The 115343-nt window shown below is 61.2% G+C and carries 91 protein-coding genes and 1 tRNA gene (1 of these 92 only partly in view); 34 read left to right on the plus strand and 58 right to left on the minus strand.

The window, feature by feature from the left end; genetic code table 11:
* The 12 genes from ACP7DW_RS08540 to scpB form a co-directional block, all read right to left on the minus strand.
* Positions 1–157, minus strand: partial view of an energy transducer TonB gene (locus ACP7DW_RS08540; RefSeq protein WP_071079328.1) — the 5' end (the start) only. Its footprint begins 191 nt before the window's first position; only the first 157 of its 348 coding nucleotides appear in the window; the start codon lies at positions 155–157; its stop codon lies off the left edge, out of view.
* Between the two features lie 60 nt (positions 158–217).
* Entirely contained in the window at positions 218–1972 is a 1755-nt protein-coding gene (locus ACP7DW_RS08545; RefSeq protein ID WP_426054539.1) for a methyl-accepting chemotaxis protein, read from the minus strand.
* A 519-nt stretch (positions 1973–2491) separates the two neighbouring features.
* Positions 2492–2956, minus strand: a complete 465-nt coding sequence (locus tag ACP7DW_RS08550) for a hypothetical protein (protein WP_426054538.1) — start codon at positions 2954–2956, stop codon at positions 2492–2494.
* Complete coding sequence (gene dusA / locus ACP7DW_RS08555) at positions 2956–3951, minus strand: tRNA dihydrouridine(20/20a) synthase DusA (protein WP_426054537.1); 996 nt, start codon at positions 3949–3951, stop codon at positions 2956–2958. The genes ACP7DW_RS08550 and dusA overlap by 1 nt, the downstream gene beginning before the upstream one ends.
* Before the next feature lie 120 nt (positions 3952–4071).
* Positions 4072–5904 carry a translational GTPase TypA gene (gene typA, locus ACP7DW_RS08560; RefSeq protein WP_176388866.1) on the minus strand — a complete coding sequence of 611 codons (1833 nt, stop codon included), beginning with the start codon at positions 5902–5904 and terminating at the stop codon, positions 4072–4074.
* A 207-nt stretch (positions 5905–6111) separates the two neighbouring features.
* Positions 6112–7047, minus strand: coding sequence for a tRNA pseudouridine(55) synthase TruB (truB, locus tag ACP7DW_RS08565; protein ID WP_426054536.1), 936 nt, complete (start codon positions 7045–7047; stop codon positions 6112–6114).
* 2 nt (positions 7048–7049) lie between these two features.
* On the minus strand, positions 7050–7472 hold the full coding sequence (gene rbfA, locus ACP7DW_RS08570) for a 30S ribosome-binding factor RbfA (protein ID WP_034782531.1): 423 nt from the start codon (positions 7470–7472) through the stop codon (positions 7050–7052).
* Positions 7473–7586: 114 nt separating this feature from the next.
* Positions 7587–10445, minus strand: coding sequence for a translation initiation factor IF-2 (gene infB / locus ACP7DW_RS08575; protein ID WP_141171930.1), 2859 nt, complete (start codon positions 10443–10445; stop codon positions 7587–7589).
* Positions 10446–10491: 46 nt separating this feature from the next.
* Positions 10492–12057 (minus strand): transcription termination factor NusA, encoded by a 1566-nt coding sequence (gene nusA / locus ACP7DW_RS08580; protein ID WP_298401587.1) that lies wholly within the window; start codon positions 12055–12057, stop codon positions 10492–10494.
* The gene (gene rimP, locus ACP7DW_RS08585) at positions 12054–12542 is read right to left on the minus strand and encodes a ribosome maturation factor RimP (protein ID WP_071079329.1); all 489 of its coding nucleotides are present in this window, start codon (positions 12540–12542) and stop codon (positions 12054–12056) included. The genes nusA and rimP overlap by 4 nt, the downstream gene beginning before the upstream one ends.
* A gap of 341 nt (positions 12543–12883) precedes the next feature.
* Positions 12884–14971, minus strand: coding sequence for a 23S rRNA pseudouridine(2605) synthase RluB (rluB, locus tag ACP7DW_RS08590; protein ID WP_426054535.1), 2088 nt, complete (start codon positions 14969–14971; stop codon positions 12884–12886).
* Entirely contained in the window at positions 14964–15758 is a 795-nt protein-coding gene (gene scpB, locus ACP7DW_RS08595) for an SMC-Scp complex subunit ScpB (protein ID WP_426054534.1), read from the minus strand. Before scpB ends, rluB begins: the two co-directional genes overlap by 8 nt.
* A 75-nt stretch (positions 15759–15833) precedes the next feature.
* Here scpB and ACP7DW_RS08600 point away from each other — a divergent pair, with 75 nt between their 5' ends.
* The gene (locus tag ACP7DW_RS08600; protein ID WP_170840556.1) at positions 15834–15980 is read left to right on the plus strand and encodes a hypothetical protein; all 147 of its coding nucleotides are present in this window, start codon (positions 15834–15836) and stop codon (positions 15978–15980) included.
* Between the two features lie 187 nt (positions 15981–16167).
* Here ACP7DW_RS08600 and ACP7DW_RS08605 read toward each other — a convergent pair whose 3' ends face one another.
* The 6 genes from ACP7DW_RS08605 to ACP7DW_RS08630 all read right to left on the minus strand — a co-directional run bounded on the left by ACP7DW_RS08605 (position 16168) and on the right by ACP7DW_RS08630 (position 24164).
* Positions 16168–17187 carry a glucokinase gene (locus tag ACP7DW_RS08605; protein WP_099760448.1) on the minus strand — a complete coding sequence of 340 codons (1020 nt, stop codon included), beginning with the start codon at positions 17185–17187 and terminating at the stop codon, positions 16168–16170.
* A gap of 349 nt (positions 17188–17536) precedes the next feature.
* Entirely contained in the window at positions 17537–18499 is a 963-nt protein-coding gene (locus ACP7DW_RS08610) for a VTT domain-containing protein (RefSeq protein WP_426054533.1), read from the minus strand.
* 27 nt (positions 18500–18526) lie between these two features.
* The gene (locus tag ACP7DW_RS08615) at positions 18527–20218 is read right to left on the minus strand and encodes an ABC transporter ATP-binding protein (RefSeq protein WP_426054532.1); all 1692 of its coding nucleotides are present in this window, start codon (positions 20216–20218) and stop codon (positions 18527–18529) included.
* 9 nt (positions 20219–20227) lie between these two features.
* The gene (locus ACP7DW_RS08620; protein WP_298401575.1) at positions 20228–21343 is read right to left on the minus strand and encodes an ABC transporter permease; all 1116 of its coding nucleotides are present in this window, start codon (positions 21341–21343) and stop codon (positions 20228–20230) included.
* Positions 21344–21352: 9 nt separating this feature from the next.
* Complete coding sequence (locus ACP7DW_RS08625; protein ID WP_070219240.1) at positions 21353–22291, minus strand: ABC transporter permease; 939 nt, start codon at positions 22289–22291, stop codon at positions 21353–21355.
* Positions 22292–22331: 40 nt separating this feature from the next.
* A complete protein-coding gene (locus tag ACP7DW_RS08630; protein WP_426054531.1) occupies positions 22332–24164 on the minus strand; it encodes an ABC transporter substrate-binding protein in 1833 nt (610 codons plus the stop codon).
* Positions 24165–24742: 578 nt separating this feature from the next.
* Between ACP7DW_RS08630 and ACP7DW_RS08635 the strand changes: the two genes are divergently transcribed.
* On the plus strand, positions 24743–27412 hold the full coding sequence (locus tag ACP7DW_RS08635) for a TonB-dependent receptor (protein ID WP_426054530.1): 2670 nt from the start codon (positions 24743–24745) through the stop codon (positions 27410–27412).
* A gap of 374 nt (positions 27413–27786) precedes the next feature.
* Positions 27787–30615 carry a TonB-dependent receptor domain-containing protein gene (locus tag ACP7DW_RS08640; protein WP_426085201.1) on the plus strand — a complete coding sequence of 943 codons (2829 nt, stop codon included), beginning with the start codon at positions 27787–27789 and terminating at the stop codon, positions 30613–30615.
* Between the two features lie 76 nt (positions 30616–30691).
* On the opposite strand, the gene aroG is transcribed toward ACP7DW_RS08640, so the two are convergent.
* Complete coding sequence (gene aroG / locus ACP7DW_RS08645) at positions 30692–31756, minus strand: 3-deoxy-7-phosphoheptulonate synthase AroG (RefSeq protein ID WP_298401549.1); 1065 nt, start codon at positions 31754–31756, stop codon at positions 30692–30694.
* 515 nt (positions 31757–32271) lie between these two features.
* On the opposite strand from aroG, the gene ACP7DW_RS08650 reads away from it, so the two are divergent.
* Positions 32272–35127 carry a TonB-dependent receptor gene (locus ACP7DW_RS08650; RefSeq protein WP_426054528.1) on the plus strand — a complete coding sequence of 952 codons (2856 nt, stop codon included), beginning with the start codon at positions 32272–32274 and terminating at the stop codon, positions 35125–35127.
* Between the two features lie 171 nt (positions 35128–35298).
* Here ACP7DW_RS08650 and tldD read toward each other — a convergent pair whose 3' ends face one another.
* From tldD to ACP7DW_RS08665, 3 genes are all read right to left on the minus strand, one after another.
* Positions 35299–36759, minus strand: a complete 1461-nt coding sequence (tldD, locus tag ACP7DW_RS08655; RefSeq protein ID WP_426054527.1) for a metalloprotease TldD — start codon at positions 36757–36759, stop codon at positions 35299–35301.
* 68 nt (positions 36760–36827) lie between these two features.
* Positions 36828–37628, minus strand: a complete 801-nt coding sequence (locus ACP7DW_RS08660; RefSeq protein WP_426054526.1) for a carbon-nitrogen hydrolase family protein — start codon at positions 37626–37628, stop codon at positions 36828–36830.
* A 30-nt stretch (positions 37629–37658) separates the two neighbouring features.
* Positions 37659–41822, minus strand: a complete 4164-nt coding sequence (locus ACP7DW_RS08665; RefSeq protein WP_426054525.1) for a YhdP family protein — start codon at positions 41820–41822, stop codon at positions 37659–37661.
* A 261-nt stretch (positions 41823–42083) separates the two neighbouring features.
* Between ACP7DW_RS08665 and glnE the strand changes: the two genes are divergently transcribed.
* From glnE to ACP7DW_RS08680, 3 genes are all read left to right on the plus strand, one after another.
* Positions 42084–44840, plus strand: a complete 2757-nt coding sequence (glnE, locus tag ACP7DW_RS08670) for a bifunctional [glutamate--ammonia ligase]-adenylyl-L-tyrosine phosphorylase/[glutamate--ammonia-ligase] adenylyltransferase (RefSeq protein WP_426054524.1) — start codon at positions 42084–42086, stop codon at positions 44838–44840.
* Between the two features lie 99 nt (positions 44841–44939).
* Positions 44940–45416, plus strand: coding sequence for a cache domain-containing protein (locus ACP7DW_RS08675; protein ID WP_099760460.1), 477 nt, complete (start codon positions 44940–44942; stop codon positions 45414–45416).
* A 27-nt stretch (positions 45417–45443) separates the two neighbouring features.
* On the plus strand, positions 45444–46208 hold the full coding sequence (locus ACP7DW_RS08680; RefSeq protein WP_071079191.1) for a YoaK family protein: 765 nt from the start codon (positions 45444–45446) through the stop codon (positions 46206–46208).
* A gap of 53 nt (positions 46209–46261) precedes the next feature.
* On the opposite strand, the gene ACP7DW_RS08685 is transcribed toward ACP7DW_RS08680, so the two are convergent.
* The 4 genes from ACP7DW_RS08685 to tkt all read right to left on the minus strand — a co-directional run bounded on the left by ACP7DW_RS08685 (position 46262) and on the right by tkt (position 54862).
* On the minus strand, positions 46262–48268 hold the full coding sequence (locus ACP7DW_RS08685; RefSeq protein ID WP_426054523.1) for a S9 family peptidase: 2007 nt from the start codon (positions 48266–48268) through the stop codon (positions 46262–46264).
* Between the two features lie 123 nt (positions 48269–48391).
* Positions 48392–51064 (minus strand): TonB-dependent receptor, encoded by a 2673-nt coding sequence (locus tag ACP7DW_RS08690; RefSeq protein WP_426054522.1) that lies wholly within the window; start codon positions 51062–51064, stop codon positions 48392–48394.
* A gap of 713 nt (positions 51065–51777) precedes the next feature.
* A complete protein-coding gene (gene gap / locus ACP7DW_RS08695; protein WP_071079192.1) occupies positions 51778–52788 on the minus strand; it encodes a type I glyceraldehyde-3-phosphate dehydrogenase in 1011 nt (336 codons plus the stop codon).
* Between the two features lie 76 nt (positions 52789–52864).
* Positions 52865–54862: a transketolase gene (tkt, locus tag ACP7DW_RS08700; protein WP_426054521.1), complete on the minus strand. Its 1998-nt coding sequence runs from the start codon at positions 54860–54862 to the stop codon at positions 52865–52867.
* Between the two features lie 186 nt (positions 54863–55048).
* Between tkt and ACP7DW_RS08705 the strand changes: the two genes are divergently transcribed.
* Positions 55049–55774: a 16S rRNA (uracil(1498)-N(3))-methyltransferase gene (locus ACP7DW_RS08705; protein WP_426054520.1), complete on the plus strand. Its 726-nt coding sequence runs from the start codon at positions 55049–55051 to the stop codon at positions 55772–55774.
* Between the two features lie 191 nt (positions 55775–55965).
* On the opposite strand, the gene ACP7DW_RS08710 is transcribed toward ACP7DW_RS08705, so the two are convergent.
* On the minus strand, positions 55966–58875 hold the full coding sequence (locus ACP7DW_RS08710; RefSeq protein ID WP_426054519.1) for a TonB-dependent receptor domain-containing protein: 2910 nt from the start codon (positions 58873–58875) through the stop codon (positions 55966–55968).
* 1103 nt (positions 58876–59978) lie between these two features.
* Here ACP7DW_RS08710 and ACP7DW_RS08715 point away from each other — a divergent pair.
* The gene (locus ACP7DW_RS08715) at positions 59979–61607 is read left to right on the plus strand and encodes an NAD(P)/FAD-dependent oxidoreductase (RefSeq protein WP_426054518.1); all 1629 of its coding nucleotides are present in this window, start codon (positions 59979–59981) and stop codon (positions 61605–61607) included.
* Positions 61608–61622: 15 nt separating this feature from the next.
* On the opposite strand, the gene ACP7DW_RS08720 is transcribed toward ACP7DW_RS08715, so the two are convergent.
* The 6 genes from ACP7DW_RS08720 to glnA form a co-directional block, all read right to left on the minus strand.
* The gene (locus ACP7DW_RS08720; protein ID WP_426054517.1) at positions 61623–62996 is read right to left on the minus strand and encodes an ATP-binding protein; all 1374 of its coding nucleotides are present in this window, start codon (positions 62994–62996) and stop codon (positions 61623–61625) included.
* Positions 62997–63130: 134 nt separating this feature from the next.
* A complete protein-coding gene (gene corA / locus ACP7DW_RS08725) occupies positions 63131–64096 on the minus strand; it encodes a magnesium/cobalt transporter CorA (protein WP_152253765.1) in 966 nt (321 codons plus the stop codon).
* A gap of 142 nt (positions 64097–64238) precedes the next feature.
* Complete coding sequence (ntrC, locus tag ACP7DW_RS08730) at positions 64239–65729, minus strand: nitrogen regulation protein NR(I) (protein ID WP_426054516.1); 1491 nt, start codon at positions 65727–65729, stop codon at positions 64239–64241.
* 48 nt (positions 65730–65777) lie between these two features.
* Complete coding sequence (gene glnL, locus ACP7DW_RS08735) at positions 65778–66866, minus strand: nitrogen regulation protein NR(II) (protein WP_426054515.1); 1089 nt, start codon at positions 66864–66866, stop codon at positions 65778–65780.
* 5 nt (positions 66867–66871) lie between these two features.
* Positions 66872–67381, minus strand: a complete 510-nt coding sequence (locus ACP7DW_RS08740; RefSeq protein ID WP_366523173.1) for a DUF4124 domain-containing protein — start codon at positions 67379–67381, stop codon at positions 66872–66874.
* Positions 67382–67526: 145 nt separating this feature from the next.
* Entirely contained in the window at positions 67527–68942 is a 1416-nt protein-coding gene (gene glnA / locus ACP7DW_RS08745; RefSeq protein WP_071079202.1) for a type I glutamate--ammonia ligase, read from the minus strand.
* Positions 68943–69326: 384 nt separating this feature from the next.
* On the opposite strand from glnA, the gene ACP7DW_RS08750 reads away from it, so the two are divergent.
* From ACP7DW_RS08750 to ACP7DW_RS08760, 3 genes are all read left to right on the plus strand, one after another.
* On the plus strand, positions 69327–69788 hold the full coding sequence (locus tag ACP7DW_RS08750; protein ID WP_426054514.1) for a rhodanese-like domain-containing protein: 462 nt from the start codon (positions 69327–69329) through the stop codon (positions 69786–69788).
* Positions 69789–69945: 157 nt separating this feature from the next.
* Positions 69946–70296 carry a type II toxin-antitoxin system RelE/ParE family toxin gene (locus ACP7DW_RS08755; protein ID WP_426054513.1) on the plus strand — a complete coding sequence of 117 codons (351 nt, stop codon included), beginning with the start codon at positions 69946–69948 and terminating at the stop codon, positions 70294–70296.
* Positions 70293–70577, plus strand: coding sequence for a Fis family transcriptional regulator (locus tag ACP7DW_RS08760; RefSeq protein WP_298401489.1), 285 nt, complete (start codon positions 70293–70295; stop codon positions 70575–70577). The genes ACP7DW_RS08755 and ACP7DW_RS08760 overlap by 4 nt, the downstream gene beginning before the upstream one ends.
* On the opposite strand, the gene ACP7DW_RS08765 is transcribed toward ACP7DW_RS08760, so the two are convergent.
* Positions 70569–71912 (minus strand): TAXI family TRAP transporter solute-binding subunit, encoded by a 1344-nt coding sequence (locus tag ACP7DW_RS08765; RefSeq protein ID WP_426054512.1) that lies wholly within the window; start codon positions 71910–71912, stop codon positions 70569–70571. The genes ACP7DW_RS08760 and ACP7DW_RS08765 overlap by 9 nt on opposite strands.
* A 131-nt stretch (positions 71913–72043) precedes the next feature.
* Here ACP7DW_RS08765 and ACP7DW_RS08770 point away from each other — a divergent pair, with 131 nt between their 5' ends.
* Complete coding sequence (locus ACP7DW_RS08770) at positions 72044–72649, plus strand: glutathione S-transferase family protein (protein ID WP_426054511.1); 606 nt, start codon at positions 72044–72046, stop codon at positions 72647–72649.
* On the opposite strand, the gene ACP7DW_RS08775 is transcribed toward ACP7DW_RS08770, so the two are convergent.
* From ACP7DW_RS08775 to ACP7DW_RS08805, 7 genes are all read right to left on the minus strand, one after another.
* Positions 72646–73026 (minus strand): hypothetical protein, encoded by a 381-nt coding sequence (locus ACP7DW_RS08775; protein ID WP_426054510.1) that lies wholly within the window; start codon positions 73024–73026, stop codon positions 72646–72648. The two genes, ACP7DW_RS08770 and ACP7DW_RS08775, sit on opposite strands and share 4 nt — an antisense overlap.
* A gap of 59 nt (positions 73027–73085) precedes the next feature.
* Positions 73086–76202 carry a transglycosylase domain-containing protein gene (locus ACP7DW_RS08780; RefSeq protein ID WP_426054509.1) on the minus strand — a complete coding sequence of 1039 codons (3117 nt, stop codon included), beginning with the start codon at positions 76200–76202 and terminating at the stop codon, positions 73086–73088.
* A 370-nt stretch (positions 76203–76572) separates the two neighbouring features.
* Positions 76573–77358 (minus strand): competence/damage-inducible protein A, encoded by a 786-nt coding sequence (locus tag ACP7DW_RS08785; protein WP_426054508.1) that lies wholly within the window; start codon positions 77356–77358, stop codon positions 76573–76575.
* A gap of 32 nt (positions 77359–77390) precedes the next feature.
* Entirely contained in the window at positions 77391–78218 is an 828-nt protein-coding gene (locus tag ACP7DW_RS08790; protein ID WP_426054507.1) for an EI24 domain-containing protein, read from the minus strand.
* Positions 78218–79258, minus strand: coding sequence for a sterol desaturase family protein (locus ACP7DW_RS08795; protein WP_426054506.1), 1041 nt, complete (start codon positions 79256–79258; stop codon positions 78218–78220). The genes ACP7DW_RS08790 and ACP7DW_RS08795 overlap by 1 nt, the downstream gene beginning before the upstream one ends.
* On the minus strand, positions 79255–80139 hold the full coding sequence (locus tag ACP7DW_RS08800; RefSeq protein ID WP_426054505.1) for a polysaccharide deacetylase family protein: 885 nt from the start codon (positions 80137–80139) through the stop codon (positions 79255–79257). Before ACP7DW_RS08800 ends, ACP7DW_RS08795 begins: the two co-directional genes overlap by 4 nt.
* Positions 80136–81107, minus strand: a complete 972-nt coding sequence (locus tag ACP7DW_RS08805) for a cytochrome D1 domain-containing protein (protein WP_099760477.1) — start codon at positions 81105–81107, stop codon at positions 80136–80138. The genes ACP7DW_RS08800 and ACP7DW_RS08805 overlap by 4 nt, the downstream gene beginning before the upstream one ends.
* Before the next feature lie 197 nt (positions 81108–81304).
* On the opposite strand from ACP7DW_RS08805, the gene ACP7DW_RS08810 reads away from it, so the two are divergent.
* Together ACP7DW_RS08810 and ACP7DW_RS08815 are read left to right on the plus strand one after the other, a co-directional pair.
* Positions 81305–81661 carry an FKBP-type peptidyl-prolyl cis-trans isomerase gene (locus ACP7DW_RS08810; RefSeq protein WP_010395194.1) on the plus strand — a complete coding sequence of 119 codons (357 nt, stop codon included), beginning with the start codon at positions 81305–81307 and terminating at the stop codon, positions 81659–81661.
* A 189-nt stretch (positions 81662–81850) separates the two neighbouring features.
* A complete protein-coding gene (locus ACP7DW_RS08815; RefSeq protein WP_034782468.1) occupies positions 81851–82105 on the plus strand; it encodes an acyl-CoA-binding protein in 255 nt (84 codons plus the stop codon).
* Positions 82106–82248: 143 nt separating this feature from the next.
* Here ACP7DW_RS08815 and proX read toward each other — a convergent pair whose 3' ends face one another.
* The 4 genes from proX to ACP7DW_RS08835 all read right to left on the minus strand — a co-directional run bounded on the left by proX (position 82249) and on the right by ACP7DW_RS08835 (position 86511).
* Positions 82249–83304, minus strand: coding sequence for a glycine betaine/L-proline ABC transporter substrate-binding protein ProX (gene proX, locus ACP7DW_RS08820; protein WP_426054504.1), 1056 nt, complete (start codon positions 83302–83304; stop codon positions 82249–82251).
* A 9-nt stretch (positions 83305–83313) separates the two neighbouring features.
* Complete coding sequence (gene proW, locus ACP7DW_RS08825) at positions 83314–84417, minus strand: glycine betaine/L-proline ABC transporter permease ProW (protein WP_298401446.1); 1104 nt, start codon at positions 84415–84417, stop codon at positions 83314–83316.
* Positions 84414–85646 (minus strand): glycine betaine/L-proline ABC transporter ATP-binding protein ProV, encoded by a 1233-nt coding sequence (gene proV, locus ACP7DW_RS08830; RefSeq protein WP_219891170.1) that lies wholly within the window; start codon positions 85644–85646, stop codon positions 84414–84416. Before proV ends, proW begins: the two co-directional genes overlap by 4 nt.
* Positions 85647–86226: 580 nt before the next feature.
* A complete protein-coding gene (locus ACP7DW_RS08835; protein ID WP_298401438.1) occupies positions 86227–86511 on the minus strand; it encodes a polyhydroxyalkanoic acid system family protein in 285 nt (94 codons plus the stop codon).
* Positions 86512–86712: 201 nt separating this feature from the next.
* Between ACP7DW_RS08835 and ACP7DW_RS08840 the strand changes: the two genes are divergently transcribed.
* From ACP7DW_RS08840 to ACP7DW_RS08855, 4 genes are all read left to right on the plus strand, one after another.
* Positions 86713–88110 carry a hypothetical protein gene (locus tag ACP7DW_RS08840; RefSeq protein WP_426054503.1) on the plus strand — a complete coding sequence of 466 codons (1398 nt, stop codon included), beginning with the start codon at positions 86713–86715 and terminating at the stop codon, positions 88108–88110.
* 116 nt (positions 88111–88226) lie between these two features.
* Positions 88227–88514, plus strand: a complete 288-nt coding sequence (locus ACP7DW_RS08845) for a protealysin inhibitor emfourin (protein WP_426054502.1) — start codon at positions 88227–88229, stop codon at positions 88512–88514.
* 334 nt (positions 88515–88848) lie between these two features.
* Positions 88849–89172 carry a ferredoxin FdxA gene (gene fdxA, locus ACP7DW_RS08850; protein WP_010395176.1) on the plus strand — a complete coding sequence of 108 codons (324 nt, stop codon included), beginning with the start codon at positions 88849–88851 and terminating at the stop codon, positions 89170–89172.
* 275 nt (positions 89173–89447) lie between these two features.
* Positions 89448–90668: a polyhydroxyalkanoate depolymerase gene (locus ACP7DW_RS08855; RefSeq protein ID WP_426054501.1), complete on the plus strand. Its 1221-nt coding sequence runs from the start codon at positions 89448–89450 to the stop codon at positions 90666–90668.
* A gap of 66 nt (positions 90669–90734) precedes the next feature.
* On the opposite strand, the gene ACP7DW_RS08860 is transcribed toward ACP7DW_RS08855, so the two are convergent.
* From ACP7DW_RS08860 to ACP7DW_RS08870, 3 genes are all read right to left on the minus strand, one after another.
* Positions 90735–91418, minus strand: coding sequence for a DOPA 4,5-dioxygenase family protein (locus ACP7DW_RS08860; RefSeq protein WP_426054500.1), 684 nt, complete (start codon positions 91416–91418; stop codon positions 90735–90737).
* A 48-nt stretch (positions 91419–91466) separates the two neighbouring features.
* Entirely contained in the window at positions 91467–94031 is a 2565-nt protein-coding gene (locus ACP7DW_RS08865) for a TonB-dependent receptor plug domain-containing protein (RefSeq protein ID WP_426054499.1), read from the minus strand.
* A 126-nt stretch (positions 94032–94157) separates the two neighbouring features.
* Entirely contained in the window at positions 94158–94898 is a 741-nt protein-coding gene (locus ACP7DW_RS08870; RefSeq protein ID WP_426054498.1) for a substrate-binding periplasmic protein, read from the minus strand.
* A 43-nt stretch (positions 94899–94941) separates the two neighbouring features.
* On the opposite strand from ACP7DW_RS08870, the gene ACP7DW_RS08875 reads away from it, so the two are divergent.
* From ACP7DW_RS08875 to ACP7DW_RS08895, 5 genes are all read left to right on the plus strand, one after another.
* The gene (locus tag ACP7DW_RS08875; protein WP_426054497.1) at positions 94942–95241 is read left to right on the plus strand and encodes a hypothetical protein; all 300 of its coding nucleotides are present in this window, start codon (positions 94942–94944) and stop codon (positions 95239–95241) included.
* Positions 95242–95262: 21 nt separating this feature from the next.
* The gene (gene rsxB / locus ACP7DW_RS08880) at positions 95263–95997 is read left to right on the plus strand and encodes an electron transport complex subunit RsxB (protein ID WP_426054496.1); all 735 of its coding nucleotides are present in this window, start codon (positions 95263–95265) and stop codon (positions 95995–95997) included.
* Complete coding sequence (gene nth / locus ACP7DW_RS08885) at positions 95994–96641, plus strand: endonuclease III (RefSeq protein WP_426054495.1); 648 nt, start codon at positions 95994–95996, stop codon at positions 96639–96641. The genes rsxB and nth overlap by 4 nt, the downstream gene beginning before the upstream one ends.
* Positions 96642–96722: 81 nt before the next feature.
* Complete coding sequence (locus ACP7DW_RS08890; RefSeq protein ID WP_426054494.1) at positions 96723–97256, plus strand: DUF6232 family protein; 534 nt, start codon at positions 96723–96725, stop codon at positions 97254–97256.
* 8 nt (positions 97257–97264) lie between these two features.
* Complete coding sequence (locus tag ACP7DW_RS08895) at positions 97265–97582, plus strand: hypothetical protein (RefSeq protein WP_426054493.1); 318 nt, start codon at positions 97265–97267, stop codon at positions 97580–97582.
* Between the two features lie 46 nt (positions 97583–97628).
* Here the strand turns inward: ACP7DW_RS08895 and proB are convergent, their stop codons facing one another.
* The 5 genes from proB to rplU form a co-directional block, all read right to left on the minus strand.
* Positions 97629–98747 carry a glutamate 5-kinase gene (gene proB, locus ACP7DW_RS08900; RefSeq protein ID WP_426054492.1) on the minus strand — a complete coding sequence of 373 codons (1119 nt, stop codon included), beginning with the start codon at positions 98745–98747 and terminating at the stop codon, positions 97629–97631.
* Between the two features lie 27 nt (positions 98748–98774).
* The gene (locus ACP7DW_RS08905) at positions 98775–99185 is read right to left on the minus strand and encodes a hypothetical protein (RefSeq protein ID WP_282409446.1); all 411 of its coding nucleotides are present in this window, start codon (positions 99183–99185) and stop codon (positions 98775–98777) included.
* Between the two features lie 12 nt (positions 99186–99197).
* Positions 99198–100307 carry a GTPase ObgE gene (gene obgE / locus ACP7DW_RS08910; protein ID WP_100875747.1) on the minus strand — a complete coding sequence of 370 codons (1110 nt, stop codon included), beginning with the start codon at positions 100305–100307 and terminating at the stop codon, positions 99198–99200.
* A gap of 113 nt (positions 100308–100420) precedes the next feature.
* Positions 100421–100693, minus strand: coding sequence for a 50S ribosomal protein L27 (gene rpmA, locus ACP7DW_RS08915; protein WP_010395157.1), 273 nt, complete (start codon positions 100691–100693; stop codon positions 100421–100423).
* A gap of 40 nt (positions 100694–100733) precedes the next feature.
* Positions 100734–101045: a 50S ribosomal protein L21 gene (rplU, locus tag ACP7DW_RS08920; RefSeq protein WP_038500602.1), complete on the minus strand. Its 312-nt coding sequence runs from the start codon at positions 101043–101045 to the stop codon at positions 100734–100736.
* Positions 101046–101349: 304 nt separating this feature from the next.
* On the opposite strand from rplU, the gene ispB reads away from it, so the two are divergent.
* Positions 101350–102339: an octaprenyl diphosphate synthase gene (gene ispB / locus ACP7DW_RS08925; RefSeq protein ID WP_096234007.1), complete on the plus strand. Its 990-nt coding sequence runs from the start codon at positions 101350–101352 to the stop codon at positions 102337–102339.
* A 50-nt stretch (positions 102340–102389) separates the two neighbouring features.
* Here ispB and arsH read toward each other — a convergent pair whose 3' ends face one another.
* From arsH to ACP7DW_RS08940, 3 genes are read right to left on the minus strand one after another with little or no spacing between them, the layout of a single operon-like run.
* Entirely contained in the window at positions 102390–103136 is a 747-nt protein-coding gene (arsH, locus tag ACP7DW_RS08930; RefSeq protein WP_426054491.1) for an arsenical resistance protein ArsH, read from the minus strand.
* Position 103137: 1 nt separating this feature from the next.
* On the minus strand, positions 103138–103560 hold the full coding sequence (gene arsC / locus ACP7DW_RS08935) for an arsenate reductase (glutaredoxin) (RefSeq protein ID WP_426054490.1): 423 nt from the start codon (positions 103558–103560) through the stop codon (positions 103138–103140).
* Complete coding sequence (locus ACP7DW_RS08940; RefSeq protein ID WP_243136217.1) at positions 103557–103910, minus strand: ArsR/SmtB family transcription factor; 354 nt, start codon at positions 103908–103910, stop codon at positions 103557–103559. Before ACP7DW_RS08940 ends, arsC begins: the two co-directional genes overlap by 4 nt.
* Positions 103911–104050: 140 nt before the next feature.
* Here ACP7DW_RS08940 and ACP7DW_RS08945 point away from each other — a divergent pair, with 140 nt between their 5' ends.
* The 4 genes from ACP7DW_RS08945 (at position 104051) to ACP7DW_RS08960 (ending at position 107369) form a co-directional block, all read left to right on the plus strand.
* Positions 104051–106144, plus strand: coding sequence for an AsmA family protein (locus ACP7DW_RS08945; protein WP_426054488.1), 2094 nt, complete (start codon positions 104051–104053; stop codon positions 106142–106144).
* 54 nt (positions 106145–106198) lie between these two features.
* A tRNA-Pro gene (locus ACP7DW_RS08950) sits at positions 106199–106275 on the plus strand.
* Between the two features lie 94 nt (positions 106276–106369).
* Positions 106370–106729 (plus strand): hypothetical protein, encoded by a 360-nt coding sequence (locus tag ACP7DW_RS08955; RefSeq protein ID WP_426054487.1) that lies wholly within the window; start codon positions 106370–106372, stop codon positions 106727–106729.
* Positions 106730–106817: 88 nt separating this feature from the next.
* Positions 106818–107369, plus strand: coding sequence for a hypothetical protein (locus ACP7DW_RS08960; RefSeq protein WP_426054486.1), 552 nt, complete (start codon positions 106818–106820; stop codon positions 107367–107369).
* Positions 107370–107404: 35 nt separating this feature from the next.
* On the opposite strand, the gene ACP7DW_RS08965 is transcribed toward ACP7DW_RS08960, so the two are convergent.
* Positions 107405–108802: a GntP family permease gene (locus ACP7DW_RS08965; RefSeq protein WP_289951736.1), complete on the minus strand. Its 1398-nt coding sequence runs from the start codon at positions 108800–108802 to the stop codon at positions 107405–107407.
* A 275-nt stretch (positions 108803–109077) separates the two neighbouring features.
* Between ACP7DW_RS08965 and ACP7DW_RS08970 the strand changes: the two genes are divergently transcribed.
* The 3 genes from ACP7DW_RS08970 to ACP7DW_RS08980 all read left to right on the plus strand — a co-directional run bounded on the left by ACP7DW_RS08970 (position 109078) and on the right by ACP7DW_RS08980 (position 112873).
* Positions 109078–110301 carry a benzoate/H(+) symporter BenE family transporter gene (locus tag ACP7DW_RS08970; RefSeq protein WP_426054852.1) on the plus strand — a complete coding sequence of 408 codons (1224 nt, stop codon included), beginning with the start codon at positions 109078–109080 and terminating at the stop codon, positions 110299–110301.
* Positions 110302–110397: 96 nt separating this feature from the next.
* Positions 110398–111753 carry an MFS transporter gene (locus tag ACP7DW_RS08975; protein ID WP_426054485.1) on the plus strand — a complete coding sequence of 452 codons (1356 nt, stop codon included), beginning with the start codon at positions 110398–110400 and terminating at the stop codon, positions 111751–111753.
* 34 nt (positions 111754–111787) lie between these two features.
* Complete coding sequence (locus tag ACP7DW_RS08980) at positions 111788–112873, plus strand: porin (RefSeq protein ID WP_426054484.1); 1086 nt, start codon at positions 111788–111790, stop codon at positions 112871–112873.
* Between the two features lie 13 nt (positions 112874–112886).
* Here ACP7DW_RS08980 and ACP7DW_RS08985 read toward each other — a convergent pair whose 3' ends face one another.
* The gene (locus tag ACP7DW_RS08985) at positions 112887–113801 is read right to left on the minus strand and encodes a LysR family transcriptional regulator (RefSeq protein ID WP_426054483.1); all 915 of its coding nucleotides are present in this window, start codon (positions 113799–113801) and stop codon (positions 112887–112889) included.
* A 100-nt stretch (positions 113802–113901) separates the two neighbouring features.
* Between ACP7DW_RS08985 and ACP7DW_RS08990 the strand changes: the two genes are divergently transcribed.
* Together ACP7DW_RS08990 and catC are read left to right on the plus strand one after the other, a co-directional pair.
* Positions 113902–115011, plus strand: coding sequence for a muconate/chloromuconate family cycloisomerase (locus tag ACP7DW_RS08990; protein WP_099760498.1), 1110 nt, complete (start codon positions 113902–113904; stop codon positions 115009–115011).
* Between the two features lie 10 nt (positions 115012–115021).
* Complete coding sequence (gene catC / locus ACP7DW_RS08995) at positions 115022–115312, plus strand: muconolactone Delta-isomerase (RefSeq protein ID WP_426054481.1); 291 nt, start codon at positions 115022–115024, stop codon at positions 115310–115312.
* Positions 115313–115343: the final 31 nt, after the last annotated feature.

Genomic DNA, 115343 nt, shown 5'->3' on the forward strand with positions numbered 1-115343 from the left:
CGGTGCCCTGCTCTTCGTTCATCAGCGACGCTTTTGGATAGTCGGCCTTGCAGTTCTTGGCATCGAACGACGCCGGTACCTCGGCCGCGAAGGCGGCGGAAGAAACGGACACCAGCAAGGCTGCTGCAACACTCATCAAACGCTTATTCTCAAACATGTGCTTCCCCATGATTATCAGATACGGTAATTACAACTTCTTGAGCGCTGTTGGTCGCGCTTAAAACTCTTCCCACTCGTCATTGCTGCCGGCGCCTGCCGCCTTGCGTGGCGCAGGAGCGGCCACGGGAGCGGCCGCTTCCGGCTTGCGGGTCAGCGACTTGACCGGGCGCAATGCCGGCGCCGGCTTGCGCACGGCGACGGGCGCGGCGGCCACCGGGGCCGGCACATACGCTGCCGGCTTGTCTTCGCCTTCGACCAGTTTGAAGATGCTGACCACATGGGCCAGTTCGGCCGCCTGGTCTTGCAAGCTTTGCGCCGCAGCGGCCGCCTGTTCCACCAGGGCCGCATTTTGCTGCGTCATGCCATCCATCTCGATGATCGACAGGTTGACCTGTTCGATGCCGGCGCTTTGCTCCTGGCTGGCACTGGCGATCTCGCTCATGATGTCGGTGACGCGGCGCACGCTGTCGACCACTTCGCCCATCGTCACGCCAGCCTGGCCTACCAGGCGCGTGCCGCGTTCCGTCTTCTCGGCCGAATCGTCGATGAGGATCTTGATTTCTTTCGCGGCGCCAGCGGAGCGCTGGGCCAGGTTGCGTACTTCCGAGGCCACCACGGCAAAGCCGCGGCCTTGCTCGCCGGCACGCGCCGCCTCCACGGCCGCATTCAGCGCCAGGATGTTGGTCTGGAAGGCGATGCCATCGATGACGCCGATGATGTCGACAATTTTCTTCGCCGATTCATTGATCGAGCTCATGGTGTCAACCACTTGCGACACCACGGAGCCGCCCTTGATGGCCACGTCCGAGGCGGTGGCGGCCAGCTTGTTGGCTTCACGCGCATTGTCCGCATTCTGTTTCACGGTCGAGGTCAGCTCTTCCATGGCGGAGGCGGTTTTTTCCAGGGCGCTGGCCTGCATTTCGGTGCGCGAGGACAGGTCGATAATGCCGTCGGCGATTTCATGCGAGGCCGTGCCGATGGTTTCCGTACCGACGCGTACCTGACCGACGACGCCGACCAGGCTATTGCGCATCTCTTTCATTTCCGCCAGCAGGCTGGAATTGTCCGAGCTTTGCGTATGGATGCCGATCGACAGATCGCCCTTGGCGATGCTGCCGGCAATCGAAGCCGTGTAGTCGGGCTCGCCGCCGAGCTGCTTGAGCAGGCCACGGGTAATGATCAGTGCCGCCGCCACGCCCATCGCCACGGCCAGTACGCCGAGGATGATCATGAACAGGCGCGCGCTGTCAAACGCCTTGCGGGCATCCGATTGCATCTGCTCGTTCAACTTGTCTTCCAGGGTGGCCAATTGCTCCAGCGCATCGATCCATTTTTTCTGTACCGGGCGGATTTCCTTGATCATCACGCGCGTGGCGCCTTCCGCATCGTTGGCCATCCACAGCGCCGACGCCTTGGCGATGGCCGGCATGGCTGCCGCCTCGTATTCCTTGATCGAAGCGAGCAAGGTTTTTTCTTCGGTAGTCGACTCGACGGCGAATTTCTCTTCGAGCTTTTTCTGCGTTTCCTGATAGGTGCTGGTCTGCGTCTTGATACGCGCCATTTCCGGCTCCATATCGCTCGCGTCAGTCATCAGGGTGAGGATGCGCAGCGAGGTGATGCGGTCGCTGACGTTGCCACGCATGTCGATCACCAGGCGGGTGACGACATTGTTGACATTGATCACGTGATCGAGACGTTCCTGGATTTGCGCCATGCGCGCGATGCCGAGGACGGTCACGGCCACCAGCAGAACCAGTACCAGGGCGAATCCCAGGCCCAGGCGGGTACCAACCTTCATTTTTGCTAAATTCATTTCGGCTCTTCGTAAATGAAACTATTGATAAGAATTTTTGCCCGGCACGACAAGACGAAGGCCGCGAGACACCGGCATCCGCCCTTACCCATTGGTATGCTGGCGGTATCCGGCCGCACGCAGCCTGGGGTACTTCCTGGTCTACAACAGCCCTGAAAACGCCAGTGACTGCGAATGCAAATTTGTTCCACAGACTGAATTGTTGACACCGTTAATATGAAATCAACATCAAAAATTCACATGAGAAATATTTGTCTATAATCAATTATAGGTGTAAATTTTGCCTCAAAGCAAGCAATAAGTACCTGAATAAATGCCTGATTAACTTTCTTCGGGGAAATGGCAACAACGCCGTTTCTTGCCCCATAGAAATGCCCCACGACAGTGCGGGCGTGCGCCGAAACAGCGCATTTACAACACATGGCGTAGCCATATTGCATCGTTTGCGGAGAGGTGCTCAGAGGAAGGGGGAGTGCGGACAATACCACTGCGCAAGGGCAGCGGTATAGACAAGTTGGATCAGCGGTCCCAGCTGCAATGCATCACATAGGCGTGGCACTCTGTGCCAAAGACAAAGACGCTCCAGATGGCGCCCAATTGTCCGGCCAGGCTGCGCTGACCCGATGATACCAGTTGATACCAGTGCGGCTCGCTGCCCAGCAGTTCGGCCAGTTCGCGCTCGAAACCGTCGAACAGGCGCGCGTCGAGCGGCGCGCGGTCCGCCTCGCTGATCGGGTGCAAGCGCTCGAGCAGCCACTGGCGCGGCGTGCACAAGGCGCCGCTGCACACGACGGCTTCTATCGGCTGCAGGCGCAGGCCGTCCGGCGCGATTTCCAGCGCGCGGCACAACGCGTCAAAGGATGCCTGCGGCGGCAGCGCGCCCAGATAGGTACACGCGAAGAGGCTGCCATCATCCTTGAGCGCGCTGACGGCCAGCAGGTAGCCGTCGATCAGGCGCGCAAGGCTGTGGCAGTCAGCGCGCATCAGGCGGGCAGAGACAGGCGCGCCGCCGCTTCCAGCAGCAGGCGCGGGTCGCCCGAGGCCAGCTTCTTCGAGTCGGACAGGGTCTGGCGGAAACCGCGCGCGCCAGGCAGGTTTTGCATCAGGCCCAGCATGTGGCGCGTGATGCTGTTGAGCTTCAGCCGCCCCGCTTCCTTTTCCAGCTGCGCGCTAATATACGGAATCATCGCTTCGAGCACCTGTTCGCGCGTTTTCACGGGCGTGTCGTCGCCGTAGTAGCGCTGGTCGAACTGCGCCATCACATACGGGTTGTGATACGCCTCGCGGCCCAGCATCACGCCGTCGAGGTGCTGCAGATGCAGGTCGATCTCGTCCAGGGTCTTGATGCCGCCGTTGATGATGAACTCGAACTGGGGAAAATCGCGCTTCAGGCGGTAAGCATAGTCATATTTGAGGGGCGGCACTTCGCGGTTTTCCTTCGGGCTCAAGCCTTTCAGGATGGCATTGCGCGCATGCACGATAAACGTCTTGCAGCCGGCATCGGCCACGGTGCCGACGAAATCGCGCACGAAGTCATACGACTCGCTGTCATCGATGCCAATGCGGTGCTTCACCGTGACGTCGATATCGACCACGTCGCGCATCGCTTTCACGCAGTCGGCCACCAGTTGCGGCTCGGCCATCAGGCAGGCGCCAAACGCGCCCTTCTGTACGCGCTCGGACGGGCAGCCGCAGTTCAGGTTGATTTCGTCATAGCCCCATTGCTGGCCCAGCCTGGCGCTGGTGGCCAGGTCTGTCGGGTCGCTGCCGCCCAGCTGCAGCGCCACCGGGTGCTCTTCCTCGTTGAAGCGCAAGTGGCGTTCCACGTCGCCGTACACCAGCGCGCCCGTCGTCACCATCTCGGTGTAGAGCCAGGTGTGGCGCGTGATTTCGCGGTGGAACTTGCGGCAATGGCGGTCGCTCCAGTCCATCATCGGGGCAACGGACAGGCGGCGGGAAGGCAAAGAAGAGGAAGTCATGGTGTCTACAAAAAAAACAGGAGCTGCAAATGACAAACCCGCTGCGCGCCTCACCAGTGACGGTGACGCGGCGCAGCGGGCCGGAAGCGGCATGGCCCGCAGGCCATGCGCTACAACAGATTACGAATCACGCGACGCTTTTTTACGCTCGTGCTCTTTCAGGAAGCGCTTGCGCAGACGGATCGATTTAGGCGTGATTTCCACCAGTTCGTCGTCCTCGATGAATTCGACCGCGTATTCCAGCGACATCTGAATTGGCGGTACCAGGCGCACCGCTTCGTCGGTACCCGACGAACGCACGTTGGTCAGTTGCTTGCCCTTGATCGGGTTGACGACCAGGTCGTTGTCGCGCGAGTGGATACCGATGACCATGCCTTCGTAGACCGGGTCATTGTGCGACACGAACATGCGGCCGCGGTCTTGCAGTTTCCAGATGGCGTAGGCAACGGCGGCGCCGTCGTCTTGCGAGATCAGCACGCCGTTACGACGGCCAGCCATTTCGCCACGGGTGTTGTCGACTGGCGCGTATTCGTGGAATACGTGGCTCATCAGGCCGGTGCCGCGGGTCAGGGTCATGAATTCGCCCTGGAAGCCGATCAGGCCACGCGCCGGGATCAGGTACTCGAGACGCACGCGGCCCTTGCCATCCGATTCCATGTTTTGCAGGTCGCCACGACGACGGCCCAGTTCTTCCATGACGCCGCCCTGGTTGACTTCTTCCACGTCGACCGACAGGTTTTCAAACGGCTCGTGGCGCACGCCATCGACCATTTTGAAGACCACGCGCGGACGCGATACGGCCAGCTCGAAGCCTTCGCGACGCATGTTTTCGATCAGAATCGTCAGGTGCAGCTCGCCGCGGCCCGATACTTCAAAGATCGTGTCGTCGTCGGTTGGCGATACGCGCAGAGCAACGTTGGCTTTCAGTTCGCGGTCCAGACGGTCACGCAGTTGGCGCGAGGTAACGAACTTGCCTTCGCGGCCGGCCAGTGGCGAGTTGTTGACCATGAAGTTCATGGTCAGGGTAGGCTCGTCAACGGTCAGCATCGGCAGCGGGTCCGGGGTATCGACTGCGCACAGGGTCGAACCGATGCCGATTTCGTCGATACCATTGATCAGGCAGATGTCGCCGGCAACGGCTTCGTCTACCAGCACGCGCTCCAGGCCCTTGAAGTTCAGCACCTGGTTGATGCGGCCTTTGATCGGGGTCGCGCCTGGGCCATTGATGACCAGCACGTCTTGACCAACTTTAACGGTACCGCGGTTGACGCGGCCAATGCCGATCTTGCCGACGTACGACGAGTAGTCGAGCGAGGTGATCTGCATCTGCAGCGGGCCTTCCGGATTGTCGTCACGGACAGGCACGTGTTCCAGGATGGCGTCGAACATCGGCTTCATGTCGCCGCTGCGCACGTCTTCGGTCAGGCCGGCATAGCCGTTCAGGCCCGAAGCGTAAATGATAGGGAAATCGAGTTGCTCGTCGGTCGCACCCAGCTTGTCGAACAGTTCGAACGTCTGGTTGATGGCCCAGTCCGGGCGCGCGCCTGGACGGTCGACCTTGTTGACGATAACGATAGGCTTCAGACCCAGTGCCAGCGCTTTACGCGTGACGAAACGGGTTTGCGGCATCGGGCCTTCCTGTGCATCGACCAGCAGCAGAACCGAGTCGACCATCGACAGAACACGTTCCACTTCGCCGCCGAAGTCGGCGTGGCCTGGGGTGTCGACGATGTTGATGTGGGTGCCTTCGTACTCAACAGCGCAGTTCTTCGACAGAATCGTAATGCCGCGCTCCTTTTCCAGGTCGTTCGAGTCCATGACTCGGGTGTCGACCGCTTGGTTTTCACGGAAGGTGCCGGATTGGCGCAGCAGCTGATCCACCAGCGTGGTTTTGCCGTGGTCAACGTGGGCGATAATGGCGATATTACGAATTGCGCGTTTTGTATTTGACATGGTCGTAGTAGTTACTGAAAAACTGCGGAGTGCGTACAAGGTGTACGAGATACCCGAATGCTAATCTATTTCCGGAACCGCGTAGTATAGCATGTTGCGTTGCAACGCTATCTAAAAATGCTGGCGGCTCCCGCAGTCGGGGACGATTTGTTTAAAAAAGCGACACTGTTTGACGAGTGTCGCTGGGTAATATGACGTTGCTGTGACTTATTGATGCGCCGTGGCGATCAGACGCTCCGGCGCCAGGATGCTGTATTCCTGCAACTGGCCCGTGCCCAGCAGCTTGCTGTCGTGATACACGCGCACCCTGCCCGGTTCGGCTGGTACGGCGACCTCTTCCTTGCCCAGCGCGATGCGCTGGCCGTGCAGGAAACGCTTGGCCAATTCTTCGGTCAGCTGGATGGCGGGGAAACTCGACAATAATGCATCGACGGGCGCAAGCAAGCTCAGCGGCGTGGCATGCGCCGTCAGTTCGTCGAGCGTAACCACGCCATCGAGTGTCAGGCTGCCCACCTGCGTGCGGCGCAAGGCGTTCAAATGGCCGCCGCAACCGAGGGCATGGCCGATGTCTTCGCCCAGCACGCGGATATACGTGCCCTTGCTGCACATCACGGACAATTTCAGGAACGGCGCTTCGTAGCCGAGGAACTCGAGCTTGTGGATGGTCACCGGGCGCGCTTCGCGCTCCAGGGTGATGCCTGCCCTTGCATACTCATATAAGGGCTTGCCGTCGCGTTTCAAGGCCGAGTACATGGGCGGCGTCTGCAAAATCGGCCCGCGGAACTGCGCCAGCACGGCTTCGATCTGCTCTTCGGTGACGTTGACGTCGCGCGTTTCCAGCACCTCGCCCTCGGTATCGCCCGTATCCGTCGTCTGCCCCAGGTGCACCAGGGTTTCGTAGGTTTTATCGGCTTCCAGCAAGTCCTGCGAGAACTTCGTGGCCTCGCCAAAGCACAGCGGCAGCAAGCCCGTGGCGAACGGGTCCAGCGTACCCGTATGGCCCGCTTTTTTCGCATTCAGCACGCGCTTTGCCTTGATCAGGGCATCGTTGCTGGACCAGCCCACGGGCTTATCGAGCAGCAAGACGCCGTCGACCAGGTCGCGCACCCGCTTGATGCCCGGTGGTTTCTTCGGACCTGCCACTGTTATTGCTCGTCCGCTTTGTCTGCAGGCTTTTCGTCCGGCTCGGCGTCGGCCGCGCGCGTGGCGTTGGCCTTATCGATCAGCAAGGACATTTCCATGCCGCGCGACGTCGAGCTGTCGTGCACGAAATGCAGCATCGGCAGGGTATGGATGTGCAGGCGCTTGCCCAGCAAGCCACGGATGAAGCCCGACGCGGCCATCAGGCCTTCGGTGGTGTTCTTGATGGCTTCCTTGCTGTCTTTCAACATCGTGAAAAACACCTTGGCATGCGCGTAATCGGGCGTGATCTGCACTTCGGTGATGGTGATCATCGTGCCCACGCGCGGGTCTTTCAATTCGTAGGCGACGATTTCAGCCAGATCGCGCTGGATCTGGTCGGCCACGCGCAAGCCGCGCGCTGGCATGGTTTTGCTATGTTTAGCCATGATTTTATGCTGTCCTAAGTGCCGCAGGGCGCATGAGTCAAACGGTTGCCCGTTGACCAATGCGCCCCACGTGTTTGCGCGGACATCACTATGTCCGCGCCAATACTGCTGTGATTACAGGGTACGAGCGATTTCCTGGACTTCGAACACTTCCAGGGTGTCGCCAACCTGAATGTCGTTGTAGTTGCGCAGCGACAGGCCGCACTCCAGACCGGCGCGAACTTCTTTCGCATCGTCCTTGAAGCGTTTCAGGGAGTCGATCTCGCCGCTCCACACCACGATGTTGTTGCGCAACAGGCGGACGGAAGAAGCACGCTTGACCACGCCATCGGTGACCAGGCAACCGGCAATCGCGCCCACTTTCGAGACCAGGATAACCTGGCGGATCTCGACCTGGCCGATGACGGTTTCGCGTTTCTCTGGCGCCAACATGCCCGACAACGCCGATCGGATCTCGTCGATCGCATCGTAAATGATGTTGTAGTAGCGAATGTCCACGCCATTCGACTCGGCCAGCTTGCGTGCCTGGGCATCAGCACGGGCGTTGAAGCCGATGATGACCGCTTTCGAGGCGACTGCCAGGTTGACGTCCGATTCCGTGATGCCGCCGACTGCCGCGTGTACCACTTGTACGCGCACTTCGGAGGTCGACAGTTTCTGCAGCGAACCAACCAGCGCTTCTTGCGAACCTTGCACGTCGGTTTTGATGATCAGTGGCAAGTTTTTCACTTCGCCTTCGGCCATCTGGTCGAACATGTTTTCCAGTTTCGCGGCTTGCTGCTTGGCCAGTTTCACGTCGCGGAACTTACCTTGACGGAACAGACCGATTTCACGCGCCTTGCGCTCGTCCGCCATGACGACGACTTCTTCACCGGCAACCGGCACTTCCGTCAAGCCCTGGATTTCGACCGGAATCGAAGGACCGGCTTCAGCGATGGACTTGCCGTTCTCGTCCAGCATGGCGCGAACACGGCCATACGAAGAGCCAGCCAGAATCACGTCGCCGCGTTTCAAGGTACCGGACTGCACCAGGATCGTCGCGACAGGACCACGGCCCTTGTCCAGACGCGCCTCGACAACCAGGCCGCGCGCAGGCGCATCGACCGGTGCCGTCAGTTCCAGCACTTCGGCTTGCAACAGCACTTGTTCCAGCAGGTCGTCGATACCCTGACCCGTTTTGGCCGACACCGGCACGAATGGCGATTCGCCACCGTATTCTTCCGGCACAACTTGCTCGGCGACCAGTTCCTGCGTCACGCGGTCCACGTTGCCACCCGGTTTGTCGACCTTATTGATCGCCACCACCAGCGGTACGCCGGCTGCTTTCGCATGGGCAATCGCTTCTTTCGTTTGCGGCATCACGCCATCGTCGGCGGCAACCACCAGAATGACGATGTCGGTTGCCTTGGCGCCACGGGCACGCATGGCGGTAAACGCTTCGTGGCCCGGGGTGTCGAGGAAGGTGATCATGCCGCGTGGCGTATTGACGTGGTAAGCGCCGATATGCTGCGTAATGCCGCCCGCTTCGCCGGAGGCAACCTTGGCGCGACGGATGTAATCGAGCAGCGAGGTCTTGCCGTGGTCGACGTGACCCATGACGGTGACCACCGGTGCGCGTGGCTTCGACTCGAAGTGCGCGTGTTCGCCCACATCGGCCAGCAGCGCTTCCGGATCGTCCAGTTCGGCGGCGAACGCCTTGTGGCCCATTTCTTCCACCAGAATCATGGCGGTTTCCTGGTCCAGCACCTGGTTGATCGTGCACATCTGGCCCAATTTCATCAAATGCTTGATGACTTCGGATGCCTTGACGGACATTTTGTGTGCCAATTCGGCCACGGTGATCGTTTCCGGTACGTGCACGTCTTTGACGACGGCTTCCGTAGGAGCCTGGAAGTTCGATTCACGGTCGTCATGGTGCGTCGGGCGACGGCCCTTCGCGCCACCGCGCCAGCTGTCACGGCCGCCTGGGCCGCTATTGCCGCGTGGCTTGGGACCACCGGTGGTGCCGCGTTTTTTCGCGTCATCGGACCAGGTGGACGACACATTGGCCGACTTGATGGATTTCTTGTCTGCAACAGCAGGCTTCTTGTCGCCCGGCTTGTCGCCAGGTTTCTTGTCAGCAGGCTTGTGCAGGGTGCCTTCCGGCGCCTTCGGCTTGACCGGAACCGGTACGGGTTCCGGTGCCTTGATGGCGCGGCGTGGCGCGTTCATCATGGCCTTGATCTGGGCAACTTCGTCGGCAACAGCCTTGCGTGCGCGGTCCGTGGCTTCCGCTTTGTCAGCGGCTTCCTTGGCGGCAACAGCAGCGGCGGCAGCTTTCTTCTTCGCTTCTTCAGCGGCGGCAGCTTTTTTCGCTTCGGCAGCGGCGTCGTCAACGACAGGCGCAGCGGCGCTGACGGCAGGCGCAGCAGCAGCCTTGGCAGCGGCTTTCTTCGCTTCCGCTTCAGCTTCTTTCTTCGCAGCCAATTCAGCCTGTTGTGTGGCTTTCGCCTGGGCTTCTTTTTCCGCGTCGAGCTTGGCCAGACGTTCTTGCTTTTCGCGCAGATCAGCTTCCTGGCGGGCGATCAGTTCAGCCTGTTTACGGGCATCTTCTTCACGGCGCGCCACGTCGGCGGGATCGATCACCGGTGCGGCAGGCGCGACCGGTTCTGCTGCGACCGGCGCAGCTTCGTCACGCTGGACGAAAGTGCGTTTCTTGCGCACTTCCACCTGGATGGTGCGCGACTTGCCGGTGGCGTCAGCTTGCTTGATTTCAGTCGTTTCCTTGCGGGTCACGGTGATTTTTTTCTTTTCTGTGTCAGCCGCTGCGCCGTGTGTGCGGCGCAGATGATCCAAAAGCTTGTCCTTATCATCTTTCGACAATGGATCTGACGTCGAACTTTTCTCGACGCCGGCAGAACGCAGCTGCGTCAGCAGCAAATCTGCAGGCATCTTCAGTTCGGTGGCAAATTGGGCTACGTTGTTACTCGCCATTCAGTCCTCTTTTCTATGTGTCGCGGAGATGATAAAGATACTCAAATTAAGCCTTTGCGGATTCGGCCAGACTCCATGCCCTGGCTTGCAACGCCTTGGCACGATCGTCATATTTCGAGTCAACCAACTTCATCTCATCGTCGGTCACATCTTTAAATTCACTTGTAATCAGTTCACGCGCACGGTCCGCAGACAAGGCCAGGATTGCGCCAAATTCGTCGTATGCCAGTGCTGCAAATGCTTCAACGGTCTTGATACCAGCCAGACCCAGCTTGCCGGCGGTAATGCGGTCCATGCCTTCCAGACCGACCAACGCCTCGTCCATGCCTTCCAGACCCTCTTCCGAAGCAATCGCTTCGGTCACGAGCGCATCACGCGCACGGGTACGGAGTTCATTGACGGTATCTTCGTCAAACGATTCGATTTCCAGCATTTCGGAAATTGGCACGTAAGCGATTTCTTCCAGACTGGCGAAACCTTCTTCTACCAGAATATCGGCCACTTCCTGGTCGACATCGAGCTTTTCCATGAACAGGATGCGCACGGCAGCCGTTTCCTGGGCAGCTTTGTCAGCCGATTCTTCGGCCGTCATGATATTGATCTTCCAGCCGGTCAGGTCCGAGGCCAGGCGCACGTTCTGGCCGGAACGGCCGATCGCGATTGCCAGGTTTTCTTCATCCACGACGACATCCATCGCGTGTTTTTCTTCATCGACCATGATCGACGACACGTTCGCCGGCGCCAGGGCGCCGATGACGAACTGCGCCGGATCTTCCGACCACAGCACGATGTCGACACGTTCGCCACCGAGTTCGCCGGTGACAGCCTGCACGCGCGAACCGCGCATGCCGACGCAGGTACCGATCGGGTCGATGCGCTTGTCAGCCGTATAGACGGCGATCTTGGCGCGTACGCCGGCATCGCGGGCTGCGGATTTAATTTCCAGCATGCCTTGCTCGATTTCCGGCACTTCCAGTTCGAACAGCTTCATGATGAATTCTGGCGCGGTGCGCGACAGGATCACTTGCGGGCCGCGCATATTGCGGTCGATGCGCAAGATGTAGGCACGCACACGGTCGCCGATACGCAGATTTTCTTTCGGGATCATCTGGTCGCGTGGCAGACGCGCTTCGATCTTGCCCGATTCGACGATGGCGTCGCCGCGTTCCATGCGCTTGATGGTGCCGGTGACGAGCGAATCGCCGCGCTCCAGGAAGTCGACCAGGATCTGTTCACGTTCGGCGTCACGCACGCGCTGCAGGACGACCTGTTTGGTATCCTGGGCGAAACGGCGGCCGAATTCAACGGATTCGATCGGTTCTTCGATGTGGTCATCGACTTCGATATCGGGAATCTGTTCTTTTGCTTCGAAATGCAGGATCTCCTGATCCGGCAATTGCAGGCCCGCTTCATCAGGCACCACGTGCCAGCGGCGGAACGATTCGAATTCGCCCGTTTCGCGGTCGATCGAAACGCGGATGTCTACCTCACCCTCATACCGTTTCTTCGTGGCTTGCGCCAACGCGAATTCGAGGGCGCCGAAGACGACATCTTTATCGACGTTTTTTTCGCGCGCCAGCGCGTCAACCAATAATAAAACTTCGCGGCTCATGCTTTGCGTCCCTTAAAAACCACCTGCGGCACCAAGCGTGCCTTATCCACATCCGCGAGCGTAAACTCCAACATCGCCGGACCATCCTTACCTTCAAATTCCAACGACAATTTATCGCCCACGGGCTCTTGCAAGATCCCCTGGAACGATTTCCGGTTGTTCGTACCCGGCATCGCCACATTCAGCTTGACGATGATTTCCTGACCTGCGAAACGGACAAAGTCTTCCAGCTTGCGCACCGGACGATCCAGACCCGGGGAAGAAATCTCGAGACGCTCGTAAGGAACGTTCTCTACCGTCAACACATGCGATAACTGGTGACTCACCGTGGCACAGTCTTCGACCGTGATCGGACCTTTTTCAGCGGCATCGGCGGCGCTGAAATCAATAAAGACGCGCAGCATTCCGCGCTCGGCACGTTCGACATCAACGAGCTCATAGCCCAGACCTGTAACTGTCTTTTCAATTAATCCCAACTGCTGCAAGAAATTCTCCAGAAATAAGGCCCGTTTTCGGCATGACAGCGCCGCATTGAGCGCCGATAACATGCAAAAACACGCATTCAAGTCATATATGGCCCCTTGCGGAGCCATGACAAACGGTTCAACAAAAAAAAAATGGGCATCTGCCCATCTTCCTGTATTTCCCCAACCAGACAAGCACTCCCCGCCAAACAACCCTGCGGAGAACTTTTATTAGGCTGCAGATTATAACCTCTTATTAACTTCGCCGCAATGCCGCGCACAAGGAGAGGCCCGGCTTACAACAGTTACAAGAGCGCGCGCCCGCAGCAGATTAGCGGGCGCGCAAGAAGAAATCCCCTGATTTAACCTTTGCTACGACGGCGCGGCATGCCATCCATGCCGCCACGGTCCATGCCGCCACGCGGCTGACCACCGGAACGCGCCTGGCCACCGGCACCACCGCCCGCATTGCGGCGCGGACCCGTGTTGGCAAAGCCGAAGGTCGTTTGCAGCGGATCGGGCTGACGTGGACCGCGCTGCGGCGCGCGGCTTTCGCCACCGGCAGGACGCCCCTGACCCTGGCCTGCCGCACGCGGCGCACGGCCTTGCGGCGCACCGTCGAACGATGCCGACGAGCGCGGCTGGCCACCCTGGAACGGACCTTGCGGCTGGCCACGGCCAGGACCACGCGCTTCGCCTGGACGGCCGGCGCCGCCTGGGCGACCCTGGCCTTGCGGACGGGCAAACTGGCCTTGCGGCTGGCCACGGCGCGGCGCGACCGGGAATGGATCGGCGTTGCGGTTGCTGACATCGATGCGGTTGCCATTCGGCTCGTCATCGCGGTCTTTGCGCTCGACCTTGCGCGCTTCGCGGCCCTTGGCTGCGCCAGCGGCACGGGGATCGCCCGATGCCGGCATTTTCTTTTCAATGCCGTAGGCGGTCAACAGATCGCGCACGGTATTTTCTTCCATCTCTTCCCAACGGCCGCGTTTCAGGCCGCTCGGCAGGGTCATGGCGCCGTAGCGGGTACGGATCAGGCGCGAAACGGTCAGGCCGATCGCTTCGAACATGCGGCGCACTTCGCGGTTACGGCCTTCGCCGATCACCACGCGATACCACTTGTTGATGCCTTCGCCGCCGCCATCGGCGATCTTCGAAAACTGCGCCAGGCCGTCTTCCAGCTCGACGCCGGCCAGCAGCTTCTGGCGCATGCCCTCTTCCAGCTCGCCCAGGGTACGCACGGCGTACTCGCGGTCGATGCCGTAGCGCGGGTGCATCAGGCGGTTGGCCAGGTCACCGGAAGTGGTAAACAGCAGCAAGCCTTCCGTGTTGAAGTCGAGGCGACCAACGGCCAGCCATTTGCCCGCTTTCATGGTCGGCAGGCGGTCAAACACGGATGGACGGCCGTCCGGGTCGTTGTGGCTGACGATTTCGCCGGCCGGCTTGTGGTAGACCAAGACGCGTGGCGGCTTCTTGCTGACGCGGCGCTGGATCAACTTGCCATTGATGCGCACGTGGTCGCTTGGCAGGATGCGCTGGCCGATGTGGGCTGGCTCGCCATTCACGGACACGCGGCCCGACACGATCAGGTCTTCCATGTCGCGGCGCGAACCGAGACCGGCTTCGGCCAGCACCTTGTGCAACTTCGGCGCATCGTCGTCGGACGTCAGGTCGCGGCGCACGGCCACTTTCTGCACGCGGCCCGCGCCGCCTTCTTCGCTGTCGAACGCGTCGGAGGTGACGAACGAGAAGACCGCATCCGCGTCGCTGAGCTTACCTGGCGCAGCCTGGCGGCCCTTGCCCTTTTTACGGCTCTTGCCGGCATTCTTGCCGGCGCCCGGCACGTCGTTGCGCGGACCGCGCGGCAGGCGCGGACCGGACACGAGGTTGCCTTCGGCATCGAACACATCGGCGACAGGCGCGGCGGCTTGCTCGGCGGCAGGCGCTGCGGCAACGGCGTCGGCCGCCTGCGGCGCTTCGGCGCGCGGAGGCTGGCGCAGTGCGCGTTCCGCCTGCACGCCACGCATCTGGCGCGGACCACGGGTAGGGCGTGCTTCGGCCGGCTTGTCAGCGACGACTTCCGGCGCCGCTTCCGCCTCGGCGGCAGCGGCCTTGGCGGCGGCGCGGGCGCGCGGCGGACGCGGCGCCGGGGCGGCAACCGCCTCGGCAGCGGCTTCCGCGGCGTCGGCCACGGCCTTCAGGGCCGGCTTGGCGCGGGTTTTCTTGACGGCTGGTGCTGCTTCAGCAGCGGCGGCGACGGAGGACTCAGCAACTGAGTCGGCGGCCACGTCGGCTTTGGTGCGGCGCTTCGGCTTGGCGGCGACAGCGTCGCCAGCCGTGCCTGCGGCAGCCGCGTCGGCTTCGATCTGGGCCTTGGTGCGGCGCTTGGGCTTGGCAACGATGGCTTCGTCGCTGGCGATTACTGTCTCGGGTGTGTTCGGATTATTCATTCTTCGTTTCTTGGCTGTGCTGACCTGGCGCAGCGTCAACCGTTAGTTCTGGCGCAGGGTCGTGAGTGTAGGCTTCGTCCGTGGGCGAAGCATCGGGGCCGGTATCAAGGCTTGCTGTCACATCTACATCTGTCACAGCCGTATTGCTACCTGCACCAAGCTGGGGGACAAGCTCATTGCTTGCCTTGTCAAAATTTTCTTGCAGGGCCGCTTCCAGGGCTTCGAGCCCATTGCTCTGCATTTCACTGATTTGCTGCAAAGGCGGCAGCTGGGACAGCGAATGCAAACCCAGGTCATCCAAAAACTGCTTGGTGGTGGCCAGCAAGGCCGGCCGTCCCACCACGTCGCGGTAACCGATGGCATCAACCCAGCCACGGTCTTCCAGCATCTTGATCGTCTGCGAATTGACGGCAACGCCGCGGATTTCCTCGATATCGCCGCGCGTCACCGGCTGGCGGTAGGCGATGATGGCCAGGGTTTCCAGGGTCGCCCGCGAATACTTGGGCGGCCGCTCGGGCGTCATGCGGTCAAGATACATCTTCATTTCAGGGCGGCTTTGAAAGCGCCAGCCCGAAGCCAGACTGACGATCTCGATGCCGCGCCCTTCCCACTCCTGCCGCAATTCTTCCAGCAATTGCTTGATCGTGTCGGCGCCGACGCCGACGCCGCGCACGCGACCATTCTCGTCCGCATCGACGAACAGCTTTTTCAGGCTGTGGATCGTCAGCGATTCACGAGCGCACAGCAACGCGGTTTCGAGGACTTTTTTAGCCTCAATTGTATTCATAGCAATTCTGTGCGGATGTGTATTGCAATTCGTGTGCAGAGAAAGAAATCAAAAACGTTCATTTCAACGTAACAGATGGCAGACATCGATGATGACGCCGTGCTGGGTTACAAGTTGAGGCTGTTTTTCCGACGCCTTGGCCGATGCGCGCAAAGCGGGATTAAAGCGGATGCAGTGAAAGTCCTGCCATCCATGGTGCTGGCCTTAAATAACCAGCAATGAAACGAACTCCGGAGCGGCTGCTATTCCCGTGCTATTCCCGTGGCGAAGATTCAGCCAGACAGGAGAGCGACAGTCGTCGTTTCATCCAACGATGCCAATTGTACCTGATAAAAAGCGGAAAAGCGCAAAACCGGGTAAAACACGCGTTTTACCCGGCCCTGGCGCGACACATCGCCCGCTGCCCGCATCACAGGGAGGCGAGTTTCTCCGAGAGAATGGCCGATGCACCCAGGAAAGCCGGATACTGCGCCGTGATGACGAAGGTTGGCACCTGCGACACATAATTGGCAAAGCGGCCCTTGCGCTCGAAGCGGGCGCGGAAACCGGAGCGGTCGAAGCGCGCGCCCAGGCGTGGCACGATGCCGCCGCCGATATAAATACCGCCGAGCGCGCCCAGGGTGACGGCGACGTTGCCCGCCACGGTGCCCAGCATGCAGCAGAACGCTTCGATGACGTCGTCGCACAGCTGGGATTCGCCGGCCAGCGCGCGGCGCGTGATTTCCGCCGCCGGCAAGGCTTCGGCCGGCACGCCCGCGCGGTCGGCCAGCGCGCGGTAGATCAGCTCCAGGCCATCGCCGGAAATCAGGCGCTCGGCCGAGACGTGCTCGTATTCGCGCCAGGCAAATTGCAGGATGCTCACTTCCACTTCATTGAACGGCGCGAAGCTGACGTGGCCGCCTTCGCTTTGCAGGGCGATCCAGCCGCCGTGCGAGGGAATCAGGCCCGACACGCCCAGGCCCGTGCCGGCGCCGATCAGGCCGATGGCCGTGTTCGGACGGGCCGTGCCCGCGCCCACCTGGTGCTTTTGCTCGTTCGACAGCTGCGGCAAGGAACGCGCCAGGGCCGTGAAATCGTTGACCACGTCCAGCGTCGTGAAACCGCACTCTTCGCGCATGGCGCGGATCGAGAACGACCAGTGATGATTCGTCATGCTGAGGAAATCGCCGTCGACCGGGTTGGCGATGGCGATCACGGCATGGCGCACGGCTTGCCCGCCGGCGGCGGCGATGTGCGGCAGGGCCAGGTAGGCTTGCAGGGCGGCGGACAGGCTCGGGTAATCGGCACAGGGCAGCACTTCGACCAGGGTGATGTGGCCGGCGGCCACTTCCAGGGCGAAACGGGCATTGGTGCCGCCCACGTCGGCCAGCAGGCGCGGTCCATCGGCGAAGGCGGAAGTCGGCAGTACGGGAGAAGACGAAGCGCTCATGATTTTAAATGATGAAGTGGGACGCATGGGACGCCAAGCTTAAAGGATGAATGCGCCCGGAGGCAAGCAAAGTTTGTAGTTTAAGTACATCAAAACCAGCCTTTATTGGTAGTTCCACTCCAAATGCAACAGGCAGGGCCAAAATTACTCAAAAACAATGATTTATAGTAAGTACTTGCACTCGACAAGCGCGCGAAAAGCATGCTGCACAGCAGCAGGAATCGCCTTGAAAGCAAAGTATGCCGGAGTTTGCGCAAAGCCGCTTGGTACGGGACGGCGCAGGCTTGGCGCTGCCGTCCCGGCCGCCTGGGAAAGGGGTTTTCGTATTATTACTACCGGTTTTTACTGCTCAGGAGGGCATGCCTTCGCCGAGCAGGCTGGCAGGCGCCGGCTGGTCCGAGCGGTAGGCGGCATTCCACGCATCGAGGCCGCCATGCAGGGGCTTGGCCCGGTGAAAGCCGTGCTGGTGCAACAGCTTGGCCACTTGCGCGGCCGTCACGTCGTTGGGGCAACTGCAATACACGATGATGTGGCGGTCCTTGTCCATGGCGATCATGGCGGGCACGGGTTCCTTGCCATTGAAGAACAAGGCGCCCGGCACGGCCGGTTCCAGCGCCTGCGCCGTGGCGCTGCGGGCGTCGACCATCAGCGGCTCCTCGCCCTGCTCGATCAGTTCGAGCAATTCATCGATGCCGATGCGCTCGATCTGCAAGGCCTGGCGGAAACGCCGGCGCTCGAGGAATTTATACAGCAGGAACAGGCCCAGCAAGGTGGCCAGCATCAGCAAGGCGGTGCTGCCCATGGTGCTGAGCAAGTCGAGCACCTGCTGCACGCTGGCATGGAAAATCACGCCGACGGCGATGCCCGTGCCGCTCCACAGCAAGGCGCCCAGGCCCGCGTACAGGAAGAACAGTCCCGGCGGCGTGCCCAGCGCGCCCGACATGGGCGCGGCCACGGTATTGAATCCCGGCACGAACTTGGAGACGATCAGGGCTTTCGGCCCCCAGCGCTTGAATTTGTCTTCCGTCTGGCTGACGCAGTAATCGGGCGACAGCGAGATGCGGCACAGCAGGCGCAGGATGCGCTTGCCGAAATGGCGGCCCGCGCGGAACCACGTGAAGTCGCTGATCAGGCAAGCACCCAGCGCGGCGGCCAGCACCAGAGCCCCATTCATGTCACCATCGACGGCCAGCGCCCCCGCCACCACGAGGATGGGAAAGGCGGGAATCGGCAAGCCGAGCTGCTCCACCAGCACGATGCCAAAGACAATCAGGACACCGTAATGTTCGAGCAGATAAATGAGGTTGGGCATGGCCGCTATCTTACCGTAAAAATCCCCTTATACCTGGACGCCCTTGGGGATCGCACTCAATAAGGTGCGCGTGTACGGATGCACGGGATTGCGGTACAGCTCGTCCGAATCGGCCAGCTCCACCACCTGCCCCTTGTGCATCACCATCACCTGGTCGGCGATGTATTTGACCACCGACAAATCGTGCGAGATGAAGATGTAGGACAAGCCGAATTCATCCTGCAAGTCCTGCAGCAAGTTCAATACCTGCGCCTGCACCGACACGTCCAGCGCCGACACGGATTCGTCGCACACCAGAATTTCCGGCTGCATCGTCAGGCAGCGGGCAATGGCGATGCGCTGGCGTTGGCCGCCCGAGAACTCGTGCGGATAGCGGTGGAAAGCCTGTTCCGGCAAGCCCACCTTGTCGAGCAGCCAGTAGGCCTTGGCGATGCGCTCCTGATCGTTCGCGCCGATCTTGTGGATGCGCATCGGTTCCAGCAAGATCTGCCCCACCGTAAACCTGGGATTGAGCGAGGCATACGGATTCTGGAAGATGATCTGGATGCGGCGCTTGTAGGGCAAATACTCCTTGTTCGGCATGGCAATGAGGTCCTTGCCGTGGAACATGGCCGTGCCGCCCGTCGCCTGGTGCAGGCGCAGCAAGGTCAATCCCACCGTCGTCTTGCCGGAACCGGATTCGCCCACCACGCCCAGAGTTTTTCCGCGTGGCAAAGTGAACGACACGTCCTTGACGGCCTGGAATTCACGCTTGCCGAACAGGCCAACACGCGTGTAAAAGCTTTTACTTAAATTATTGACTACCAGCACCGGTTCATCGCCCGGCGTGTAGCCGCGCGTGCGCTGTTTGACTTCCACGCCGGGGCCGGCCTTGCCCTCCATGTAATCGGCGATGACAGGCAGGCGCCATGGGCGCTCGTCCAGCGAGGGACGGCAATGCAGCAGGGCTTTGGTATAACTGTCTTGCGGCGCCTCGAATACCTGGCGCACTTCGCCCGTCTCGCGCACTTCGCCGTGGCGCATGACGATGACCTGGTCGGCGATCTCTCCCACCAGGCCCAGGTCGTGGGTAATGAAGAGCACGGACATCTGGTGCTTCTTTTGCAGCGCCGCGATCAGGTCCATGATCTGCTTCTGGATCGTCACGTCGAGCGCCGTCGTCGGCTCGTCGGCGATCAGCAGTTTCGGTTCGCAGGCGATCGCCATGGCGATCATCACGCGCTGCTGCTGGCCGCCCGACATCTGGCTCGGGTAGGCGTCGATCTTGGTGGCGGGGTCGGGGATACCCACTTCGTCGAGCAATTCCAGGGTACGCGCGCGCGCCTGCTTGCGGTTCATGCCCATGTGCTGGCGCAACACTTCGGCGATCTGAAAACCCACCGTAAACACGGGGTTCAGCGACGACATCGGCTCCTGGAAGATCATCGAGATATCTTTGCCGCACATGGTGCGCCGCTCGGCGATCGACAGTTGCAGCAGGTCGCGCCCGCCGAAATGGATGCTGGAGGCGGGATCGATGATGGTGTTATCTGGCGGCAACAAGCCCATCACGGCCAAGGAGCTGACGGACTTGCCGCTGCCCGATTCGCCCACCAGCGCCACGGTGCTGTTGCGCGGCACGTTGAACGAGATGCCCTTGACGGCTTCGAACGTGGTCTTCTTGTCCAGGCGGAAGGTGACGCGCAGGTCGCGCACTTCCAACAGGTTATTCTGGTCCATGAGCAACTCCTATTTCACTTTGGGGTCGAGCGCATCGCGCAAGGCATCGGTAAACAGCGAGAACGCCGTCACCAGCACGGCCATCGCCGTGGCGGCGGCCGTCAGCTGCCACCATTTACCCAGGATCAGTTCATTTTGTGCCTCGTTGAGCATGCTGCCCCACGAGACGGTGCCCACCGGCACGCCAAAGCCGAGGAAGCTCAGAATCACTTCCGCCTTGATGAAGCCCACCACCAGAATCGACATTTGCACCAAGGCCACGTGACTCACGTTCGGGAAGATGTGGGAAAACATCTTGCGCCAGTGCGAGGCGCCGATGGCGTCGGCCGCCATCACGTATTCGCGCGCCTTGTGCTTGATGTATTCGGCGCGGATCAAGCGGTACGGCCCCGTCCAGCCCGTCAACCCCAGGATCAGCACGATGGTCAGCACGCCCTTCTGTTGCAGCACGGCCGCCACGGTGAGTATCATCAGGATCGACGGGATTGAGGTAAAAATGCTGTAGAACCAGTTGAAGAAATCGTCGACGATGCCGCCGAAGTAGCCGGACACGGCGCCAAAGAGCGTGCCCAGCACGACGGCCAGCAAGGCCGCCACCAGGCCCACCACGATCGACGTTTCGCCGCCCTTGATGGTTTTCTGCACGATGTCGTGGCCCCACTTGTCGGCGCCGAACGGCAAGGTTGCCGCCTTGTGCGCGATCAATTTCTTGGCCTTGCCCATGCCGGCGCGCAAGGCCGTCAAGTCGTCGGCCAGCGGGTCGGTGACGCCGTACATCTCCACGCCAGCTGATGGATTGCTGCCCATCTGCGCGCGCAGTTCGGCGATATCGTCGGCCAGCGGATCGAGCACGTTGACGGGTGTCGGCGCGCTGCGCTCGTCCGCCAGGGGAATGGCGCCGTCACCGGACGCGGACGCGTCCTTGTCGGCACCGATGAAGGTGGGCGGCGCATAACTGACCGCCACTTCGTCTTCCCAGTTCGCCGCCACCAGGCCGCTAGCGGAGGCCAGCACCAGCAGGAAAAAGGCGCCGACCACGGCCAGCGATACCATTGCAATCTTGTCGCCGCGCAAACGGCGCCACGCCAGGGCCCACAGGCCGGGCGATGTATGAGGTTTCGACATCGTCTCTTTCTACTTCAGTTGTACGCGAGGATCGACCGCCTGGTACAGCAGGTCGGTGAGCAGATTGAAGAGCATGGTGGCGGCGGCCACATACACGGTGATCGCCTTGATCACCGGAAAGTCGCTGCGCTCGACCGCCAGAATCACTTCACGCCCGATGCCGGGGATGCCGAAAAAGCGTTCCAGCAGGAAAGCGCCGATCAGCAGGGCCGGCAAGTTCGACATCACATAGGTGATGATGGGGATGCCGGCGTTGCGCAGCACGTGGACCCACATGATGCGGCCTTCCTTCAAGCCCTTGGCGCGCGCCGTGCGCACGTAATCCTGGTTCGCCTCGTCCAGCACGAAGGTGCGGAACAGGCGCAGGGTCGGCGCGATCGACACGGCCAGGCCGATCAGGATCGGCAGGGTCGAATAGCGCAGCAGGTTTTCCCAGAAGCTGTCGCCCCACCCCTGCACGGGGAACAGGCCCAGTTTATAAGCAAAGCCGTACTGGAAGACGATGATGTAGACGAGGATGGAAATCGACATGCCCACCGTGCAGGCGATCATCACCATGCGGTCCGTCAGCGAACCGCGCACGAAGGCGATGGCCAGCGCCAGCGCCACGCCAAAAAACGTTTCCAGCACGGTCAGCGGAATCAAGACCATCATCGACGGCCCCAGGCGCGAGGTGATGATGTGCGACACGGATTCCCCCGTGGCCCAGCTCTGGCCGAAATCGAACGTGACGATCTGCTTGATGAAGATCCACAGCTGCACGTAATACGGCTGGTCGACACCGAGCTGGCGGCGGATGTTGGCGATGCTTTCCGCACTCGACATCTTGCCGGCCAGGATGTAGGCGGGATCGCCGCCCACCCAGTTGAACAGGATAAACACCAGCAGGACGACGCCCAGCATGGTGGGCAGCATCTGCCACAAGCGGCGCAGGATATAAGCGAACATAATGATTCCTTGTTGTATATGTTGTTATAAGCGGCTGCGCTTATTTGGCAGCAGGGGCCGGGAGAGGGACCGGTGCGCCCGTGCTGTCGATATCCATATACGCCCACTCCTGGAACAGGATCGGGTGCTTCTTGTAGCCTTGCACCGTCTTTTGCGCCAGCATGTTGCGATAGCGCGCATAGCCGATCAGGGCGCCCGCGTTCACTTCCAGGCGGCGCGCCATCTTGTGGAACAGTTCATCGCGCTCGGGGCTGGCCGGCATGGCCTGGCTGGCCGCGTACCATTTATCGTACTCGGGGTCCTGGTAGCAGCCGTTGTTGTTCTGGTGCGTGTTCGGGCCGTAGAACAGCTGCATGAAGTTGTCGCCGTCCGGATAGTCGGCCAGCCATGGCGCCGTGCGCGTCTGCATCTTGCACTGCTTTTCCGTCTTTAAAATATCGGAAAAGATCATGCGGTCGTTTTCCATGCGGATGCCCAGCGAGTTGTACGTCTTGCGCCACATTTCCGCCTGCAGCACGCCGTTCGCCTCATTGCGCGAGGCGTAGCGGATCAGGAGCGGCTTGCCGTCCGGCAAGGTGCGCCAGCCGTCGGCGCCCTTCTTGTAGCCGAATTTATCGAGCAGTTTATTCGCCAGCACGGGATCGTATTGCAGCAGCGATTTGTAGTGCGGGTCGTAGCCGACCACGCCCGGCGGGATCGGATAGTCGAGGCGCTTGGCCTGGCCATTCCAGATGATGCGGATTTCCTCGTCGATATTGTGCGCCATGGCAATGGCACGGCGCAGGGCGATCTTTTCCTTGCTGAAGCCACCGAGGGTCGGGTCTTGCATATTCCAGTAGTAATAGCTGATCTCGGGATCAAGCAGGCGCGACAGTTGCACGCCCTTCTCCGCCAGCTCGGGACGCAGCTTGCCGTTCAGCAAAGCCTTCGGCGCCAGCGGGCCGTCGAGCCAGAACACGTCCGTGCCACCGCTCTGGAACGACAGCCAGCGCGACTGGTCTTCGATCATCACGGAAATTTCGATGCGGTCGATGGCGGGAATGCGCTTGCCCTGCATCTGGCGCACGATGCGCTGGTCGTCCGGGTCGTCGCCGGCCATGAAATTCCACGTCTCGGGCAAGTGCTGCGGATTGCGGTTCAGGACGATGCGGTTGCCGCGCGTCCATTCACCGAGCGTGTAGTAGCCGGTGCCGACAGGATTGGAACCCACTTCGCCCTTCACGTCGCCATACTTGTCCACCACTTCGCGCGCCACGGCGGCCGTCGGCACGTAGGCGAGGATCATGGGAAAGTTGAAATCGGTCTTGGTCAGCGTGATGCGCAAGGTGTACGGGTCGAGGATTTCCAGGCCCGCCACCTTCTTGTTGAAATCGAGTTTGTTCGACTTGCCTGCTTCCTTCGCCAGGTCGTCGAGGCCCACCACCTTGCCTTCGAACAGCCAGCTGTGCGGCGAGGCCAGGCGCGGGTCGAACAAGCGCTTCCACGAATACACATAATCGGCCATCGTCAGTTCGCGGCGCTTGCCGCCGAACGCGGCGTCGGGCGTAAACAGGATGCCTTTTTTCAGGCGGATGGTGTAAGTCTTGCCATCGGCGGACACTTCCGGCATGGCGGCGGCGGCGCCGGGCACCACCTTGACGGGGCGCGCCAGGTAGTCATACGTGTACAGGGTGTCGAAGACGGCCTGCGTGATGTGGTTCGAATACAGGTCGCGCGCGGTAGCCGGATCGAAGCCCGTCTCGGCGGCCGGCAGGATATAGCGCAAGGTTTTTACCGGCGCGGCCGCAGGGGCAGCGTCAACGGCAACGGCCGCCAGCGGCAGGGTGGCCAGGCAGGCGAGCAGCGCCACGCGCCGCATCCATGGTGACTTCATGTAATACCCTTCATCTCGATTATCTGTCGCACCGTATTGGTGCGCTTGTACTGGCTTCCCCCTGGGATACAGGAGTCCACCGCCAAAACCAGTCCATCCTCGCAAGATCTGTGCCTTGTTCGCAGCCGTCTCGACTGCCTGAAAAACGCGTAACGATAACGCAGTTTCCCCCTCGCCGACAAAGAGAAATGCAGGGCCCGCCACTCCCGGCCCGCTGCCCGTCCAATTTTGCTGCATTGCACCACACCCGGTTTTCATCGGCAAGGAAAAGACCGATCGGATATCTACGCTGCAGTACAGCATTGAGTGCCGCGGCGCACGTTACGCAGCAAAAAACAGTTTCAGCGGGGAATACATCACCAAACGAGGACACTTTGTTTCAAATCAATATCACTGAATGGAAGCCGTTGTTTAAAAACACAAAGTACAACACCCTGTTGACAAAGAGTTTTGTTAATCATTACATTCAATCAATTGAAAAGAGATAAATCATTTCGCATTTTCAATATTGTCGGACGTGCTTACCGGCGCGGCCGTTCTTGCCCTTTTAGCCAACCGCTTCATCAGGAGTCTTGAACATGATTAGAGAAATATGCCTGTCCCGCTCCATCCGTTTGATCTGCGCCGGCGGCCTCGCCGCCGGCATCCTCAGCCAGCCGGCACTGGCCCAGGAAACCGGTGAAACGGCCGGCATGCAGCGCGTAGAAGTCACCGGTTCTTCCATCAAGCGGCTGGTTTCGGAAACAGCCACCCCTCTCTCCATCTTCAAGGCTGAAGACTTTGCCAAACAGGGCCTGACGACAGCCCAGGAAGTGCTCAGCAAGATCCCCTCGAATTCCTCCAGCATGGGCAGCGGCAATGCCGTCGGCGGCAATACCAGCGGCTTGCCCACGGGCGGCCAGGCCAGCGCCGACTTGCGCGGCCTGGGCGGCGACAAGACCCTGGTGCTGCTCAATGGCCGGCGCATCGCCAACCATCCGTATGACGGCGCCAGCGTCGACCTGAACATCATTCCCATCGCCGCGCTGGAGCGCGTCGAAGTACTGCGCGACGGCGCCTCGGCCATCTACGGCACGGACGCCATCGGCGGCGTGATCAACTTCATCACCAAGCGCTCCGTCAACGTCACGAATATCACCGCCGAAGTCGTCGCGCCCGAGCACAAGGGGGCTGGCGAACACCGCATCAACCTGTCGACGGGCTTCGGCAAGCTCGATACGGACGGCTACAATATTTTCGGCGTGGTCGATTACCACAAGCAAAATGTGCTGACCTCGCAAGACCGCGCCTTCTCGGCAACGGGCATCATTCCCGAGCGCGGCCTGTCGCTCACCAGCGGCACCACGTTCCCCGGCAACTACTTCGATGCCGCGGCCAACGGCGGCAAGGGCCTGGCCGGCAATCCGTATGCGGCCACCGGCTGCAACCCGCCCCTGTCCGTGGCGGCTGCCAACGGCACCTGTCGCCAGGACTACACGCGGCAGATCGACGACCTGCCGGCACAGGAACAGGTGGCATTCTTCGGCAAGGGCGCCTTCAAGCTGGGCGGCGGCCACCTGGCCACCGTGGAATATCTGCATTCGGAAAACAAGGTGGAAGCGCGCACGGCGCCGCCGCCGCAAACGGGCTTGATCTTGCCCAATACCAGCAAATACTATCCGGGCAATGCGGGCGGCGTGCCGGCCCAGCCGGGACTGTCGGGCCAGCCCCTGAGCGTCAACTGGCGCCCCGTGGAAGCGGGCAAGCGGCAGATCGATTCCACCGGCAAGGCGGACCGCCTGGTGCTGGCCCTCGAAGGCGAACTGGCTGGCTGGGACTACAAGACGGGCCTGAGCCATGCGATCAGCAAGTCGTCCGAGAAATTTACGGGCGGCTACGTGCAGGATGCGGGTTTTGCCGCTGGCGTGCTCAATGGCATACTGAACCCGTTTGGCATGCAGGATGCGGCCGGCAAGACTTACCTCGACAGCACGGCCCTGCGCGGCGAAGTGCAGAGCGCCAAGGTCACCACCACGGGCTTCGACATCAAGGGCAGCCGCGAACTGATGCAACTGGCCGGCGGCCCGCTGGCCATCGCTCTCGGCGGTGAGTTGCGGCGCGAAAAAGCCGACTTCAATGTCAACCGCGAGATCGCCAGCCAGGCCACCAGTTCCGGCCTGTCCGGTTCGCTGTCCAAAAGCGGTTCGCGCACGATCCAGGCCGTCTTCGGTGAAATCAACTTGCCGCTGATCAAGGACCTGGAAGTGCAACTGGCCGCCCGCTTCGACCATTACAGCGACGTGGGCAGCACCACCAATCCCAAGCTGGCCCTGCGCTACCAGGCCAACAGCGCGCTGGTGCTGCGCGGTTCGGCCAGCACGGGTTTCCGCGCACCGACCTTGTTTGAAAAGAACGCGCCGCCGTCGAAGAACGATACCAACGATTCCTACGACGACCCGATTCTGTGCCCGGGCGGCGTACCGCAGCCCGGCGCCAATCCTCTGCGCGATTGCGACTTGCAGCAATTCAAGCTGCAAGGCGGGAATGCAAACCTGAAACCGGAAAAATCCACCACGTTCGCCTTCGGCCTGGTGCTCGAACCGGTCAAGGAAATCACGGTTGCCGTCGACTACTGGAACATCCACCTGAAAGACAAGATTTCCTCGCTGCCAGAACAATCGATCTATGGCAACTACGAGAAATACAAGGCCTTGTTCCTGCGCAATCCCGATGGCTCGCCTTTCGCCATCCTGGACTTGAACGACAACCTCGGTGAAGTGAAAACCGACGGCATCGACGTGAGCCTGAATGCGCGCCTGGGACGCAGCGCCTATGGCGATTTCAGCCTGTCGGTGGACGGCACCTGGACCCACAAGTACGACTACCAGAACGAGCGCGGCGGCGAATTCATTGCCAACGTGGGCCGCTATGCGGACAACAATCCCGTCTTCCGCTGGAAGCACACGGCCGCGCTGAACTGGCGCATGGGCAACTGGGGCGCCACCGTGTCGCAATCGTTCAAGTCCGGCTACACGGACCAGAACCAGGTCGATCCGCAATACCGCCACGATGTGCCCTCCTACAGCCTGCTCAACGTGTCGGGCAGCTACGTGTGGAAAGGCTTGCTGCTGACGGCCGGCGTGAAAAACCTGTTCGACAAGGAACCACCGTTCTCGAACCAGGGCACCCTGTTCCAGAAAGGCTATGACCCGCGCTACACGGATCCGATCGGGCGCGCGTATTACCTGCGCGGCAGCTATACGTTTTAAGGGGAATTTTCAGGTCGATACATAAAACAGGCAGCGCTGGCAACAGCGTGCCGGCAACAGAAAAGCGGCGCCGTCAGCGATGATGTGCGCCGTTTTATTTTACCCATCTGAGCACGCCTGACAAGGGTTCACGATATTTTATTACTGAAGGATTATAAAAAAAACAGGAATATGTTGCATTTCATCCAAAAAGTCCGCACGAAATTGACAATCTGAATCGTGAATGTTTTGATGAGGACCCTGAAAATTTACAGAATTTTCATTGGTGGATTTTGAAATAAACAAATAAATTGCTAGCAGACAACAAGTTATTTCAAAATAAATGCCATCTTTATCACAATACCAAGGAATTTCAGATGATGATAGAAAATGTAATGTCGCGCTCCTTGCGCCTGATGTTTGCTGGCGGCATGGCCTTGGGCATGCATGCCGCGTATGCGCAAGAAACAACAGATGGCACCATGCAGCGCGTGGAAGTCACCGGTTCTAGCATCAAGCGCATCGCTTCCGAAGCATCGCTGCCGGTGCAGACGTTCAATCAAAAAGATATCAAGAAAACCGGCGTCACCACGGTCACCGATTTCATCCAGCAAATCCCGGCGATGCAGGGCTTCTCCGTGGCCGCCGATTCGGTGGGCGGCGGCGGCGGTGGCGTCACCACGGCCTCGATCCACGATATTGGCGCAGCCTACACGCTGGTGCTGCTGAACGGCCGCCGTCTTGCGCCATCCAATTCGGGCACCACCATCGACCTCAATTCGATTCCACTGACCGCCATCGAGCGCGTGGAAGTGCTGACGGACGGCGCCTCGGCCCTGTATGGCGCCGACGCCATCGCTGGCGTGGTCAACTTCATCCTGAAAAAAGGCACATCGCCGCTGGAAATCAATGCCAAGTATTCGCGTCCTGAAGAAAAAGGCGGCGCCAGCAACTCGATTTCGATCAGCAAGGGCTTCGGCGACATCGACGAAGACGGCTACAGCATCTTCGTGTCGGCCAGCCATGACGAACAAAAATCGCTGAAAGCCTCGCAGCGCAGCTTCGCGAAAAGCGGCATCATCAATTTCAACGATCCGAAGACCGGCAAGGCGCTGCAATTCATCAACGGTTCGTCGCGTTCGGCACCGGCCAATGCCAGCGTCAACTACAACCGTACCGATGCGAACGGTAATGTGGTGATCAATCCAGAAACGAACAAACCGTTTGTCGACAGCGTCAACCTGGCCAATCCGTATGCACTGGCCCATGGCGGCAAGTGCGCACCTGGCAATATGGACTTCTACGGCGACGGTAACTGCTATTTCGACTCGCCGTCGACCATTGAAATCAATCCGGAATCGAAGCGCGACTCGCTGTTCAGCTCGGGCACCGTCAAGCTGGGCAAGACCGGCTGGCAGGGCTTCTATGACTTCGCCTACACCGAAGCGAGGATCAAGGCCAGCATCGCGCCTTACCCGGCCGATTTCTCCATTTCCCCGACTTCGCCACTGTTCAGCAAGTACCTCGCCTCGCAATTGACCCCGACGCAACTGGCCAATGCCGTGAGCGGCGTCGCCAAATACCGCCTGTCAGAAATGGGCAACCGCGTGTACGACTACGGCACCAAGGCCACCCACCTCGTCGGTGGAGTGGAAGGCAGTGCATTCGGCTGGGATGTCAACACGGCCGTGACGTACTCGAAAAACAAGCAAACACAGGACTACGTCAGCGGCTTCCCGCTGGCCGACAAGTTCGACGCGCAAATCGCCGCCGGCAATATCGACCCGTTCGCCTACCCTGTGGGCACCATGCCGGACGCCATGCGCCAGGCATTGATGGGCACCGGTTTCAGCGGCACCTACAACACGCAAACCGTGGAAATGAAGGGCATCGACGGCCGCGCTTCGCGTCCCGTGTTCTCGCTGCCGGGCGGCACCGCCATGCTGGGCGTGGGCGCCGACTACCGCAACACGTCGTACAAGGTGCAACAGGCGGACGTCGCCAAACAGGCGCAGATCCTGTTTGACAATGCGCAGGTCGACAGTGAATACGCGCGCGACAATGCCGGTGCATATGCCGAACTGATGCTGCCGATTTCGAAAAAACTGGAAGTGACCGGTTCGCTGCGTTATGACCAGATCAGCGCCATCGATGACAAGCTGACGGGCAAGACGGTAGGCAAGAAAGAAAACGCCACCACCTGGAAAATCAGCGGCAAATACTCGGCAACCAAGAACCTGATGTTCCGCGCCGCCGCGGGCACCGGCTTCCGCGCCGCCAGCATGCAGGAAATCGCCGGCCCACTGGAAGACTGGGGCGTCACGGGCGGTAACTACCAATGCCCATTGACAGCAGCGAACGGCATGGGCGGCCATCCGCTGGCCGGCTACTGCAGCGGCGTGGGACGCCAGCAGTTCGAAGCCTTCCAGGGCGGCAATCCGGAATTGAAACCGGAAACGTCGAAGCAATGGAGCATCGGTACCGTATTCGAGCCGATCGACAGCCTGTCGATGTCGTTCGACCTGTGGAACGTACAGATCAACGACCAGGTGACTGCGGTCTCCGAAGGCTTGATCTTCAACAATCCAGCCAAGTACGCCAACCTGTTCACCACCAAGCACATCACCTCGACGGGCCTCGACGTACTGGCCGTCAAACTGCTGCCTATCAACATCGGCAAAGTGGAAAACCGCGGTATCGACTACGACTTCACCCACAAGATGAAGCTGCTGGACGGCCGCCTGACGAGCCGACTGATGGGCACCTACCTGCTGCGTTCGCGCTACACGACGCCGGGCACCAACGATCAATGGGAAACCAGCCTGAATCGTTACGGTTCGAACGACAAGGTCAGCTTCCGCAACATCATCCGCGCCACCAGCACGTACGAGACGGCCAAGTTCACGCATACGCTGAGCGCCAGCTACCGCAATGGCTACACGGACAAGGAACAGACGGCCGACGATTGCGCCGTGATCGTCGCCGGCAGCCCTGGCGAATGCTATGGCATCCAGCTGGAAGTGCCGAGCTACACCACCTTCGACTTCCAGACGGCTTACCGTCCGCTGAAGAACGTGGAAATCACGGGCGGCATCCTGAACCTGTTCGACCGCAATCCGCCGTTCACCTTGCGTAACACGGGTTCGCATCAAGTGGGCTACAACCCATCGTACTCGAGCGCCCTGGGCCGCCAGTTCTACCTGAGCGGTTCTTACAAGTTCTAAGCTCAACGTGCGCTGAAAACTGAAAAAGCCCGGAAAGCGTTAGCTTTCCGGGCTTTTTTTCATGCTGCGCGCCACCTTATTCTGCGTCACCCTGCAGGCGGCGCAGCTTGACGGCTTGCGCCAGGTTTTCCAGCACGGCCACGCTGGCGCTCCAGTCGATGCAGCCATCCGTGACGGATTGGCCATAGATCAATTCCTTGCCCGGGATCAAATCCTGGCGCCCTGCCACCAGATGCGATTCCACCATCACGCCGACGATGCGGCTGTCGCCGCCGGCCACCTGGCTGGCGATGTCGGCACACACGGGGATCTGGTTTTCCGGTTTTTTCGAGCTGTTCGCATGCGAGGCGTCGATCATCAGGCGCGCCGCCAGGCCTTGTGCGGCGATGGCCTTGCAGGCCTCGTCCACGCTGGCCGCGTCATAGTTGGGCGTCTTGCCGCCGCGCAGAATGATGTGGCAATCCTCATTGCCGTTGGTCGAGACGATGGCCGAGTGGCCGCCCTTCGTGACGGAAAGGAAATGGTGCGGCTGCGAGGCGGCCTTGATGGCTTCCACGGCGATTTTCACATTGCCGTCCGTGCCATTCTTGAAGCCGACCGGGCACGACAGTCCCGAGGCCAGCTCGCGGTGCACCTGCGACTCCGTGGTGCGTGCGCCGATGGCACCCCAACTGATCAGGTCGGCGATATATTGCGGGCTGATGACGTCGAGGAACTCCGTGCCAGCCGGCAAGCCCAGCTCATTGATATCACGCAACAGTTCGCGCGCCATGCGCAAGCCGTCGTTGATGCGGAAGCTGTTGTCCATGTACGGGTCGTTGATCAGCCCCTTCCAGCCCACCGTGGTGCGCGGCTTTTCGAAGTAGACGCGCATGACGATTTCCAGTTCGCCAGAGAAACGCGCACGCTCCTTGACGAGCAGGCGCGCATATTCCATCGCCGCCTTGGTGTCGTGGATGGAGCACGGCCCGATCACCACCATCAGGCGGTCATCCTGGCCGTGCAGGATGCGGTGCAGGGCGATACGGGCGCTGGCAGCGGTCTGTTCGGCTTGCTCCGAGCAGGCGAATTCGCGGATCAGGTGGGACGGCGGGGTCAATTCCTTCATTTCGCGAATTCGCAAATCATCGGTGCGGGGCATCATTTTCTCCAAAATTTAAGGAAGGGTAAAACATCTGGGTAAAAAAAAACCGCCATCAGTGGCGGTTTTTTAGAATTTGCTGGGATCTCGTTTTTTGCTGCTACGTGAACCGACCGCTACTCCACCGCCTTTGGGTTGGAATTGCTAAAGTAAAAATAAGCGGTAAAAAAGTGGCGAGCGAACATGCGAGTCATCCATAAGTGATGAACGACTATAAACCTAAATTGCAACGGTTGGCAAGCATATTTGTCGGCAAAGCCGCATGCCGCTGCCGTTTTACACGGCAAAGCGCGTAAAAAAGCATAAAAAGTTGCGCGCCGTTAGACCGGCATGGTCAGTCCAGTCCAGTCCAGTCCAGTGCTGAGCCCGTCGTGGCGCGCACACCACACAACGCCCATTGCGGCGACGGCAAGCGACACACTACTGATCAAGATCTAATCCCGGGCAGACCGGACGGACAAGACTCAAGGACGCATCGACGACCTTTGATTGCCTGACCTTTTCCGGAGAACACAATGAGCGCTACCCCCTTGTTTCAGCCCGCTGCCTTTTCGCCACCACGCCTGGGCCTGGCACTGGCCAGTGCACTGCTGAGTCTACCCGTCCTGGCACAGGACAATGCCGCCCCCGCGCCCCTGCAGCGCGTGGAAATTACCGGCTCGAACATCCGCCGCGCCCAGGCCGAAACAGCCTCGGCCGTGCAAACCCTGAATGCGGCCGATATCGAGAAATCGGGCAAGGCCAGCGTGGCCGAACTGCTGCAAACCCTGGCCGTCGACAACCAGGGCTCGGTCCCTACCAGCTTCAGCGGCGGATTTGCCGCCGGCGCGTCGGGCATCTCGCTGCGCGGCCTGGGCACGGCGTCGACCCTGGTCTTGCTGAACGGGCGCCGCGTGGCGCCCTACGGCCTGGCCGACGACGGCCAGAAGGTATTTGCCGACCTGAACATCATCCCCCTGGAAGCGGTGGAGCGCGTGGAAATTCTCAAGGATGGCGCCTCGGCCATCTACGGCTCGGACGCCATCGCCGGCGTCGTCAACGTGATCCTGCGGCGCGATTACCAGGGCACGGCCGTGAAGGGCAATTACGGCAAGACGAAAGACTGGGACGGGCGCGAGGCGCGCGCATCCATCACGCACGGCTTCGGCGATATCGACAACGACCGCTACAATGTGCTGCTGAACCTGGAATACAGCGAAAAAGGGGCGATCTCGAACCGCGACCGGGCCGGCCGCGGCGCCGTCGGCCGCAGCGACTTGCGCGACCTGGGCTTCAGCGCGCAGGAAACCCTCAGCGGCGCGGGCGCCATCACGACCAACAACGCGGCCGGCAGCGCCGTCAACGGCAATGTGCGCAATCCCGACACCTTCGACTACTACAACCGCGGCAACCTGGCCGGCGTGGGTTTTACGCGCACCTTCCCCGGCGCCGCCTGCGGCAACTTCACAAACCACCCGCAAGGCGATCCGGGCGGCGGCTGCCTGACCGATGCCGCGCAGCAATATGGCCAGATCCAGCCCAGGCAAAAGAATATCAATTTCTTCGGCCGCGGCGCCTGGCAACTGACGCCGGCCCTGCAGACGTATGTGGAACTGAATCTGTATCACAGCGAATCGCGTTCCGTCACCACGCCGTCGACGGTCAGCGGCTCGGTGGGTTTTCCGGGCGGCCCCGTCAGCAATGCGGGCGTGGCGCTGGGCGCCGGCCATCCCGACAACCCGTATTTCGGTACGGCGGCGCGGCTGCGCTACCTGGCGGCCGATGTCGGCCCGCGCACCTCGGAAGTCGATTCCACCTTTGCGCGCTTCGTCGCCGGCATCAAGGGCAGCGTGGCGGGCTGGGACATCGACAGCGCCTTGCTGTACTCGCAAAACAAGGTCGCGAACGAGCAAGGCGGCTTCCTGCAGCGCGACGTGGCCTTTGCCCTGCTCAACCCGACCGCCACCAATGTGGCGCGGGCCAGCCTGAATCCCGCGTATGCGGCCCTGCCCGCCGGCAGCGTATGGCGCATCGCGGAAAATGCGGGGCTCAATTCGCCCGCCCTGTACGCGGCCCTGTCGCCGCGCATCTCGAACGACGCCAAGACGCATATCGCGCAGATCGACTTCAAGGCCAGCCGCGAGGTGGCCAAGCTCGACGGCGGCGGCCTGAGCGTGGCCGTGGGCGCCGAATTCCGCCACGAAGCGACGGAGCTCAAGCCGACCACGGGCACGGAACGGGGCAACATCATCGGCCTCGGCTATTCCGCCTACAAGGGCAGCCGCAACGCCTCGGCCCTGTATGCCGAGGTGCTGGCGCCCGTGCTGAAAAACGTGGAACTGTCGGGCGCCCTGCGCGCCGACCACTTCACCGACGTGGGCAATTCCTACACGCCGAAAGTGGGTGTGAAATGGACGCCGCTGCGCGAACTGGCCCTGCGCGGCACCTTCGCCAAGGGCTTCCGCGCACCCAGTGCGGCGGAAAACGGCGTCGGCGGCCTGGCCGCGTTTTCCACCGCCAGCGACCCGCTGCGTTGCGCGCTGGGCGTGGAGGTCGCTTGCGACCCGGCCTCCATCGCCGTCATCACCGCGCCCAATCCCAGGCTGTCGCCCGAGCGTTCGCGCAGCTATTCCGTGGGCGCCGTGTGGGACCCGCTGCCGCGCACCAGCCTCTCGGTCGATCTGTGGCAAATCCGCCGCAAGAATGAGATCAACCAGGAACAGACGGACACGGCGATTGCGCAAGGCCACGTGGCGCGCGACCCGTCCACGGCCACCGGCATCGCCGGCGATCCGGGCGCCATCACGGCCGTGCTGGCCAGCTATGTCAATTCCGCGCAAACGACGGTGCGCGGCATCGATATCGACGCGCGCCAGCGCTTCAACCTGGGCGGCGACTATGGCAACCTGGTGTTCGACCTGAAGTGGACGCACCTGTACAAATGGCTGCGCACGGAGCAGGACGGCACGCAGCGCGATTTCGCCGGCACGCACGGCAATTGCGACGTCTCCAACTGCATGGGCACGCCCGGTGACAGGGTCAACCTGAGCGCCACCTGGGAGCGTCAGAACTGGCGCGTCTCGGCCAATGTCAACTACCGCGCGCCGCTCGACAATATCAGTTTCAAGAACGATCCGGACGGCTGCGCCACGCACTTTGCCGACGGCACGGACGCGCCGCGCGGCTGCCGCATCGCCTCGTTCACGACGGTGGACCTGACGGCCCGCTGGCTGGCCACGCCCAAGCTGGAAGTGTTTGCAACGGTGCAAAACCTGTTCGACAAGATCGCCCCGCTCGATCCGCTCACGTATGGCGCCACGGGCTATAACCCGCTCGACTATGCGGGTGCGGCGGGACGTTTCTTCAGTGCCGGGCTGAAGTACAAATTCTGAGACATCCAGCAACCATGTTGGCACGGCCGGTGGTGTTGGCGTGATGGTGGTGTCGGGTTACGCGCCTTGCGCTAACCCGACCTACGCGCGCGCCATGTCAGAAAAAAGTAGGTCGAATTAGCCCGGAGGGCGTAATCCGACAACCGTGTTGGCCGCGCAGTATCCAAAAAATCAGGCTGTGCCGCCGACGGTGATGCCGTCGAGGCGCAGGGTCGGCTGCCCCACGCCCACGGGTACGCTCTGCCCTTCCTTGCCGCACACGCCCACGCCCGAATCGAGGCGCATGTCGTTGCCGATCATCGAAACGCGGTTGAGCACGTCCGGGCCATTGCCGATCAGGGTGGCGCCCTTCACCGGATAGCTGAGTTTGCCGTTTTCGATCATGTACGCTTCGCTGGCCGAGAAGACGAACTTGCCGTTGGTAATGTCGACCTGACCGCCGCCAAAGTTGACGGCATACAAACCATTTTTCACGGAAGCGAGAATCTCGCCCGGGTCCTTGTCGCCGCCCAGCATATACGTGTTCGTCATGCGCGGCATGGGCAGGTGGGCGAACGATTCGCGGCGCGCATTGCCCGTCACGGGCATCTTCATCAGGCGCGCATTCATCGTGTCCTGGATGTAACCCTTCAGGATGCCATCCTCGATCAGGGTCGTGCACTGCGTCGGGTTGCCCTCGTCGTCGATATTCAGGGAGCCGCGCCGGCCAGCCAGGGTGCCGTCGTCGACCACCGTGACGCCCTTGGCCGCCACGCGCTCGCCGATGCATCCGGAAAACGCGGACGAACCCTTGCGGTTGAAATCGCCTTCCAGGCCATGGCCAATCGCCTCGTGCAACAGGATGCCGGGCCAGCCCGGTCCCAGCACGATGGTCATGGGGCCGGCGGGCGCGGGGCGCGCTTCCAGGTTCACCAAGGCCGAGTTGACGGCGTCTGCCGCATATTGTTCCAGCACGGCATCACTGAAATAGTCATAGCTGTAACGCCCGCCGCCACCAGCCGAGCCCGTTTCGCGGCGGCCATGCTGTTCCGCGATCACGGTGAGCGAGACGCGCACCAGCGGGCGGATGTCGGCCGCCAGCACGCCGTCGCTGCGCAGCACCAGCACCACGTCGTACTCGCCGGCCAGGCCCGCCATCACCTGCACGACTCTGGGGTCTTTCGCCCGCGCCATCTTTTCCACGCGCTCGAGCAATTGCACCTTGGCCGTGGCATCCAGCGAGGCGAGCGGATCATTGGGCAGGTACAAGGAGCGCCCGCCCTGCGCCCGCATCTGGCCCGCGATCTTGACTCTGCCGGCGCCCGCGCGCGCAATCGTGCGCGTGGCCGCTGCCGCTTCCAGCAAGGCCCGCTCGGAAATATCGTCGGAATACGCAAAGGCCGTCTTGTCGCCGGACACGGCGCGCACGCCCACACCCTGGTCGATGGAAAAACTGCCCGTCTTGACGATGCCCTCTTCCAGGCTCCAGCCTTCGCTCCTGGTCGACTGGAAATACAGGTCGGCATAGTCGACCTTGTGCGTAAACATCGTGCCCAGGGCTTTGAGCAGCTTGTCTTCGTCCAGGCCAAACGGCGTGAGCAGGATCTCGCGCGCCACGGCCAGGCTGGACAGATTAGGTTCAAATGGCTTCATAGCTTTGCACTCGCTAATTATATTCAACTCATTCTCAGTACCTGACAGCAACTTATGTCAAGTCCTCCTCACATAGTGCGATGCGCCAGGGCCGGCAGCGATTCGCGCACGCCGGCCAAAAACTCCAGGTCGATCTCGCCGCTGACCACACCCTCGCCTTCGGGCAACACGACTTTCACTTCGCCCCACGGGTCGATCAGCATGCTGTGGCCCCAGGTACGCCGGCCGTTCGGATGCAAGCCGCCCTGCGCCGAGGCCAGCACATAGCACTGGTTTTCGATGGCGCGCGCGCGCAACAGCACTTCCCAGTGGGCGCTGCCCGTCGTATGGGTAAATGCGGCCGGCACGACGATCAGCGCGCAATCGCCCATGGCGCGGTACAGCTCGGGAAAGCGCAAGTCATAGCAGATGGACAGGCCGACGCGGCCGAACGGCGTCTCGATCGCGCGCACTTGCGCACCGGGCACGATGGTGCGCGATTCATTGTACGACTCGGTGCCGCGCGTAAAACCGAACAGGTGAATCTTGTCGTAGCGGCCGGCCGGCTCGCCCTGCGGGTCGTACACCAGCGTGGTATTCAAGACCTTGCCCTCCTCGCCGGAAATCAGGGGCAAGGTGCCGCCGATCAGCCAGATGCCGTGCTGGCGCGCCATCTGCGCCATGCCATCCTGGATCGGTCCGCTGCCGGGCTGTTCCGCATGGGCCAGCTTGTCCGTTTCCTGCTGGCCCATGATGGCCCAGTATTCGGGCAACACCACCAATTGCGCGCCAGCGGCGGCGGCCTGTGCCACCAGACGCCGCGCCGTGGCCAGGTTGTCTGCCACGGACGGCGAAGAAATCATTTGTACTGCTGCGACTGTATGCATCATTGCCACCTCTTTTCCATTCGAACGCCTCGCCTATTTCGCCACCGCCTCCCCGGCCGCGGCGGCAGGCACGGCGACAGGCTCCAATTTACCACCATCGAGCTTGGTCACGACGGGCGACTTCCACGGGCCGGCAATCTGCATGTGATAGGTGAGCGCCTTCATCACGGGGGCACGCAGGAACAATTGCGCCAGGAAACTACCGAGGCCGATGACGGGGTTGACGGCCAGCGCATACACGAGCGGCCCCGTGCCCAGGTTAAATTCGGGGATCACCACCACGTGCAAATTCGTCGTTTCATTGGCGATGTCGGCCTTGCCATCCATCAGCACGGTAGCCGCCACGCCATGCATCTTGAGGTTGTCGGTAGTCACCACGCCGCGCTTGATGCTGGCGTTGGCCGTGATGCCGTCGAAGGCCAGGCCTTCGGAAAACACATCGTGGAAATCGAGTTTCAGCAAGCGGGGCAAGGCTTGCAGGCTGAGCACGCCCAACAGCTTGGCCGCGCCCGGATCCTGCTTCAAGAACTGGCCCGATTCCACGTTCATCTCGATCTGTCCCGACAGGGTGGGAATGTCGAGCGAATACGGCAAGCCGTTCCAGGCGATGTCGCCGCTCAGGCGGCCCTTGCCGCGACGCACCGTATCGGCAAAGCCGAAGCGGTCGAGCAACTTGCCCGCATCGACGATATCGAGGCCGAAACGCAGGCTGGTCGTGCTTTGCCCATCCTTGATGACCCATTTGCCATTGCCGCTCAGCGCACCATCGGGATTCGACAATTGCAGCTTGCCCACGCGCCACTCGCGCCCGCCCGCCGCCATGGTGTTATAGGCCTGCAACTCCAGCCGGCCGATCTTCTTGTTGAACAGTTCAAATTGTTCGGCGACGATATCGAGCGAGGGGATCGACTGCGCGCCGCTCTTGCCTTCCAGCAAACTCTTCACATCGTTGGCGGCCGATTCCGGAATGATCAGCGACGACAGGCGCGCCGTCATCTTGCCCAGGCCGGACGGCGTTTCCAGCCACGTCACATAGCCCGACACTTGTTTCGCGTCAATATTGGCTTGCCACACATCCTTTTGATGCGTGGCGCCCACGACCACGTTTTCCAGCTTGCGCTCGCCCAGCATCAGTTCGCTGGCGCGCGCCGCCATCATGTCCGGCACCACATATTGCGCGATATCGGGTGCGTCGTCGGCGTTGCCACCGGCATCGGCTGGCGCCGTGGCGTTGCCGGCGATTTCACCGCCGACGGCGATCCAGCTGTCCACGTCCAGGGTTTTCATATTCACGTTGAGCATCATGCCGCTGTCCGGTTCCGGCGCCGGCACGTTCACGCCGATGCCGCCGCGCACCAGGCGCCAGGCATCCTTGCCCTGCTTCTGGCGCTGGTAACGCGCGGCGATGCCAGCGCCCAGCGCGATGCGGATATCGTCCGTGCGCAGGCCGGCGCCGTTCGCCGCATTGCCCGTCAGGGTGAATTTCACGGGCAGGCTGTCGCCGCTTGCCTTTTTCAGTGGCGCGGGGAAATCCAGGCCCAGTCCCGTCAGCGGTGACTCGACATTGACCACCACCTGGTGGTCGCGCGCCGTGATCAGGCCGCTGTAGCGTGCGCCGCCATTCAAATGTTTCGCCAGGCGCTGCAACACGGGCGCCGGGTACGTCTTGCGCAAGCCGTCGATGGTCATGTTGCCGGCAATTTTCACCTGGATGGAATTGTCCGCCTGCGTGCCGCCCGAGATGGCCAGCGGGCCGCCCAGCAGGCTGCCATTCAAGCCATTCAGGTTGACGCCCTTTTCGTTGAATTCGATCTTGCCCTGCGTGCCCAGCACGGGCGGCATGTCGTGGAACAGCACCACGTCATTGCCCGCCAGCTGCAAGCTGCCCTGCACCGTCGCCTCGAGCATGCGCTCGATCGGCAAGTGCAATTTGAGGGCCAGCCTGGCGTTGCCCGTCGCCGTCGTTTCATCCGTGAAATGCTCGATCCAGCCCAGCACGGGACTGGCCGTCACGTACTTGAGAAATTCCTGCATCGGGCCGGCCGCGTTGCCCTCGATATCGAGCAAGGTGTCGAACACGGTCAGGTCGGGGATCACGGCTTTGACATTCGTCAAAGCCACGCCGCCCGTGGTAGCCGTGTCGCCGCGAATTTCCATGCGTGCGCGCTCGAAAATAAAGCTGCCCTTGATTTTTTCCGCCTGCGGCCACAACGGCGCCTTGCCCGCCAGCGGGCCGTTTTCCGCAAATTCGCCCGGTGCATAATTGAGGATGCCGTTCTCGAGCTTGCCGGCCACGCGGAAGTCGCCACGGTTGCGCTGGGCCGGCGTATCCCCCTTGAAGGGGAAATGCTCGAGTTCGCCGCGCAGGCGCAGGCTGACATCGCGCGCCACGCCGCCTTCCAGCGCGCCCGTCAGCCAGTGGCGCAGGTGCTCGGGCGTTTGCAGCGGCAGATAGCGGCCGATGGTGTTGATCTGGAAATTGTCGATCGTGCCCGTCAAATCGACCTGGCCCAGATTCTTGCCGTCGAGCGGCATACGGTGCGTGCCTTGCAGGGCGACGCGCAAGCCTTGCTGATCGAAGTCCAGCTTGTCCAGCCCGACTTGCAGCATATTGCCCGCTTCAAAGGTCCAGCGCGCCTGCATGGCGAATTGTTCGAACGGCAAGGCCGGCTCGCTCAGGTAGGTGGGCAACTGCAACACCAGGTCTTGCGCGTCGATGGCAATGCTGCCGCCCTTGTCATTGGCGTCGATGCTGCCGGTCAGGTGGTCGAAGCCGGGAATGGCCGGTGCTGCTGCCTGTGCAGGGCTGCTCGCCGTCTTCGCCACGGCCAGGCGCGCCGGCTGCGCATTCAGGCCAAGATCGATGAGCTTGCCGCGCAAACGGTAGCTGGCGGGCGTGGCCATCTCGCCTTCCCATTGCGCTGAAAAATCCTGCAAACGCCCGCGCGGCGCCAGGGCGTCGAGGCGCTGGCGCTGCTGCTCGCCCAGCGGCAGCTTGTCGGCCAGCGCGGCCAGGGTGTGCAAATCGAGTGACTTGGCCGTGATTTCCGTGCGCGCCAGCTTGCGTCTGGTGGCAGCAATGTAGCGTTCGGACAGGGTCGTGGGCGGCAAGCTGAGGCCATCGCGCGTTTCCACCGCGAAATTCGTCAACTCGACCTGGTGCCCATTCGCGCCGAAGGTGGGTTTGCCGTCCGGCACCTGCGCCGACAGCTCTTCCTTTGCCGAAATGCGCCCGCTGACCGACAGCAAGTCGAGCGGCGCGATATGCTCGCCCAGCTGCGCCTGCACATCCGTCAGACCCACATCGGCCGTGAAGCCGGCAAGGCGCGCGTGATCCAGGCTCAGCCAGGCGCGCAGGGCGCCCTTGCCTTGGCTTAATTCAAACGGATAGTCGAGATAGCGGCGCCAGGCGGCCAGGTCGGCGTTTTTCAGGTCGGCGTACAACTCGCCCTTCCACATCGACACATCCGAGATGCGCGTGCTGAAAGGGGGATGACTGAAGTGAGCGCGCACATCGACAGGGGCGGCCAGGCTGGCAGGCGGGGTGGCCTGCAAGCCCAGCCGGTGGCTGCGCCAGTGGTTGCGCAGCAGCAAGTTGACCTGGGTTAAAGCCAGCTCCGGCGTGCCGCGCGCTTCGTCGGTCCAGCGCACCTTGCCGTCGCGAATGATGATCTCATGCTGCGACAGCAGCCAGTCGGCACCCTTGCCATCGCTGCCTTGCGTGCTGTCGACCAGCACGCCGGCCACATACAGCTTGCCATCCTTGCTGCGCCGTACATCCAGGTCGGGCCGCGTGATTTCCAGCGTATCGAAGCGCACGGAACCGAGCACGCTCCACCATGACACGGTGGCCGAGACGCTCGGCAGGCTCAGCGCCTGGCGGCCCGTCTTGTCGCGCAGGCTCACGTCGCCGAGGAAGAGATTCGGCCGCACGCCATGCCAGGAGGCATAAATACGCGCGATACTGACAGGGTTGCCCAGCGCGCGGCTGGCCGCCCGCTCGATATCGCCCTTGTAGTAATCGATATTCGGCAGGATGGCGTAGCGCAGGAACAAAAACAGCACGGCGAAGGCGAAATACGCCAGCAGCACCAGTTTGATGGTAAAACCCAACACATGGTGGGTGGCCAGATTGGCCATGCGATAGGCGGCACGCAGCCGCTGCCAGCGCAAGGCCAATGGCACATGTTCTGTCACGCTTGCTTCTGGCGGTTTTTGCATCAATAAGCTAATAAACTGGCCCGGCGTCAAATAATGGCAAAAATCGTCTGCATTCGTGGTGCGCGCCTGCATCCTTGCGCTTGCTTCTGAGCAAAGCCTCCCTTACCATCGTCCGGAAGAGCATGCACTGCCGGCGGCATTCGCGCCAGCGGCACAATTTTACCGCATCCCCCGCCGTTCACAGCCAAGTTAAACAAGAACCATGCACGCAGCATTCACGAGACCCTTACCGACACCATGAGCACACAGCCTTTGATCTCCGCCTCCCGTTTTTACCAGCGCTGGCTGAGCGCCGCCCCCGAGCGCGCCGCGCAGATAACGCAACTGGTGCGCGCACCGCTGGGTGGGCTCGATTTTGCCGCCGCGCTGGCCGAGCAGGCGAACGCCGCCACGCCGCCGCTGCCGGCCGAGCGGGCCATGCGCCGCCTGCGCAACCTGCTCGTGTGCGGCCTGATCGAGCGCGATCTTTGCGGCCAGGCCGACTTGAACGAAGTCGTCACGGCCATGACGGGCTTTGCCGATTTCGCCATCCGCACGCATGTGGACGCCATCATGGCCGAGATGGTGGCCTTGCACGGCATGCCCGTCGGCGAGGAATCGGGCGAGGAACAGGCATTGATGGTGCTGGCGATGGGCAAGCAGGGCGGCGGCGAGCTGAATGTCTCGTCGGACATCGACCTGATCTTTGTCTACCCGGAAGATGGCGACACGCAAGCTACCCAGCCGGGCCAGCGCAGCCTGTCGAATCACGAGTTTTTCATTCGCATGGGCAAGAAGCTGATCGCCGCCCTGGCCGAAATCACGCAAGACGGTTTTACTTTCCGCGTCGACATGGCCTTGCGTCCGAACGGCAACTCGGGTCCGCTGGCCGCCAGCCTCGGCATGGTGGAGCAATACCTGATCGTGCAGGGCCGCGAATGGGAACGCTACGCCTGGGTCAAGGCGCGCGCCGTGACGGGCAAGCCGGAAGATATCGCCTCGCTCGACGCCATCGTGCGCCCGTTTGTCTTCCGCCGCTACCTCGATTTCGGCGTCATCGATGCCATCCGCACCATGCACGGCCAGATCCGCGCCGAGGTCAACCGCCAGGAGCGGCTGCACCCGGACCGCAGCAACAACGTCAAGCTGGGCCGCGGCGGCATCCGCGAAATCGAATTCCTCGCGCAAGTGTTTCAATTGATACGCGGCGGGCGCGACGCGGAGCTGCGCGAACGTTCCACGCGCGCCACCCTGCGCACGGTGGCCGACAAGGGCTTGCTGGAACCGGCCATCGTGGAACAGTTGCTCGGTTCCTACACTTTCCTGCGCAACCTGGAACACCGGCTGCAATACCTGGACGATGCGCAAACCCATACCCTGCCCGCCAACGAGGCCGACCGCCTGGTGGTGGCGCAGATGATGGGCTTGCCCGACACGCCTACCCTGCTGGCCCAGCTCGAAGCGCACCGCGTGTTTGTCGCCGGCCAGTTCGACGAGATGTTCAGCGACAAGAGCAGCGGCGTGCCGCCGGCCGACACGGGCATCGACCCGCAGACGTCGAACGACTGCGCCGCCTCGGACCAGCAGGAAGCCATCGAGGCGCGCTTCGCCGCCCTCGGTTTCCACGAACCGGCCGCCTGCGCACGCCGTTTGCTGGCCACGTGGCAGGCGCCGCGGCTGCAATCGTTGCCTGAGGCGAGCCGCACGCGTTTGGTGGCTCTCGTCAATTCCGCCCTGCCCCTGATCACCGATTGCTCCGTTTCCAATGGTAACGCCAGCCAGCTGGCCACCCTGGGCCGCCTGCTGGACTTTCTGGAAGCCATCGCGCGCCGCTCGGCCTATTTGTCGCTGCTGACGGAATATCCCCATACGCTCGAGCGCGTCGTGCGCATGGTGTGCGCCAGCGGCTGGGCCGCCACCTTCCTCACGCAACATCCTATCCTGCTCGACGAACTATTGGATGAGCGCATCCGCAACACGGTGCCCGATCCAAACGCGCTGGCGCTGGACCTGCAGCGCCAGCTCGACGACGCGCCCGGCGACACGGAGCGGCAAATGGATATCCTGCGCGAAACACACCATGCGCAGCTGTTCCAGTGCCTGGCGCAAGACCTGGCGGGCGACCTGAGCGTGGAAAAGCTGGCCGACTACCTGTCGCAGCTGGCCGACATCATCGTCGCCGCCACCGTGCAAGCCGTGTGGCAAACGTTACCGACGCGCCACCGCGAGGTGCCGAAATTCGCCGTCATCGCATATGGCAAGCTGGGCGGCAAGGAACTCGGTTACGTCTCCGACCTGGACGTCATCTTCCTGTTCGACGACGACGACCAGGACGCGCCCGGCCTGTACGCCAAGCTGGCGCAGCGCTTCATCACCTGGATGACCTCGCACACCTCGGCCGGCATCCTGTTCGACATCGATATTGCCCTGCGCCCCGATGGCGCCTCGGGCATGCTGGTTTCCAGCGTGCAGGCATTCGAGCGCTACCAGGGCAGCGCGGCCTGGGTGTGGGAGCACCAGGCGCTCACGCGCGCGCGCTTCTGCGCCGGCGACGTCGCCATCGGCAAGCACTTCGAACGCATCCGCGACACGATCTTGCGCAAGGAGCGCCCGGAAAACGGCCCGCTCAAGGGCGAAGTGGTGGCCATGCGCAAGAAAATGCTGGACGCCCACCCGCCCCGCCCGGGCAGCTTTGATTTGAAACAGGATCCGGGCGGCATGATCGACATCGAGTTCATGGTGCAATACCTGGTGCTGCAGCATGCGGCGCAGTATCCGCAGCTGACGGCCAACTCGGGCAATATCGCCCTGCTGCGCCTGTGCGGCGAACTGGGGCTGATCGACGCGCAGCTGGCCGCTCTGGTGGCCGACGCCTACCGCGCGCTGCGCAAGCTGCAGCACCAGTTGCGCCTGCAGGGCCACGACCTGGCCCGGGTGGAGCCGGAAAGAGTGCGCGTGCATGCGGACAACGTGATGCGCCTGTGGCACACGATCTTTCCCGCAGCGATTGCATAAGCCCGGCGGCGGCGTATGATACGTACAGGCAATTCCATTTCCCAGTAGGGCCGTACAACAGGCCGCGCCGGGGTTGCCTATCATCCCAGGAGACAGCGTATGAAGACGAGTGTAAAAACGGGCATCCACGCCCTCGTTGCCAGTTTCATCCTCTGCGCCATGCCGGCAGCGGCATGGGCAGCCCCCAAGGGCAGCGCGGATGAAGCCATCGCCATGACCAAGCGCGCCGTGGCCATGATCAAGGCCGATGGCAAGGAAAAGGCCTTTGCCGCCATTGCCGATCCCGCCAACACCAGCTTTCATGACCGCGACCTGTATATTTATGTGTACGACATGAATGGTGTCACCCTGGCGCACGGCAACAATCCCAAGATGGTCGGCAAGAACCTGATCGACCTGAAGGACAATGAGGGCAAAGCCATCGTCAAGTCGCTGATCACCACGGCCAATACGCCGGCCGGACGGGGCTGGGTAGACTTCAAGTGGCCCAATCCGCTGACCAAGGTGGTCGAGCAAAAATCCGGCTACATCGAACGGGTCGACAATATGATCGTCGGTTCCGGCATCTATAAATAAGCCAGGGAAAGAGGAAACCACGCCCGCATGCCGCTCCATTACCTGTCCCGCCTGAGCGGATCGGCACGCGATACGCAAGCCAACCTGCAGCTCGGTTGCGTGCTGGCGCTGGTGGCAGGCGCCGTGAATGCGGGCGGCTTTCTCGCCATCGGCGGCTATACTTCGCACATGACGGGCATCGTTTCCGGCATGGCCGATGACCTGGCGCTGGGCAATATCACGCTGGCCCTGGCCGCGCTGGGCGCCTGGCTGGCCTTTGTCAGCGGTGCGGCCGTGACCGCCATCATGGTGAACTGGGGCAAGCGGCGCCGGCTGCACAGCCAGTTTGCCGCCAGCCTGCTGCTGGAAGCGGCCCTGTTATTGCTGTTCGGCCTGACGGGCAATTATCTGGCCACCATGCCCGACGTGCTGGGCCCCGTCACCATCTTGCTGTTGTGCTTTGTCATGGGCTTGCAAAACGCCATCATCACCAAGATTTCGGGCGCCGTCATCCGCACCACGCACGTGACGGGCCTGTCCACCGATATCGGCATCGAACTGGGCAAGATGGCGTATTACAACCGGCGCCACCTGCCGGACCGGATGGTCAAGGTCAACCGCGGCAAGCTGAGAACGCACAGTCTCTTGATCAGCTGCTTTTTCATCGGCGGCGTCAGCGGCGCCCTGGCCTTCAAGCACATCGGCTTTCCGGCCGCCACCATCCTGCTCGCCGGCGTGCTGACCCTGCTGTCCGGCGTGCCCGTGCTGCGCGACTTGCGCGTGCTGTGGCGCTTCTACCGGCGCCGCTTATGAAGGCAAAATGCCGTCCAGACCAGGTCTGGACGGCATCACCTCGCTACGCTGAATTACTGCTGCGCGGTCTTGTTGTCGGCAGCCGGACCAATATAGCGGTTAATGAAGCTGTACACGGCTTCGCCCCACTTGATATTGTTGCTTTCCTTGGACCAACCATGGCCCTCGCCTGTCATCACCATCCATTCGACCGCATTGCCCTGCTTGAGTAACTGGTCGCGCATTTTCTCGCCATGGATCAGGGGCACGCGGCGGTCTTCACTGCCGTAGGCCATCAGCACGGGCGCCTTGATCTTGTCCGCATGATCGATCGCCGATACCTTACGGAAATAGGCCTCGTCGGTCTTCGGATCGCCGTGCATTTTCGTGCCGATGTTATCCATCACCGGGCCCGATACATCGGACCAGTTGACGGTGAACAACATTTTCACGTCCGTCACGCCCACCCAGTTGATGCCGCATTTGTACAGGTCGGGATTTTTCACCAGGCCGTACATGGTGGCATAGCCGCCGTAGCTGGCGCCAATGATACAGACGCGGTTGCGGTCGACCACGCCCTGCTTGACCAGTTCCTCGATACCGTCCGTGATATCGTCCTGCATCGCCAGGCCCCATTGCTTCCAGCCCGCCGTATGGTGTTTCCAGCCCAAACCGGTCGACATGCGGAATTGCGGCTGCATCACGGCAAAGCCGCGCGAGGCCAGCATCTGCGTGATCGGATCGTAGCCAAAGCTGTCGCGCGCATGCGGACCACCGTGAATGTACGCCACCAGGGGCAGGGCCTTGGGCGTGCGCCCTTCCGGCAAGGTCAGGTAAGCCGGGATGGTCAGGCCATCGCGCGCCTTGTAGTGGATGACGGTCTGCTCAGAAAGCTTCTTGCCTTCCAGTGAGGGCTTGACGCTGTACAGCGGCTCCAACACCTTCTTCAACGTATCGAAGTAATACAGCTTGCCCACATTGTTGACGCCGGTGGTGACAACGACGGCGCGGTTGCCGCGCCACTGGAATTCCACGTGTTCGCCAGGCAGACTGGCGTCAAGCGAAGCTTGCAGGCGCGCATAGTCTTCATCAAAATAATACATTTCCGGCTTCATGCCGTTGACGGCCACGCCCACCACCTTCTTGCGCGCTTCGTCAAAGACCAGGCCGCCCGCGATGTCGACTTCCGCATGCTCGGCGATCAGCTCGCCCGCCGTATTGTTGGCACTGTTCCAGATATGCACGCCGGCCTTGTCGCGGCCATTGAAACGTCCCGCCACGAACAGGGTCTTGTTATCGAAATCAAACCCCAGCGGATTCATTTCCTTGCCTTCATCCAGATACGCCTTGTAGATCGCTTTCCATGGCGCCGTCTCGTCATCGCGCAGGTACACGTTTTGCACGATGCGCTTGCTGCCCTCTTCCACCGTCATGGCCGATGCCACGCGGATCACATTATTATGGTCCAGCACCCAGCCGCTGACGGCACCCGGGTTATTAAAGGTCAACAAGGCCATGCGGCCGTTTGTCGTATCCAGGCGGAACACATCGCTGGCGCCCAGGTCGGCATCGCGGCCCCGTTCATTGTTGACGACGATCAAGTCGTTGCTATCGCCGCCCACGCGCTGCAACACGGACACGGGCTTGTACGGCATACCCGAGCTCATCGATTCCTTCACGCTGATGACCAGCTTGCGAAAGCCGCTGCCGTCGCTGTTGACGGCGAACAAACCGCCACCGGTCTGCTTTTCCAGTACTTCTTCGCTGCCCTTGCTGATGCTGAACACCAGGCGCTTGTTGTTGACCCAGATGGGATTAGCCACGTTCCAGTCGGGATCGGAAGCCACCACGGTCGAGGCCCGGGTATCGAGATTGATGACCGCCAGCACGAAGCGGCCATTGCGCGGCGTCAACACCGCCATGCTTTGGCCATCGGGCGACAGGATGGGGCGGCCGCTGAATTCCGCCTTTTTGAAGAATTCGGCAATGGGAATGGATTCGTCGGCGCGCACGCTGGCGCTATACAGGCCGCTACTGAGTAACAAGGTGCTAAGCACGACAGGAATGATGCGTCGGTTCAAGACAGTCTCCTCGATAAAAACAATGACATTAATTTCCTTTAGGCAATCATGCGCCGCTTGCCCAGCAGGATAAAAAAAGCGCCGTCACCTCACGGTCACGGCGCCTTTTTTCATCACGCGCGATTACTTGAAGCTGTAATCCGCCGTGATCTGGAAGTAACGGCCCATCGCGCTATGCAGCGGCGCATAGTAGTTGGCCGTGTCGTTCGGATGGAAAGGCGGTTTGCGGTCGAAGGCATTCTGGATCGCAAAGCTCAGCTTGGTATTCTTGAAGCCGCTGTAGCTGCCGCCCAAGTTGACCACCGTGAACGATGGAATGCCCTTGCACAGTTCCGGGAAGCCTTCGGTTGCCAGCACGCATTCTTGCGTACGATCGCCTACCGATGCCATCTTGCTGGTAAATACAGTATCAGCCGACAGGGCATAGGCCGCCTTTTTCCAGGCCAGACCCAGAGTCGCCTGTACGGATGGCGTACCACGGGTGCCTGCATACTCAATCAGTTCGTCATTAGGCGACGGAGCGTTCAGGTAGGACTGCATGTGACTTACATTCAAGGTTGGCTGCAGCGTACCGTACTCACCCAGGTTGATGCGGCCAGCCAGTTTCAGATCCACGCCACGAATCTTGGTGACAGCCACATTGGTCAGCAACATCTTGATGTTGCTCACTTCACCAGCCATGGCGCCAGCGGCCTTGTCGGCGGCGGTCAAGGGATCGCGGACGATGGCGACAGCCGGGTCACCAGCGTAACGATCTGGATTCGCCAGTACTTGTGTCAAATCGTATGTGCTGATTTCATTGACCCGCTTGATCTGCCACAAGTCGACCGTCGCCAGGAACGAAGAACTCGGTTCCCATGCCAGGCCCAGCGTATAGCTCTTCGCCGTTTCCGGCTTCAGTTCCGGATTCGCGCCGCTTTGATAGGCGCTGGACGTGTTGCAACCCAATTTGTATTTGGCGTTGCAACGGAAGGGATCGCGGATCGACACGAAGGCATTGCGCACGTCGGTGGAGTTTTCCACCAGGGTCGGCGCGCGGAAGCCTTCAGCATACGTACCACGTACCATGAACGTTGGCGTCGCGCTCCATTTCAGCCCCACCTTGGGCGTGGTCGAGTTGCCATAGTCAGAGTAGTGGTCGTGGCGCACCGCCAACTGGGCTTCCACGGTCTTCAGCAAAGGCACGGTCGCTTCCGCATAGATGGAAGAAATATTGCGGCTGTTCGAGAAACCTGGTGGCAATTGTGCCTGATGGTAAATCTCGCCTGCCACCGCCTGTGGATCAGGAGTCGTATCCAGCGATTCACGGCGGAATTCCGTACCGATGGCCAGGCCGACGGCGCCGGCTGGCAAGTTGAACAGTTCGCCCGAAATCTTGCCATCCACCTGTGCCAGGCTCGACTTGAAGACGTTGACGGAACTCGTCGTGATCGAGTCATACAAGGCCTTGTTGGCATCGCCGCCGCCAAAGATGAAGGTGCCGTTCTTGTATGCATTCAGGAAAGGCGTCGTCAGGATGGCAGCGGTGTTGCGCGATGACACTTTACTGTTCGTGTACAGGGCAGCCGTTTCCCAATCCCAGTTCTTGAAGTCACCTTTGACGCCAACCAGATAGCGGCCGAAATCGGTGGTATTTTCCTTTCCCTGGCCTGGGAAGTCGCGCAGTTTGGCACGCACGCGCACGGTGCCGTTGCCGCCAGCAAGCGTCTTGCCATCCGGGCCAATCAGCTCCTTGGGATACTGCGGGTGCGTGATCGGCAGTGCCGGGATGATTTCGTTGTTTTGACCGGCGACAAAATGCAAGTTGCCCGTGACGACAGCTTTGTTGCGGTTGTACATCAGCTCACTGAAGACCGTGGTGCTGGCGGTCGGCTGCCAGGTTATGCGGCTGGTAATGCCGACGCGGTCGGTCTTGCCGGCCACGTTATACGTGCTGTCCTTGTAATCGTCGAACACGCACGCCTGGCCCAAGGCACCCGCGTTGAGCACGGTATCGGCAGGCACCAGACGGTCCGCCGGACAGTTCTTGTCCATCGTTTGTGATTTGAAAGTGCCGCTGGTCTTGTCGGTCCAGTACAGGTTACCCGGATAGGTGTACAGCGAGCGGCGATCCTTGTAGCCATACGCGCGCAGATCCTGCGTGCTCAGGTAATCGTCGCGATTGCTCATGTACATCGGCTTGCGCTGACGCACGTCGATAGTCGCGTAGGCATTGAAATGGTCCTTGACCAGGCTGCCCTTACCAAAGCTGATGGTGGCACGTTTCTGCTCGCCATCGCTACGGCTGGACTGGCCCAGCGAGCCGCTCACTTCAAGGCCTTCAAAACTGTCGCGCAGAATGATGTTGACCACGCCAGCCATGGCTTCCGAACCGTAAATGGCCGATGCGCCGTCTTTCAGGATTTCAATACGTTCCACTGCGCCGACGGGAATCGAGTTCAAGTCGACAAACGTGGTCTGGAATTCAGGCTGCGCATAGGGTGCCAGGCGGCGGCCATTGATCAGGGTCAGGGTTGCCTGGCTGCCGAAACCGCGCAGGTTCAGGCCGGCGGCGCCAGCGGTAAAACCGCTGGCGCGGTTTTCGTCAACACCGCCGACGTTCGACGAAATCGTACGCAGCACTTCATTGAGCGACGTCGCGCCGCCCCGTGTCAGCTCTTCACGCGTAATGATCTGCACCGGTGAAGCCGTTTCCAGCGCAATGCGGCGCACGTTGGAACCGGTCACGTAGACTTTTTGAACCGGGGTATTCTCGGCCTCGCCAGCGATCTTCGCCGGCGCGGCTTGAGATCCCATGCTCGCTTCCTGCGCATGAACGACTTGAGTCAACAAACTGGTACCAGCAATTACGCCGAGTGCCAGGCGAACCAAGACCACACTAGTTTTTTCTCTGATAAACATCTCTTCCCTTTGTGCGTTTTTATATAGTCAATTTTGTTATTGCAACTCAAATTCAAGCAGTCAGCGGCATTACATATTTCAAGCAATACGTATCCCAACATGGCAAGGCGTTGTCTGCATGAAACTTTATTATGCATGCAAGTTTTTTCATTTTGTTACAAATATTAATTTATGTTGTCATAAAACGACTTGATGGAATATTAAATAGCAATCTACAAATTACGCGACACTAAATTCGAAACTCATAGAAAAAACAGAATTAAATTTAACTGCATAAATAGTTTCCAGTTTGCTGTTTACATCCCTGTCAGAATCACGTAAGCGTCCGGAAAACTGGCTTTTATTTCAACCAAAAATGACAACGGCGGTCTGCGAGGCAAGCGGGATGGGATGCGGCAGCAGGACGCTGCGGCAGAATGGGGCGATGGTTTTTTTCCGGCATGTAACGCGAAAAAATGTAACCAATAGTAATCACGAAAAAAACATGCCATTGGAACGGTAAAACACTAGCGATGCCCGCACAGAGCGAACGCGCATAAAAAAACCGCCCTGTCAGACAGGGCGGTCTGGCACCCCACTGGGTGCGTTTACTGCTGCATTTCGGTGAATTACTTGGCCGACATCAGTGCGACGGTGGTGTCGAGCATGCGGTTCGAGAACCCCCACTCGTTGTCGTACCACGACGATACTTTCACCAGACGGCCCGATACCTTGGTCAGGGTCGAATCGAAGTTCGACGAAGCCGGGTTATGGTTGAAGTCGATCGATACCAGTGGTTCGGTCTGGTACGTCAGGATGCCTTCCAGGGCGCCTTCCGATGCGGTTTTCATCAGCGCGTTGACTTCTTCCACCGTGGTGTCGCGCTTGGCGATGAAGGTCAGGTCGACCAGCGAGACGTTGATGGTCGGCACGCGGATGGCGAAGCCGTCCAGCTTGCCATTCAGCTCAGGCAGCACCAGGCCAACGGCGGCAGCAGCGCCCGTCTTGGTCGGGATCATGCTCATGGTGGCCGAACGGGCGCGGCGCAGGTCTTCATGCATCACGTCGGACAGCACCTGATCGTTGGTGTAGGCGTGCACGGTGGTCATCAGGCCCGTTTCGATGCCGATGGCGTCGTTGAGTGGCTTGACCAGCGGTGCCAGGCAGTTGGTGGTGCACGATGCGTTCGAGATGACGGTGTCGGTCGATTTCAGTACCGAGTGGTTGACGCCGAACACGACGGTCGCATCGACGTCCTTGCCGCCTGGTGCCGAGATGATGACTTTTTTCGCGCCGCCCTTCAAGTGAGCCGAAGCTTTCTCTTTGGTGGTGAAGAAGCCCGTGCACTCCAGCACGACGTCCACGCCCAGCTCGCCCCATGGGATTTCAGCCGGATTGCGCTGTGCAAACACGCGGATCGGATCGCCATTGACGATCATGTTGTCGCCTTCGACGGTGACCGTGCCAGGGAACTTGCCGTGCGCGGTGTCGTAGCGGGTCAGGTGGGCGTTCGATTTGGCATCGCCCAGGTCGTTGATGGCAACGATCTGGATGTCCTGTTTCTTGCCGCCTTCGTAGAAAGCGCGCAACACATTACGGCCGATGCGGCCGTAGCCATTGATTGCAACTTTGATCGTCATACTCTGCTCCTGATTAAAAAAGAAGGTACATGCACGCCCCTGGCGAGCACATCGCCAGGACCGTTAAAAATCAATATTAGCCGGCGATAACGGCCTTCACCTTGGCGACAACGTTCTCGACCGTGAAACCGAAATGCTTGAACAGCACGCCGGCAGGCGCCGATTCGCCGAACGTGTCGATACCGACCACGGCGCCTTCCAGGCCCACGTATTTGTACCAGAAGCTGGTCACGCCCGCTTCGATGGCCACGCGCGGCACGCCCTTGGTCAGCACGCTGGCCTTGTAGGCGGCGTCCTGGCGGTCATACACGTCGGTCGACGGCATCGATACCACGCGCACGTTGATGCCTTCCGAGGCCAGCGCGCTGGCGGCAGCGACAGCCAGTTCCACTTCGGAACCGGTGGCGATCAGGATCGCCTTGGCGTCCGCCACGTCGTTCAGCACATAGCCGCCGCGGTAGATATTTTCAATTTGCTCGCTGGAACGCTCTTGGTATGGCAGGTTCTGGCGCGAGAAGATCAGCGTCGACGGGCCATCCTTGCGGCGCACGGCGGCGCCCCAGGCAGCAGCCGACTCGACGGTGTCGCATGGACGCCAGTTGTCCAGGTTCGGGATCAGACGCATCGACGAGACGTGCTCGACCGATTGGTGCGTTGGGCCGTCTTCGCCCAGGCCGATCGAATCGTGGGTGAACACGAAGATCGAACGCAGTTTCATCAGCGCGGCCATGCGCAGCGCATTGCGGCTGTAGTCGGAGAACGTCAGGAACGTGGCGCCGAACGGGATGTAGCCGCCGTGCAAGGTGATGCCGTTCATGATGGCGCTCATGCCGAATTCGCGCACGCCGTAGTTGATATGGTTGCCAGGCTGGCCCGAACGCACGGCCACGCACTCTTTCCAGTTGGTCAGGTTCGAACCGGTCAGGTCGGCCGAGCCGCCGAGGAATTCCGGCAGCGACGACGCCAGCGCCTGGATGGCGTTCTGGCTGGCCTTGCGGGTGGCGATGTTTTCTTTCTTTTCCACGCAGGAAGCGATGGCGGCGCTCAGGGCCGCTTCGAATGCCTGTGGCAACTCGCCTTGCATGCGGCGGGTCAGCTCAGCGGCTTGCTGCGGGAATTCACGGCCGTACGCGGCGAAGCGCTCGTTCCAGTCCGCTTCCAGCAGGGCGCCCTGTTGCTTCGCATCCCAGGCTGCGTACACGTCGGCCGGCATGTCGAATGGTGCGGCATCCCAGCCGATGTATTCGCGCACGGCAGCGATTTCCTTGTCGCCCAGCGCGGCGCCGTGGACCTTGTCGCCGCCTTGCAGGTTCGGCGAACCCTTGCCGATGATGGTCTTGCAGCAGATCAGGGTTGGCTTGCTGGCGGTCTTGGCGGCGGCGATGGCGGCAGCCACGGCGGCAACGTCGTGACCGTCGACAGCGCGGATGACGTTCCAGCCGTACGCTTCGAAGCGGGCCGGGGTGTCGTCCGTGAACCAGCCTTCGACTTTGCCGTCGATGGAAATGCCGTTGTCATCGTACAGGGCGATCAGTTTATTCAGGCCCAGGGTGCCGGCCAGCGCGCACACTTCGTGCGAAATACCTTCCATCAGGCAACCGTCGCCAACGAAGGCGTAGGTGTAGTGGTTGACGATGTCGTGGCCAGGCTTGTTGAATTCAGCGGCCAGCAATTGCTCCGACAGGGCCATGCCGACGGCGTTGGCGATGCCCTGGCCCAGCGGACCAGTGGTCGTTTCCACGCCTGGCGTGACATCGACTTCCGGGTGGCCCGGGGTTTTCGAATGCATCTGGCGGAAGGCCTTGATGTCATCCATCGACAGGTCGTAGCCCGTCAGGTGCAGCAGCGCGTAGTGCAGCATGGAGCCGTGGCCGTTCGACAACAGGAAACGGTCGCGGTTCTGCCATTTTGGATTCGCGGGATTGTGGCGATAGTGACCACTCCACAGGGCAACTGCGATCTCGGCCATGCCCATCGGCATGCCTGGATGGCCAGAGTTGGCCTTTTGTACAGCGTCCATTGCCAGTGCGCGGATCGCATTGGCCATTTTGGTAGTCGGGAGCGTAGTTGTCATGATGGTGTGGGTCAGTCGCGAGTTTGGGATTCGTTTGCAACAGCGCGGACAGGGAAGCCGGCTGCTTTCTGTAGTCAACTATTTTACCAGACTGGGGGGCTGCAAATTAGAATTGCGGCGTACTAGCCCGCCAAATGGCTATACTTTGACGTCTTTCCACCCCACTTACCCCCGTTGAGGATTTGCATGCCGCGTTTTTTCTGCCCCCAGCCGCTCGTCGCCGGCGCCACCGTCTCCCTGCCGGAGGCGGTCGCCCACCATATCCAGGTCGTGCGCCTGACGCCGGGCGACGTCATCACCCTGTTCAATGGCGAGGGCGGCGAAGTGCAGGCCAGCCTGGTAACGGTGGCCAAGCGCAGCGTGACGGCGGAAATACAGGCGCACGTGGCGCGCGAAGCGGAACTGCCGTATGCCGTGACCCTGGCGCAGGCGCTGCCGGAAGCATCGAAAATGGACTGGATCATCGAAAAAGCCATCGAACTGGGCGCGGCGGGCATCGTGCCGCTGGCGGCGCAGCGCTGCGTGGTGCGCTTGTCGAGCGAGCGGGCCGAGAAAAAGCTCGCGCATTGGCAAGGCATCATCGTTTCCGCTTCGGAACAATGCGGACGCAACCGACTGGCCCAGCTGGCGCCATTGCAGGATTTTAGTAGCTGGAGCAGCCAGCAAGATCTGCATAAGCGCATCATCCTGACGCCGCGCGCGGAGCAGTCGCTGGCCGACTGGGCGCGTCACCAGCCGCCGCAAGCGATCACCGTGATGGTGGGGCCGGAAGGCGGTTTTACCGAAGCGGAAGAAAAAGCCGCCATCGCGGCTGGCGCCATCGACCTGGCGATGGGGCCGCGCATCCTGCGCACGGAAACGGCGGGATTGACGGCGCTGGCCACCTTGGGCGCCCTCTGGGGCGGCATGTAGAAACACGCCAGCCGTCGGCGGGCTTGCGCCAGCGTATCTCCCTCCACCCACCGGCCGCATCTCGCCTGTGCACCGCAGTCCTCCACAAGTTTCCGCAAGTCAATATCTCCTACGCACATAAAAAAAACCCGCCAGGCGAACCTGGCGGGTTTTTTCAGACCTTCATCCCATGCTCCTTGCGGAGCGTGAAATTAGAAGGACTGGTTATAACGCACGTAGACGAAACGGTCGATAGGCGCGTTAGGATCGACGGCCGACGAGGACGAAACACCAACGCCTTGGCTCGTTGCTGCATACATCAGGCGTGGAGCGCGGTCAAACAGGTTGTTCGCGCCGACCGAGATCTGGCCTTTCCAAGGCGTTTTGTACGCCACGTTCAGGTCGATGTAGGTGGTCGAACCACGCTTGTTGTAGCCGCCGCCGTCATAGCTGACGCCTTGATCATCAGGATTCGAGCATTGGAGTTCGGAATCCAGGCACAGATCCTTCACGCCGCTGGTGTAACGCGCGGTCAGGGTCGAGCTCCAGTTACCCATCATCCAATCCAGGCTGATGTTCGACTTCAGACGGGCATAGGTAAACTCGCCTGCATACTCTTGCCAGTCGGTAGTAGCGCTAGCTTTTTGCTTGAACGAACGCAGGACAGTCGATTCAGTACGAATAGCGAAGTTACCGTATGCCGTACGTGGCAGGCGGTAGCCCAGGCCAATGTCGAAACCTTCGGTCGACAATTCACCCTTGTTGATCGTGCCGCGCGACAGGCCGGTGATGGCGCCAGTCGAGTTACGCACAATATCGCCGCAGTATTTCTGCAGACCTTCAACGACGCAATTGCTGATGACTTCAGCAGCGGTCCAACCAGAGATCTGGTTTTTCACGCTGATCTTGAACCAGTCCAGGCTAGCCGACAGGCCTGGCACGAACGAGGGGTTGTAAACGAAGCCCAAGGTCTTGGTTTTTGCCGTTTCTGGCGTCAGCGTATCGTTACCCACGCCGGTTTGGAAAGGCACGGTCGATTGTGCGCCAGCGGCTGGTACTGCAGCGCCGGATTGTGCCAACTGACGGTAGCCTGCCGGTACGCCGGTGGCGGAGCAACGTTGAGCAACGGCTGGGTTGCGTGCGGCCAGACCCCAACGGCTGTCGCATGGGTCGAGGTAGGAGTCGAAGCTTTGACCACCGCCACCGAAGGTATCGCCCAGCGCAGGTGCGCGGAAGCCTTCAGCCCAGGTACCACGGACCAGCAAGTCGTCAACTGGTTTCCACATGACGCTGGCTTTGCTGTTGGTCGTCGAACCAAAATTGTCATAGTCGGAGTAGCGCGAAGCCAGATCCAGCGACAGCAGCTTGGCGAAACTTTGACCTTTCAGCAGAGGGATGTTCGCTTCCAGGTAAACTTCTTTTACCGAGTAGCGGCCTTTGGTCGTGTTCGCAGCCAGATCGGTCGAATAACCGGACTGATCGAATTGGCCCGGACGGTCGTAGCCGCGCACGTCGCGCTTCTCGACACCGCCAGCGAAGCCAACCGCGCCAGCTGGCAAGGTGAACAGTTCACCAGAGACATCCGCCGTGATGCTGTTGACTGTACTGCCGTAGGTGCCTTGGCCGTTAGCCGAAACATATTTCCAGGCTTCCGGGTTCGACACGGATGGGCCGCCCAGAATGTTGAAAGGCGTACATTGCGAAAGTGGAATCGGGCTCGCTGCCGTACCGCACTGTACCTGGCCAGCGCCGTTCATGAACGATGGACCCAGGGCTTTCTTCAGGTTCAACAGATTCAGGTTGCCGGTGCTCAGGTTTTCGCCTTTGAGCGAATTGTGGTTGTAGCCAGCGCTCCAGTTCCATGGCAGGCCGCGCAGCGTGAATTGACCTTCCAGCGTTGCATCGATGTGCAAGGTCTGGTTGTTGTTTTCGGTGATACGCGGCTGCTCGGTCGTGCGGCGGGCGAAGAACAGGTCCTGGCCTTTGCCAGCACCGGCGACTTGGTTGCCGTATGGGTTGAAATAGCTATCTTTGTCGATATACACGCCAAAGTTAGGCTGCGACAGGCTGTTCATCGGATAGCCAGCGACCTGGCGCGTCGAGCTGCGCTCGGCGTACATGGCCGTCGTCGTGAAACGCAAGTCGCCTGGCAGTTCGATCGTACCCTTGGTAAAGATCGAGGTCAGCTTGGTCGGCGACTGGAACATCATCTGCTGCGACGAGTTGTATTTGTCGTCATTCGAGTTGGCGAAAGTATGATAGTTTGCCGGGTTGCGCGAGTCCGCGCCAACGCCACTACCATCAAAGCTGCCGGTATGGTTCAAGATCTTATTGAAACCGCCATTTGCAGCAACGGTATTGCTGGTGCCGGCAGCAGTAACTGGCGTGATGCGACCCCATGGCGCGGCGCCAAAGCCCTGACCGAAGAAGTCGCCCGTACCGTAGCTTTGCGAGGTGATGTCGCGCGTCTTGGCCCATATTGGCTCAGTCTTGCTATGCGAAATGCCAAACATCATCGAGGCTTTTTCGGCATTTGCGCCATACGACAGCGAATAGTCTTCGGTCTTGCCGTCGCCTTTTTCGTTGATGCCCTTGTAGACGCTCATCTCGGCGCCTTCAAGGCGTTTTTTCAGAATGATGTTGACCACGCCGGCGATTGCATCGGAGCCGTAGATCGACGATGCGCCATCTTTCAGGATATCGATGCGCTCGATCATGGAGGCAGGCACGGTCGACATGTCGGTGTAGCCATCAACCGACTGCGTCCAGCGCTTGCCATTGACCAGCACCAGCAGGCGGTTAGCGCCCAGATTGCGCATGTCGATGTATTGACCGCCTTGTTCGCGGTTCGAGGTCAGGACGGCGCCCTTGCTGAAGGCTGGCGTACCCGCCGATGTCATTTGGTTCAGGATATCGCCGACGGTGATCAGACCTGTCGCCTGAATTTGCTGAGCAGTAATTTTCTGAACAGGCTGCGCTGTTTCCAGGTCTACCTGGCGGATCCGCGATCCGGTAATTTCCACGCGCGTTGGCGCCTCAGCTGCAGCTTGCGCTTGGGCAAAAGCCGTCAGCGAGTTCAATGCCATTGCGACTGCAACTGCAATCTTGGTACGTTGGTGCATAAGTTCTCCGATGAAAATTATACCTACTGATCTAGTCAGGCTCTTGTAACTACAAAATTATGTTTAATGTCTTTCTTCCGGCGCCGTCGGCCATGTATCCAGCCGTTTATCGCTTTATGAGCGAGCTTGCGTCGTCGCTACGACATTACGCCATCAAACCATTTTCAAAGCTGCACTGTCAATAATACTCAAAAAGTAATTCGTCCAAGAAACAACACTTTTTTTGATGCCAGGGTTTTAATTTGCATCCCCGAAAAATATTGCTACACTACTTGAAAAACGCATATGCACCAGAGTGGTGCGACCAGAGCTTCCGCGTGTTTTGTCCGCTATTTCTTGGTGCGCCGTTATTGCATGCCGAAAATATGCCACAGCGCTGGCCGGGCCCCAAAAAAGCCGCCAGCGTTGACGGAAAATCGGCTATCGCGCCGCCAAGACACTCCTTGCGCACCAAACTGGCACACCGCAGAACCACCAGTCCTGTGCTTCTCCAGCAGGCGAAAACATGGCCACATCCGCTGGCGCCAGCGGCAGAAACTTAGGCGTTGGGGAAATACAACAAAAATGAACTAATCCTATCAAAAGCCAATTTTTTGTTCTACATTACTATCCTACTTTCAAAGAAATAGCGTCGCTGCAATGCAGCATGCGTGATTATTGGATGCATGTATTTACGCACATGAAAATTTAAAAAAAATACCTGAACCCTTTTCCATTTCCCGAAAATGCATCTGCGGATATTCAGGAAAATTTCATCCGACACCCTGCCCTCCCCCCTCTGCTTGCCATCTTCAATTAGCTCTGACATTACACAATTGCATATTCGCGCCATTTAATTCATTTGAATTGGCCGATAAGCTGCTATCGCTATGTAGCTGAATAGATAAATACTGTCCGGCAACGACACACAGCGTCCATCTTGTTCCTGCTGCACCGCCCAGGCCGCACCGGGTACCGTCCCTGCGCACAGTCGCGAGACCAACCGCGTCCTCCCAACGACAAGCCGTACTGCAGGTAAAATAGCGCCTTGTGGCAGCGCGCATGCGCTGCCTCACAGACTCTCCGCTAGATACGGAGCCCGGCCATTTATATAGACAGATATTATGTTGCGACTCAACGAAGTAAAACTCCCCCTCGAACACGACGATGCAGCCCTGCCTGCCGCCATCCTGGCGCGCCTCGGCATTGCCGCGGACGAGCTGCTCGGCTTTACTGTCTTCAAGCGCAGCTATGACGCGCGCAAGCGCAGCGCCGTGGTGTTGATTTACTCGCTGCATGTGGACGTCAAGAATGAAACGGCCGTGCTGGCGCGCCTGAGCCACGATATCCACCTGATGCCGGCGCCCGACACCGACTACAAATTCGTCGCTGGCGGCGAACAGCTGGCCGGCCACAGCAATCAGCCGCGCCCCATCGTCATCGGCACGGGCCCCTGCGGCCTGTTCGTGGCGCTGATCCTGGCGCAGATGGGCTTGCGCCCCCTCATCCTGGAACGCGGCAAGCAGGTGCGCGAACGCACGGTCGACACCTTCGGCTTCTGGCGCAAGCGCGAACTGAACCCGGAATCGAACGTGCAGTTCGGCGAAGGCGGCGCCGGCACCTTCTCGGACGGCAAGCTGTACAGCCAGATCAAGGATCCCAAGCACTACGGCCGCAAGGTATTGACGGAATTCGTCAAGGCCGGCGCGCCCGAGGAAATCATGTATGTGAGCAAGCCGCACATCGGCACCTTCCGCCTGGTCAAGATGGTGGAAGAAATGCGCGCCAATATCGAACAACTGGGCGGCGAATACCGCTTCAGCAGCAAAGTGGTCGATCTCGACATCGTGCCCGGCGCCGACGGCGGCCAGGTACGCGGCGTGGTGCTGGACAATGGCGAGACCATCGCCAGCAACCACGTGGTGCTGGCCATCGGCCACAGCGCGCGCGACACCTTCGAGATGCTGCACCGCCGCGGCGTGTACATCGAAGCCAAGCCGTTCTCGATCGGTTTCCGCGTGGAACACCCGCAATCGTTGATCGACAACTGCCGCTTCGGCCCCAGCGCCGGCCACCCGATTCTGGGTGCGGCCGACTACAAGCTGGTGCACCACGCCAGCAATGGCCGCTCCGTCTACAGCTTCTGCATGTGCCCGGGCGGCACGGTGGTGGCTGCCGCCTCGGAGCCAGGCCGCCTGGTGACGAACGGCATGAGCCAGTACTCGCGCAACGAGCGCAACGCCAACAGCGCCATCGTCGTCGGCATCACGCCAGCCGACTATCCGGGCGACCCGCTGGCCGGCATCGCGCTGCAGCGCGACCTGGAAGAGCGCGCGTTCGCCCTCGGCGGCGGCAACTACGATGCGCCTGGCCAATTGGTCGGCGATTTCGTGGCGGGCCGCGCCTCGACGGAGTTCGGCAGTGTGATTCCTTCGTACAAGCCGGCCGTGCACTTGACGGATCTGGCGCCGGCCCTGCCCGAGTACGCGATCACGGCCCTGCGTGAAGCGTTCCCGGCATTCAACAAGCAGATCAAGGGCTACTACAAGGCCGACGCCGTGCTGACGGGCGTGGAAACGCGCACTTCCTCGCCGATCCGCATCAAGCGCCGCGACGACAACCTGCAAAGCCTGAACACGCGGGGCCTGTTCCCGGCCGGCGAAGGCGCCGGCTATGCGGGCGGCATCCTGTCGGCGGCCGTCGATGGCATCAAGGTGGCAGAGGCGGTGGCGCTGTCGATGGCAGCCGCCTGAGGCCGGTACAGCAGATCAGGCTGCCAGCGGCAGTCTGATCTGTATGTGACAGCCGGGCGTGCAATCGATGGCGCACACCTGGCCGCCCAGTTGCTGCACGATGGTGTAGACGATGTGCATGCCCAGGCCGGAGCCGCCCTGGCCCCGCTTGGTGGTGAAGAACGGTTCAAACATATGCTCGCGCACGGCGGGCGCCAGGCCGACGCCATCGTCGGAAAACTCCAGCAGCAGCCAGCGCAAGGCCGCGTCATCCGCATCGGCCTCGATGCGCGCGCGTATCGTGATGCGCCCCGGCCCGCCCTGCGGATAGCCGTGGCGGGCGCTGTTCATCAGCAGGTTCGAGAGGATTTGCGACAATTTCCCGGCCGCCAGGCGCACCTGGCAATCGGGCGCGATATCGAGTTCCACGCCCAGCGCCGCCTTGCGCAGTTCCGGACTGTGCGCCGATACCAGGCCGTGCACATAGTCGTGCAGCGCCAGGTCGGCCACGTATTCGCTGACCTGGTCCACGGCCAGCTGCTTGAAATTGCCGATCAGGTCGGCCGCGCGCGCCAGGTTGCGCTCGATCAAGGCCGCCGCGCCTTTGAGCGATTCGGCAATGTCGATCAATTCGGCACGGCTGACCTTGGCACCGCCCAGCAGTTGCACCAGCTGGTCGGCATAGCTGCCCATGCTCGACGCGGCCGTCAGCGCCACGCCGATGGGCGTGTTGACTTCATGCGAGACACCGGCCACCAGCGAGCCGAGGGCCGCCATCTGTTCCTGCTCGATCAGGTTCGCTTGCGCCGCCAGCAGCGATTCGGTGCGCACGCGCACGATTTCTTCCAGCTGCTGGGTGCGCTCCTGGTGCTGCAGCTCGGCCGCGCCGCGGGCCGAGAAGATCGACAGCAGCAGCAAGGCCAGCAAACGCTTGTTTTCATCGATGGGACGCGTGTCGATGGCTGACAGGATGCCCAGGGTCTTGCCTTCGGTATCGATCAGCGGCATGCCGACATAGCTTTCCGCCTGCATGTCGACCAGCAGGCTATCGAATGGAAAGCGACGCTGGATATCGCTGCCATGAAAACACATGCTTTGGCACGTCACGTCCTGGCAGGGCGTGTGCTGCAGGCTGTATTCGATATTCGGCTGGTAGCCGTCGCCGCCCCACAGGGCCAGCGTGCGGATGCCTTCGCTGCCATCGTCCAGGCGCACCAGGCGCCCGGCGATCACATAGTGCACGTCGAGCGCTTCGGCCAGATCCTTGACGAGGATGCGCAGGAAGTCGTCGCCACGGGCGTGCGCCGTCGAGGCGGTAATCGAGCGCAGGGCCGCTTCCGCCAGGGTGCGTCGCTGCTCGGGATCGAACAGGGGTTCTTGCGAATTCACATCAAACAACGGAATACTCATGAATGCTCCTGCGCAGCATTGGAAGCGCCAGCCAACCTGCCGGCGTGGCAACCCTCAGCCATGGCCCGCCCGAGCGGACCTGCCGCGATTGTACCCCTGGCTATTGTTTAATAATACAGATACGCAGGAATTTTTTATAGCCAGCCGGAACGCTTGAACAAGTAATACATATAACCGCAGACACAACTCATCAGTCCCACGGCCACGGGATAGCCGTATTGCCAGTCCAGCTCCGGCATGAACTTGAAGTTCATGCCCCACACGCCGGCAAACGCGGTAAATACGGCGAAAATAGCCGCCCAGGCCGCCAACTGCTTGTTCACTTCGCTCTCATCGATGGCCACCATCGACAAATTCACCTGGATGGCCGTGCTGATGGTGTCGCGGATGGTGTCGAGCGTGCCGTTGATGCGCGCCAGGTGGTCGTGCACATCGCGGAAATACTCCTGGGTATCGTGGCACAGCGGCGGCACACGCCCGCCGTGCAGCTTGCCCACCGCTTCCATCAGGGGCGCCACCACGTGGCGCAAGACCATGACCTTGCGTTTCAATTGATACAGCCGTTCGATATTGTCGCGCTCAGTGCCACGGTCGAAGATGCGGTCCTCGATCAGTTCCAGTTCCGATTCGAGCGCGTCGAGCACGGGAAAGTAACGGTCGACGACGGCGTCCATCAGCGCGTACAGCACGAAGGCCGAGCCCTGGCGCAGCAAGTGTGGTTCGCGCTCGGCGCGCGCGCGCACGCCGAGAAAACCTTGCGAGCTGTTGCTGCGTGACGAGAGCACGTAATTGGCGCCGACGAAAATATCGACTTCGCCCAGCACCAGTTCGTTCTCGACCATTTCCACGGTTTTCACCACGGCAAACAGGGAATCGCCATATTCCTCGATCTTCGGACGCTGGTGGCCACGCTGCGCATCCTCGACGGCCAGTTCATGCAGGCAAAACTCGTGCTGCATCTGTTTCAGCTCGGCCGGCGTGGCGTCGAGCAGGGCTACCCAGACGAAGCAGTCGGGGCGCTCGACGTAATCGCTGATATCGTCAATCGGCAAGTCGGCCAGTTTTTTGCCATCCTGATAGGCCACGCAGTTAATCAGCATACAGTTCCACAATGAAAGTTAAGACCGGACGAAACAGTCCGGCAGGCGCCAGCTTACCTTATCGCCTGCTGTGGGTGTTGTGGCGTGCAAGAAACACCGGGAGGGAACGCGGACGGGACAGACGTCCCGTCCGGCAGATAGATCAATCGTCCTTGGCGCCGTCGATGCCCAGTTCGGAGATCTTGCGGGTGATGGTGTTGCGGCCGATGCCCAGGCGCACGGCGGCGTCGTTCTTGCGCCCGTGCGTATGCTTGAGCGCCGTCTTGATCAGGGCCGACTCGAATTGCCGCCCCAGCACGGCCATGACTTCCTGCTGCCCGGCGCCCAGCATGCCGGCCGCCTGTAATTCCAGCAGGCCGATCCAGCCCGGCGGCGCGCCATTGGCGGGCGCCGCCGCTTCGAAGACCTGGCCGCCATGCGGATGGGCCACGGCCGGCGGTACCGCCTCGCCCGCCGCAGCAGTGGGCGCGCCATCGCCCTGCCCCTGCGTCAATTCCAGCGGCAAGTCCTTGATTTCCACCGTCTGGCCCGGCGCCATCACGGTGATCCAGTTGCACAGGTTTTCCAGCTGACGCACATTGCCGGGCAAATCGAGGCCGCTGAGAAATTGCATCGTCGGTTCGCTCATGCGCTTGGCTTCCACGCCCAGCTGGCGCGCGCTTTGCACCAGGAAGTGGCGCACCAGGATGGGGATATCCTCGCGCCGCTCCCGCAAACTGGGCAGGCGCAGGCGAATCACGTTCAGGCGGTGATACAAGTCTTCACGGAACAGGCCGTCGCGCACGCGCTGCTCGAGGTTCTGGTGCGTGGCCGTAATGACGCGCACGTTGGCCTTCATGGGCTGGTGCCCGCCGACGCGATAGAAATGGCCATCGGACAGCACGCGCAGCAAGCGCGTCTGCAAGTCGAACGGCATGTCGCCGATTTCATCAAGGAACAAAGTGCCGTTCTCGGCTTGCTCGAAACGGCCCCGGCGCGTCGTCTGCGCGCCCGTAAATGCCCCGCGTTCATGGCCGAACAATTCGGACTCCAGCAAATCCTTCGGAATCGCCGCCGTATTGAGGGCAATGAAGGGCTGCGCCGCGCGCGGACTGTGCTTGTGCAGCGCACGCGCCACGAGTTCCTTGCCGGAACCCGATTCGCCCGTGATGAGCACCGTCACATTCGATTGCGACAGACGGCCGATGGCGCGGAACACTTCCTGCATCGCCGGCGCCTGGCCGAGGATTTCCGGCGTTTCCGACGGACCCGATTCGACGCTGGTCTCGCGCAGGCTCTCTTCCAGCGCGCGGCGGATCAGCTCGACAGCCTTGTCGATGTCAAACGGCTTGGCCAGGTATTCGAAGGCGCCGCCCTGGAAGGCCGCGACGGCCGAATCGAGGTCGGAAAAGGCCGTGATGATGATGACCGGCAAGCCGGGAAAGCGCGACTTGACCGTCTGCAGCAATTCCAGGCCGGAGGCGCCCGGCATGCGGATATCGGACACGAGCACTTGCGGCGTGTCAAATTCCAGTGCCGCGATGGCGTCGCGCGCATTGGCAAAACTCTTGGTGGCGAGGTTTTCCCGCGCCAGGGCTTTTTCCAGCACCCAGCGGATTGATTCGTCGTCGTCAACTATCCAGATTGGCTTCATTAGTGTGTGCGTCCCGCAATGGATTTCATGGGTGGGATACTTCCTCGCTTATGGCAAGGGGAGAACGATCCTGAAATCGGTGTATCCAGGCCGGCTTTCGCACTCGATCACGCCCAGGTGCTGTTGCACGAAGGTTTGCGCTAAGGTCAGTCCCAGCCCGCTGCCGCCCTCCCTGCCCGACACCAGCGGGTAGAAAATCCGGTCACGGATCTGGGGTGCGATGCCCGGTCCATTGTCAATGATATGCAAGTCTAATGCCAGGTTGTAGCGGACCTTGGCCAGGGTCACCTGGCGCGCCACGCGCGTCTTGAAAATGAGCTCCGCATCGCCCGCCTCGATGCGCTCAGCCAGCGCCTGCGCCGCGTTGTGCGCGATATTGAGCACGGTCTGTATCAATTGCTCCTTGTCGCCACGAAACTCGGGAATCGACGCATCGTAATCGCGCGAAATGGTCAGGCCGCTGGGAAACTCGGCCAGGATCAGGCTGCGCACGCGCTCGCACACTTCGTGGATATTCACGTCGCCCACGATGTGCGGGCGGCGGTGCGGCGCCAGCAGGCGGTCGACCAGCGTCTGCAGCCGGTCCGCTTCCTTGATGATGACTTGCGTGTATTCGCGCAGCTCGCTCAGATGCAGGGCCGGCAATTCCAGCTCCAGCAACTGGGCCGCGCCACGGATGCCGCCCAGCGGGTTCTTGATTTCATGCGCCAGGTTGCGGATCAGCTCCTTGTTGACCTGGCTCTGGTCGAGGATGCGCTCCTCGCGGTCGAGCTTTAATTGCTGCACGTTTTCGCGCAGCTCGATCAGCACGCCGTCGCGCGGCGCGTCGAGCGCGCTGACGATGCTGTGCACGCGCAGCGGCTCGCGCCCCAGGCGTTCCAGGCTCAGGTCCTGGCGCAAATCGGAAAACTTGTGTTCAAGCGCCTGCGCGCAGATGCCGGCCAGCTCCTCGGGATTGAGGAACAGCGCCGTCAGCTTTTGCCGCGACAAGGCCTTCAATGAGCTTTCCAGCAGGTTTTCCGCGGCCGCGTTGGCATAGCTGATGCGGCCGTCGCCATCGAGCAGGATCACAGCCGAAGCGAGCAAATCAAGGCCGGCCAGGTGGGCGGGACGGCTGGAATGGTTGTCTATTGTCATGTGCTTTACCGAATATTCGCAATCTCGCGTTTCAGGGCCTCGACGTTCTGCTGGGTCCGGTTGAGATTCTCTTTCAACTGCGCCGCTCTTTCCTGATACTTGGCATAGTTGCGTTCATTGCCCTGGCGTTCAGGCTGGCCCTCGTTGAATTCCAGGCGCTGGGCCGCCAGTTTCTGCTCTTCGCTGCGCAATTCGTCCTGCAGGATCTGGCGCCGGTCCAGGTCGCGCGCCCGTTGCTCGGCGCCATCGACCTTGGGAAACGCGCCGGCGGCAGGCGCCGCCGTGGCCACCGCCTGCGTGGCAGGCCGCGCAGGCGCACCGGCCAGCGGCGCCGTCTTGCGTGGCGGCTCCGTCATGGCGCCCGGTAAATCGAGCAGCTGGCAATGTGCGCCGGCCCGCTTGTCCGTGTACGTCTTGTGTCCTTGCGCATCGGCGCACACATACAACTGTCCGTGCGCCTGCGCCGCCGCGCCCAGCAATCCTGCCATCAGCGCCATTCTGTAATGCTTGGTCAATCTTCACTCCTGTCGGCTCGTGCCGCATCGTTCCTGGGCCGACTATACAACACCGCCCAGTGGCGCCATAACAAAAAACGCGGGCAAGACCATCGCCTCACCCGCGTTTTTTATTCACTACCGGCAAGTTGCCGGCATGGCGCCATTACAGCGAGTAGTACATGTCGAACTCGGCAGGATGCGTGGTCATGCGCATGCGCTGCACGTCCTGCATTTTCAGTTCCAGGTAAGCGTCGATCATGGAATCGCTGAACACGCCGCCACGGGTCAGGAACTCGCGGTCCTTGTCCAGGGCTTCCAGTGCTTCTTCCAGCGAAGCGCACACGGTAGGGATCAGTGCGTCTTCTTCTGGCGGCAGATGGTACAGATCTTTCGAGGCGGCTTCGCCCGGATGGATCTTGTTGGCAACGCCGTCCAGGCCGGCCATCAGCAGTGCGGCAAAGCACAGGTACGGGTTCGCCAGTGGATCCGGGAAGCGCGCTTCCACGCGGCGGCCTTTTGGATTGGCCACGTGCGGGATACGGATCGAGGCGGAACGGTTTTTCGCCGAGTACGCCAGTTTCACTGGAGCTTCGTAGCCTGGTACCAGACGCTTGTACGAATTGGTGCCCGGGTTGGTGATCGCGTTCAGTGCCTTGGCGTGCTTGATGATGCCGCCGATGTAGTACAGGGCGAAATCGGACAGGCCGGCATAGCCGTCGCCAGCGAACAGGTTTTTGCCATCTTTCCATACGGATTGATGCACGTGCATGCCCGAACCGTTGTCGCCAACGATAGGTTTCGGCATGAAGGTGGCGGTCTTGCCATAGCTGTGCGCCACGTTCCACACCACGTATTTCAGGTTTTGCGTCCAGTCGGCGCGCTCGACCAGGGTCGAGAAGCGGGTACCGATTTCATTCTGGCCGGCGCCGGCGACTTCGTGATGATGTACCTCAACCGGGATGCCCAAGGACTCCAGGATCAGGCACATTTCCGAACGCATGTCCTGGAAGCTGTCCACTGGTGGCACGGGGAAGTAGCCGCCCTTGACGGTAGGACGGTGGCCGCTGTTGCCGCCTTCGATGTCCTTGCCGGTCGACCACGAACCTTCGTCCGAACCGATCTTGACGAAGCAGCCCGACATGTCGATCTTCCAGCGCACGCTGTCGAAGATGAAGAATTCTGGCTCAGGGCCGAAGTAGGCGGTGTCTCCCATGCCCGACGATTTCAGGTAGGCTTCGGCGCGTTTCGCGATCGAGCGCGGGTCGCGGTCGTAGCCCTTGCCGTCCGACGGTTCGATCACGTCGCACTGCATGAACAAGGTCGTTTCTTCCATGAACGGGTCGATATTGGCCGTGTTTGGATCCGGCAGCAAGATCATGTCGGACGCTTCGATGCCTTTCCAGCCAGCGATCGAAGAACCGTCAAAGGCGTGGCCCGACTCGAATTTGTCCATGTCGAAGTGCGACACGGGAACCGTCACGTGCTGCTCTTTACCACGGGTATCAGCAAAGCGGAAATCAACGAATTTGACTTCGTTTTCTTCTACCATCTTCAAGACTTCTGCGGCTGTCATTGCCATGCGTATCTCCTAAATGAATGTGGGGTGAGCCGACCTTAATGCGTCTGGGCTGATGAAGCGAAGCAAACATTGCGTGCCACCAAAACTCATAAGGATCATAGCAGATTCCATGCCAGCTTCAGAAGCGCTCTGGCGCCGGCAACAAAATGACGGCCATCCCTGTGAAAGTTTTCCTGCCCGCGATTTTCCTGCTGAGTTTGAGTCATTCAATAATGCACTATGCAAGTGCAAAAAATGAATAACGCACCATTATCGTGCATTTTATGCGCATTTCCAAAAAATGCCTTCTTGTGGTGCATGCGTCGTGCAGCGTGACTTCCCGTTTGCGGGGCGCAGACGACGCACTATAATCGACCACACCACCCCACTTTCATCGAGGACGCCATGACTACCGCCGCCGACATCCTGACCACCGCCCGCAGCCGGGCCAATGAAGGTACGCCGTATGCCGGCGCCGTCACACCGCAGGAAGCCTATGCCTTGCTGCAAGGCGATGCCGCCGTCAAGCTCATCGATGTGCGCACGAATGCCGAGCGCGACTGGGTCGGCCGGGTCGACATCGCCGATACCCAGCATGGTGCGGTGCAATGGGCCACGTATCCGGGCGGCGTACCGAATCCCGACTTCCTCGCGCAACTGGCTGCCCAGGCCGGCAAAGACGAGGTGCTGCTGTTCCTGTGTCGCTCCGGCGTGCGGTCGCGCCATGCGGCCAAGCTGGCAACCGAGCACGGCTACGTGAACTGCTTCGACATCCTCGAAGGGTTTGAGGGCGACAAGGATGCCGACGGCCACCGCAAGCAGATCAGCGGCTGGTGCAAGGCGGGCCTGCCGTGGCTGGGCGCCTGACGCTGGCCGCTTGATTATCTGAACCGTGTTTGATCTGGCGGGCCACCCTGCGGCCCGCCATCGGCTACAACCATCCATGCGCGCCCGATTTTTTCAAGAGTGGCGCAGATTTACCTTGCGAACATGTACCTTATATAGTACAACGTAGAGGTGCGTCATGGATGCTTCCGGCTTGCGGCAGATTACCCTGCTGTTCTATGCGAACGGCAATGGCGGCGAACCCGTGCGCGACTGGCTCAAATCCTTGCCCATCGAAGAGCGTCATGTGATCGGGCAAGACTTGATGCACGCGCAATGGCGCTGGCCGGTCGGCATGCCCCTGTGCCGTCACTTGGGGCAGGGCTTGTCGGAGGTGCGCAGCAGCTTGCCCGGCAACCGCATCGCGCGCGTGCTGATCTGCCATCACGGCGATTGCCTGGTGGCGCTGCATGGCTTTATCAAGAAAACCCGGACGACGCCGGACGACGACCTGGCGCTGGCCCGCAAACGCCACAAGGAACTGACATGAACGCCACCGCTCCCCACCTCGGCAGCAGTCTCGACGACTTCCTCAAGGAAGAAGGCATCTTCGAGCACACGCAAACCCGCGCCATCAAGGAAGTGATCGCCTGGCAACTGACGCAGGCGATGCAGGAACAAGCGATGTCGAAGACGCGCATGGCGGCCCTGCTGCAGACCAGCCGCTCGCAGCTCGACCGCCTGCTCGACCCCAGCAGCGATGTGACCCTGTCCACCCTGGAGCGCGCCGCCGCACTGGTCGGGCGCAAGCTGTCGATCACCTTAGTTTGATTCCGCCGGCTGGTGCTCTCCCATCAAGGTCAAGATGCGCTTGCGCACGAAATTGATGTGGCTGCGCAAGCCGTACAGGCCGTCGGCAAATGACAGGGGAATCGAGATCTGGTTGACCATTTCCTCGATCTGGTCGAGCCGTATCAATTGCGCCGCATACACTTGCGCGCGCTGCTCTGGCGGCACATCTTCCAGCGCCTGCTCCACCGTGCGCAGCTGGCCATACCAGCGGTACACGCGCGAGCGGATGCGCCACACGTACAGTGGCGGCACCACGCGCGACAGCGGCAATATCAAGGCACCGAGCGCCACCACCAGCACCCACATGCGGTCGAAGAAATTGGCCAGCCAGAAACTCATATAGCGCTGCAGCACGGGCGCGCCATCCTTGTAGAACTTCAGCGCTTCGGGCGCGACGGGAATTTCCGTGTAGCGCGCGGACGGGAACTGTCCCTGTTGCTGGAACCAGCCCGTGCCGCCGTGAATACTGGCCGCCGCCTGCACGAACAGGTCGACCAGGGCCGGATGCAAGTCTTCGCGCGCGACCAGGGTGGCGGTCGGTGCGATCAGGTGGTAATCCTGCGCGGGGATGTTACGCCCCAGGTCGACGATACCGCGTGGCAAGACCACATGCGTGAGGAAAGGCAGGCGCCGCGTGTACGCTTCCGCTTGCGAAAAATCAAACAGCTTGATGCCCGGCGTTTGCAGCAGCATCTGGATCAGCGGCGCTTCCGGCGCCGAGCTGAACACGAGACCATCGATGCGCCCTTCCAGCAGCTCCACTGTGGCGGGCGTGTTCTGCAAGTCGCTGACGGTCAACTCGTTCGCTTCCACGCCATTCACGGACAGCAACTGCCGGAACAGGCTGGGCACGCCCGTGCCTTCCGGTCCCAGGTTGATCTTCATGCCCTTCAATTGCGTCAGTTCCGTCACCGCCTTGTCGTCGCGCAGGAACAGCCAGACGGGTTCCGTAAACAGGCTGCCCAGGGATATGAGGCCATGGCGCTCGGCATCGGCGTGCTCCGTCGAGCCGCTTTGCACGAAGGCGATATCCGTTTTGCCGCTATTGAGGCGCTGCAGGTTTTCCTGCGAGCCCAGCGACGGCTGCAAGGTCACCTTGATGCCGTGCCTGGCCAGGGTGGCCGCGTATTTCTTGCCGAATTCTTCATACGCGCTATTGTCCTGCCCCGTCGACAGGCTCACCTGGCGCGGCGGCGCCGGGTCGACCAGCCAGTAAGCGAGCGCGCAAAACGCGCCGACCAGCAGCAGGGTGGGACCGGCGGTGGCGAGGAAATCGCGCACGGAAAAGCGGCTGAACGCGAGGATTTTGGACATGTGGTGGCGCATAGGTTTCATGGGTGGCTACGATGCCAAGAAAACTGCAACTATGCAAGGCACTTTCACCGGCGCCGCGCGGCCAAATCCGCTACAGTGGCAGATCGATCACCTGCCCCATGGAGCCCCGCATGCTGAAAATTCTTGGAAAAGCCGCCTCGATCAATGTCCGCAAGGTCCTGTGGACGTGCGAGGAACTCGACCTGCCGTACGAACGCGAAGACTGGGGCAGCGGCTTTCGCAGTACCGATGACCCCGCCTTCCTGACCCTGAATCCGAACGCCATGGTGCCCGTGCTGATTGACGGCGACCTGGTGCTGTGGGAATCGAACACGATTTGCCGCTATCTGTGCGCCCAGGCGGGCCGCGACGACTTGCTGCCAAGCACACCCCGCGCCCGCGCGGAAGTGGAAAAATGGATGGACTGGCAAATGGGCGACCTCAACAACAGCTGGCGCTACGCCTTCCTGTCGCTGGTGCGCCACAGCCCCGCGCACCAGGATGCGGCGCAGCTGGCGGCCGGCATTGCCGGATGGAACAAGATGATGGGTATCCTTGAACAGCAGCTGCAGCGCACGGGCGCCTATGTGTGCGGCGAACAGTTCACCCTGGCCGATATCGTGCTGGGACTGTCCGTCAAGCGCTGGCTGATGGCGCCGATGCAACGCTCCGACTACCCTGCCATCGCCGCGTATCACGCGCGCCTGGCAGATAAAACCGCCGTGTTTGCCGGCTAATCGAGCTCGATTGCCTCGACCGTGCCGCCGATGACGTAGCAATCGCCATCGCGGCGCACCTCCTCCAAGGTCGCCGGGTCGTCACGCACATACGTGCCGTCGACGTCGACGCACCAGACGTCGCCGAAACGCAGCAACTTCACGCCGCAGCAGATGCGGTTGATGAAGTTGCCCGGCGTCTTGAGCAGCACTTCGCGCACCGCGCCCACCGTGATGGCGACCTGGCGCCAGACATTGCCATCCAGCGCGTGATTTCTTGCATACAAGACGATGCGCACGGCCTGCACGCCCCCGGGCTGATACTGCTGCTCGAAGGACACGAGCGCGCCATCGTCAAAGCGGTGATATTGCTGAAAAATCTGCTGCGTCTTGTCCAATTGCATTCCCTCAAAAAAAAACCGGCCCGTGAAGGCCGGCTTTCAGCTGCAACAATACCTTAATTCGTGCACTGCTTGGCCACGCCCTCGGCCGGCGCGGGTGGCTCGATCAGCGGCATCAGGCTCGGCGCCAGCGACACCAGCAGTTGCACGGGCAAGGCGCTGGTGAAATCGTAGTTTTTCGATTCCGGCCCGCGCACATACGCCGTCATGCTGCCGTAGAAGCGCTCGCCAATATTGAACACGAACGTGGCCGAACGGTTCACATAGCGCGACTCGATCAGGCGGCCACCGGCGCCATACACGTCGAAACGCTGGTCGCCCGTGCCGGTCTTGCCGCCCATCGGGATCGGCACGCCGTCGGCGCCGACAAACGCCGTCTTGGCTCGCTTGGCCGTGCCATCCGACACCACTTCGCGGATGGCCTTGGCCACGGCTTTCGCCACGTCCGGCGACAGCACTTGCTCCGCATCCACCTTCGTGCCCCGCTTGACCATGGTGTCATACGGCGTATTGGCGGCGAAATGCATGGAATCGATACGCACGCTCGGTTTGCGCACGCCATCGTTGATGATGATGCCCATCAACTCGGCCAGCGCGGCGGGACGGTCGGCCGACGCGCCCAGGGTCGTCGCATACGACGGCACCAGCGAATCGAACGGGTAGCCCATCTTCTTCCATTGGCGGTGAATTTCCAGGAATCCCTCCACTTCCAGCAAGTTGGCGATGCGGCGGTCCTGCGCATGCTTGCGGTGCGTATTGAACAGCCATTTGTAGACTTCCTGGCGTTCCTTCTCGCTGGCCGCCACCATCTGCGACAGGGTGGAGCCTTCATGCTGGCGCAGATACGCCACCATCCACAGTTCCAGCGGATGCACATTGGCCAGATAACCGCGGTCGGCCAAGGACCAGTTTTCCATCGCGTACTGCTGGTACAGCTTGGCGACGCGCTCGGGCGGCACTTCATTTTGCGATGGCAAGTTGGCGTTGAGGAAATCGCCGAATTCCGCCACCGTGCCCTTCGGATTGATGGTGCGGAAGATATTTGCCAGGCGCACGGGGGTCGGGCGGATGCTGGCCAACAAAATCTTTTCCTGCTCGTCGACGCTCTTGCCGCGGTACTTCTGATAGAAGCGCTGCAGGAATTCGCGCCCTTCCTTGTCGGCAAAACGGCTCAGGTACTGGGCGCGGCGCGGATCGTCCGCGTCCGCCAGCAGGGAGGCCGAGGAATCGGGACGCGAGAACATGTAGTAGCGGGCCACGTCGCGCATCAGCCGCACGAACACCAGGTTGGTCGACTGGCGCAGCGCCTGCTGCACCGTCATGATGCGGCTGTCGTCAAGCTTGGAGAAGTTGCCGAAATGGTGCAAGCCGCCGCCCGTGAAAAAGCCTTCACCCGGATTGCCCGAATACTGGCGTTGCATGGCGGCCGCCAGCATGGCGGGCAAGTTGCGCGCCTCGCCCAGCGGCAATGGTTTCAAGTAGGCAATTGCCCACTGCGACAGCATGTCCTTCGGATCGACGGCGATTTTACTCAGTTCGGCGGCGCCCATGCCGCTGTAGCGCTGATGCAGCTGGTCGATGATGTCCAGATACGTGACCAGGGTGCGCAGCTTGGCCGTGGAACCCAAGTCCAGCTTGGCGCCCTCGTTAATGTCGAGCGGCTGGTCAAAATTGTCCGTTTGCACGCGCAGCAAGTTGGCTTGATCGCCCTTTTGCAGCAGGGTAAAACTGTAGACCACGTTGGCCGGGTCGCCATTGCCCAGCATGCCCTTGCCCGTCAGCCCGGCCGCTTTCGCCACCTCCGGGTCGCGCAGCTCGCGCAAGACCTTGGTAACGGCGTTCTGCGCCTGCGCGTCGAGCGTGCTGACCACTTTCAGGTCCAGGCGGTCGAGGTTGTACAGGCGCGGGTCGCCGAGCATGCTGGCCAAATGGTTGCGCACGGCATTCGAGGCCTTGCGCGTGACGAACGAAGTCGATGCTTCCGATTGCACGCCCGAGGCCGACGACGGGCGCAGCTTCTCGGCGATGGCCGCATCGCGCAGTTGCGGCGAAATCACGCCCGCTTGCGCCAGCAGGCGCAGATGGCTGTTGGTCAATTCTTCCAGGTCGGCGCCGCCGGCCACCAGGTAATGCGAAGGACGGCGCTGCGCGATCAGCAAGCTCAGCGCCTGCTTGTAGGCCAGCGCACTGTCCGGCTGGTCCATATTACCCTTGAGCAAAGTTTTCACCTCGGCAAACGGCCGGCCATACCAGACCCACATGCCGTCGCCAATACCGTTGACTTCGCCAAAGCCGCTCTTGGCCGACAGCGGCACGGTATTGAGGTAATTGACGACGATCTTGCGCCGCGCTTCCATGGTGTTTTCGCCATCCTGGTACGAGCGCAGGCTGGCCGAAATCATCTGCAGCAATTTATCCTGCATGGAACTGGTGCGGCCGTCTTCCGAGTGGCGGTATTTTTCGATCTGCGTGGCCAGGGTGCTGCCGCCACCACCGCGGTGGCCGCCGAACAGGTTCAGCGCCTTGTCGAGGACGGCCTTGCTCAGGCGGTCCCATTCCACGGCCGGGTTACGCTCGGGCGTGCCCGGGTCGAGCAATTCGCGGTTTTCGATGAACAGCAGGCTTTGCACCAGCGCGGGTGGCGCGTCGGCAAAGCCGTCGAACATGCGCTCGGGATAGCTGGCCGCGAACAGGGGCGCGGCGCGGCAATCGAGGATGGTCAGTCCGGCGCGGTTTTTCTCGTGATACGTGGCAAAGATGCCCCGGTCGACCAGCTCCACCATCTTCGGCGACATGCGCGCCTGCGCCGTGACGGCATAGTCGCGCGCATTCAGCTTGCTAATAAAATCGGGCAGGCTCGCATAGCCGAGACGCTCGTCATACGGGCCGTGCTGCGGATAGCGGATGGCGCCCGCCGGCGCGGGGCCAGGCTCGACCTTGAACGTCAGCTGGCGGTCCAGGCGCGTGAAAAACTCGGCCTGCAGGGCTGAGGTGCGCACTTCGCGCATGACGAACCACGCCACGCCGGCGATCAGCGCCAGCACGATGATGGCAAAGATCGGCCAGATGCGCGAACGGCGCTTCTTCGGCGGGCTCGCCGGCGGCGGCGCCTCGGCAGCTGGATCAGAAGGAGGCCGCTCTTGCGCGGCCAGGTTGACGCCTGTGTCTGTCATGGGATGCTGGGGTAAGGTTGGGTTTGGACGGCGCGAAAAATACGGCAGCAATACCGCTCCGCGCAGGATAAGACGAGGGCCGGCCGGGGCCGGTCACTACAGAGCTTGCTTAACATGATGTCCATACCGGTGAATCAAAAAAACACGCTGCTGCACAGGCAGGCAACCCCGCGTTTGACACGCCAGGCTCCTGTTCACCATTCCACCACATCGGCATGAAAACGACTGGCGAGCGCACACAAAAATCTTGCTTCATCAAAGATTTTCGCAAAAAAACAACGTCCTGGAACGTACGCTTGCGCTTGCGTACATAAATGCAAGGCGGGCTGGACGCCAGCGAAAAAGCCGCCGGCGCCGGGCTGGCAGCCGCTCAGATGGCGGTGTATTCCGCCTGCAGGGCATCGAGCGCGGCGCGCATGTCCGCAAAGGCGGCCGCCGCCTGCGCGGGTTCGCCCTTCACGCCCAGTTCGATATGCCGGCGCGTCTGCGCATCGCCCACGCTGGGCAGGCTGAACACCTTAATTAGCGGAAACTCCGCTTCCAGACGCACCATCAGCGGCGTCAGCAGGGATTCGGCCGTTTCATACACGAGCAAGGCATGTTCAGCATGCGGCACCTGGTTGAACAAATGGGGGTAATGCGTGTCGAGCACCCATTCGATCATGGGCCAGGACATGACGGGAAAGCCCGGCACGAAATAATGTTCGCGCACGGCAAAGCCGGCAATCTTGTTGTACGGATTCGGAATCAGCTCGGCGCCTTCGACAAATTCCGCCATTTTCAGGCGGTGCAAGTTTTCCGGCGAGTTCAAGTCGGCCGGCACACCCGTTTCCACTCCCATTTCCGTGATGCGCTGCTCGATATTGAGCTTGCCTTGCGGATGCAGCACCAGCGGCAAGCCCAGCGCATCGGCAGCCGCCTGGCGCGTATGGTCGTCCGGCGTGGCGCCGATGCCGCCAAAGCTGAAAACGATGTCGCCGCTGGCAAAACTGCGCTTGAGCAAGGCGACCAGGCGGGCCGGTTCGTCGCCCACGTATTCCGCCCAGCTCAGCTGCAAGCCACGCTGCTTGAGCATGCTCACTACTTTCGGGAAATGCTGGTCAGTGCGCTTGCCTGACAGGATTTCGTCACCGATGATGATCAATCCGATAGCCATGGAACTTCCTCGTTCGATTCGATTAGTGAAGGTCAGGCGTCCGCCGGCGCCACGTCGGTCATGCCGCGTACGCCCCGCAAACGCGACAGTGCTTCCAGGCAGTAATACTGGAACCACAGACCCGTAAAGATAAAGATCAGCACATACAGCCAGATGGCGAACGCCGCCAGGAAGGGGAAAAATACCACCGCCATCACGCCGCCCATCCACAGCAGGCCCGGCACGGCGCCGGCCGCGCCGGACACCATGCCGATGGCCAGCAGCGGCCAGCGCTGCGTGCGCATGATGGCGTGGCGCTCTTCCACGCTGGCGTAGTCGGCCATGGCGTCATACGCCATCACGCGGTAGGTCAGCCAGCCCCACAGCACGGCCTGCCCCGCCAATGCGGCCGGCGGGAACGCGTACAAGGGCAGCATGAGCACCCAGACGACGATGAACAGCAGGAACGTGGCCAGGGAAGTGCCGACGCTGCCGAGCAGGCTGCCGCCGTGTTTCTTTTCCAGTTGCGGAAAGTGCCGCCCGCCCACATGGCGGCCGATGGCCGGCATGGCGAACAGGCCCATGAAAATGAGCGCCGTCAAGATCATCAGCGGCAGCAGCATGAACATGGCGATCAGCGGCACGATCACCGCCTTCAGCGTGCCCAGGCCGAAAGTGGCCAGCATCTGACCGCTGGTGCGGAAGAAATCGTACTGCGTAAACAGCGCATGCAGGCTGTCGATCAGCGGCTGCAAGCCCACATACAGCAGGGCGCCCCACAGGATCAGCGACAGAATGAATGGCGCCACGCTCAACAGCAGTATCTTGCCGTGCAATTGCGATAGCAAGGCGCGGCCATACGAATTCAACACATTACGCATCAACGGCGTCCTTTTCGTTTAACTCTTGCAAATTCCACCATCCGGCGCAGGCCCAGCCATTGCTGCTGCCAGAAGCCGCGGCCATACTCGCGTCCGGGGCGGCCCACGCCATCGCTATCGATGCGGGCCAGCTGGTCGCGCACGCCCGTGCGCGCATAGCCCGCCGAGAAATTCGCGGTGCCCAGCAGCATATCCCAAATCGGCAAGACCACGCCGAAGTTGCAACCGCCCATGCTGCCCTTGCCTTTCGACTCGTGCCCCACGCCGATCGCGTGGTGCGTGCGGTGGAAACGGGGCGAGATCAACAGCCGCTCGCCGATGCGGCCGAAGTGTATCCTCACATTCGCATGCTGCAAGCTTTGCAGAATGCGCGAAATCGACACCAGCAGCACATATTGCCCAGGCGGCACGCCGATACCGAGCGCCACCAGCGCCATCACCACGTCGCGCAGGAAATCATCGAGCAGGTGGTTGCGGTCATCGCTCCACAAGTTCATGTTTTGCTGGCTGTGATGCAGGCTGTGCAAGCCCCACCACCAGCCGAAATGGTGCGAAGCACGATGGTAGCAATAGTCGACGAAGTCCAGTATCACAAAATAGATGATAAAACTGAGCAAGGGACTGATGCCGGGCAACAGCGACTCCAGGTTCAGGGGATGGATATTGTCGAAACGCAAAGCGCCGGCCAATGCATCCATCAGCGGATCGAGCGTGAAGAAAACCAGCACGGAAAACAGGCCGATGCGGTGCAGCACGGTGTAGATAAAATCGTTCCAGCGGGCGCGCGGGTCGCTGATCTTTTGCGCGGGAATCAAGGCTTCGAGCGGACGCAGCACGAGAAACAGCAGCACCAGTTCGCACAGGCCGATCAGCAGCCATTCCGTGCCCTCGAACGCTTCTTCCGTGAATTCGCCAAAACCCAGGTGATACACGAGGGGATTCACCACAGTCTGGAACAGCCAGCCTTGCGCCACGCCAAAGGCGTCGACCACGGCGTCGATGGCGGGCGTGACGAGGCTGACGATGTCGGCGACGGTCATGGCTGGCCCTTCTTCTGCGCGTAGGCAGGATGCGCGCGCAAGGTGGCAAAGCAGAAGCCCTTGTTTTGCAAACCGGAAATCAAGGCATCCAGGTTGGCCGGTGCCCACGCATCCTTGCGCGACCAGATGCCCATGTGCGCAATGAAAATGTCACCGCTGCGCAGGTTCGCCAGCGCTTTTTTCAACAGCATGGCGTTCGGATACTTGTCGCTGGGCAGCTCATCGCCGGAATACCCCGCAGGCGCCCAACCCGCATGCTGGTAGCCGCAGGCGCTGCCGGCGGCCAGGGTGCGCGGCGAGGTGTAGCCGCCCGGCGCGCGCCAGAACGGATCGAGCTTGTGCCCGGTCAGCTCCTGGAAGCGCGTATCGACGCGGCGCAACTCCTCGCAGAACTGTTGATCAGTGAAGGAGGCCAGCTTGCCGCCGTCCTTGCCGAACTGAGGTTTGACCTGGATCAAGCCATTGGCCAGATCCCTCTTCCAGTACACGTGGTCAAACGTATGCGTGCCGAACGCATGGCCTTCGGCGACCCTGGCTTTCCAGTACGGCGCCCAGGATGGATCGAGCGAATAGTCGCCGCGCGTGGTTTTTTCATTGGCCAGGAAGAACGTCGCCTTCACATGGCGCTTGTTCAGCACGTCGGCAATAAGCTGCGCCTGCGACTGGCTGCCCGTGTCGAACGTCATGTAGAGAGTGCCCTTGCAGGCGGCCGGGGCGGCGGCAGTAGGGGTAGCAAAGGCGGTGGCAGATGCGGCCGGTACAGCTGCGGCAGGTGCGGCAGGTGCGGCAGGTGCGGCGGCATGCGCGGGCGACAGCATGGTGCTGGCGCACAGCAGCATGGCGGGCAAGCCGCCAGTCAGAATAAGACGCTGCATCATCACATGCGCGGCGAGTGGGTGGCGAAATACACGCCGTGGGGCGAGCGGCCCACCGGTATCATCTTGATCACCTTGCGCGTGGTCAGATCGATCACGGCCACTTTCTTGATCCAGCGCAAAGTCACCCACATGGTCTTGCCATCGGGCGTGATTTCCATGCAGTCCGGGCCACCGGGCACATTGATGGTGCCCACGTTTTCCAGCGTTTTCTGGTCGATGATGTTGATCGTGTTCGACACGCGGTTCGACACAAACGTCATGCGATTGTCACCGAGCGCGCGGAAATTATGCGTGCCGGCGCCCGCCTTGATGCGCTTGACGGTCTTTTGCGTGCGCCAGTCGATCACTTCCACGTAATCGCTGCCCATGATGCCCACCAGCAAATGCTTGCCGTCGGGCGTCATCGTGATGCCGGCCGGCGCCGGGCCGACGGGCATGGTCCATTTCACCGTCTGCGTGGCCAGGTCGATGGCGCTGACCTGGTTGCTGCCCTGCTGCGTAATGAAAGCCATGGTGCTGTCGGCCGTGAAAGCCATATGGCTGGGCAATTTTGGCAATGGGATGCGCTTGGCCAGGGTCAGGTTCTTGCCGTCGTAGCGGTACAGGTCGATGCGGTCCAGGCGCAGCGAATTCGAGATGAACCATTTCTGGTCCGGCGAAAAGCCGATCTGGTACGGGTCGAGGATATTGCTGATGCGGCGCTGGATCTGGCCCGACACGGGGTCGAGGAAAATCAGCTCATTGCCGACGGAACTGGCGACGATCAGCGACTTGCCGTCCGGCGTTTCCATCAGGTGATGCGGTTCCTTGCCGACGGCAAAGGTGGACAGGGGAGCATAGGTTTTCTGGTCCAGCAGTTGCACCGTAGCATCACGGGAATTGAGCACCACCACCACTTCGGCTTGCGCCGTCGATATTGCGGAAACCAGGCACAGCGAGGAAAAAACAAGGCGGCGTAGACTGCGGAACATGGAAGAAATCACTGTTAAATACAAAACAGGCATTTTACGTGGAACACTGTATTTATTGTGTGAAATCCCCCCTTAAATGCAAGCGGCAGCCACACATCGCCGTCATTTCCCCTTTTTCCCTGTCCTGCGCCTGGAATGGCGCTTTGCAACTCATTGCTCTACAATCTGTAGCTTTCATCGCCTACACAAGGATTATCATGACCACCACCACTACCGCTTCCGGCCTGCAATACATCGATACCGTCGTCGGCGAAGGCGCTGAAGCGCAAGCCGGCAACAATGTTGTCGTGCATTACACGGGCTGGCTGCAAAACGACGACGGCAGCGCCGGTTCGAAATTTGATTCGAGCAAGGACCGCAACGACCCATTCGAATTCCCGCTGGGCGCAGGCCGCGTCATTCAAGGCTGGGACGAAGGCGTGCAAGGCATGAAAGTGGGCGGCAAGCGCCAGCTGATCATCCCGGCAGCACTGGGCTATGGCGCACGCGGCGCCGGCGGCGCGATTCCCCCGAACGCCACCCTGATTTTCGACGTCGAACTGCTGGGCGTATAAAACTGCCAGGCAGTCCAGACACTGCCTGCCGCCAGACGCCGTCCTTGAGACGGCGTTTTTTTTGAGTATCCCCTCTAATGCACGGCGCGCTTTTTTCACTATGATGTCAGGCACTGCAGCACGCACGGTGGCCACTCCGCCGGGCCTGCCGCAATTTTCCAGCGATTCCATCAGCACACAGGAGCCATCATGAGTTTACAAGAGCAATTCGAACAAGCACAGCTCGATTCCAAGACCCTGTCCGAGCGTCCGGACAATATGACCTTGTTGAAAATCTACGCCTTGTTCAAGCAAGCCTCGAGCGGCGACGCCACGGGCGAGCGTCCTGGCATGACCGACTTCGTCAACCGCGCCAAGTTCGACGCCTGGGCGGCCCTGGCCGGCACCTCGAAGGAAGAGGCGCAACAGCAGTACATCGACTTGATCGAAGACTTGAAGGATTAAACGCAACGGACGCCTGTTTTTCAGAGAAATCAGCCAAAAACGGCTGAAAACTCACGAAACATCACCAGGCGAAAGCGGGGCGAAAACGCAAAAATGGCTACCAATACGGTAGCCATTTTTTTGCTGCTGAAACAGCTGGGGATTTACTTCTTGGCCGCCGCCAGCGCTTGCGCGATCCAGCCGTCAAACGTCTGCTGGTGGTACTTGATCCAGCCGGCCGTATGGCGCGCGATATCGGCTTGCGTGCTTTCGCCGCGGCGCATGCGCTCGTTCTGCGCATTGATATCGGCCACGGGCAGTTGCATCACCTCGAACAGCTTGGCCGCGGCCGGGTTCTTCTCCGCCCAGGCCTTGTTGGACACGATGCGCGCCGTGTTGACGGCAAAGCCGTAATCGCTGCCCTCGTCGAGGCGGGTATTTACCTTGTCCGGATTGGCCGAGAATGGCACTTTCAGCCAGACCACATCCTTGCCCGGCACCAGCACGCCACTGACCCAGTACGGCGTCCACGTGTAGTACAGGATCGGTTCGCCACGCTTGTAGCGGCCCAGGGTATCGGCGATCAGGGCCGCATAGCTGCCCTGCACGTGCGTCACCGTCTTGCGCAATTTGTACGCATCCATGTGCTTCTCGATCAGCGCTTCGCAGCCCCAGCCGGGGTTGCAGCCCGTCAAGTCGGCCTTGCCGTCGCCATCATGGTCGAACAGCTTGGCCAGGGTGGGATCGCGCAACTGGTCGATATTCGTGATGTTGTACTTTTCCGCAGTCGCCTTATCGATCAGATAACCTTGCGCGGCAGGCCCCGCATACTGGCCGGTGCGCAACAACTTGGCGTCGCCGCCCGCATTGTTATAGAAATCCTTGTGCATCGGGTCCCAGTGCACGGCCATGAAGGTGGCGTCGCCGTTGGCGATGGCGATATGCGCGGTCGGGTACTCCACTTCCTTGATCGGCTGCACTTCGTAGCCGAGCTTTTCCAGGGCCTTGTCGACCAGCATGGTCTGGAAGGTTTCTTCCGCGATCGAGCTTTGCAGCGGCTGCACCTTGACGCCCTTGCCGGGCAGCGCGTCGGCGGCGGCCGGCGTTTGCGCCATGGCCAGGCCGGTGGTCAGGGCCAGGGCGGCGATCGCCAGGGCCGAAAACAGCTGGAACTTGCGTTGCGATTTTTGCGTCACTTTAAAATTGTCAATTTGATGCATGTGGTTCCTTTATTGTGCGTTGGCCAGCGTTGCTTGCTGTTCAACATTATTTTTCCCCGTGTTGCCGCGCACCAGGCGCATCACGAAACCGGCAGGACCCGTCTGGTACCAATGGCGCACGCCACGGCGTGGCTGGCCCATCGCTTGCGTCAAACGGTCCAGGGTGATGGCCAGCAGCACGATGCCCAGGCCACCCACGGTTGCCAGGCCCATGTCCAGGCGACCGATACCGCGCAGCACCATCTGACCCAGGCCACCGACGGCGATCATCGAGGCGATCACGACCATCGACAGCGACAGCATCAGCGACTGGTTGATACCGGCCATGATGGATGGCATGGCCAGCGGAAACTGCACGCGGGTCAGCAACTGCCACGGCGATGCGCCATAGGCACGGGCCGCTTCGATCAGATCCGGACGCACCTGGCGGATACCGAGGTTGGTCAGGCGCACCAGCGGCGGCAGGGCAAAGATGATCGTCACGATCACGCCTGGCGCATTACCGATACCAAACAGCATCACCACCGGCACCAGGTAAACAAAGGCGGGCGTGGTCTGCATGGCGTCCAGCAGGGGGCGCAGGATATTCTGTGCGCGGTCGCTGCTGGCAAGGAAAATGCCCAGCGGCAAGCCGATAGCCAGACAGAACGCCAACGACGTCAACACCAGCGACAAGGTCGTCATGGCTTCAGGCCAGATGCCCAGCATCGACACGAGCAGCAGCGCCAGCACGGTGCCGATGGCCAGCGTGCGGCTGGTAAATTGCCATGCCAGCAAGCCGATGATGGCGATCACCGTCAGCGACGGAGCGGCCAGCAGCACGCCTTCCACGCCGGACAATACGCTATCGATCGGTGCGCGCACGGCCTGGAAGAAGGGGCGGAAATGCGCGACGACCCAGCCCAGGCCCTGGTTGATCCAGCTTTCCAGCGGCAGCGAGCCGTCGAAAATCTGTGTCAGGTGAAAGCCGGACGCCTGTTCCGGCTGCACGGCAGGCGCGGCGGCGTCGAGCCACGCGGTGCTGGCGTCGGTGGGCGGCGTCAGCGCCCAGGGATTGATCTGGGCGGCCTGTTCAACAACAGGTTCTACGGTAGAAACGGTGCTTGGGTTCATGCTTGTCCTTTCTGTTGTTGTTCGGCGATGGCTGGCGTGTCGCGGTCGAGGAACTTCAGCAAGGTTGTCTTGCTGATGGCGCCGCGGAAGCTGCCGTCATTGGCCACCACTGGGACGGCATAAGGCAGTTGCGCCACCTGGCCGAACAGGCCGGCGACTGGCTCATCTGCATTGATGGTCTGCACGTCGGGCAGATAGGCATGTGCCAGGCCCAGCGGGCCGACATGGCCGTCGAGCGCACTGCGCAACGAATCGACCGAGACGACGCCGAGGAACTTGCGCTGCGGATTGACGATATACGCAAACGCGCGATCCTGCTCTTCCAGCATCGACAGCGCGGCGCGCGAACCGCGGCTCGGCGATTCCGACACGACGATCTGGCTCTTGCGGGCAATATCGCTGGCCTTGAAGACGGCCGCCGCATCGACGCCGCGCACGAAGTTGCGCACATAATCGTTGGCCGGCTTGCGCAAAATTTCTTCCGGCGTGCCCACTTGCACCACGTGGCCGTCCTTCATGATGGCAACGCGATCGCCGATGCGCATGGCTTCGTCGAGGTCATGCGAAATGAAGACGATGGTGCGGCGCTTGATTTGCTGCAAACGCAGCAATTCAGATTGCATTTCCGTACGGATAATCGGATCGAGCGCGGAAAACGCTTCATCCATCAGCAAAATCGATGGATCGCACGCCAGCGCACGGGCCAAGCCCACACGCTGCTGCATGCCGCCCGACAATTCGTCGGGATAGCTGGCGCCGTAGCCGTCCAGGCCGACCTGCTCCAGCGCTTGCTGGGCCAGCGCATGGCGCTCGGCCTTGGGCATGCCGGCCAGTTCCATGCCGAAGGCAGTGTTGTCGAGCACGGTAATTTGCGGCAGCAGCGCGAACGACTGGAACACCATGCTGATGTCCTTGCGGCGCAGGGCGCGCAGCTGGGCGTCCGGCAAGGTATTGATGTCGTTGCCATCGATCAGGATGCGGCCGGCGGTCGGCTCGATCAGGCGGTTCAGCATGCGCACCAGGGTCGACTTGCCGGAACCGGACAGGCCCATGATGACGAAGATCTCGCCCGCTTCAATGGTAAAGGTGGCGTCGAAGACGCCGATGGTGCAGTCGGTCTTGGCCAGGATATCCTGCTTGCTGGCGCCCTTGCGGACGAGTTCAAGTGCTTCTTCTGGCTTGTCGCCGAACACTTTGAACACATGGTCGATAATGATTTGTTTTGCCACGATGTGGTTCTCCCTCGATTTGACGAATGGAATGAAACCCAGCAAGCTGCTAGCTTGCGGCGGGAATCAGCAAACCCTGTTGCGTCGGCTACGCCACGGCGCAAAAGCACACGGGAGCGACAGTAAACAGGGGGTGACACGCGTGTGACCAGCGGATGGCCAAAGCCGGTGCCGGGGTGCCGTGTGCGTGCTAAAAGAGGCTGTGGTTCAGGACTTTTAACAACGCTAGCGCCATGCAAATACATGGCACCAAATGTATTTGACCGAAAAAATCGACCAAGCTACTTTTAACTGGATGCGGGTGTAAAACCCGAAGAATTATTCACCACTCAGCGAGCGGAGAGTACTGCGAAGCAGAAGGTGAAACGCGGTGTAGCTGTTGTAAATATGACTCAAGTATAACGCAAAAAGCCACCAAAGTCCAATGGCTTTCCAAATGGAAATGTGCTAGCAATGTTCGCCAGCGTACAGTCAGACGCAAAAAAGGCGAAAAGCGACGTGTTGGCATCGTCTTTTCGCCCATCGCTGCGACGCGTGCCCTAGCACCAAACACGGTGCCAGACAAGCGGGTGGAACGTCATCAAGCTGCTTCGGTAAACACCTTGCGCATCTTCTCGGCAATCTTGCCTTCGATGGTGGAAGCAAAGGCGCTGAGCATGAAGCCCAGCTTGATTTGCAGCTGCGCCTGCTCTTTTTCCAGGGTCAGCGAACCATCGACGCCGCTGCGCTCGAAGCGCAGTACATCGCCATCCCAGGCGCACGCCAGGTCATATTCCTGGGCCAGCTTGTCGGCCACTTGCTGCGCCGCTTCGCGTGCCTTTGCTGCTGTCAGCTTATGTTGCTGAACTATATTTATATCCGCCATCAAACGATCCTTTTATTATAAAAACGGGGGCCATACGGCCAGCATCATACCAGCCGCCATGCGGCAGGCACGGCCGCAGCCGGCACTGGCCTGGCAAAAAAACGCCCGCCGTCCCGCATCTCGTTTGCGCGGGATCAAACCGGACGCACCGAAGCGGGACGACTATTCCAGTTCCAGTTGCGCGTGTCTTGGAGAGCTATCATGGACCAGAAAGTCATCGTGCCGGTCGAAGCCGTGCTGACCAAATGCGTGTCCTTGCCCGTCGGCTATGTCCCTACCCCCTCGGCGCCGTACCGCCAGCACCGCAAGAATGCGCAACTGACGCTGCAGCCGGGTCCGCCGCGCCTGATCGAGGCAACGGTTCGCAACCTGGCCGCCGTGCCCGTCGGTTCGCGCGTGCTGATCTGGAAACAAGACCCGTCCGTCAGCGACCTGGGCACGCGCAAGACCTTCCTGCCCGGCCTGATCCTGCAAGGCCCGCGCGACGCGCGCATCACGTTTGGCGAACCGGGCATCGCGCAGGTCAGCCCGAATGCCTTCGGCGACTTCATCGTCTCGCCCAACACCGACCAGTTCGATGCCGTGCACACCTTTGCCATCGTGCGCATGACGCTCACCATGTACCAGCGCGCGCTGGCCAGCAACGACACGGCGCCGCCCCTGCCCTGGCAATGGAATAGCGCCAGCAATACAGCGCCCCTGCGTGTGTTCCCGCACGGTTTGCCCAATGTCATGAACGCGTACTACAGCCGCAGCGACAAGGCCCTCAAGTTCGGCGATTTCATCCCCAGCGGCGCCACCGAGCGCGTCTACACCTGCCGTTCGCTCGACATCGTCTCGCACGAAACAGGGCACGCCATCCTCGATGGCCTGAAACCGAATTGGCTGCTCAACAATAATCCACCGCAGACGGGCGGCTTGCACGAATCGTTCGGCGACCTGACGGCCATCTTCCTGGCCCTGTCGCAGCTGGACCAGGTGGAAGCGGTGATCGCCCAAACCAAGTCCGACCTGCACGACAAGACCTTCCTGGCCGACCTGGCGGAACAGTTCGGCCTGGCACTGGGCCGGCCAAACGGCTTGCGCAATGCCGACAACGACATCAAATTATCGGAGGCGGGCACGGAAGTGCATGCCATCTCGCAAGTGTTTACAGGCGCCATCTATGACATCCTGGCCGACATCTTTGCCCACGAACGTCAGCCCCAGCTGGAAGACGACGCGGCCGTGCTGCACCGCTGTGGCGACTACCTGCGCAGCCTCGTCTTGCGCGCCCTGGTGGCGTCGCCCGAGCAAGCGGCCACGTATGCCGACGTGGCCGGCCACATGCTGACGATCGCCGAGGCCGATGGCAATGGCGCCTACCTGGACTACATCCGCAACAGCTTTACCGTGCGCGAAGTGCTCAAGGCCAATGCCATGACGGAGGATGGCCAGATGAGCTTTGCCGCCGACATCGTCGACGGGGACGGCGCCGTGCAAGACCGGCGCGCCTGCTGCGGTACCATGAACCATGCGGAATACAGCGAATCGGATCAATTGCTGGAAGCGGAGCGCGAAGCGCTGGCCACCTGGTGCCGCAGTTACGGCGCCCGCTAGACAGTACGACAGCGCAGTACAAGCGCAGTACCGCTGCGCACCAGCACACCCGCTTCAAACCTGCCGCACTGGCGGCAGGCCATAGCGCGCCACTACCATCGACAACAAGGAGCAGCATGAAAATTTCAGCCCGCAGCAGCGGCGGCTTTGCCGGCCTGAGTGAACAGTATGACATCGATACGCAAGCCCATCCGGCTGGCCCCGGGCTGGAAGCGGCACTGGCCAGCAGCGGCTTTTTCACGCATCAGCAAGCCACGGGAGAACAGCTGGGTGCCGATATTCCCCATTGGCAGATCACCGTCGACGCGCCCACCGCGCGCCGCACCATCACGTTTGCCGAGGATGGCAGTGCAGAAAATGCACGTTGGCAACAGTTGCTGACGCAAATACGTGCCAGCGCCTGATTTTTCTGGCATGTATTGGGTATCGATCTTGATTTGAGTAAAACAAAAACACCACACGGCCAGTCAGCACGCCGCCCGCCCTGCGCCCTGCCACTTCGGGCGACTGTCGCTTTCTTGCCGCGTTCGTCATGGCAACGTCCCGGATAGTCGCTGAATTGCACTCTCTGCACGGCAACGGCAACGCGAAAAAATGAATTTGCTTATACGTATTGTATATAAGCGGGATTTGTGAGAAATAGCGAATTGCCTTAAAATACAATGCTTTGCTTTAGTATGCGCCGCCGAGGTTCCTGCAGGCGCTACAGCACCTCCCCCAAAAATTGATAGGACTGTTATGACCCACGTTGTCACCGAATCCTGCATCGCCTGTCGCTACACCGACTGCGTCGATGTCTGCCCGGTAGATTGTTTCCGGGAAGGCCCGAACTTCCTGGCGATCGATCCGGACGAATGTATTGACTGCGCCGTCTGCGTGGCAGAGTGTCCGGTGAACGCGATTTTCGCGGAAGAAGACGTGCCGGGCGACCAGCAAGCCTTCATCAAGATCAACGTCGATCTGGCCCGTAACTGGCCTTCAATCACCAAGACGAAGGCTGCCTTGCCGGAAGCCGAGCAATACAAGGACGTCAAGGACAAGCTCGACATGCTGGTGCGCTAAGCGCACGGCAGTTGCGGCGGTCATTCCGATGGGGGTCGTCTTCCCCGCCGGGGCGTAGCGGCAAATAAAGGTACAAAAAGCAGCGGAAACGCTGATTTTTTTGCTTTTAAAACATCGTTGCAGGTCTATCCACGCAAGTGTGGCGCGCTGTCACATCGATGCGCAAACTATGGACCTATGCGCGGTAAAGCACATTTTGTCCTCAACAAATATCGTAGAATTGGATTATGATATTTGAGCCGATATTGGCGCTTGGAATTAAACAAGGACTCTATATGCTTTACCAACTGCACGAACTGCAACGCTCTTTCCTCACTCCGGTGATGCAATGGGCAGACATGTCCTCCAAGTTATTTACCAACCCGGTTTCCCCACTGGCCCACACTCCGTTTTCGCAACGCATCGCAGCCGGCTACGAGCTGATGTACCGCCTTGGCAAAGACTACGAAAAACCGCAATTCGACATCAAATCCGTGCTCGTCCAGGGCGAGAGCGTCGAGATCCGCGAACACGTTGTCGTGACAAAACCGTTTTGCCGCCTGATTCACTTCAAAAAAGAAGCCACTGGCTTGCAACAGCCCAAAGTTTTGCTGGTTGCCCCCCTGTCCGGTCACCACTCGACCCTGCTGCGCGATACCGTGCGCGGCTTGCTGGCCGAGCACGATGTCTACATCACCGACTGGACGGACGCGCGCATGGTACCGCTGACGGAAGGCCCGTTCCACCTCGACGACTACATTTACTATGTGCAGGAATTCATCCGCCTGCTGGCGCCTGACTTGCACGTGATTTCCGTCTGTCAACCGACCGTGCCTGTGCTGGCCGCCATCTCGCTGATGGCGACGGCCAAAGATCCGCACATGCCAAAGACCATGACGATGATGGGCGGCCCCATTGACCCGCGCCGTTCACCCACGCAAGTGAACAACCTGGCGACGGAAAAGAAATTCTCGTGGTTTGAAAACACCGTGATCTACGCGGTGCCGCCGAACTACCCTGGCTTTGGCCGCAAGGTGTATCCGGGCTTCCTGCAGCACGCCGGTTTCATCGCCATGAACCCGGGCCGCCACGCACAAAGCCACCGCGAGTTCTACATGCACCTGGTGACGGGCGACGACGAGCCGGCGGAAGGCCATCGCCAGTTCTACAACGAGTACAACGCCGTGCTGGACATGCCGGCCGAGTACTACCTGGAAACCATCAAAACGGTGTTCCAGGAATTCAGCCTGCCGACGGGCACCTGGAAAGTGGGCGGCCAGCTGGTGCGTCCGCAAGACATCACGAATGTGGCGCTGTTTACCGTAGAAGGCGAACTGGACGACATTTCCGGCGCCGGCCAGACGCAGGCGGCGCATGACTTGTGTTCCGGCATCCCTGCCGAGATGCAGCAAGATTTCGTGGCGCCGAAATGCGGCCACTACGGCATCTTCTCGGGCCGCCGCTGGCGCGAGATCATTTGCCCGAAAATCGGCGAATTCATCCAGAAACACGGCTGATACACAGCATATCCATCAAAACGCCACGCCAGTTCACACTGACGTGGCGTTTTTTTTATGCCCAGCTCATGCGCGCGACGTTTCGATTTTCACTGTCGGGCGGGTATTGACAAAGATCTGCTCGACTCTCGGCTCGCCCGGCCCCGGCTTCTTCATCGCATAGCCATTCACGGGCTGCGAACGGTTCACCCACAGCGCGTAATACAGATGGTCGGCACGCGGATCTTCCGTATTCGGATGGATCAGTATCGTCAGGCCCAGGCTGTTCAACTGCAACCATGGCACGATCACGGGCAGCAAATCATTGCTGAAGCAGAAATAAAACGAGGGCGTCACGTGCGGGCCGCGCGGCTCCAGGTTCCAGTCGCCCAGCTCGATCTGGAAGCGCTCGGCCGCCCACTTGCGTATCTGCGCCGCCTTCTGGTAACTGTCTTCATCAAAATAGATATGCGCGTGATAACTTTCGATATCCGTGTAGGCGCGCGGCTTGCCCGGCAAGGTTTCCTCGCCGGGCCGCACGCTGACAGGGCGCGGCGTGGGCGCCGTATCGGTATGCTCGCCCCACGGACTTTTACCGGGTACTGGTTTCGCGCGTTTGACGGCGCCATCCTGCGCCAGCACAGAACCAGTCAGGCTAGAGGCGGCCAGCGCCGCCACCAGGCCGCCGCCGCGCAAGACCGTGCGGCGTTGCGGCGAAAGGAGATTGGCCCATTCCAGATCGATGGCCGCGTGTTGATTTTTGTCAGACATAGAGGATTTCCCGTTCTTGATGATAAGTATGGAGATGGCGGTGGCAGATCAAAAGTGAATCGTAGCGCGGGCGTAGTAATAGCCGCCCAGTACGCCCAATGGGCCCGAGTTGTCATACGCGCCCGTGTACTGCGCCAGATTCGAGGCGCTGCGCGCTTCGCGCGGCACCTGGCTGGGCTTCTGGTCGAAGACATTGTTAGCGCCCACCGTCACGTTGATGCGCTTGCTGACGTCGTAGCCGACGCTGACATCCGTCACGAAGGCGGCTTTCAGCTGGTAATCGCCGCCCGTGATGGCGTTCAGGCGCTTGAGCTTGCCGTAGCGCGTCTCGCGCAGGTTGAACGTCCAAGCGGCTTTTTCATATGCCAGCGTGACGATCTCCTTGTCGCGCGGTGCGCGGTACAGCAAGTCATACTCGGCCGACTTGCTCAGGGTGCCGATATTCGGCAAGCCTTGCAGCACGGCCGGCAGTGCGGCCTTGCCCACCAGACTCGTATGGTTGAGATTTGCCGCCGCCGTCCAGCGCAGCTTGCCCTCGGCCACGCGCAGCACATCTTCCGCCGTGAAATCGATGCCGCGCGTGCGCGTGTCGCCCACGTTGGCAAAGTAATGCGCGACGAGGCCATTGCCCACCGTCAAACCCGCCGAGCGCAGCAGGTTTTCAATGACGGTCGCTTGCGCCGCCGTCAACGGCCGGCCGCTGCCGTCTAGCGCCACGCCCGAGCTGCGATCGATGCCGATGTTCGACGACACGCCCAGGCGGTCGCTGACCTTGATTTGATACGCATCAACGGCCAGGCGCAGTGTCGGCGTAGGATTGAAGGTCAGCCCGGCCGACAGGTTCGTCGATTTTTCCGGTTTCAACGCTTGCGCCCCCAGGGCGCGCGCCGCGGCCGAGCTTGGCTGCGCCAGGGTGTAGGGAACGCCCGCATGGTCAGACGTGTTCGAATACGATTGCGTCACCAGGCTCGGTGCATGAAAACCGTTGCTCACGGTGCCACGCACGGCGACCGTGGGCGTGACGTCATAGCGGGCAGACAAACGCCCCGTCGTCTTGCTGCCGAAATCCGAATATTTTTCAGCACGCAGGGCCGTATCGAGCAGCCATTGCGGCGTCAATTTGGCGCCCAGGCCGATATACGCGGCATAGCTGTGGCGCGCCGTGTCGGACGCATCGACGGGCAGGTAGCCGGCCAGCGCCGACGAGCCGCTGCCCTGCCAGGAAGCAGGTTCGCCCGGGCTGCGCTGCTGCGTTTCATGCGAATACTCGAGACCGACGCTGAGGTCGGCCGGTTCGCTCAAGCCCAGCGGCACGGGACGGCGCAGGTCGGCGTTGGTGGTCGAGCGGCTGTAGCGCTGGTTGCCGATGTCAAAATCGGTTTTGCCACCCGGATAGGTCAGCGAGTAATTGGCCGAGTGCTCCACGCCCACGTCGATATCGTCGCGGCCGTAGGTGCTGCTGACATCCCAGCTCCAGCCCGCCGTCTCGCCCTTGATGCCACCGGTCAAGGAAAAGTCGTTTTCGCTCGTCGTTTCATACGGCGTGAAGCCGTCGGGATACACGGACAGCAAGCCTTTGTTGTTATTGAAAATGGTATTGGGTAGACGGAAATTCTGCGCCGAGCGGGCATTGCGGTGGGCATACGTGCCGAAGCCGTACAGTTGCACCTCGTTCGACACGTCATAGCCGACGTTGGCGCTGAGCGAGGCGGTCGTGCTTTGCGGCACGCCCGTATTGCGCCATGGATTGCTGTTGCGGTTCGCTTCGGCCGGGTTCGGCGAAGCGCCGGCCGGCAAGCTGTTGTTCGGTCCCAATTTGACCAGCTGGCCATCGCTGTTGCGCACGGCCGGATACGACAGATAAGCGCGATTCAGGCCGAAATTGCGCACGGCGATGCCCTGGCGCTGGACTTCGGCGCCGAAGTGGGCAAAGCCGTGTTCGCCCAGACGCGTGCCGCCATCGATGCGCGCGGAACCGTTCGTGCCGTCGCCATCGTAGGTGGAACCGAGCTGCGTGCTGAAGCTGCCCTTGTCATCGGATTTCAGGATGATGTTGATGACGCCGGCGATGGCGTCGGAGCCGTAGATGGCCGAGGCGCCGTCGCGCAGGATTTCCACGCGGGCAATGGCCCCCGTGGGGATCAGGGCCAGGTCGGTGGCGACGGAACCGGGAAAGCCATCCTCATTGACGATGGCCGTCGTATGCCGGCGTTTGCCGTTGACCAACACCAGCGTATGCGACGGGTCGAGGTTGCGCAGCTGCCCGGCGCGCACGATACTGCCCAGGTCGGGCTGTACGCGGGCCGGCAAGTTAAACGATGGCAAGGCCGTGTCCAGCGCATCGAGCAAGGTCAACTTGCCTGTGGCTTGCAATTGCTGCGCGCTGATCACGTCGATGGGCGCGGCGCTGTTGGCCACCGTGCGGCCTGTGCCGCGTGCGCCCGTGACGATGACGGCGTCGAGTGGGGCTGCGCTCAGCGCGCCAGCGCCATCCGGCGCCGCTTGCCCGTACGCTGCGGCGGGTGCTGCCAGCGCCAGCACGGCCACCGAGACGGCGTGCGCCAGTTGCCGCAGGCGGGTTGTGGGGGAGTGCTTGTGAATCAGTTCCAGCATACGAAAACATCCTTTCAAAGTCGTCAACACAGTGGTTGCAGACTAAAGGATGGACAAACAAACAAGAACGAATGGTTTCGTATTTAGATATTTCGTTTTGGCAACGAACAACAGTGGCGCAATAGCTCAGGGATGCGGTGGCGCCGTCGCCAGGCTCTGGTCGAGCCGCTTCCAGTAATCGCGTTCCAGCCGGGCCGTGTCGATATCGCGCGCCGCCTCGTTGAAGCGCTTTTGCTGCACCGCGCCGTCTGCGGTGCGCTGGAAGCACACATGCACGGGGCGCTCCTTGAAAACGGTATCGATAATGGCGATGCGCTCACGCTCGGCCTTGCTGAAGTTGCGTCCCATCAGCAAGTGCTGCAGAACGTGGCGCTCGATGACGATCACGCGATATCGCTTGATGAACAGTTTCTTCAGATTCGTGGCGTCATTCAAGCCCTCTTCCGTCTTCAGTTCGCCACGCGCCACCATGCCATCGAACTGCTCGCCATTCGAATAGCCGGCCACGGTGCCGATGCGCAGCGTGCCCAGTTCGGCCAGGGTGGTACCGGGCACGCCATCCTCCTTCAGATAGGCCAGCACCCCCTGTGTGTTGCCAACCGGAACAGAAAAATGGCAGAGTTTTTCCCGCTCGGGCGTGCGCCAGACGGCCAGGAAACCCGCGTAGCGGGGACTGCTCAAACCAAACTGCATGGCGCGCTTCCACGGGAAATACTCATATTTGACGACATAGCCCATGCGTTCGAAGACGGCGCTGACCATGGCGCCCGACATGCCATCGGCAGGCAGGCTATGGGAAATGAAAGGCGGCCAGTCTTCCGCCGCGAAACGGACGATGCGCGAACTGGCAGCGCCCGGCGCCGCCATAGGCGATCCTGCCTGCCCGTGCGCAAGGGCAAGCGCAGAGTGCATGAGCAAACAGAAGGGCAAACCAACTGTCCGGAGGAAACGCATGTTTGGCTCCTATGGCCTGGCGCGCCTGGCAATGCAGGCGCGGCAACAGGACTGGCGGTCGGCTTTTTTTGATCACTGGCTTGATAACAACCATGCTCCCATAAAAAAAAGAATTTTCAAAGTTGTTTATTTTCACTTTGACATTCCCGCAGGAAATAAAATACGATTGCGGCGCACCTGCAACAGCTCTCCATGGCACACCTTATCCCTCTCACGAAACAGGTTTTTACTTGTGTGCGCGCCGGATGGCCGATAATGGCGTTTTACCGTATCGAAGATGACCGTGCCGCACCCTGCCCCTCCCTCACTTGCCGACCAGATCGAAGACTTGCTGCCGCAAACGCAATGCACCAAATGCGGCTACAACGGCTGCCGCCCGTATGCGGAAGCGATAGCCGCCGGCAGCGCCGACATCAACCAGTGCCCACCGGGCGGCGCACAGGGCATCGTGCGCCTGGCCGGCTTGCTGGGCAAAAAAGTCATTCCGCTCAATCCCGTCAACGGCCTCGAACGTCCGCGATCTGTCGCCTATATCGATGAATCGCTGTGTATCGGCTGCACCTTGTGCATTCAGGCTTGCCCGGTGGACGCCATCGTCGGCGCCGCCAAGCAGATGCATACGGTGGTGACCAGCCTGTGCACGGGCTGCGACCTGTGCGTGGCGCCCTGCCCCGTCGATTGCATCGTGATGTATCCCGTCAGCGGCGACGCCACCGGCTGGGATGCCTGGAGCCAGGCGGAAGCCGACGATGCGCGCGCGCGCCACGATTTCCGCACACAGCGGCTGCGCCGCGAAGCCGAGGCCAACGACGCGCGCCTGGCCGCCAAGGCCGTCGCCAAGATGCAGGAAGTGACGCAGGAAGTGCCCGTGACGCCCGATGAACAGGCGGAGAAGGAACGCAAGCGCGCCATCATCGCCGCCGCCATGGAGCGCGCGCGCGCCAAAGCCGCCGCCAGCGCCGCCACCCAGACCGAACCGCCCGCCCCCACCACGCCGAAAAAAGACGCATGAACGCCGCCAAACGCCTGGAAATCTTTACGCGCTTTCGCGCCGCCAATCCGTCGCCAAAAACGGAACTCGAATACACGACGCCGTTCGAGCTGCTGATCGCCGTGCTGCTGTCGGCGCAGGCGACGGACGTGTCCGTCAACAAAGCCACCCGTTTGCTGTATCCGGTCGCCAATACGCCAGCCAAGATACTGGCCCTGGGCGTGGACGAGCTGGCCAGCTACATCCGCACCATCGGCCTGTTCCGCACCAAGGCGAAGAACGCCATCGCCACTTGCCAGATCCTGCTGGAGCAGCACGGCGGCGAAGTGCCGCGCGACCGCGCCTCGCTGGAAGCCTTGCCCGGCGTGGGCCGCAAGACGGCGAATGTGGTCATGAACACGGCGTTTGGCGAACCGACCATGGCGGTCGACACGCATATCTTCCGCGTCTCGAACCGCACCGGCATCGCGCCGGGCAAGAATGTCGATATCGTCGAGCAAAAGCTGGTCAAATTCATCCCCAAGGAATTCCTGCACGACGCCCACCACTGGCTCATCTTGCACGGCCGCTACACATGCACGGCGCGCAAGCCGCAATGCTGGAACTGCATGATCGCCGACCTGTGCGACTACAAGGACAAGTCGCCGATGCCGGCCGTGGTGTAGCGCGCCCGTTTGCGCCAGATTAAGGAATCGGCCCGCGACAGGTCCACACTAACCAGACACGCACACGTGTAGGGGGGCACCATGGCCGAGCTAACGATCACCAACAACACACTGCGCTATGGTGCACGCGTCTATCCCATCCACAACCTGACGCAAACTTATGTGCAGGAGCGCGAACGCTTGCCCCGCTTCGGCCTGTTTACCATCCTGTTCTGCCTGGCACTGGCCTGGCTGCTGTGCATCCATGAACCATTGATCGTCGAGCGCCTGGCACTGCAGTGGTTCGGACGCCAGCCGGCATGGCCAGCATGGTTATACGTGCTTGCCGGCCTGGCATTGTTTGCCATTGCCTGCTACGGCCTGTGGGACCGCACGCAACTGACGTACTACACGCTGTTCGTGGAAACCTCGGCCGGCAGCTCCAGCCTGCTGCAGTCACGCGACAAGAAAGGTATCGAAGCCATCGCGCAAGCCATCATTAATGTCATGGAAAATCGTACTACGGCAGCCACCTATCACATCAATGTGGATCAGTCGAAAGTTACGTTTGGCGACGAATTCAGCAATATAGGCAGCGGCGCCAACATCAACAACCGGTCGGAGATAAAACACTAGGAGGGCATATGGGCGACCATTTCAGCGGCATCGGCGCCGGTGTCACCATCATCAACCGCTCACACATCGAAGGGTCGCTGAACCGCCTGCGGCAAACGGATGGGCAGGCTGTGGCGGATGCCTACCGCGAAGTCGTCGCCATGGTCGAACGCGCGGGCAATCGCGATGCGCAGGCGGCGCTGCAAGCGCTGAGCCGCGAACTGGAGCGGCGCGATGCCGAGCCAGGAGTGCTGAAAGCCTTATGGAAGGGATTGCTGGAATACTTGCCGGCCCTGCTGGAACTGCCGGCGGCGGCCGTGTTCGCCGCCCGCGCGCTGCAGGCCTGAACGCATCGCGCGGGGGCGCCAGGCCGCTGGCGTGGCAAGCAGGCGCTTACAGCAACACCATATTGTCGCGGTGGATCAGCTCATGGCCTTCCATGTAGCCGAGAATCGCCTCGATCTCGGTGGAGGGCTTGCGCATGATGCGGCGCGCTTCGCCGCTCGTGTAGTTCGACAGGCCGCGCGCCACGGGCACGCCCTCGGCATCGACGCAGGTAATCACGGCGCCGCGGCCAAATTCGCCGTTCACGCCCGTCACGCCGATCGGCAGCAGAGACTTGCCTTCCTGGCGCAGCTTTTGCACGGCGCCCGCGTCCAGCACGACGGCGCCGGCCGTGTGCAGATGATCGGCCATCCACTGCTTGCGCGCTGTCAACTGTCCCGTTTGTGCCAGTAACTGCGTACCGATCGCTTCGCCCTGCGCCAAGCGGCTGAGCACGTCGCTGTCGCGGCCCCAGGCGATGATCGTATGGGCGCCGGACTTGGCGGCGCGCTTGGCGGCGAGGATTTTCGTCAGCATGCCGCCACGCCCCAGGCTGCTGCCGGCCCCGCCGGCCATCGCCTCCAGGGCCGGATCGCCCGCCACGCCTTGCGTGATCAGGTGGGCGTTCGGGTCCTTGCGCGGGTCGGCCGAGAACAGGCCGTGCTGATCCGTCAGGATGACCAGCGCATCGGCCTCGATCAGGTTGGCCACCAGGGCGCCCAGCGTATCGTTGTCGCCGAACTTGATCTCATCGGTGACGACGGTGTCGTTTTCATTGATGATCGGCACCACGCCCAGGCGCAGCAGGGTCGTCAGGGTGGAGCGGGCGTTCAGGTAGCGTTCACGGTCCGCCAGGTCGGCGTGCGTCAGCAGCACTTGCGCCGTGCCCAGCTGGTGGGCGCGGAAGCTGCTTTCATAGATTTGCGCCAGGCCCATCTGGCCGACGGCGGCGCACGCCTGCAATTCGTGGATATCGGTGGGGCGCTGCTCGAAACCGAGGCGCAGCATGCCTTCGGCAATCGCGCCGGAGCTGACCAGCACGACTTCCTTGCCGAGGGCGCGCAAGCCGGAAATCTGCGCAGCCCAGCGGGCAATAGCGGCATGGTCGAGTCCGCGGCCATCGTTGGTGACCAGCGAGGAGCCGACTTTGATGATGATGCGGGTAGCTTTTTGAATCACGGAATCCATGGGGCGGCGCTCTTCACTTAATAGACGTCAGCGCGCAGGACGCAGCAGCAGCAAGGCCAGCCCCGCCGTCAGCTCCATTGCGCACATGAACAACACAAAACCCTGGGGCAAGCCGAAACTGATGGCCGCGTACAAACGGCCGGCGGGCTGCGCCAGGACCAACATTGCAGTGATATCGCCGAGGATGGGCGGTTCGCCCTGCCGTGCTGCGAACAGCGCCAGGAGCGCGGTAGCGCCCCAGACACCGACATGGGAGGCGTAGAACTGGCTGTAGCCATTGACGCCATTGAGGAAGATGCCCATGCCGGCCGCCAACTCATCGGCGAACAGCAGGCAGGCGACCACGCTCAGCCCGTAAGCATACGCGATCAGATGCAATACACGGCGCTGCCACGCTTGCTTGCGCGAAGACGCGACAGCGACCGCCTGTACCGACATCGGGATACAGCCTTAGTCGAGGATCTTGAAACGCGGATCATCCGGGTCGATCGACGAGATACCGCGTGCTTCTTCGGTCATCTGCGTTTCTTCGGCACGGCTTTCGCTGTGTTTCTTCGCTTCCAGATGTTGATAAATCGCATTCACCAGTTCCGGGCAACCCTGATGGTTCAGCGCGGAGATCTCGAAGACGGGACCTTTCCAGGCAAAACGCTTGAGGAAGTCCTTCACCAGCTTCTTGCGCTCTTCTTCCGGCACCATGTCGAGCTTGTTCAACACCAGCCAGCGCGGCTTGTCGACCAGCGACTCGTCGTATTTCTTCAGTTCCTTGACCAGCGCCTTGGCTTCCTTGACAGGATCGACGTTGGTTTCAAACGGCGCCAGGTCGACGATGTGCAACAGCAGACCCGTGCGCTGCAAGTGACGCAGGAATTGATGGCCCAGGCCCGCGCCTTCGGAAGCGCCTTCGATCAAGCCGGGAATATCGGCGATCACAAAGCTCTTCTCGTGCGACACGCGCACCACGCCCAGATTCGGGTGCAGGGTGGTAAATGGGTAATCGGCAATTTTTGGGCGCGCGTTCGAAACGGCCGAAATGAACGTCGACTTGCCGGCGTTCGGCATGCCCAGCAGGCCCACATCGGCCAGTACTTTCAGTTCCAGGCGCAGTTCGCGGCGTTCGCCTTCCTTGCCCTCGCCTTTTTGGCGTGGCGCGCGGTTGGTCGAGGACTTGAAGTGGATATTGCCCCAGCCGCCTTCGCCGCCCTTGGCCAGCATTTCGGTCTGGCCGTGTTCGGTCAGATCGGCCAGGATTTCGCCGCTCGCGTTATCGATGATCAAGGTGCCGACCGGCATGCGCAGGTGGATGTCATCGGCGCCCTTGCCATAGCAATCTGCGCCACGGCCAGGCTCGCCATTGCGAGCCTTGTGCATTTTGGAGAAGCGGAAATCGACGAGCGTGTTGATATTGCGGTCGGCGACTGCCCAAATGGTGCCGCCCTTGCCGCCATCGCCGCCATCGGGACCGCCGAAAGGCCGGAATTTTTCACGGCAGAAAGAGGCGCAGCCGTTGCCGCCATCGCCCGCGATGACTTCGATTTTTGCTTCGTCGATAAACTTCATAATTTTGCCGCCATAAAACTAAAAAGGCTCTACCTTGGGCAGAGCCTTTCGATTGAAGGCTTGCGCCTTACATCATGCGATCACGGCGGAGCGAACTGGCGCCCCGCGATGAATTACGCTGGTACTGCTGCGTTAGGTACAACGGTCACGAATTGCTTCGAACCGGCACCTTTGACAACGAACTTCACTTTGCCCGCGATCAACGCGAACAAGGTGTGGTCTTTGCCCATGCCTACGCCTTCGCCGGCGCGCACTGGCGTGCCGCGTTGACGAATGATGATGCCGCCAGCATTGATAGCTTGGCCGCCGTAGACTTTAACGCCCAGACGTTTTGATTCTGAATCACGGCCGTTTCGCGTTGTGCCGCCGCCTTTTTTATGTGCCATTTAAGACTCCTTGATAGCTGATTAATTCAAACAGCGGCGATTAGCCGTTGATCGAAACGATTTGGATTTCGGTAAAATTCTGGCGATGGCCTTGATGCTTTTGGTAATGCTTACGACGACGCATCTTGAAAATTTTGACCTTATCATGGCGACCATGCGCCACAACCGTAACCAGTACCGTTGCACCTTCGACCAATGGCGCACCAAACTTAATGGTGTCGCCCGCGCCTACTGCGAGAACTTGATCGATGGTGATTTCGGAACCAATGTCTGCCGGTATCTGTTCTACTTTAAGTTTTTCGCCAGCGACAACTTTGTATTGTTTGCCACCGGTTTTTATGACCGCGTACATGATTTGAAACCTCATCAAATGTTGAAAGAATTTGTCCCACTGCCACGCAAAGCAAGCCGTACACAACAGGGGGAACCAGCGATTATACACGGACTGAGAAATTGCGTCAAAAACTATTCACAAAGCTTGACGATCGTGGTATGTCGACAACCTGACCATCATGTCAGGCTTGCGCCAGGCGGACAGAAAAGCACGCGCCAGTGCCAACAAGGTCAAACAATTGCTCTACAGTCATCGGCAAACATCACGCTCGCGCAAGCCATGTCGTATAATCGCCGCACCCACAATCTAATGCAGGTTCGCCTTGTCTGACGCTAACAAACACGTTAACCAAAACACCATCGTGCAAACGATTGCCGCCGATATGGACGCAGTCAATACGGTGATCCGCCAAAAACTGCACTCCGACGTGATTCTGATCAACCAGATCGCTGAATACATCATCAGTGCAGGCGGCAAACGCATCCGTCCCGTGCTGATTTTGCTGGTGGCCAATGCCCACGCTTATCGCGGCACGGCGCACCATGAACTGGCCGCCGTGGTTGAATTCATCCATACCGCCACCCTGCTGCACGATGATGTCGTCGATGAATCGTCGATGCGCCGCGGACGCCAGACGGCCAACGCCCTGTTCGGCAATGCGGCCTCGGTGCTGGTAGGCGACTTCCTGCACTCGCGCTCGTTCCAGCTGATGGTGTCGCTCAATAATATGCGCGTCATGCAAATCCTCTCCGACGCCACCAACGTGATCGCCGAAGGCGAAGTGCTGCAGTTGCTGAACATGCACGATCCGGACGTGACGCAAGAGAGCTACCTGAACGTCATCCGCTCGAAGACAGCCAAGCTGTTCGAAGCGTCGGCGCAACTGGGCGCCCTGATCGCCGGCGCCAGCGAAGACGATATCGAAGCGGCTGCCGAATACGGCCGCTCGCTGGGCACGGCCTTCCAGCTGATCGACGACGTGCTCGACTATGCAGGAGACGCCACCGAAATCGGCAAGAACGTGGGCGACGACTTGCGCGAAGGCAAACCGACCATGCCGCTGATCTGGCTGATGGAAAACGGCACGCCGGAGCAACGCGAACTGGTGCGCAGCTGCATCGAGCAAGGCGACGAACAGCATTTCGACGCCATCCTGGCCGCCATCACCAGCAGCGGCGCCCTCGACTACACGCGCAAGCAGGCGGAAATCGCCGGCCAGCGCGCCGCCGATGCCATCGCCGGCTGGCCCGACAGCGTCTACAAGCAATCCATGCTGCAACTGTGCTCGTTTGCCGTGGACCGCAATCACTGATCGCGTTTCACTATCAGCGATAAAAAACGGCGCCACTGGCGCCGTTTTCTTTATGTGCCGCTGCTGCGTTCGTGCTCCATCGCCGCGCCCGCCAATGCCTGCACGATGGCCGGCTCCGACTCCAGCCGTTCGCTGTAGCGGCTGCCCAGGTAATCACGGCGGTCGCGCACCAACAGGGTGAATTTATACAGCTCTTCCATCACATCGACCAGACGCTCGTAATACGGCGACGGTTTCATGCGGCCCGCGTCGTCGAATTCCTGGTACGCCTTGGCCACCGAAGACTGGTTCGGGATAGTCACCATGCGCATCCAGCGTCCCAGCACGCGCAAGCCGTTGACGGCGTTGAACGATTGCGAACCGCCCGACACTTGCATCACGGCAAGGGTGCGTCCCTGCGTGGGCCGCACGCTGCCCGTTTCCAGCGGCAGCCAGTCGATCTGCGATTTGAACACGCCCGTGACGGCGCCATGCCGCTCGGGACTGCACCACACCTGCCCTTCCGACCATAGCGACAGCGCGCGCAGCTCCTGCACTTTCGGATGCTCGGGCGAGACGCTGTCGACCATGGGCAAGCCATGCGGATCGAACACGCGCGTCTCGGCGCCAAAATGGCGCAGGATGCGTTCCGCTTCCAGTGTCAGCAGCTTGCTGTACGAGCGTTCGCGCAAGGAGCCGTACAGCAGCAGGATGCGCGGCGCATGCGTGGACACGTTGACCGGCGCCAGTTTATCCAGGCTGGGCAAGTCCAGGTGCGCGGCGCTGATGTTGGGTAACTCATTGGCGAGCTTGTCCATCTCAGACCACCGGCTTGCCGTCGGCGCCCACCACGGCCTGGCCGTCTTCCTTGACGAATGCCCCTTGCTGCGGCAGCGGCAGGATCTCCAGCACTTTTTCCGACGGCCGGCACAGGCGCACACCCAGTTCCGTGACGACGATGGGGCGGTTGATCAAGATAGGATGGGCTTGCATGGCATCGAGCAGGGCCGCATCGCTCAGCTCAGGATTGGCCAGGCCCAGCTCCTCGTACAGGGCGCCCTTGTCGCGCATCACCGCGCGCACGGACAGGCCGGCACGCTTGATCAGGTTGACCAGCTCCTCGCGCGAAGGCGGATGCTTGACGTAATCGATGATGACGGGCTCGACGCCCGTGTTGCGGATCAGGGCCAGGGTATTGCGCGAAGTGCCGCACGCCGTGTTGTGATAAATGGTGATCGTCATGTCGTGGTTTCCTTCAGTAAATGTGGTTCGCTGACGCAGCAAGGCGCGCCGGCGCAGCAGTTCTCGCTCAAAAAGGCCAGCAAGCCGTTCATGCCCGCATAGTTGGCGGCATAGATGATGGAGCGCCCCGCCTTGCTCGCCGTCACCAGATCGGCGTGCGCCAGTTCCTTCAGGTGAAACGACAGCGACGATGGCGCGATGGCCAGCGCCTCGGCGATTTTCGTCGCGGCCATGCCCTCCGGCCCCGTCTGCACCAGCAGGCGGAACACGGCCAGCCGCGATTCCTGCGCCAGCGCCGCCAGCGCCGCGATGGCGGCCGTGCTCGTCAGCGGCCCGGCTTGCAGCGTCATTATGTTTTCATTTTCCATACTTCAATAATAATCGAATTATGGAATCAATGCCAGCAATCGCGATACGTACGTATCCCAGCGCACCGACCGTCATGGCCTATCGGTCTACCTTGATGACAAATCACTGCGATTGGCATCCCATGACACGCTCGACACCCCTGAAAATCCTCGGCTGGAGCCTGGCCGCCCTGCTGGCCCTGATCGCCCTGCTCGTCATCGTCGTGCTGACCTTCGACTGGAACCGCGCACGCCCCTATATCAACGAGAAGGTGTCGGCAAGCACGGGGCGCAGCTTCGTCATCGCCGGTGACCTGCAAGTGAAATGGAAACAAGGCCTCAAAACGGAGCCGGGCTGGCGCCGCTATGTGCCGCGCCCTGTCATCAGCGCGCAGGACGTGCGCATGAGCAACCCGGACTGGGCCACGGCCGGCCCGCAACTGGCCAGCGCGAAACGCATCGACGTGGCTCTCCATCCGCTGCCCCTGTTGCAGCACAGGCTGGTGCTGACGGACCTGGCGCTCGAAGCGCCAAACATCGCCCTGCAGCGGCGCGCCGACGGCAGCAACAGCTGGACCTTGAAGGATAACGGCCCGTCGGCATGGGAGGTGGAAATCCAGCGCATGGCCTTTGGCGACGGCGCCATCCGTTACCTCGACGAAGGCATCGCGCTGGACGTGCGCGCCAAGGTCAGCTCGACGGCGCCCGACGCCACGCCGGGCGACGCGCCAGGCAACGCGCCCGTGGAAAAATACGGCATCGAATTTACCCTGGGCGGCAGCTACCGCAAGGCGCCCGTGACGGGCGGCGGCAAGGCCGGCGCCGTGCTGTCCTTGACCGACAACAACACCGTCTATCCCGTGCAGGCGCACGCCGTGCTGGGCAAGAACAAGGCCAGCATCGCCGGCACCCTGACGGACCCGCGCTCGCTGTCCGGCATCGATTTGCAGCTGAGCCTGGCCGGCGCCAGCATGGCCGACCTGTACCCGCTGACAGGCGTGCTGCTGCCGGAAACGCCGGACTACGCCACCAAGGGTCGCTTGCTGGGCAAGAAGGATGGCGCCAGCTGGAGCTGGACGTACCAGAACTTCAAGGGCAAGGTGGGCCAGAGCGACCTGGCCGGCACCCTGCACTATTTGCCGCGCCAGCCGCGTCCCTTGCTGCGTGGCGAAGTGACGTCGCAGCAGTTGCGCCTGGAAGACCTGGGCCCCACCATCGGTGCCGACAGCAATGCGCAAAAACAGGCGCGCGGCAAGGCGCCCGTGCAACCCGACAACAAAGCCTTGCCCGTGGAACAGTTCAACACGGCCAACTGGAATGCGCTCGACGCCAACGTGAAGTTTACGGGCAAGAAACTGGTGCGCACGCACGATATCCCGCTCAACGACGTCGTCGCCAACATCCACATGAAAGACAAGGTGCTGAGTCTGACGCCGCTCAACTTCGGCATGGCCGGCGGCGACATCACTTCGAACATCACGCTCGATGGCCGTCAAAAGACCATCGCCGCGCAAGCCAAGGTGACGGCGCGCCACCTCAAGATTCGCGAACTGTTTCCCAAGCTGCAATCGATGCAAGCGAGCTTCGGCGAAGTGTATGGCGACGCGGCGCTGACAGGCCACGGCAACTCCGTCTCGGCCATGCTGGCCAGCGCCAATGGCGAGCTGGCGGCCACCGTCAGCGAAGGCTCCGTCAGCCAGTTCATGCTGGAACTGGCCGGCCTGAACCTGGCCAATGCCGTCTTCGTGAAAATCTTCGGCGACAAGCAAGTGCACCTGAACTGTCTGGCCAGCGACTTCGCCGTCACGAATGGCCAGGCCGACGTGCGCCGCTTCGTGCTCGACACGGACACGGCGGTGGTGAATATCACGGGCAACGTCAACCTGGCAAGCGAAACCCTGGACCTCGACGTGCGCCCGCGCACCAAGGGCGCCCGCATCATCACCCTGCGCACGCCGCTGTATGCGAAAGGCACGTTCAAGAACCCGGACGTGGGCCCGCAAAAAGGTCCGTTGGCATTAAAAGCTGGCGCCGCCGTGGCGCTGGCCACCATCGTCACCCCGCTGGCCGCCCTGCTGCCGCTGGTCAGCGTCGACAAAGCCCCCGACACGGACTGCGCCGCCGTCATGGCGCAAGCGAACGCCACGCGCAAGGCGGCCACGTCACCGGCGACAAAGGCACCGGCGAAAAAAGTCAGCGAAGCGGACATCAAAAAGGCCCAGCAGGAAAAGCAATAGACCTTGACGCAGCCGCTTGAAAGCCACCCCGCCATCTGCTGTAATGAAGGAAAGCGGGGTGTGGCTCAGCCTGGTAGAGCGCTGCGTTCGGGACGCAGAGGCCGGAGGTTCGAATCCTCTCACCCCGACCAGCATCGTCAAATGCCGTCGCGCTCTGCTTACCTTAATTCGTGTCACAAATCTGCATCGCTGGTTGGCATAGCTTTCTGAGAAGACGTCAATGCCATGATGAATCATTTGCCAGAGCAAGCAGCAAACAAGAAGAAAGCATATCTGCTTGGACTGCTCATCGGATTTCTCCCGATCCTCGCCTTTTTCCTGCTCCTGATCGATCACCCGACTGAATTGCTTGGGATATTCACAGGTATCAGCGTGCCTGATTTCAACGACAGGCCACTGAAAATCCCGCTGGCCTGCGGCGCACTGTGCCTGTTTCTTTGGGCGTGGCTCAAGCTAGGGAAATCAGGAAGAATGACGATCGGCGAACAGTATGGATTGCTTTTTATTGCAACACTTATTGTCGTGGTGCGGTTCTTGGTTTTCCTGCAGCAATTGGGACTAGCCTTGAGAGGCATGCCATGGTAATCGCCACCCAAGCAGCCGGAGCAGTCAACGCCGGCGTCAGGAAACAGACGCCGCGCCGCAGGCTAACGCCCCAACAAGGAGCATGATCATGCGTCCAAGCATGCCACGAACACCTCAGGTAAATCAAGGCAAGCGTACGGCATCTGGCGCCATGCGCACCAGGCTGTCACGTGACGATAGCAACGCTGTCAAGAAGACCAGCAACAGCATGGCATGGGGTATCACGATCATTTCGGCCATCAGCCTGGCCCTTACATTGATTAGTCCATTTTTGGTTGCCGGTGTTCTCATATTCGCCGTGATTCTGATTTCCATCGTCCCCATGTTTGGGACACAACTGGGAACCCTCTACTTCAGGAAGTTTGTAATTAGCCCCGCCACTTGCGAGCCCGTCAGAGCGCATGCGGCGCTGCTGCAGGTGTTGTCTGCCCCGAGAAAAAAGACTGAGCCTGTCGTCTCGACAGCCAACTGCGTTGCGCTTTTCAAGGATGCAACCCGGGTGGCAATTGGTCGCGTGGTCGTCTCGACACCTTCCGCTATCGTGCTGTTCGAGCCGGTCAGCGGTTCTACACAGCGGGTGCCGATAGGCGAATTGACCGTGCAAGTTGTCGATCATGTTCCAGCAATCAATCACCCTTAACCCTGGTGCAATCCTGGAGCACTCAAACCGATGACTCACACCAGCCCGGTCAGATAATAAGTGGCAATCACCAAAAATACGACACCCGTCTTGATCACGGTGATGCCGAAAATATCGCGGTAGGACTGCCGGTGCGTCAGGCCAGTTACGGCCAGCAGGGTGATGACGGCGCCGTTATGCGGCAAGGTGTCCATGCCGCCGCTGGCCATGGCCACCACGCGGTGCATCACTTCGAGCGGAATGTGGGCCTGGTGCGCGGCGGCGATGAAGCTGTCGGACATGGCGGCCAGCGCGATGCTCATGCCACCCGAGGCCGACCCCGTGATGCCGGCCAGGGCCGTCACCGAGACGGCCGCATTGACCAGCGGGTCGGGCACGCTGCGCAGCGTATTGCTGACGGCGATAAAACCGGGCAGCGCGGCAATGACGCCGCCGAAGCCATATTCGGAGGCCGTATTCATGGCTGCCAGCAAGGCGCCGCCGACGGCGGTCTTCGTGCCTTCGGCAAAGGAATCCTTGATGCGCCGGAAGGCGGTGGCGCATACCAGCAAAATGCCCAGCAACAAGGCCCCTTCGACGGCCCAGATGCCGACCACGGCGCTGATCGAGGTGGTCACGGGCGCATGCAGGCCCGGCAACTCATCGCTGGTGATGACGTGGCTGGCGCCATACCAGCGAGGTATCGCATGCGTCAGCAGGAAATTGGCCACGCCCACCAGCAACAGCGGCGCAAGCGACAGCAGCGGCGACGGCAGATTCGCCGGGTCGGCCGGCGCGACCGGCTCGGTATCGCCGCCATAGCCTTCGCCGCTGGCCATCACCGAACGCCGCCGCCATTCCAGGTAGGCCAGGCCAGTTGCCACCGTCAGCACGGCGCCGATGGTGCCCAGCCAGGGCGCGGCCCAGCCCGTAGTCTGAAAGAAAGTGGTGGGAATGATGTTCTGGATCTGCGGCGTGCCGGGCAAGGTATCCATGGTGAAGGAGAAGGCACCGAGGGCGATGGCGCCCGGCATCAGGCGCTTGGGGATGTTGCTTTGGCGGTAAAGCTCGGCCGCAAACGGATACACGGCAAACACCACCACGAACAGCGACACGCCGCCATACGTCAGGGCGCCGCACACGGCAACGATCACGGCATTGGCGCGCGAGCGGCCGATATAGCGGATGGCGGCCACCACGATGGACTGGGAAAAGCCGGACAGTTCGATCAGCTTGCCGAACACGGCGCCCAGCAGGAACACGGGGAAGTAGAGCTTGATAAAGCCCACCATCTTTTCCATGAAGATGCCGCTGAACACGGGCGCCACTGCCGATGCGTCGGTCAGCAGCACGGCGCCCAGCGCGGCCACGGGGGCGAACAGGATCACGCTGTAGCCACGGTAGGCGGCCAGCATGAGGAAGGCCAGGGCGGCCAGCACTATCAGAAAAGACATGTCGTTCGAACCTCTGTGGAAAATTTATTGTTCAGCAACCATGCAAAAAGTATCATGGTTTGTACTGATTTCCTATTGGAAATATCAATTTCTCCGCAGGTGCAACGTCCCGGACATATTTCCCGCCCCGACGAGACGCATACCTTTTAAGTATCGAATGGATACCCAATCGGTGTTGGACGCCACCTCACCAGTTATCTATTCTCCATATATCAGATAACAGTCAGGGTGATATCTTGCCGCACAGCATAAAACCACAGCAGCACGCAGCCAGCCTGCCGCCGGAACCGCGCGATGGCGGCCAGGCCGTCGGCGCGCTGCGTCTGGCCGACTGGTCAGTATCAGCCATGGCCGCCGGATTCATGGCCGTGCTGGTGTCGTATGCGGGTCCGCTGGCGATTTTTTACCAGGCGGCCCAGGCGGCACACATGAGCAATGCCATGTTTGCCTCCTGGGTCTGGGGCATTTCCATCGGCGCGGGACTGGCGGGCATTTTCCTCAGCTGGAAGCTGCGCCTCCCCGTCATCACGGCCTGGTCGGCGCCCGGCACGGCGCTCCTGATCACCCTGTTTCCAGCCATGCCGGTCAGCGAAGCGGTGGGCGCGTACCTGACGGCCGCGCTGATCCTGCTGGCCATCGGCGTGACGGGCCAGTTCGACCGCCTGATGGCGCTCATCCCCAAAGGCATTGCCAGCGGCATGATGGCCGGCATCTTGCTGCCATTTGGCCTGAATGCCTTCAAATCCATCGGCTCGCTGCCACTCCTCAGTTGCGGCATGATCGCCGCCTACCTGGTGTTCAAGCGCCTGCTGCCGCGCTACTGCATCGTGCTGTTGCTGCTCAGCGGCGCGCTGCTGGCCTGGGCCGGCGGCCACACGCACTTTGACGGCATCACGCTGGAGCTGGCCACGCCGCGTTTCATCGCGCCCAGCTGGTCGTGGGCCGCCACCTTCAGCCTGGCGCTGCCACTGGTGCTGACCACCCTGACCGGCCAGTACCTGCCCGGCATGGCCGTGCTGCGCGGGGCCGGCTATGACAGCCCGGTGCGCCCCATCCTCACGACCAGCAGCCTGGCTTCGCTGGCCGTGGCCTGCACGGGCGGCATCACGATCGCCATCGCCGCCATCACCGCGGCCATGTGCACGGGGCGCGATGCGCACGACGATCCCGCGCGGCGCTACATCGCCGGCGTGGCCAACGGCCTGTTCTACCTGCTCGCCGGCCTGTGCGGCGGCTCGCTGGTGATGCTGTTTTCCGCCCTGCCGCGCGAACTGGTGGCTACCCTGGCCGGCCTGGCACTGCTGGGCGCCATCACCGTCAACCTCGCCGGCATCGCGGCGGCCGAAGACCACCGCGAAGCGTCCGTCATCACCTTCCTTGCCACCGCCTCGGGCATGAGTTTCCTGGGCCTGGGCTCGGCCTTCTGGGGCATTTTGATCGGCATGCTGGCCTGCTGGCTCCTGCATGCCAGGCGACGGCAGGCCGCGCCCCCCTCCTGACGCACCTCCCGCACTTCCCTTCACTACACCCGCGCGCCCATCCGGCCGCGCGGCTGGCCCGCCACAACCCACAACAACACCCAGGAGACTTGCATCATGCGACATATCGACGTACACGAATTATCCGACAAGGCCCGTTTCAACCGCTTCCACGCCGGGGTGCTGCTGTGGTGCGCCCTCATCATCATCTGCGACGGCTATGACCTGGCCGTCGCCGGCATCGCCCTGCCCTCGATCATGAAAGACATGGGCGTGACGGCGCAAAACGCGGGCTTCATGGTCAGTTCCGCGCTGTTCGGCATGATGTTTGGCGCCATCTTCCTCGGCACCATCGCCGACCGTATCGGACGGCGCAAGGCGATCGCCATCTGCATCGCGCTGTTCAGCGTCTTCACGGCGGCGGCGGGCTTCACGCACGACCCGTACACCTTCAGCGCCATGCGCTTCCTGGCAGGGCTGGGCATCGGCGGGGTGATGCCCAATGTGGTGGCGCAAATGACGGAATACTCGCCGAAGAAAATCCGCGCCACCATGGTCACCCTGATGTTCAGCGGCTATGCCGTGGGCGGCATGCTGGCGGCGCTGCTGGGCAAGGGACTGCTGGAAACCTACGGCTGGTCGTCCGTCTTCCTGGCCGCCGGCCTGCCCGTGCTGCTGATACCCGTGATCCTGAAAATGCTGCCCGAATCGATGCCCTTCCTGATCCGCGAAAACCGCCTCGATGAACTCAAGCAGATCGTCGCGCGCATGGAGCCGTCGTATCGTCCCGATGCGGGCGACCGCTTCGCCCTGCCCGCGCAGGACCGCGCCGAGGGCGCGCCCATCGGCAAACTGTTCCAGGATGGGCGCGGCTTCAGCACCGCGATGTTCTGGATCGCCTTTTTCATGTGCCTGTTCATGGTGTATGCGCTCAGCTCCTGGCTCACCAAGCTGATGGCCAGCGCCGGCTACAGCCTCGGTTCGGCCCTGACCTTCGTGCTGGTGCTCAATTTCGGCGCCGTCATCGGCGCCGTCGGCGGCGGCTGGCTGGCGGACCGTTTCAACATCAAGTATGTGCTGATGGGCATGTACGCGCTGGCGGCCGTGTCGATTACCCTGCTTGGCGTCAAGGTGCCGACCGAACTGCTGTTCCTGCTGGTGGGCCTGGCCGGCGCCTCGACCATCGGCACGCAGATCGTCACCTATGCCTATGCGGGCCAGTTCTATCCGATGGCGATCCGTTCGACCGGCATCGGCTGGGCATCGGGCGTGGGCCGCAGCGGCGCCATCCTGGCGCCCATCGCCATCGGCACGCTGGTCGGCATGGCGCTGCCGCTGGAACACAATTTCATGGCCATCGCCATCCCTGCGGCCATCGCCGTCATCGCCGTATCGCTGATACGCCACGGCCGTTCGGCCTCGGTGCAAGCGGCACCGGCGATGCCGCCACGCGCGCGCGCCGTTCAATCATAAGCACGACGACATCACGACAACAACGGAGACCAGCATGAACAACACCATCGCCTGCACGGCATTGATCGCGGCAGGATGCCTTAGCACGGGTGCACACGCCCAGCAAGTAACCATCTACGGCCTGCTTGACCTGGGCATGGCCTACACCACCAATGCCAACGGCGCGGGCGACAGCATCGTCAAGATGCCGTCGCTGACGGCCTCGCTGCCCTCGCGCATCGGCTTTCGCGGCAGCGAAGACCTGGGCGGCGGCGCGCAAGCCATCTTCGCCCTGGAAACGGGCATCGGCGCCGACACGGGCACAACGGGCCAGGGCAACCGCCTGTTCGGCCGCGCCGCCTATGTCGGCCTGAAAAACGCCTACGGCCAGCTGATGCTGGGCCGGCAAGTGAACATGACCTTCCTCGCCACCGCCAGGTCGGACATCATCGGGCCCAACATCTTCAGCATCAGCAGCCTCGATCTGTACCTGCCCAATGCGCGCAGCGACAATGCCATCGGCTACCTGGGTGTGTTCAAGGAATTGACGGTGGGCGCCACCTACAGCTTCGGGCGCGATGCGTCTTCGGCGGGCGGGCCGGCCGCCACCGGCTGCGCGGGGGAAGTGCCCGGCAATGCGCGCGCCTGCCGCCAGGTGACGGGCATGCTGGCCTGGGATACCAGGACATGGGGCGCCTCGGCCTCGTACGACCAGCTGCGCGGCGGCCCCGGCGCGGCCAACGGCCTGGTGCGCGCAACCGATACCGACCGGCGCATTTCGCTCAATGGCTACGCGGTGCTGGGACAAACCAAGATCGGCGGCGGCGCCATCGAGCGCCGCATCGATGCCGCCAGCGACAGCCGCCTGGGCCTGTATTACCTGGGCGCGTCCTACACCTTCGACGGCCCGTGGCAGCTTGACGGTCAGCTGTCGCGGCTCGATGTCAAGGACAGCCCGAAGGCATCCAATCTGGCGGTGCTGCGCGCCACCTATTACCTGTCCAAGCGCACGGCCATCCACGCCTCCCTGGGCCGCATGCAGAACAAGGGCGGCGCCGCCATCGCCCTCGATGCCGGCGGTACCGTGGGCGCGGGGCTGAATCAGTCCGGCGTGCTGATGGGCGTGCGCCACGCGTTCTGAACCCGTTGCTTCATCAGAGCGTTTCCTTCACGTGCGGCAGCTTGCAGGCGTCGTAGATCTCATAGATCACGGCCAGCATGTTGGACAGTTCTTCCGAGCGGTCCATCAGCCGCACGCTGAAGATGATGGGCGAGATGGCTTGCCGGTCATCGATGGTGCGGTACACCACGTCGTTGCGCTTCATGCCCTGCAGGCTGTCAGGCACGATGGCGATGCCCTGGCCCGCGCCCACCAGGCCGATGGCGATCTGCAGTTCGCGCACCTCGATCACCTGCTGCGGCACGATCATGCGATCGCTGAAGGTGGCCAGCACCTGGTCGGCAAAACTGGGACGGGGCGCCTTCGGATAAACGATGAGCGGGTCGTGCAGCAGGTCGTTCATCTTCAGCGGCCCTGCTTGCGCGGCGAGCCGGTGCCCCATGGGCAGCGCCACGATCAGCGGCTCCTCGCGCAGCACGATGCGGCGTATCGCGGCATCCTCGCGCTTGAGGCGGCCGAAGCCGACATCGATACGGCCTTCCTTCAATGCCTGCAGTTGCTCCATCGTGGTCATCTCGTGAAAACTGATCTCCACCGCCTGATAGCGTTCGCGAAAGCGCCGCACGATCTCCGGCAGCAGGCCATACAGGGTAGAGGCGACAAAGCCGATCGACAAGGTGCGCTCGATCTTGCCCACGCGCTGAGTCATGGTCTTCAGGTCGGCAGCCTTGGCCAGCAGCTCCTGCGCATGCGCATAAAAGAAGCGTCCCGCCTCGGTCAGGTGCAAGGGACGCGATCCCTTTTCGATCAGCTGCACTTCCAGCTCTTCTTCCAGCTGCTGGATCTGGCGGCTTAACGGCGGCTGGGCGATGTGCAGGCGCTCGGCGGCCCGCGTGAAATTCTTCTCTTCCGCGACGGCGACGAAATAACGCAGGTGACGCAGCTCCATATATACCTTTTAAGTATTGAAACCATACCAAAACAGTGTTGGACGTGGGGTGTGACGGGGAATATCGTACACATACCTGCTCACATTATACAAATTAAATATGATACTCAGCATAGAAACCATCCTCGCCGACGTGCCAACCATCCGCGCGCACAAGATGTCGGTAGCCACCATGAAGTCGCAGACGCTGGTGCTGGTGCGCGTACGCTGCGCCGACGGCATCGAGGGCTGGGGCGAAGCGACCACCATCGGTGGCCTGAACTATGGCGAAGAGAGCCCGGAAAGCATCAAGACGAATATCGACACGCATATCGCCCCCTTGCTGGTCGGCATGGAGGCGAGCGGCGTGGCCATGGCCATGGCGAAAGTGCGCAAGACCATCCAGGGCAACCGCTTTGCCAAATGCGCGATCGAGACAGCCTTGCTCGATGCGCAGGGCCAGCGCCTGGGCGTGCCGCTGAGCGAACTGCTGGGCGGCCGCGTGCGCGATGCGCTGCCTGTCGCCTGGACCCTGGCCAGCGGCGACACGGCGCAGGACATCGCCGAGGCGCAGCAGATGCTGGAACTGCGCCGCCACCGCATCTTCAAGCTGAAGATCGGCTCGCGCAGCGTGGCTGACGATGTCTCGCATGTGCTGGCCATCAAGCGCGCCCTGGGCGACGCGGCCAGCGTGCGGGTCGACGTCAACCAGGCGTGGAGCGAGCTCGATGCCATGCGCGGCATCGCCGCACTGCAGGATGGCGGCGTGGATCTGATCGAACAACCGGTGCGCGCCGATAACACGGCCGCGCTGGGCCGCCTGGCTGCCCGTTTCGACGTCGCCATCATGGCCGACGAGGCGCTGCACGGCCCCGGCGACGCCTTCCGCCTGGCCTGCGCCGGCAGCGCCGACGTGTATGCCGTCAAGATTACCCAGTCGGGGGGGCTGATCCCCGCGCAGCAAGTGGCCACCGTGGCACAGCTGGCCGGCATCGGCCTGTATGGCGGCACCATGCTCGAAGGCAGTATCGGCACGGCAGCCAGCGCCCACCTGTGCGCCACCTTTGCCGACCTGTCGTGGGACACGGAGCTGTTCGGCCCCCTGTTGCTGACCGAGGAAATCCTGCGTGAGCCGCTGGTCTACCGCGACTTCATGCTGCAGGTGCCCACCGGTCCCGGCCTGGGCGTACAGATAGACACCGACAAACTGCGCCGCCTGGCGCGCCAATAAGGAGATTGCCATGCTGTTTCACGTGAGGATGGATGTAAGACTGCCGCCCGACATGCCGGCCGACCGGGCCGACGCGCTGAAAAAAGAAGAAAAGGCGCTGGCGCAGCGCCTGCAGGAACAGGGCCAGTGGCGCCATCTGTGGCGCATCGCCGGCCAGTATGCCAACGTCAGCATCTTCGACGTGGCCGGCAACGAGGAACTGCACGCGCTGCTGCTGTCGCTGCCGCTGTACCCCTACATGCAGATCGAGGTGATGCCCCTGTGCCGGCACCCGTCGTCGGTCCGCGCAAACGATCTTTAACCGCCGCAGCATCATTCCCAACAGAGGAGAC

The sequence above is a fragment of the Janthinobacterium sp. PSRC1-1 genome, assembly GCF_049897525.1.
Classification (GTDB): Bacteria; Pseudomonadota; Gammaproteobacteria; order Burkholderiales; family Burkholderiaceae_D; genus Janthinobacterium; species Janthinobacterium tructae.

Bases quoted from the DNA above. Each gene is read 5' to 3' on its own strand.
- ACP7DW_RS08750 (WP_426054514.1), top strand. From the start codon at position 69,327: ATGACTACCGCCGCCGACATCCTGACCACCGCCCGCAGCCGGGCCAAT.
- ACP7DW_RS08755 (WP_426054513.1), top strand. From the start codon at position 69,946: ATGGATGCTTCCGGCTTGCGGCAGATTACCCTGCTGTTCTATGCGAAC.
- ACP7DW_RS08620 (WP_298401575.1), bottom strand. From the start codon at position 21,343: ATGTCGAAACCTCATACATCGCCCGGCCTGTGGGCCCTGGCGTGGCGC.
- ACP7DW_RS08680 (WP_071079191.1), top strand. From the start codon at position 45,444: ATGCCGCTCCATTACCTGTCCCGCCTGAGCGGATCGGCACGCGATACG.
- ACP7DW_RS08940 (WP_243136217.1), bottom strand. From the start codon at position 103,910: ATGACGCTGCAAGCCGGGCCGCTGACGAGCACGGCCGCCATCGCGGCG.
- ACP7DW_RS08770 (WP_426054511.1), top strand. From the start codon at position 72,044: ATGCTGAAAATTCTTGGAAAAGCCGCCTCGATCAATGTCCGCAAGGTC.
- rluB (WP_426054535.1), bottom strand. From the start codon at position 14,971: ATGAATAATCCGAACACACCCGAGACAGTAATCGCCAGCGACGAAGCC.
- tkt (WP_426054521.1), bottom strand. From the start codon at position 54,862: ATGACAACTACGCTCCCGACTACCAAAATGGCCAATGCGATCCGCGCA.
- ACP7DW_RS08815 (WP_034782468.1), top strand. From the start codon at position 81,851: ATGAGTTTACAAGAGCAATTCGAACAAGCACAGCTCGATTCCAAGACC.
- ACP7DW_RS08600 (WP_170840556.1), top strand. From the start codon at position 15,834: ATGGCAGACATCGATGATGACGCCGTGCTGGGTTACAAGTTGAGGCTG.
- ACP7DW_RS08855 (WP_426054501.1), top strand. From the start codon at position 89,448: ATGCTTTACCAACTGCACGAACTGCAACGCTCTTTCCTCACTCCGGTG.
- ACP7DW_RS08875 (WP_426054497.1), top strand. From the start codon at position 94,942: ATGAGCAAACAGAAGGGCAAACCAACTGTCCGGAGGAAACGCATGTTT.
- typA (WP_176388866.1), bottom strand. From the start codon at position 5,904: ATGTCAAATACAAAACGCGCAATTCGTAATATCGCCATTATCGCCCAC.
- glnA (WP_071079202.1), bottom strand. From the start codon at position 68,942: ATGGCAATGACAGCCGCAGAAGTCTTGAAGATGGTAGAAGAAAACGAA.
- corA (WP_152253765.1), bottom strand. From the start codon at position 64,096: ATGCTGATTAACTGCGTGGCCTATCAGGATGGCAAAAAACTGGCCGAC.
- ACP7DW_RS08690 (WP_426054522.1), bottom strand. From the start codon at position 51,064: ATGGGATCTCAAGCCGCGCCGGCGAAGATCGCTGGCGAGGCCGAGAAT.
- ACP7DW_RS08765 (WP_426054512.1), bottom strand. From the start codon at position 71,912: ATGTCCAAAATCCTCGCGTTCAGCCGCTTTTCCGTGCGCGATTTCCTC.
- ACP7DW_RS08795 (WP_426054506.1), bottom strand. From the start codon at position 79,258: ATGACCGTCGCCGACATCGTCAGCCTCGTCACGCCCGCCATCGACGCC.
- ACP7DW_RS08960 (WP_426054486.1), top strand. From the start codon at position 106,818: ATGCGTCCAAGCATGCCACGAACACCTCAGGTAAATCAAGGCAAGCGT.
- nth (WP_426054495.1), top strand. From the start codon at position 95,994: ATGAACGCCGCCAAACGCCTGGAAATCTTTACGCGCTTTCGCGCCGCC.
- ACP7DW_RS08865 (WP_426054499.1), bottom strand. From the start codon at position 94,031: ATGCTGGAACTGATTCACAAGCACTCCCCCACAACCCGCCTGCGGCAA.
- proX (WP_426054504.1), bottom strand. From the start codon at position 83,304: ATGCATCAAATTGACAATTTTAAAGTGACGCAAAAATCGCAACGCAAG.
- rbfA (WP_034782531.1), bottom strand. From the start codon at position 7,472: ATGGCTAAACATAGCAAAACCATGCCAGCGCGCGGCTTGCGCGTGGCC.
- rpmA (WP_010395157.1), bottom strand. From the start codon at position 100,693: ATGGCACATAAAAAAGGCGGCGGCACAACGCGAAACGGCCGTGATTCA.
- ntrC (WP_426054516.1), bottom strand. From the start codon at position 65,729: ATGAAGCCAATCTGGATAGTTGACGACGACGAATCAATCCGCTGGGTG.
- ACP7DW_RS08545 (WP_426054539.1), bottom strand. From the start codon at position 1,972: ATGAATTTAGCAAAAATGAAGGTTGGTACCCGCCTGGGCCTGGGATTC.
- ACP7DW_RS08720 (WP_426054517.1), bottom strand. From the start codon at position 62,996: ATGAGTATTCCGTTGTTTGATGTGAATTCGCAAGAACCCCTGTTCGAT.
- scpB (WP_426054534.1), bottom strand. From the start codon at position 15,758: ATGAATACAATTGAGGCTAAAAAAGTCCTCGAAACCGCGTTGCTGTGC.
- ACP7DW_RS08640 (WP_426085201.1), top strand. From the start codon at position 27,787: ATGTCGCGCTCCTTGCGCCTGATGTTTGCTGGCGGCATGGCCTTGGGC.
- arsH (WP_426054491.1), bottom strand. From the start codon at position 103,136: ATGGACAAGCTCGCCAATGAGTTACCCAACATCAGCGCCGCGCACCTG.
- ACP7DW_RS08890 (WP_426054494.1), top strand. From the start codon at position 96,723: ATGGCCGAGCTAACGATCACCAACAACACACTGCGCTATGGTGCACGC.
- ACP7DW_RS08550 (WP_426054538.1), bottom strand. From the start codon at position 2,956: ATGCGCGCTGACTGCCACAGCCTTGCGCGCCTGATCGACGGCTACCTG.
- ACP7DW_RS08660 (WP_426054526.1), bottom strand. From the start codon at position 37,628: ATGATGCATACAGTCGCAGCAGTACAAATGATTTCTTCGCCGTCCGTG.
- ACP7DW_RS08605 (WP_099760448.1), bottom strand. From the start codon at position 17,187: ATGAGCGCTTCGTCTTCTCCCGTACTGCCGACTTCCGCCTTCGCCGAT.
- rsxB (WP_426054496.1), top strand. From the start codon at position 95,263: ATGACCGTGCCGCACCCTGCCCCTCCCTCACTTGCCGACCAGATCGAA.
- ACP7DW_RS08810 (WP_010395194.1), top strand. From the start codon at position 81,305: ATGACCACCACCACTACCGCTTCCGGCCTGCAATACATCGATACCGTC.
- ACP7DW_RS08630 (WP_426054531.1), bottom strand. From the start codon at position 24,164: ATGAAGTCACCATGGATGCGGCGCGTGGCGCTGCTCGCCTGCCTGGCC.
- ACP7DW_RS08905 (WP_282409446.1), bottom strand. From the start codon at position 99,185: ATGTCGGTACAGGCGGTCGCTGTCGCGTCTTCGCGCAAGCAAGCGTGG.
- ACP7DW_RS08965 (WP_289951736.1), bottom strand. From the start codon at position 108,802: ATGTCTTTTCTGATAGTGCTGGCCGCCCTGGCCTTCCTCATGCTGGCC.
- rplU (WP_038500602.1), bottom strand. From the start codon at position 101,045: ATGTACGCGGTCATAAAAACCGGTGGCAAACAATACAAAGTTGTCGCT.
- arsC (WP_426054490.1), bottom strand. From the start codon at position 103,560: ATGACGATCACCATTTATCACAACACGGCGTGCGGCACTTCGCGCAAT.
- ACP7DW_RS08610 (WP_426054533.1), bottom strand. From the start codon at position 18,499: ATGCCCAACCTCATTTATCTGCTCGAACATTACGGTGTCCTGATTGTC.
- ACP7DW_RS08615 (WP_426054532.1), bottom strand. From the start codon at position 20,218: ATGGACCAGAATAACCTGTTGGAAGTGCGCGACCTGCGCGTCACCTTC.
- ACP7DW_RS08675 (WP_099760460.1), top strand. From the start codon at position 44,940: ATGAAGACGAGTGTAAAAACGGGCATCCACGCCCTCGTTGCCAGTTTC.
- obgE (WP_100875747.1), bottom strand. From the start codon at position 100,307: ATGAAGTTTATCGACGAAGCAAAAATCGAAGTCATCGCGGGCGATGGC.
- ACP7DW_RS08780 (WP_426054509.1), bottom strand. From the start codon at position 76,202: ATGACAGACACAGGCGTCAACCTGGCCGCGCAAGAGCGGCCTCCTTCT.
- tldD (WP_426054527.1), bottom strand. From the start codon at position 36,759: ATGAAGCCATTTGAACCTAATCTGTCCAGCCTGGCCGTGGCGCGCGAG.
- ACP7DW_RS08805 (WP_099760477.1), bottom strand. From the start codon at position 81,107: ATGTTCCGCAGTCTACGCCGCCTTGTTTTTTCCTCGCTGTGCCTGGTT.
- ACP7DW_RS08845 (WP_426054502.1), top strand. From the start codon at position 88,227: ATGAAAATTTCAGCCCGCAGCAGCGGCGGCTTTGCCGGCCTGAGTGAA.
- glnL (WP_426054515.1), bottom strand. From the start codon at position 66,866: ATGACAATAGACAACCATTCCAGCCGTCCCGCCCACCTGGCCGGCCTT.
- proW (WP_298401446.1), bottom strand. From the start codon at position 84,417: ATGAACCCAAGCACCGTTTCTACCGTAGAACCTGTTGTTGAACAGGCC.
- ACP7DW_RS08650 (WP_426054528.1), top strand. From the start codon at position 32,272: ATGAGCGCTACCCCCTTGTTTCAGCCCGCTGCCTTTTCGCCACCACGC.
- ACP7DW_RS08975 (WP_426054485.1), top strand. From the start codon at position 110,398: ATGCGACATATCGACGTACACGAATTATCCGACAAGGCCCGTTTCAAC.
- ACP7DW_RS08955 (WP_426054487.1), top strand. From the start codon at position 106,370: ATGATGAATCATTTGCCAGAGCAAGCAGCAAACAAGAAGAAAGCATAT.
- ACP7DW_RS08760 (WP_298401489.1), top strand. From the start codon at position 70,293: ATGAACGCCACCGCTCCCCACCTCGGCAGCAGTCTCGACGACTTCCTC.
- ACP7DW_RS08715 (WP_426054518.1), top strand. From the start codon at position 59,979: ATGTTGCGACTCAACGAAGTAAAACTCCCCCTCGAACACGACGATGCA.
- ACP7DW_RS08895 (WP_426054493.1), top strand. From the start codon at position 97,265: ATGGGCGACCATTTCAGCGGCATCGGCGCCGGTGTCACCATCATCAAC.
- ACP7DW_RS08980 (WP_426054484.1), top strand. From the start codon at position 111,788: ATGAACAACACCATCGCCTGCACGGCATTGATCGCGGCAGGATGCCTT.
- infB (WP_141171930.1), bottom strand. From the start codon at position 10,445: ATGGCGAGTAACAACGTAGCCCAATTTGCCACCGAACTGAAGATGCCT.
- catC (WP_426054481.1), top strand. From the start codon at position 115,022: ATGCTGTTTCACGTGAGGATGGATGTAAGACTGCCGCCCGACATGCCG.
- ACP7DW_RS08985 (WP_426054483.1), bottom strand. From the start codon at position 113,801: ATGGAGCTGCGTCACCTGCGTTATTTCGTCGCCGTCGCGGAAGAGAAG.
- ACP7DW_RS08870 (WP_426054498.1), bottom strand. From the start codon at position 94,898: ATGGCGGCGCCGGGCGCTGCCAGTTCGCGCATCGTCCGTTTCGCGGCG.
- proB (WP_426054492.1), bottom strand. From the start codon at position 98,747: ATGGATTCCGTGATTCAAAAAGCTACCCGCATCATCATCAAAGTCGGC.
- ACP7DW_RS08790 (WP_426054507.1), bottom strand. From the start codon at position 78,218: ATGCGTAATGTGTTGAATTCGTATGGCCGCGCCTTGCTATCGCAATTG.
- ACP7DW_RS08785 (WP_426054508.1), bottom strand. From the start codon at position 77,358: ATGGCTATCGGATTGATCATCATCGGTGACGAAATCCTGTCAGGCAAG.
- glnE (WP_426054524.1), top strand. From the start codon at position 42,084: ATGAGCACACAGCCTTTGATCTCCGCCTCCCGTTTTTACCAGCGCTGG.
- aroG (WP_298401549.1), bottom strand. From the start codon at position 31,756: ATGCCCCGCACCGATGATTTGCGAATTCGCGAAATGAAGGAATTGACC.
- ACP7DW_RS08710 (WP_426054519.1), bottom strand. From the start codon at position 58,875: ATGCACCAACGTACCAAGATTGCAGTTGCAGTCGCAATGGCATTGAAC.
- ACP7DW_RS08945 (WP_426054488.1), top strand. From the start codon at position 104,051: ATGACACGCTCGACACCCCTGAAAATCCTCGGCTGGAGCCTGGCCGCC.
- ACP7DW_RS08990 (WP_099760498.1), top strand. From the start codon at position 113,902: ATGATACTCAGCATAGAAACCATCCTCGCCGACGTGCCAACCATCCGC.
- ACP7DW_RS08635 (WP_426054530.1), top strand. From the start codon at position 24,743: ATGATTAGAGAAATATGCCTGTCCCGCTCCATCCGTTTGATCTGCGCC.
- ACP7DW_RS08860 (WP_426054500.1), bottom strand. From the start codon at position 91,418: ATGTCTGACAAAAATCAACACGCGGCCATCGATCTGGAATGGGCCAAT.
- gap (WP_071079192.1), bottom strand. From the start codon at position 52,788: ATGACGATCAAAGTTGCAATCAATGGCTACGGCCGCATCGGCCGTAAT.
- ACP7DW_RS08840 (WP_426054503.1), top strand. From the start codon at position 86,713: ATGGACCAGAAAGTCATCGTGCCGGTCGAAGCCGTGCTGACCAAATGC.
- fdxA (WP_010395176.1), top strand. From the start codon at position 88,849: ATGACCCACGTTGTCACCGAATCCTGCATCGCCTGTCGCTACACCGAC.
- ACP7DW_RS08705 (WP_426054520.1), top strand. From the start codon at position 55,049: ATGCCGCGTTTTTTCTGCCCCCAGCCGCTCGTCGCCGGCGCCACCGTC.
- dusA (WP_426054537.1), bottom strand. From the start codon at position 3,951: ATGACTTCCTCTTCTTTGCCTTCCCGCCGCCTGTCCGTTGCCCCGATG.
- ACP7DW_RS08625 (WP_070219240.1), bottom strand. From the start codon at position 22,291: ATGTTCGCTTATATCCTGCGCCGCTTGTGGCAGATGCTGCCCACCATG.
- ACP7DW_RS08835 (WP_298401438.1), bottom strand. From the start codon at position 86,511: ATGGCGGATATAAATATAGTTCAGCAACATAAGCTGACAGCAGCAAAG.
- nusA (WP_298401587.1), bottom strand. From the start codon at position 12,057: ATGAGCCGCGAAGTTTTATTATTGGTTGACGCGCTGGCGCGCGAAAAA.